General features: G+C 28.6%; 99 protein-coding genes, 3 tRNA genes and 1 pseudogene (1 of these 103 running past the window's edge). 44 read left to right on the top strand and 59 right to left on the bottom strand.

Translation table 11 applies throughout. From position 1 onward, the window contains the following. Positions 1-360: 360 nt before the first annotated feature. The 8 genes from BLT70_RS11025 to BLT70_RS10990 all read right to left on the bottom strand — a co-directional run bounded on the left by BLT70_RS11025 (position 361) and on the right by BLT70_RS10990 (position 7,279). Positions 361-1,110: a relaxase/mobilization nuclease domain-containing protein gene (locus BLT70_RS11025; RefSeq protein ID WP_091894379.1), complete on the bottom strand. Its 750-nt coding sequence runs from the start codon at positions 1,108-1,110 to the stop codon at positions 361-363. Next, positions 1,100-1,711, bottom strand: a complete 612-nt coding sequence (locus BLT70_RS11020; protein ID WP_157691893.1) for a hypothetical protein — start codon at positions 1,709-1,711, stop codon at positions 1,100-1,102. Before BLT70_RS11020 ends, BLT70_RS11025 begins: the two co-directional genes overlap by 11 nt. Before the next feature lie 9 nt (positions 1,712-1,720). Beyond that, positions 1,721-2,062: a plasmid mobilization relaxosome protein MobC gene (gene mobC, locus BLT70_RS11015; protein ID WP_157603702.1), complete on the bottom strand. Its 342-nt coding sequence runs from the start codon at positions 2,060-2,062 to the stop codon at positions 1,721-1,723. A gap of 126 nt (positions 2,063-2,188) precedes the next feature. Further along, complete coding sequence (locus tag BLT70_RS11010) at positions 2,189-3,040, bottom strand: toprim domain-containing protein (RefSeq protein ID WP_091894375.1); 852 nt, start codon at positions 3,038-3,040, stop codon at positions 2,189-2,191. A gap of 325 nt (positions 3,041-3,365) precedes the next feature. After that, complete coding sequence (locus BLT70_RS11005; RefSeq protein ID WP_157691892.1) at positions 3,366-4,319, bottom strand: AAA family ATPase; 954 nt, start codon at positions 4,317-4,319, stop codon at positions 3,366-3,368. A 151-nt stretch (positions 4,320-4,470) separates the two neighbouring features. Continuing rightward, positions 4,471-4,764, bottom strand: coding sequence for a DUF3853 family protein (locus tag BLT70_RS11000; protein WP_091894370.1), 294 nt, complete (start codon positions 4,762-4,764; stop codon positions 4,471-4,473). 245 nt (positions 4,765-5,009) lie between these two features. Then, complete coding sequence (locus tag BLT70_RS10995) at positions 5,010-5,999, bottom strand: hypothetical protein (protein ID WP_091894368.1); 990 nt, start codon at positions 5,997-5,999, stop codon at positions 5,010-5,012. Further along, complete coding sequence (locus tag BLT70_RS10990; protein ID WP_172824450.1) at positions 5,996-7,279, bottom strand: site-specific integrase; 1,284 nt, start codon at positions 7,277-7,279, stop codon at positions 5,996-5,998. Before BLT70_RS10990 ends, BLT70_RS10995 begins: the two co-directional genes overlap by 4 nt. A 476-nt stretch (positions 7,280-7,755) precedes the next feature. Here BLT70_RS10990 and BLT70_RS10985 point away from each other — a divergent pair, with 476 nt between their 5' ends. The 6 genes from BLT70_RS10985 (at position 7,756) to BLT70_RS10965 (ending at position 12,686) form a co-directional block, all read left to right on the top strand. After that, positions 7,756-8,028, top strand: a complete 273-nt coding sequence (locus tag BLT70_RS10985; RefSeq protein WP_091894364.1) for a hypothetical protein — start codon at positions 7,756-7,758, stop codon at positions 8,026-8,028. 408 nt (positions 8,029-8,436) lie between these two features. Then, positions 8,437-8,562, top strand: a complete 126-nt coding sequence (locus BLT70_RS17525) for a hypothetical protein (RefSeq protein WP_302847792.1) — start codon at positions 8,437-8,439, stop codon at positions 8,560-8,562. Between the two features lie 122 nt (positions 8,563-8,684). Further along, positions 8,685-9,119: an Hsp20/alpha crystallin family protein gene (locus BLT70_RS10980; RefSeq protein WP_091894362.1), complete on the top strand. Its 435-nt coding sequence runs from the start codon at positions 8,685-8,687 to the stop codon at positions 9,117-9,119. A 200-nt stretch (positions 9,120-9,319) separates the two neighbouring features. After that, positions 9,320-10,756 carry a cardiolipin synthase gene (cls, locus tag BLT70_RS10975; protein ID WP_091894360.1) on the top strand — a complete coding sequence of 479 codons (1,437 nt, stop codon included), beginning with the start codon at positions 9,320-9,322 and terminating at the stop codon, positions 10,754-10,756. A gap of 69 nt (positions 10,757-10,825) precedes the next feature. Then, positions 10,826-11,593, top strand: a complete 768-nt coding sequence (locus tag BLT70_RS10970; RefSeq protein ID WP_091894358.1) for a patatin-like phospholipase family protein — start codon at positions 10,826-10,828, stop codon at positions 11,591-11,593. Between the two features lie 34 nt (positions 11,594-11,627). Next, a complete protein-coding gene (locus tag BLT70_RS10965) occupies positions 11,628-12,686 on the top strand; it encodes a mechanosensitive ion channel family protein (protein WP_091894356.1) in 1,059 nt (352 codons plus the stop codon). A gap of 1 nt (position 12,687) precedes the next feature. On the opposite strand, the gene BLT70_RS10960 is transcribed toward BLT70_RS10965, so the two are convergent. Together BLT70_RS10960 and BLT70_RS10955 are read right to left on the bottom strand one after the other, a co-directional pair. Next, positions 12,688-13,053: an arsenate reductase family protein gene (locus BLT70_RS10960; protein WP_091894354.1), complete on the bottom strand. Its 366-nt coding sequence runs from the start codon at positions 13,051-13,053 to the stop codon at positions 12,688-12,690. Between the two features lie 10 nt (positions 13,054-13,063). After that, a complete protein-coding gene (locus BLT70_RS10955) occupies positions 13,064-13,288 on the bottom strand; it encodes a hypothetical protein (RefSeq protein ID WP_091894353.1) in 225 nt (74 codons plus the stop codon). 243 nt (positions 13,289-13,531) lie between these two features. On the opposite strand from BLT70_RS10955, the gene BLT70_RS10950 reads away from it, so the two are divergent. After that, positions 13,532-14,140, top strand: a complete 609-nt coding sequence (locus tag BLT70_RS10950; RefSeq protein WP_091894351.1) for an alpha-ketoglutarate-dependent dioxygenase AlkB — start codon at positions 13,532-13,534, stop codon at positions 14,138-14,140. Here the strand turns inward: BLT70_RS10950 and BLT70_RS10945 are convergent. The 3 genes from BLT70_RS10945 to BLT70_RS10935 form a co-directional block, all read right to left on the bottom strand. Further along, complete coding sequence (locus tag BLT70_RS10945) at positions 14,137-14,847, bottom strand: LytTR family DNA-binding domain-containing protein (protein WP_091894349.1); 711 nt, start codon at positions 14,845-14,847, stop codon at positions 14,137-14,139. The two genes, BLT70_RS10950 and BLT70_RS10945, sit on opposite strands and share 4 nt — an antisense overlap. 3 nt (positions 14,848-14,850) lie before the next feature. After that, a complete protein-coding gene (locus tag BLT70_RS10940; RefSeq protein WP_091894347.1) occupies positions 14,851-15,894 on the bottom strand; it encodes a sensor histidine kinase in 1,044 nt (347 codons plus the stop codon). Between the two features lie 190 nt (positions 15,895-16,084). Next, positions 16,085-17,089 (bottom strand): galactose oxidase, encoded by a 1,005-nt coding sequence (locus BLT70_RS10935; protein WP_157691891.1) that lies wholly within the window; start codon positions 17,087-17,089, stop codon positions 16,085-16,087. Positions 17,090-17,337: 248 nt separating this feature from the next. Between BLT70_RS10935 and BLT70_RS10930 the strand changes: the two genes are divergently transcribed. The 7 genes from BLT70_RS10930 to BLT70_RS10900 all read left to right on the top strand — a co-directional run bounded on the left by BLT70_RS10930 (position 17,338) and on the right by BLT70_RS10900 (position 25,398). Further along, positions 17,338-18,660, top strand: coding sequence for a DUF4270 family protein (locus tag BLT70_RS10930; RefSeq protein ID WP_091894345.1), 1,323 nt, complete (start codon positions 17,338-17,340; stop codon positions 18,658-18,660). 1 nt (position 18,661) lies between these two features. Then, on the top strand, positions 18,662-19,906 hold the full coding sequence (locus BLT70_RS10925; RefSeq protein WP_091894343.1) for a hypothetical protein: 1,245 nt from the start codon (positions 18,662-18,664) through the stop codon (positions 19,904-19,906). A gap of 113 nt (positions 19,907-20,019) precedes the next feature. Then, positions 20,020-20,910 carry a 23S rRNA pseudouridine(2604) synthase RluF gene (gene rluF, locus BLT70_RS10920; RefSeq protein WP_091894341.1) on the top strand — a complete coding sequence of 297 codons (891 nt, stop codon included), beginning with the start codon at positions 20,020-20,022 and terminating at the stop codon, positions 20,908-20,910. A gap of 276 nt (positions 20,911-21,186) precedes the next feature. Further along, positions 21,187-22,317, top strand: coding sequence for a tRNA guanosine(34) transglycosylase Tgt (gene tgt / locus BLT70_RS10915; protein WP_091897631.1), 1,131 nt, complete (start codon positions 21,187-21,189; stop codon positions 22,315-22,317). Between the two features lie 60 nt (positions 22,318-22,377). Further along, the gene (locus tag BLT70_RS10910; RefSeq protein ID WP_172824411.1) at positions 22,378-23,469 is read left to right on the top strand and encodes an LptF/LptG family permease; all 1,092 of its coding nucleotides are present in this window, start codon (positions 22,378-22,380) and stop codon (positions 23,467-23,469) included. Beyond that, positions 23,456-24,370 (top strand): DMT family transporter, encoded by a 915-nt coding sequence (locus BLT70_RS10905; RefSeq protein WP_091894340.1) that lies wholly within the window; start codon positions 23,456-23,458, stop codon positions 24,368-24,370. The genes BLT70_RS10910 and BLT70_RS10905 overlap by 14 nt, the downstream gene beginning before the upstream one ends. 74 nt (positions 24,371-24,444) lie before the next feature. Further along, on the top strand, positions 24,445-25,398 hold the full coding sequence (locus BLT70_RS10900) for an acetyl-CoA carboxylase carboxyltransferase subunit alpha (RefSeq protein WP_091894338.1): 954 nt from the start codon (positions 24,445-24,447) through the stop codon (positions 25,396-25,398). An 86-nt stretch (positions 25,399-25,484) separates the two neighbouring features. Here the strand turns inward: BLT70_RS10900 and BLT70_RS10895 are convergent, their stop codons facing one another. Continuing rightward, positions 25,485-26,510: a TlpA disulfide reductase family protein gene (locus BLT70_RS10895; protein WP_091894336.1), complete on the bottom strand. Its 1,026-nt coding sequence runs from the start codon at positions 26,508-26,510 to the stop codon at positions 25,485-25,487. Positions 26,511-26,624: 114 nt separating this feature from the next. Here BLT70_RS10895 and hutH point away from each other — a divergent pair, with 114 nt between their 5' ends. Then, positions 26,625-28,133: a histidine ammonia-lyase gene (hutH, locus tag BLT70_RS10890; RefSeq protein ID WP_091894334.1), complete on the top strand. Its 1,509-nt coding sequence runs from the start codon at positions 26,625-26,627 to the stop codon at positions 28,131-28,133. 586 nt (positions 28,134-28,719) lie between these two features. Here the strand turns inward: hutH and BLT70_RS10885 are convergent. Next, positions 28,720-31,296, bottom strand: coding sequence for an ATP-dependent Clp protease ATP-binding subunit (locus BLT70_RS10885; protein ID WP_091894332.1), 2,577 nt, complete (start codon positions 31,294-31,296; stop codon positions 28,720-28,722). 263 nt (positions 31,297-31,559) lie between these two features. On the opposite strand from BLT70_RS10885, the gene gyrA reads away from it, so the two are divergent. Both gyrA and BLT70_RS10875 read left to right on the top strand, forming a co-directional pair. Further along, entirely contained in the window at positions 31,560-34,079 is a 2,520-nt protein-coding gene (gene gyrA, locus BLT70_RS10880) for a DNA gyrase subunit A (RefSeq protein ID WP_091894330.1), read from the top strand. 28 nt (positions 34,080-34,107) lie between these two features. Continuing rightward, positions 34,108-35,355 (top strand): tetratricopeptide repeat protein, encoded by a 1,248-nt coding sequence (locus tag BLT70_RS10875; protein WP_091894328.1) that lies wholly within the window; start codon positions 34,108-34,110, stop codon positions 35,353-35,355. 50 nt (positions 35,356-35,405) lie between these two features. On the opposite strand, the pseudogene BLT70_RS10870 reads toward BLT70_RS10875, so the two are convergent. Together BLT70_RS10870 and BLT70_RS10865 are read right to left on the bottom strand one after the other, a co-directional pair. Continuing rightward, positions 35,406-36,172, bottom strand: a pseudogene (locus tag BLT70_RS10870) (NlpC/P60 family protein). Positions 36,173-36,187: 15 nt separating this feature from the next. After that, entirely contained in the window at positions 36,188-37,363 is a 1,176-nt protein-coding gene (locus BLT70_RS10865) for an acetyl-CoA C-acyltransferase (RefSeq protein WP_091897626.1), read from the bottom strand. Positions 37,364-37,500: 137 nt separating this feature from the next. Between BLT70_RS10865 and BLT70_RS10860 the strand changes: the two genes are divergently transcribed. The 5 genes from BLT70_RS10860 to BLT70_RS10840 all read left to right on the top strand — a co-directional run bounded on the left by BLT70_RS10860 (position 37,501) and on the right by BLT70_RS10840 (position 41,303). After that, on the top strand, positions 37,501-39,564 hold the full coding sequence (locus BLT70_RS10860; RefSeq protein WP_091894326.1) for an HD family phosphohydrolase: 2,064 nt from the start codon (positions 37,501-37,503) through the stop codon (positions 39,562-39,564). Positions 39,565-39,666: 102 nt separating this feature from the next. After that, positions 39,667-39,750 (top strand) — tRNA-Ser (locus BLT70_RS10855). Positions 39,751-39,766: 16 nt separating this feature from the next. After that, positions 39,767-39,844, top strand: a tRNA-Pro gene (locus BLT70_RS10850). Positions 39,845-39,870: 26 nt separating this feature from the next. Further along, a tRNA-Arg gene (locus BLT70_RS10845) sits at positions 39,871-39,944 on the top strand. 177 nt (positions 39,945-40,121) lie between these two features. Further along, the gene (locus BLT70_RS10840; protein ID WP_091894324.1) at positions 40,122-41,303 is read left to right on the top strand and encodes a site-specific integrase; all 1,182 of its coding nucleotides are present in this window, start codon (positions 40,122-40,124) and stop codon (positions 41,301-41,303) included. 80 nt (positions 41,304-41,383) lie between these two features. Here the strand turns inward: BLT70_RS10840 and BLT70_RS10835 are convergent, their stop codons facing one another. Further along, on the bottom strand, positions 41,384-41,584 hold the full coding sequence (locus BLT70_RS10835) for a helix-turn-helix domain-containing protein (RefSeq protein ID WP_091894322.1): 201 nt from the start codon (positions 41,582-41,584) through the stop codon (positions 41,384-41,386). A 103-nt stretch (positions 41,585-41,687) separates the two neighbouring features. On the opposite strand from BLT70_RS10835, the gene BLT70_RS10830 reads away from it, so the two are divergent. From BLT70_RS10830 to BLT70_RS10770, 13 genes are all read left to right on the top strand, one after another. Then, the gene (locus BLT70_RS10830; RefSeq protein ID WP_091894320.1) at positions 41,688-42,104 is read left to right on the top strand and encodes a hypothetical protein; all 417 of its coding nucleotides are present in this window, start codon (positions 41,688-41,690) and stop codon (positions 42,102-42,104) included. A gap of 245 nt (positions 42,105-42,349) precedes the next feature. Next, positions 42,350-43,711 (top strand): leucine-rich repeat domain-containing protein, encoded by a 1,362-nt coding sequence (locus BLT70_RS10825; protein ID WP_157691890.1) that lies wholly within the window; start codon positions 42,350-42,352, stop codon positions 43,709-43,711. Positions 43,712-43,837: 126 nt separating this feature from the next. Further along, positions 43,838-44,383, top strand: coding sequence for a hypothetical protein (locus BLT70_RS10820; RefSeq protein WP_091894316.1), 546 nt, complete (start codon positions 43,838-43,840; stop codon positions 44,381-44,383). Between the two features lie 194 nt (positions 44,384-44,577). Then, complete coding sequence (locus BLT70_RS10815; protein WP_091894314.1) at positions 44,578-45,207, top strand: hypothetical protein; 630 nt, start codon at positions 44,578-44,580, stop codon at positions 45,205-45,207. Between the two features lie 303 nt (positions 45,208-45,510). Next, positions 45,511-45,855, top strand: coding sequence for a hypothetical protein (locus tag BLT70_RS10810; RefSeq protein WP_091894312.1), 345 nt, complete (start codon positions 45,511-45,513; stop codon positions 45,853-45,855). A 118-nt stretch (positions 45,856-45,973) separates the two neighbouring features. Continuing rightward, complete coding sequence (locus BLT70_RS10805; RefSeq protein WP_091894310.1) at positions 45,974-46,864, top strand: AAA family ATPase; 891 nt, start codon at positions 45,974-45,976, stop codon at positions 46,862-46,864. Beyond that, positions 46,848-47,837, top strand: a complete 990-nt coding sequence (locus BLT70_RS10800; RefSeq protein WP_091894308.1) for a DUF3871 family protein — start codon at positions 46,848-46,850, stop codon at positions 47,835-47,837. The genes BLT70_RS10805 and BLT70_RS10800 overlap by 17 nt, the downstream gene beginning before the upstream one ends. 37 nt (positions 47,838-47,874) lie before the next feature. Continuing rightward, a complete protein-coding gene (locus BLT70_RS10795) occupies positions 47,875-48,135 on the top strand; it encodes a hypothetical protein (RefSeq protein WP_091894306.1) in 261 nt (86 codons plus the stop codon). Positions 48,136-48,655: 520 nt separating this feature from the next. Next, on the top strand, positions 48,656-49,759 hold the full coding sequence (locus BLT70_RS10790; protein ID WP_091894304.1) for an AAA family ATPase: 1,104 nt from the start codon (positions 48,656-48,658) through the stop codon (positions 49,757-49,759). Further along, positions 49,725-50,405, top strand: a complete 681-nt coding sequence (locus BLT70_RS10785; RefSeq protein WP_091894302.1) for an NUMOD1 domain-containing DNA-binding protein — start codon at positions 49,725-49,727, stop codon at positions 50,403-50,405. Before BLT70_RS10790 ends, BLT70_RS10785 begins: the two co-directional genes overlap by 35 nt. 302 nt (positions 50,406-50,707) lie before the next feature. Continuing rightward, on the top strand, positions 50,708-52,072 hold the full coding sequence (dndC, locus tag BLT70_RS10780) for a DNA phosphorothioation system sulfurtransferase DndC (RefSeq protein WP_172824410.1): 1,365 nt from the start codon (positions 50,708-50,710) through the stop codon (positions 52,070-52,072). Beyond that, positions 52,069-54,156, top strand: coding sequence for an AAA family ATPase (locus BLT70_RS10775; protein WP_091894300.1), 2,088 nt, complete (start codon positions 52,069-52,071; stop codon positions 54,154-54,156). The genes dndC and BLT70_RS10775 overlap by 4 nt, the downstream gene beginning before the upstream one ends. After that, entirely contained in the window at positions 54,140-54,538 is a 399-nt protein-coding gene (locus BLT70_RS10770) for a DndE family protein (RefSeq protein ID WP_091894298.1), read from the top strand. Before BLT70_RS10775 ends, BLT70_RS10770 begins: the two co-directional genes overlap by 17 nt. A 36-nt stretch (positions 54,539-54,574) precedes the next feature. Here the strand turns inward: BLT70_RS10770 and BLT70_RS10765 are convergent, their stop codons facing one another. Genes BLT70_RS10765 through BLT70_RS10740 form a run of 6 tightly spaced genes read right to left on the bottom strand, consistent with a single transcriptional unit; the run spans position 54,575 to position 62,713 of the window. Continuing rightward, positions 54,575-55,366, bottom strand: coding sequence for a DUF2971 domain-containing protein (locus tag BLT70_RS10765; protein ID WP_091894296.1), 792 nt, complete (start codon positions 55,364-55,366; stop codon positions 54,575-54,577). Beyond that, positions 55,353-57,590 carry a DNA sulfur modification protein DndB gene (locus BLT70_RS10760; protein WP_091894294.1) on the bottom strand — a complete coding sequence of 746 codons (2,238 nt, stop codon included), beginning with the start codon at positions 57,588-57,590 and terminating at the stop codon, positions 55,353-55,355. The genes BLT70_RS10765 and BLT70_RS10760 overlap by 14 nt, the downstream gene beginning before the upstream one ends. A 6-nt stretch (positions 57,591-57,596) precedes the next feature. Continuing rightward, positions 57,597-58,082: a hypothetical protein gene (locus tag BLT70_RS10755; RefSeq protein ID WP_091894293.1), complete on the bottom strand. Its 486-nt coding sequence runs from the start codon at positions 58,080-58,082 to the stop codon at positions 57,597-57,599. Continuing rightward, positions 58,082-60,274: an AAA family ATPase gene (locus tag BLT70_RS10750; RefSeq protein WP_091894291.1), complete on the bottom strand. Its 2,193-nt coding sequence runs from the start codon at positions 60,272-60,274 to the stop codon at positions 58,082-58,084. The genes BLT70_RS10755 and BLT70_RS10750 overlap by 1 nt, the downstream gene beginning before the upstream one ends. Positions 60,275-60,280: 6 nt before the next feature. Continuing rightward, on the bottom strand, positions 60,281-60,499 hold the full coding sequence (locus BLT70_RS10745; protein WP_091894289.1) for a hypothetical protein: 219 nt from the start codon (positions 60,497-60,499) through the stop codon (positions 60,281-60,283). A gap of 6 nt (positions 60,500-60,505) precedes the next feature. Beyond that, a complete protein-coding gene (locus tag BLT70_RS10740; protein ID WP_091894287.1) occupies positions 60,506-62,713 on the bottom strand; it encodes a DEAD/DEAH box helicase family protein in 2,208 nt (735 codons plus the stop codon). Between the two features lie 54 nt (positions 62,714-62,767). On the opposite strand from BLT70_RS10740, the gene BLT70_RS10735 reads away from it, so the two are divergent. Continuing rightward, positions 62,768-63,040, top strand: a complete 273-nt coding sequence (locus tag BLT70_RS10735; protein WP_091894285.1) for a hypothetical protein — start codon at positions 62,768-62,770, stop codon at positions 63,038-63,040. A 468-nt stretch (positions 63,041-63,508) separates the two neighbouring features. Continuing rightward, entirely contained in the window at positions 63,509-64,714 is a 1,206-nt protein-coding gene (manA, locus tag BLT70_RS10730; RefSeq protein WP_091894283.1) for a mannose-6-phosphate isomerase, class I, read from the top strand. 211 nt (positions 64,715-64,925) lie between these two features. Here manA and BLT70_RS10725 read toward each other — a convergent pair whose 3' ends face one another. From BLT70_RS10725 to BLT70_RS10710, 4 genes are read right to left on the bottom strand one after another with little or no spacing between them, the layout of a single operon-like run. Next, entirely contained in the window at positions 64,926-68,492 is a 3,567-nt protein-coding gene (locus tag BLT70_RS10725) for an HsdR family type I site-specific deoxyribonuclease (RefSeq protein ID WP_091894280.1), read from the bottom strand. Between the two features lie 26 nt (positions 68,493-68,518). Then, positions 68,519-69,298 carry a transposase gene (locus BLT70_RS17410; protein WP_091894278.1) on the bottom strand — a complete coding sequence of 260 codons (780 nt, stop codon included), beginning with the start codon at positions 69,296-69,298 and terminating at the stop codon, positions 68,519-68,521. A gap of 11 nt (positions 69,299-69,309) precedes the next feature. Continuing rightward, positions 69,310-70,557, bottom strand: a complete 1,248-nt coding sequence (locus tag BLT70_RS17165; protein ID WP_157691889.1) for a restriction endonuclease subunit S — start codon at positions 70,555-70,557, stop codon at positions 69,310-69,312. Next, complete coding sequence (locus tag BLT70_RS10710; RefSeq protein ID WP_091894276.1) at positions 70,554-72,140, bottom strand: class I SAM-dependent DNA methyltransferase; 1,587 nt, start codon at positions 72,138-72,140, stop codon at positions 70,554-70,556. The genes BLT70_RS17165 and BLT70_RS10710 overlap by 4 nt, the downstream gene beginning before the upstream one ends. Positions 72,141-72,671: 531 nt before the next feature. On the opposite strand from BLT70_RS10710, the gene BLT70_RS10705 reads away from it, so the two are divergent. Beyond that, entirely contained in the window at positions 72,672-73,166 is a 495-nt protein-coding gene (locus BLT70_RS10705) for a hypothetical protein (protein ID WP_091894274.1), read from the top strand. 993 nt (positions 73,167-74,159) lie between these two features. After that, positions 74,160-74,552 (top strand): HU family DNA-binding protein, encoded by a 393-nt coding sequence (locus BLT70_RS10700; protein WP_091894272.1) that lies wholly within the window; start codon positions 74,160-74,162, stop codon positions 74,550-74,552. Between the two features lie 1,164 nt (positions 74,553-75,716). Here the strand turns inward: BLT70_RS10700 and BLT70_RS17160 are convergent. The 13 genes from BLT70_RS17160 to BLT70_RS10635 form a co-directional block, all read right to left on the bottom strand. Further along, on the bottom strand, positions 75,717-75,935 hold the full coding sequence (locus tag BLT70_RS17160) for a hypothetical protein (RefSeq protein ID WP_157691888.1): 219 nt from the start codon (positions 75,933-75,935) through the stop codon (positions 75,717-75,719). A 161-nt stretch (positions 75,936-76,096) separates the two neighbouring features. Beyond that, complete coding sequence (locus tag BLT70_RS10690) at positions 76,097-76,975, bottom strand: sugar phosphate nucleotidyltransferase (RefSeq protein ID WP_091894268.1); 879 nt, start codon at positions 76,973-76,975, stop codon at positions 76,097-76,099. 21 nt (positions 76,976-76,996) lie between these two features. Further along, complete coding sequence (locus BLT70_RS10685) at positions 76,997-78,073, bottom strand: mevalonate kinase (RefSeq protein ID WP_091894266.1); 1,077 nt, start codon at positions 78,071-78,073, stop codon at positions 76,997-76,999. 3 nt (positions 78,074-78,076) lie between these two features. Next, on the bottom strand, positions 78,077-79,711 hold the full coding sequence (locus BLT70_RS10680) for a beta-N-acetylhexosaminidase (RefSeq protein WP_091894264.1): 1,635 nt from the start codon (positions 79,709-79,711) through the stop codon (positions 78,077-78,079). A 40-nt stretch (positions 79,712-79,751) separates the two neighbouring features. Beyond that, complete coding sequence (locus tag BLT70_RS10675) at positions 79,752-81,290, bottom strand: hypothetical protein (protein WP_091894262.1); 1,539 nt, start codon at positions 81,288-81,290, stop codon at positions 79,752-79,754. A gap of 3 nt (positions 81,291-81,293) precedes the next feature. After that, a complete protein-coding gene (locus tag BLT70_RS10670) occupies positions 81,294-83,591 on the bottom strand; it encodes an FdhF/YdeP family oxidoreductase (protein ID WP_091894260.1) in 2,298 nt (765 codons plus the stop codon). Beyond that, a complete protein-coding gene (gene fdhD / locus BLT70_RS10665) occupies positions 83,584-84,387 on the bottom strand; it encodes a formate dehydrogenase accessory sulfurtransferase FdhD (protein WP_091894258.1) in 804 nt (267 codons plus the stop codon). Before fdhD ends, BLT70_RS10670 begins: the two co-directional genes overlap by 8 nt. A 77-nt stretch (positions 84,388-84,464) precedes the next feature. Continuing rightward, a complete protein-coding gene (locus tag BLT70_RS10660) occupies positions 84,465-85,640 on the bottom strand; it encodes a class I SAM-dependent methyltransferase (protein WP_091894256.1) in 1,176 nt (391 codons plus the stop codon). A 6-nt stretch (positions 85,641-85,646) separates the two neighbouring features. After that, entirely contained in the window at positions 85,647-86,732 is a 1,086-nt protein-coding gene (locus BLT70_RS10655) for an AI-2E family transporter (RefSeq protein ID WP_091894254.1), read from the bottom strand. After that, positions 86,732-88,009 (bottom strand): hypothetical protein, encoded by a 1,278-nt coding sequence (locus BLT70_RS10650; RefSeq protein WP_091894252.1) that lies wholly within the window; start codon positions 88,007-88,009, stop codon positions 86,732-86,734. Before BLT70_RS10650 ends, BLT70_RS10655 begins: the two co-directional genes overlap by 1 nt. 52 nt (positions 88,010-88,061) lie before the next feature. Further along, positions 88,062-88,721: a pyridoxamine 5'-phosphate oxidase family protein gene (locus tag BLT70_RS10645; RefSeq protein WP_091894250.1), complete on the bottom strand. Its 660-nt coding sequence runs from the start codon at positions 88,719-88,721 to the stop codon at positions 88,062-88,064. Between the two features lie 2 nt (positions 88,722-88,723). Further along, complete coding sequence (locus BLT70_RS10640) at positions 88,724-89,239, bottom strand: GNAT family N-acetyltransferase (protein ID WP_091894248.1); 516 nt, start codon at positions 89,237-89,239, stop codon at positions 88,724-88,726. Continuing rightward, complete coding sequence (locus tag BLT70_RS10635; protein WP_091894247.1) at positions 89,239-89,757, bottom strand: DinB family protein; 519 nt, start codon at positions 89,755-89,757, stop codon at positions 89,239-89,241. The genes BLT70_RS10640 and BLT70_RS10635 overlap by 1 nt, the downstream gene beginning before the upstream one ends. Positions 89,758-89,840: 83 nt before the next feature. Here BLT70_RS10635 and BLT70_RS10630 point away from each other — a divergent pair, with 83 nt between their 5' ends. Continuing rightward, entirely contained in the window at positions 89,841-91,322 is a 1,482-nt protein-coding gene (locus tag BLT70_RS10630; RefSeq protein ID WP_091894245.1) for a PLP-dependent aminotransferase family protein, read from the top strand. Positions 91,323-91,455: 133 nt separating this feature from the next. Here BLT70_RS10630 and BLT70_RS10625 read toward each other — a convergent pair whose 3' ends face one another. From BLT70_RS10625 to dnaN, 10 genes are all read right to left on the bottom strand, one after another. Continuing rightward, positions 91,456-92,319, bottom strand: coding sequence for an RluA family pseudouridine synthase (locus BLT70_RS10625; RefSeq protein ID WP_091894243.1), 864 nt, complete (start codon positions 92,317-92,319; stop codon positions 91,456-91,458). After that, on the bottom strand, positions 92,319-92,735 hold the full coding sequence (locus tag BLT70_RS10620; protein WP_091894241.1) for a VOC family protein: 417 nt from the start codon (positions 92,733-92,735) through the stop codon (positions 92,319-92,321). The genes BLT70_RS10625 and BLT70_RS10620 overlap by 1 nt, the downstream gene beginning before the upstream one ends. 218 nt (positions 92,736-92,953) lie before the next feature. After that, positions 92,954-94,645: a gamma-glutamyltransferase gene (gene ggt / locus BLT70_RS10615; RefSeq protein ID WP_091894239.1), complete on the bottom strand. Its 1,692-nt coding sequence runs from the start codon at positions 94,643-94,645 to the stop codon at positions 92,954-92,956. Positions 94,646-94,746: 101 nt separating this feature from the next. Beyond that, complete coding sequence (locus BLT70_RS10610) at positions 94,747-95,295, bottom strand: ACP phosphodiesterase (protein WP_091894237.1); 549 nt, start codon at positions 95,293-95,295, stop codon at positions 94,747-94,749. A 153-nt stretch (positions 95,296-95,448) separates the two neighbouring features. Then, entirely contained in the window at positions 95,449-95,571 is a 123-nt protein-coding gene (locus tag BLT70_RS17520) for a hypothetical protein (RefSeq protein ID WP_302847791.1), read from the bottom strand. A 114-nt stretch (positions 95,572-95,685) separates the two neighbouring features. After that, positions 95,686-97,419, bottom strand: coding sequence for a hypothetical protein (locus BLT70_RS10605; protein WP_091894235.1), 1,734 nt, complete (start codon positions 97,417-97,419; stop codon positions 95,686-95,688). A 15-nt stretch (positions 97,420-97,434) separates the two neighbouring features. Next, positions 97,435-98,652, bottom strand: a complete 1,218-nt coding sequence (locus BLT70_RS10600) for a DUF4249 domain-containing protein (RefSeq protein ID WP_091894233.1) — start codon at positions 98,650-98,652, stop codon at positions 97,435-97,437. 6 nt (positions 98,653-98,658) lie between these two features. Then, the gene (locus tag BLT70_RS10595) at positions 98,659-101,406 is read right to left on the bottom strand and encodes a TonB-dependent siderophore receptor (protein ID WP_091897620.1); all 2,748 of its coding nucleotides are present in this window, start codon (positions 101,404-101,406) and stop codon (positions 98,659-98,661) included. A gap of 6 nt (positions 101,407-101,412) precedes the next feature. Further along, positions 101,413-102,096, bottom strand: a complete 684-nt coding sequence (locus BLT70_RS10590) for a hypothetical protein (protein WP_091894231.1) — start codon at positions 102,094-102,096, stop codon at positions 101,413-101,415. 198 nt (positions 102,097-102,294) lie between these two features. After that, entirely contained in the window at positions 102,295-103,413 is a 1,119-nt protein-coding gene (dnaN, locus tag BLT70_RS10585) for a DNA polymerase III subunit beta (protein WP_091894229.1), read from the bottom strand. A gap of 177 nt (positions 103,414-103,590) precedes the next feature. Between dnaN and BLT70_RS10580 the strand changes: the two genes are divergently transcribed. The 3 genes from BLT70_RS10580 to BLT70_RS10570 all read left to right on the top strand — a co-directional run bounded on the left by BLT70_RS10580 (position 103,591) and on the right by BLT70_RS10570 (position 109,040). After that, positions 103,591-106,110 (top strand): PIG-L family deacetylase, encoded by a 2,520-nt coding sequence (locus tag BLT70_RS10580; RefSeq protein ID WP_091894227.1) that lies wholly within the window; start codon positions 103,591-103,593, stop codon positions 106,108-106,110. A 224-nt stretch (positions 106,111-106,334) separates the two neighbouring features. Then, positions 106,335-108,062, top strand: a complete 1,728-nt coding sequence (locus BLT70_RS10575) for a sodium:solute symporter (protein WP_091894225.1) — start codon at positions 106,335-106,337, stop codon at positions 108,060-108,062. Between the two features lie 3 nt (positions 108,063-108,065). After that, complete coding sequence (locus BLT70_RS10570) at positions 108,066-109,040, top strand: Gfo/Idh/MocA family protein (RefSeq protein ID WP_091894223.1); 975 nt, start codon at positions 108,066-108,068, stop codon at positions 109,038-109,040. Positions 109,041-109,389: 349 nt separating this feature from the next. On the opposite strand, the gene BLT70_RS10565 is transcribed toward BLT70_RS10570, so the two are convergent. The 3 genes from BLT70_RS10565 to BLT70_RS10555 form a co-directional block, all read right to left on the bottom strand. Then, positions 109,390-109,617, bottom strand: a complete 228-nt coding sequence (locus tag BLT70_RS10565) for a hypothetical protein (RefSeq protein WP_091894221.1) — start codon at positions 109,615-109,617, stop codon at positions 109,390-109,392. Between the two features lie 21 nt (positions 109,618-109,638). Beyond that, positions 109,639-110,001 carry an RDD family protein gene (locus tag BLT70_RS10560; RefSeq protein WP_091894219.1) on the bottom strand — a complete coding sequence of 121 codons (363 nt, stop codon included), beginning with the start codon at positions 109,999-110,001 and terminating at the stop codon, positions 109,639-109,641. 156 nt (positions 110,002-110,157) lie between these two features. After that, positions 110,158-110,685, bottom strand: a complete 528-nt coding sequence (locus BLT70_RS10555; RefSeq protein ID WP_091894217.1) for a DUF2911 domain-containing protein — start codon at positions 110,683-110,685, stop codon at positions 110,158-110,160. 110 nt (positions 110,686-110,795) lie between these two features. Between BLT70_RS10555 and BLT70_RS10550 the strand changes: the two genes are divergently transcribed. Further along, positions 110,796-111,557, top strand: a complete 762-nt coding sequence (locus tag BLT70_RS10550) for an NAD(P)H-binding protein (protein ID WP_091894215.1) — start codon at positions 110,796-110,798, stop codon at positions 111,555-111,557. Positions 111,558-111,829: 272 nt separating this feature from the next. On the opposite strand, the gene gldG is transcribed toward BLT70_RS10550, so the two are convergent. The 5 genes in view from gldG to BLT70_RS10525 are tightly spaced (at most 28 nt apart) and all read right to left on the bottom strand, a layout consistent with a single transcriptional unit that may run on beyond the window. Continuing rightward, complete coding sequence (gldG, locus tag BLT70_RS10545; protein ID WP_091894213.1) at positions 111,830-113,470, bottom strand: gliding motility-associated ABC transporter substrate-binding protein GldG; 1,641 nt, start codon at positions 113,468-113,470, stop codon at positions 111,830-111,832. Then, positions 113,463-114,182, bottom strand: coding sequence for a gliding motility-associated ABC transporter permease subunit GldF (gene gldF / locus BLT70_RS10540; RefSeq protein ID WP_091894211.1), 720 nt, complete (start codon positions 114,180-114,182; stop codon positions 113,463-113,465). Before gldF ends, gldG begins: the two co-directional genes overlap by 8 nt. A 17-nt stretch (positions 114,183-114,199) precedes the next feature. After that, positions 114,200-114,730 carry a GNAT family N-acetyltransferase gene (locus BLT70_RS10535; protein ID WP_091894209.1) on the bottom strand — a complete coding sequence of 177 codons (531 nt, stop codon included), beginning with the start codon at positions 114,728-114,730 and terminating at the stop codon, positions 114,200-114,202. A 14-nt stretch (positions 114,731-114,744) separates the two neighbouring features. Then, on the bottom strand, positions 114,745-115,272 hold the full coding sequence (locus BLT70_RS10530; protein WP_091894208.1) for a GNAT family N-acetyltransferase: 528 nt from the start codon (positions 115,270-115,272) through the stop codon (positions 114,745-114,747). 28 nt (positions 115,273-115,300) lie between these two features. Beyond that, positions 115,301-115,343, bottom strand: the 3' end of a protein-coding gene (locus tag BLT70_RS10525) for a putative quinol monooxygenase (RefSeq protein ID WP_091894206.1). The gene runs 254 nt beyond the window's last position; only the last 43 of its 297 coding nucleotides appear in the window; its start codon lies off the right edge, out of view — the gene reads right to left on this strand; it ends in the stop codon at positions 115,301-115,303.

The following is a 115,343-nucleotide window of genomic DNA, read 5'->3' as shown; positions in this document are numbered from 1 at the left end:
AAGATACTAATATTTATAATTAAAAAACAAATATTTTTCTTTGTAATTGTTTTCTAATTTAATACAAATATCTTAAGTGCTTGTTTTTGTGACGGTTATAAATTTGGCTATTTTGAATAATTTTATAAAAAAAAGTATTTATATTTAAATACAACTATAAATTCAGTTCTTCCGTTTTAAAAATCAGTTGATTTTTTCTTCACAAGCAAGTATTAAAAATCAACTGATTTTTAAAATGCGCCTCAGCGGCAGGCGTCACGTACAGTTTGTCTTTTTATATAAATGTGCATTTATACAAAAAGATAAAGCTATAAATATCTATTTATAGCTTTATATATTGTTCCATGTTTATTCAAAAGTTTACATTTTAAAACCCTTGTTTTTTTTATTCATTCGTTTTTCTTGTTGTTCGTAAGATAATAGCTTTTCAATTCCTTTTAAAGAGTATTTTCTATTAATGGCAGAACCTTTTATATAAACCCCTTTTTCATCTATAAATCCAATCCCTCTTCCTTTTTTTGTTTTAACTCCCATGTTTTTTAAGTGAAACTCAAAATCTTCAAAAGAATCAGATTGATTAATAGCAGATTTAATTTTTTCTTCCAATGGTGCAATTCTATTATCATTTTTAATGAAAATTTCTTGCTTTTTTACAGTTTCTAAAACACGTTTTACTTGTCTTAATTTATACTTTTTTTCAATCTCTCGGCAAAAGTCCATATTCTTATAATGGGTAAAACTATCTTCAACTGCTAGATTATTAGATTGAATACGTGATGCTACAATATGAATATGTTCCTTATTCGTACCTTCTTCATGCATATACACAGCATAAAGATTCTCTTTAAAACCAATCATTTTAGCATAATCGTTTGAAATATCAATCCAATCTTGGGTATTTAATTTTCCTTTGTCCTCTGGAGCAATTCTTATTTTGATATGAAAAGTATTTTTTACACATCTATCATTAAGAGCGTTGTTTCTTTCTATCTGAGAGTTTATTTCAGTACTATTTCCGATACATTTATTGGACGCTATTAATTCTCCTCCACGTTCACAATAATCAAGCGCATTTTGTAAGTATGCTATGGATTCTAATTTAGCGATCATTATTGTCAAGTGCGTTAAGTTGTTCTTTTAATTCTTGCTTTTTTATTTCTCGTTGATAAGTGCTTAAAAGTGTTTGGTATTCTTCCATAAAGATGGGGTCTTTTTGTATTATTTTTTTTAGAATTTCATTTGCAGCTGCGTTTTTATTTTTTTCGAACTCTTTGAAATAAAAATAGTTATAGAAAATCTGATAGTCTTCTTTTGCTTTACTTATAGAATTCTTTTCCATAAAATATGAAGGAAGATATTTTATAGAACTCCATATTATAAGTAAACTAAAAAGCATAATAATTAATGTCTTAGGTTTAAAGTGTGATTTACTCCCTAATAAACTGAATTCAGTATAATTATTTACATTAGGAGTTACTGCATTTTCTTTTATAGAATCATCTATTTCTTTTTTAGATAGAATTTTTTGATCAAGTACATGTTGATTACTAATAGTTGTTTCTATTAAGTTTTTTAACTTCTCATTCTCTTCTGAGAAAACATGGCTTAATTCTGTTTGGTCTATATTACTTACGTCTTTAGAAATAGCGTCTAATTTATCTACTACTTTTTGCATTAAAGTAAAGATGGCATTGTTTGTATTTTCTTCCATAATAATGGTTTATAATTTTGAATTGATTTCTATAATGTGGTTATTGATATGTTTAATTTCGTTCAAAACGACTTGTTGGTCTTTGATTAAAAATTGCTCATTTGAATTTAATTTTTTTGCTATCTGATTTAAATTATTTCCAATTCTAATTAAAGAAGTCAAATATTTCTTGGTATCTAAATCATGTACTTTTTTTGTAAATATTGGTTTACCTAATTTTTCTAAAACTGCATTTCTGTAAAAAAAAGAAGGTTTTATTTGTAATGATTCACATTGAATTTTAATTACTTCTTTATCCTCTGCATTGAGGTAAAAAACGACCTTTACTTTATTGTTTGAATCTGATTTCATTTTTCTTTTGTTTTTTTTCTTATGAACATTTTCTGTGAATAAGCCAGCGGGTTTTGATTTCTTTTTAGGGCACGAAGTAGGCACTAAAAAGGAATTAAAGCCACGACTGGCTAAGAACTGACTGTATTAATTTTTATTCATCAAATAATCATTTAAATCATTGAAGTTTTTATAATGTATTCTATTGTCTATAATTTTACCATTCGCATTTTCTACTATAAAATCGGTAGCTTTATTTCCTGCTTCATCGTTGTCAAAAAATAATTTTATTACCATGTAATCTTCTAATAAACTAATCGTCTTTTTGACTAAAGAAGTAGAGTTAAGTATGATGAAATTTTCTTTAGGTATTTCTTTTTTCAAAGTGAGATAAGAAAGGAAATCAGACCAAGATTCAAATATTGAAACAACATCAGAATTATTATTTATGGTTGTAATTTCTTTTTTTCCTAAACAAATTTTCCTGAATTTTTTATTGAAAATATTTACGATTTCTAATCCGCCAACATCATTCATAAACCCAATTCCGTACAATTCTTTTCCATTAGAAAAAGAGTAATGAACTTGAAAACAAAATCGTGTAGCAAATTTTAAATTGATTTTCCTGTTGCTTAAATAATTTAATAATTGTGGATTTGTTAATTCAGTTACTTTTTTAATAGAGTAGGTGGGTTTTGTCTCGCTCTTAATTCGTTTTGTTTGCTGGTGAATAGAAAAAGTGTCTTCAGATAAAATGACTAAGGCTTCTTTAATTGAACAATTATTGTATTTCATTACAAAGTCAATGATTGTTCCGCCAATTCCAGAACTGTGGTCAAAAAACACATTTTTTGAGATATTAACTTTAAAGGATGGTGTTTTTTCATTCTTAAAAGGGGAAAAGAACCAAATATCTTTTTTCGTGGTTTTACTTACCCTAAAACCTTGTTTTTTTAGGTAAGGTACTAGGTCTATTTGTTTTGCTTTTTTACAATTCATATTTTTTTTTTTCAACAGCAATAAAATTATTATTGCTGACTGTTATTAATATTATTTCTAATAAATGTCCACTTTTTGCCGACTCAAAAACTATTGTTTAAAAGAGTTAAAAGTTTGTTTTACAGTTTATTATATTTTTTAATTATGTGGCTTATTTCCTATAAGTGACACGGCGTAAAATGTCCCACAAAAACAGTTGGCACTTCTTGCCTATTAATTTCTAAGCACTAAGGATGTCGTGTCCTTTTTCTTAAATTATTTGTTGTATTGTTTTGAAAAAGAATTGATTACGTCTGTTTTTGGGGTCGGCACTTAAATGTCCTGTTTAGGTTAATTTTAGCCAACGACCAATAGTTCTTGGGCTAACCCCAAAAGTTTTAGCTATTTCAGTATTAGTTTTTCCTGCATCTTTTAGGCTCTGTGCCTCTAAAATTCTTTTATCTTCATTTGTTTTTGAAGCTTGTAAATGTTCTTTTTCACCTCCAAACCCCATCATATTAAATTTGAGAAAACTATTTTCTTTTTCTATTTCACAATTAATAACGTTTTCTTGTCCGTATTCAATTGGATAGTTTCTGTTTTTTAATTGCTTTATGTATCTAATATTGTCTCCTTTTACAGATTCTCCAATACAGAAACAGATATCAACAAAGTTTGATAATGCTTTTGATCCTGCTAAGTCTTCAAGTTGAATAGGACTGTAAATGTCTCGTTTTGGGGTGTGTGCTATTAGTAGTATTGAGATACTATATTCTCTAGATAATTTTAAAATTATCTTCATTAGCTCTAATGCTTCGTGGCTCTTTTCGTTAGAAGCTGCTAAGTAAGTAATGTTATCTATTATAAGAACTTCTGCATTGTTTTTGAGTGCTTGAATTGTTATAGAGTTGATAATTAATTGCTCAAATGATAACTTTTCATCTTCTGAATTTTCACCTCTATCAATTTCTATTCTTACGAAATTAGGACTGAAAGAATAAAGTTCTGTATTACTTTTGGAGTAACGCTTTTGAAAGGCTTTAGTAGATAGTTCAAAATCAAAATATAATACAATGTATTTATCCGTATTTTCTCCAAGTATTGGATTTCCTTTAGAAATAGCATCTGCTAATTGTACTGCAAGTATTGATTTTCCTTTTCCTGTATTTGAAAAAAGAATGCCAACTTCTCCTTGATGCCAAATATTCCCAAATAAAGGCTTGGGGTCAATAATTCTAGAACCTATTTCTAACCATTCATTTGCTGTTTTGTCAGTTAAAATATTCCTTTTATTAGGCATATCATTGCCCTGTGAATTCTTTGAATTCGCTTTTTTATTTTCCATTGATTTGTGAATTGATAGTCAACAGATTTTGTATATTTGTATTCGACACAGAATCATTGACATTTGTTAGTGATTAAAAAATATCATGCGCTAACATGATATTTTTTTATTTAGATTGATTCATAAGTTGAAGTGCAAGCTCAGCATCAACAATAATTTTACGACCATTTTGTATAATGGCTTTATCAATTATTCCAGACTTTTTTAATCTGTTAGCTTTGGAGGTACTACCATCTATAAGTTTTGCAATTCCTCTAATACCATAAACATACTTTTTGCCTTTTTCAGGTTCTAAAGTTTTTGAGGGCAATTCATTGTTTAGGTTGTTCTGTAGAAATATAAACTCTTCTCCTGTCATTTGGAAGAGTGGTTTTTCTTTAATTGATTCTAAATTCATAATATCTAATTTGTTGTATTAAACTTAACCGTGTACATCGGTTGTTGTATTCGAATACTGTAAAATTAGAATGAAATTTTGGTGGAAAATGGTGGGGATTATTTAATGTGTAATTTAGAAGGCTTATAGTCAGCGCATTATGTTCTTGTGAAAATATTTTTGGTGGAGATTTATTTATAATGTCAAATAGAGGTTCATAAGCTTTAATTCGTAATTAAAACTTATTTCAAAATGTCTTTAACTATCTTTTAAATCATTTGAATTGCTTTCGATAATCTATTTACAAAATGATTTTCTTTTACTTCATTGGTAATAATTTTTTCATAGAACTCTTTTTCATAAGTCTTCTTTTTGTCGTAAATGTGTCTTTTTTTTTCGAAGTAGTCTAATGAAGTATTGATCCATTTTTCTTTTTGAAGTTTATCTTTAATAGTATTTGCTAATGAATCAATTAAAAAATATAGTTTAGTATCTGACATTTTTTTCTTTTCTACTTTTAGTCCAGATAATTCAAAATTGTTAAAAAAATCTTTAGCAGAAACAGCAGTAAGGCTACGTGTAAAATATTCGTTTATTATTTCTAATAAGTCATTATTGAAATTTAAATTAAGTATTTCGATGTTTTCTATATAATCTTCTTCAATAATTTCTTTAATAGTTTCTAGTTTTTGTAATACATAATAGAATTTGAAGCTTAATAAATTATTGTATTTTTTTTCAAGTATTTTACGTTCTAAAACCCACTCATTATAAAGGTTTAGTAATTTTTCTTTTTCTTTTTCTAAGAGGTTTATTTTTTTTAGAATAGTAATCATTTCAGGATGTTCGTCAGAAAATCTAAGAGACATCTGTTCATAATTTCCTTTTAATACAGTTATAGATTTATTGGTTGGAATTTGTTTCCTGTAGGCAAGGGTTTCTTTTAATTCTATTGGTTTTATTAAATTTCTTAATAAACATGAAGGATCCATTGAATTTAAGCTAATTTGATTCTCGTTATAAAATTTTGAATAATCTTTAATTGTTGATAAAATTAATCTTAATTCTTGCTTTAAGTTCTCTCTTCCGTTAATGTCTCTATATTCTCTAATGGAGCTTCTAAATTCATCAATAGAAAATGTATCACAAAATTTTTGGTAACTTTCTAAATCTGTTATTCTAATAGTATTAATTTGCAGAACTTTTAAATTATCTTTTATAGCAAGAATACAATCAGTAATTGTTGTAAAATAGATCATAATTCATTAAATTTTTCCATTGCATTTTTCTTTGTTTTGTCGGCTACGTCAATATAGGGCTTCATTGCTTTGTAATCTGAATGCCCTGTCCATTTCATTACCACTTGTACAGGTATTCCAATTGATAAAGCGGAGCAAATAAAAGTTCTTCGTCCAATATGTGTTGTCATAAGTTCATATTTAGGAAATACTTCATCAATTCTTTTGTTTCCTATATAATGTGTTAATCTTACTGGTGAATCTATCTCTGCCAATTCCCCTAATTCTTTTAAATATTCATTCATCTTTTGATTTGAAATAACAGGTAAAGCCTTATCTTTTTTATATGGTATATGAGAATACTTTTCCAAAATAGCTCTACTATGTTTGTTAAATTCAATAATTAGTGCGTCGTCTGTTTTTACGGTAATAATTTGAAAAAAATCAGATTTAATATCACTATTTTTTAAATTATAAACATCTGAATATCGGAGCCCTGAATATGAACAGAAGATCAGGACATCCAAAACTCTTTCTAAATATTTTTTAGTGCTAGGAATTTCATATTTAAGTAGCTTTGTTTTTTCTTCTTCTGTAAGGAATATTACTGTTTTCTGAGCATCTTTGATTTTCGGTCTAAAACCTTGGTAAGCATTATTATTGTGATGTCTTTTTTCAAAACTCCATCTAAGAAACCATTTAATAAAACCAAGTTGTTTTTTAATGGTACTATTTCGCATTTTCTTTTCTTTCCTCAGGTGTGTAAGATAATCTGTAAGTCCGCTTTCATCAAAATCTTCAAATTTTGAAATAGGGTTAAAGCTCGTAATATGTTTTTTTACAGTTGCAAATTTGGTAAGTGTTGCATCACTCCAATTATTTAAATGACTATTTTCTTTTACAAATAAATCAAACACATCAAAAAATGAACTCTCTGTTGTTTTTTCAACTTCAACCTTTCCTTTTTTCTTTAAACTTTTTGCTATTATTCTAATTTGATCTTTGGTAGGGATTTTATCTTGGCTTTCACATTCTTGAAAAAAATCTTGAATAGCAACTTTCAATTCTAAAATTCGTGAATTAATAGAAGCTGAGCTTTGCTCTAGTTTATTATAAGAACCGTTTTTAACCTGTTCTTTATCTTGATTCCATTTAGCAATATCAATACGAAACCCTGTTTGAATGTCTAAACGAGAACCTTCATAATTTATTCGTAAACGTATTGGTACGTTTTCTGTAATTAACTGACCTGCTTTTTTTCTCTTTTCAAGTGAGAAAATTAAATTTCGTTTTATTTGAATCATACCTATTAAAAAGTTACACCCAAATTTACACCCAATTTTTGTGAAATCAAGTGATATTCTATGATTTTTTAAAAAACTCAAAAAATTAAAACCCTATATTTAAAGGGCTTTAGGCGTTTTATGAGATTTTATGATATAGTAGGTGAGAGAGCCTCTTTCTCCGCCAAAAGCCTTGCATTTTATGTGAGGCTTTTTTTATTACATCACTTTTTTGCAGTAAAAAAAACATCTAATCTACTATAAATACTGACTTTAAGTTCTATTCAATGGATATAAAGAGTTGTTTGGCATTTCATAAAAATATGTCAAAAACCACTTTTAATTTTATTTTACAGTTACCTTATGTGTTACCCTGTTGTTTTTGGTAATCAATAGGGTAACGAAAAGTTCACAATGTCCATAATCAACTCGTGGTTTGCGAACTATTTAGTATTGATCCTTGATTTGCTTTAATTATTATAAATTTAAGTAAAATGAGTAAATTAAAAGGGAGTTTTTACCTGAAAAATGATAAACAAAAAAATGAATTAGCAATCTTCTATGCTAAAATTAAATTAGGTAGTTCAACTTCTACATTGGCAACTAGAAAATATATTTGTCCAATTAGATGGAAAAAGACAAATATGTTGCTCCAAGCAGAAATAATTAATACTGAAGTTTCATTAAAAAATTATATTTATGATATTCCTATGAAGATTGCAGGTATTTATCATAATTTAAATAGTAATAAACCAAAAAGATTATAGACAACTGATTTAAAGGAGGCTTATATAAGCAAAACGAATAGTGATGGGAAAATGCTGCTGCTAAAGCTTTTTAATTACCATAATTTACATTTTTAAAAAAGAAGTTTCCAATGAAAAGCTAGAAAACATGAAAGATTTTATTCTTCTTTAGGTTATAAGTCGCCTTTAGAAATGGAAATAGAATTAATAATGAAAAACAATAAAAATGTAGCTTAAAAATTTGGTACCAAATTTATTAGGTAGTCTACTTCACTTTAAATTTATGTAGTGAATAATAATAAAAAAGCCGTTTCAAATTATGGAACGACTTCTATAGTAAATTTAGGTGTTTTTATTTGTCATTCGGAACAATAGCTCCGTACCAATCACAAATACTGATAGAATTTTTTAACTTCAAATTTAATCAAATTGAGATCATTACAATTAGCCGTTAAACTACAATCAACAGCTTTTGTAAATCCGCCACTTGCCTTTATAGGGTTTCGATTTAATTTCATAGCAACTTTTTCTTTTGTATATGCATATGCAACATAATTACCAGATTTTTTTATTATTAATTTAATATATTTTAGTGCGCTGATCTAGATCATTTTATAAATATTGTCTTGTTTTTAATTTTGTTGTGTAATATTTGTTTAATTTAAAATCATAAAATTATGTCACTAGTAAAATTTAAAAGTAGACCATTAGAAAATCTAATTTCAACAGATTTTTTTGATAACGATGAATTCTTTGGATCTAAACTTTGGAACAAAAAATTAGACGAACCTGCATTAAATATTAAGGAAACTGATGATGCTTTTGAAGTTGAATTGGCTGCACCTGGTTTTGAGAAAAAAGATTTTGATGTAACGATTAATGAAGGATGTTTAAATATTTCTGCAGAAAGCTCTAAATCTAAAGAAGAAAAAGAAGACAATTATACTCGTAAAGAGTTTAGTTATAATTCTTTTGAAAAAAGATTAAAACTTCCAGATTCTGTAAAAGAAGAAGATGTTATGGCAAAATATAAAGATGGAGTTCTTAGTTTTAATTTACTTAAAAAAGAAGATTCTAAGAAACTTAAGCCTAAAAAAGTAGAAATTGTTTAATTACAAAATCTGAGAAAAAAAGGAGGAAATGAAATTATTTATTTCCTCTTTTTCTGTTTAAATTAGATTCTAATTAAGAGATATTCTAAAGGAAATGCTCTGTTTTTTAACAGTTTAATTTACTATCTTTAAATATCAAAATAACTTTAATTAGTGGTTGAAGTTAAATAATAATACAATACAAAATTTGTAGTTTAATTATGGTTTTAGCGCTTATTATATATTCACTTATCGCTTTTTTTTTAGTTGGTAAACTGCTGCTTAATGGTGTTAGACCTACAAAAACTTTAGCTTGGTTGTTGGCTATCTTTACAATACCTGTAGGTGGAATGTTATTTTATTTTATTCTTGGTAGAAATAGAAAAAAGAATAAATTTTATAAGCTTAAACAAACCAAGGAAATCTCTGAATATTATGAGCAAGTTGATCATTATTACAATCATCTAAATGAAAATGAAGATACAAATATTCCTACAGCAATTAAAAAACATGTAAAATTAGCTAAACTAATTATAAAAGGGTCGAAATTTATACCGAGTATTGAAAACGAATTAACTCCTTTAATAAACGGCCCAGCAACATTTGAAGCTATTTTTTCTGCTATGGAAACCGCTAAAAAATTTATTCATATTCAATATTATATTTTTGAAGAAGGAGATTTAGCAGACAAATTTAAATCCATTTTAATGCGCAAACAAAAGGAAGGAGTAGAAATACGTTTTCTTTATGATGCCTTAGGTAGTAGAACTTTAAGTAATAAATACTTACACAAATTAAAAGAAACAGGAATAGAAGTTTATAGTTTTTTACCAATGAAATTTGGTAAATTTCTTTCTTCTATAAATTATAGAAACCATAGAAAAATTATTATTGTTGATGGTGTTTTTGGTTTTACTGGCGGCATAAATGTATCCGATAAATATATAAAAGGAGATCCAGATTTAGGAAATTGGTATGATATGCATTTACAATTAAAAGGCGATGTAGTAAATAGTTTAGAAGCTGTTTTTGCTATGGATTGGTATTTTGCAAGTGGAAAAGATGATTTGTTAAATGTTAAATATTTTTTTAAAAATCTTGTATCAGGAAATTCAATTGCGCAAGTAGTTGCAAGTGGTCCAGACTCCGATTTTTCTTCTATTCATCAACTATATTATGCTATTATAAATAGCGCAAAAAAATATGTTTATATCACAAATCCGTATATAATTCCAGGAGAAGCAATAAAAGAAGCGTTGCAAGTTGCAGCAATGAGTGGCGTAGATGTTAGGCTTTTACTTTCTGCAAATTCTGATAGCTTTATTGTAAAATGGAATGTAAGATCTTATTTTGAAACTTTGCTAGAATCAGGAGTTAAAATTTATTTAAATCCAGATGGTTTTTTACATAGTAAAGTTATTATTTCTGATGATGAACTTACATCAATAGGAACAGCAAATCTTGATATTAGAAGTTTTGAACAAAATTATGAAGTAAATATTCTAATTTACGAAAGAGAAATAACTACAAAATTAAAACTAGATTTTTTGAATGGCTGCGAAAAAAGTAATCAAATAGATTATCAGCAATATATAAAAAGACCAAAAATAGAGCGTTTAAAAGAAGGTTTAGCCAAAGTGTTTAGTCCCATTTTATAATCAACTGATAATAATCATTTAGAAGCTCTTATTTAGTTGATAAATTTGTAATACAATTATATAATTATAATGAAAACAGGTTTAGTACTTTCTGGAGGTGGAGCTAGAGGAGCAGCTCATATTGGGGCAATTAAAGCTTTAGAAGAAAACGGTATTTATCCAACACACATAGCAGGTACAAGTGCTGGAGCTATTGTTGGGGCTTTGTATGCACAAGGAGTTGGTTGGGCAGAAATATTAAATTTCTTTAAAACAATACCTATTTTTAACACAAATAGATTTGCTTATAATAAACCTGGTTTTATAGATTCTGTAAAATTTTATGATGATCTTAAAACATTTTTTCCTGTAGATGATTTTAATACTTTAAAAAAACCATTATTTATTACAGCAACGAATGTAATAGACGGAACTTTAAAAATATTTAGTAAAGGTCAGCTTATAAAACCAATAATTGCTTCAGCGTCATTTCCTGGTGTTTTTACACCCACAAAAATTAATGATTCATTTTATATTGACGGAGGCACACTTAATAATTTTCCTGTAGAACCGTTAAAAAAAGATTGCGACCAAATTATTGGAGTTTATGTAAATCCATTAAAAAAAATTAGCATTAAAGATTTAAAACATTCTTATTCTGTGGTAGAAAGAGCGTTTAAAATTAAATCAAGCTCAGAATCAATATTAAAGTTTTCTGATTGTAATTTAGTTATTTATCCAGAAGATTTAATTAATTATGGCACTTTTGATATGAATAGTATCGATGCTATTTTTAATTTGGGTTATAATGCTACAATAGAAATTTTAAGAAATTATAAAAACCTAACTGTCCGTTAGTTGTTTTTTTGGTGCAATGTAAAAATATTGATTTATGGTTCTCAATTTTTTAAAAATATCATTTTCTAAAGAAACTTGGATTACTTTTTGTGTGATTTTGTTTGGTGCAATTTTACTTGGTTTTGCATTGAGTTGGGTTTTATTTTGGATTCTAAAACTCTCTAATCGAAGAAAATCTACAGTTTTAAAATCACTATTATTAAAACATTTAAAGCAACCAACATTATTTTTTCTGTCGTTATTGTTTCTTTATAGTTCTTTTTCTTTTATCGAATTAAATACAATTTGGTATAAAATTATTCAAAGTCTTATTATCATTAATTTCTCTTGGATATTAATTGCATCTTTAAATATTGTAGAAGAATTAGTAAAACAAAAATTTATTAAGGAAGATAATCATAAATCTAAAGACAGAAAAGTACTTACACAATTGCGTTTCTTAAAGAGTATTTCTTTGGTAATTATTATTACAATTGCTGTTGCAGCCATTTTATGGAATATTCCTGATGTAAAAAAAATAGGAACAACAATACTTACTTCTGCTGGTGTTATTGGTATTATAGCTGGTGTTGCTGCACAAAAATCAATAGCAAATTTAATTACTGGTTTTCAAATTGCGTTTACACAGCCTATAAAAATTGATGATGAAGTAGAAATAAAAGGAGAATTTGGTACAGTAGAAGATATTACACTTACTTATGTAGTAATTAAAACATGGGATTGGAGACGTTTAGTTTTGCCTTTAAATTTCTTTAGTGATAACTCTTTTGTAAACTGGACTTTTAGTACAACAGATTTAATTGGTAGCGTTTATATTTATGTAGATTATACATTTCCTGTACAAGAATTAAGAAAAAAATTAAATTCACTTTTAAAAGAAAATCCACTTTGGGATAAAAAAGTAGGAGAGCTTTTAGTTACAAAAAGCGATCAATATGTTATAGAGTTACGTGCCACATTTAGTGCAAGAAATGCTTCGGATACTTGGACTTTACGTTGTACAATTAGAGAAGAATTAATTAAATTTATACAAGAAAATTATCCTAATTCTTTACCTAAATTAAGAAGAATGGAAGTAATTGAAGATAAATAAATTATATTTTTAAAATATCTGTAGGCGTTTTAATTAAAATAGTAATATCACCACGAATAGCAATTGGTTGTTTCATAATTTCAGGTTTATGTTGTATCATTTTTATCCAATCATCTGTAGAAAATTCATCAGAGTTTAAATCGGTTTTATACGCTGCGTGATTTTTATCAATAAGATCTCCAACTTCAAGATGTAATCGATGAGCAAGTTCTACAATTTGTGTTCCTGTAAGTTTAGTTTTTAAAATATCTATTTCTAGAACAGGTAAACCTTCTGTCATAGCATACGCTAATGTTTGTTTTCCTGTTGCAGATTTAGAGTTGTAAAACAAAGATATTTGTCTGTTTGATGTAGCAATTTCTCCCATAATTTAGATATTAAAGTGTGTTTTTTCTTATTTTTTCTTCTTGTAAATAATGTTCTAATAATTGCTTTAAACTATCGAGATATTCTTCCATTATTTTTTTATCCATTTGTGGATGATTATTAGACGGAATTGTCATTGGGTTTTCATCTAGATCTCTATAAAGTTCAGGATATTTAGTTTCAATCGTATTTGTAAGTTGTGTAATTTCTGTTAATATTTTATTTAAATTTTTCATCAGTAATAATTTAGTAAAACATTTATTTATATAGATATTTCAACCTTATTTTAAGCGCTAAAATTGTAACAATATTCTCTTTTTTTAAGAGTGTAAAATAATAGTTATAATGCTAAATTTTAAATAGTTAAAGGCGATTTTTATTTGATATAAATATAATAATTTATATTTTAAATTAAAATGACCTAAATCAGTATAATTCATATTAAAGAAAAACCAAAATATTTTTAATATCTTTATTTTATGGATTTATTTTCTTCGGATAAAATAAGGAATATTTTACCTTTTGATGGAATTACAAATTATCATGGAATTGTTTTAACTAAAAAACAGTGCGATTTTTATTATCAGCAATTATTAGAAAACATCAACTGGAAAAATGATGAAGCAATAATTTTTGGTAAAAAGATAATAACAAAAAGAAAAGTGGCTTGGTATGGCGATTCTGAGTATTCATACACGTATTCTAAAGTTACAAAAACGGCAAATCTTTGGATAAAAGAATTATTAGAACTCAAAGAAATTGTAGAAAAAGAAAGTAACGAAACCTATAATTCTTGTTTGTTGAATTTGTATCATTCAGGAGAAGAAGGCATGGCTTATCATGCTGATGGAGAAAAAATGTTACGAAAAAACGGCGCAATAGCATCACTTTCTTTAGGCGCAGAACGTAAATTTTCTTTTAAGCATAAAGAAAATAAACAAAGAATTGACATTATTTTACAAAGAGGTAGTTTATTAGTGATGAAAAAAGGAACGCAAACTAATTGGTTACACAGATTGCCACCAACTAAAAAAGTGAATTCACCACGAATTAATTTAACCTTTAGAACAATTGAATTAGAAGACTAATTTTCAATTTTTTTGATAAAATCATCTCTATAATTTTGACCAATTGGTATCCAATTATCATCAATAATAATTCTATTTCTTTGCACAGAATAAATGTGTTTTAAAGAAACAATGTAAGATTTATGAACGCGTATAAAATTTAATTTCCCTAATTTTTCTTCAAAACTTTTAAGACTACTAAGTGTTAAAATAGGTTTCTCTTTATTGGTGTGAATTTTAATGTAATCTTTTAAAGATTCTATGTATTTTATATCGGCTAAATTTATTTTTAAATTCTCGTATTCAGATTTTACAAAAATAAATTTCGGAGCAGTTTCTTGATTTGACGGAACAGTAATTTCTTCTTCAACTTTTAATTTTAATAAATTTTGGGCTCTTGTTGCCGCCTTTAAAAATCGATGAAACGGAATTGGTTTTACCAAATAATCAATAGCATTTAAATTAAAACCTTCTACAGCATAATGTGAGTACGCTGTTGTAAAAATAAACATCGGTTTTGTGTCTAAAGATTTTATAAAATCGATTCCAGAAAAATCTGGCATTTCTATATCAGTAAAAATTAAATCAATTTTTTGTTCTTGTAAAACATTAGCAGCTTCAAAGGCATTAGAGCAACTTGCTATCAATTCTAAAAACGGAACTTTAGATATAAAATCTTCTAATAATTCTAGTGCTAGAGGTTCATCATCAATAATAATACATTTCATTTGTTATTTTTTTAGTTTGATTTTTAAATTGACTTCAAATGATTTTTTATGATTTGTAATCTCTAAAGTGTGCGCATTTGGGTACAATAATTGTAATCTGTTTTTGATGTTTTCTAAACCAATTCCAGAATTTTTATTGATCGTATTTTGTAAAGAAGAAATATTAACAACTTCTAAACACAATTCATTATTTTGAATAGTTATTTTTATTTTAATATCCGTTTTTCCTTTATAATCTGTGCCATATTTAAAAGCATTTTCTATAAATGAAATAAGTAATAAGGGTTCTATTTTGTAATTTAAATCGCCATGAACATTTATATGTACGCCACTAGAATCTTTTAAACGTAATAATTGTAAAGAGATATAGTTTTTGATGTAATCTATTTCTTTTTCTAAAGATATAAATTCTTCATTTGCTTCATAAATCATATATCTCATTAGTTCAGATAGTGTAACTATGGCAACAGTTGTATCGTCAGATTTTTTATTTGCCAACGAATAAATACTATTTAAAGTATTAAATAAAAAATGTGGATTTAATTGTGCTTTTAAAAAAGATAATTCTGAATTTACCTTTTGTGTTGCAGCTATAGTTCTTTCTTTTTCAGACTTGTACCATTCTGATACTAACTTAACACAGGTACTTAGTGCAAAGAAAAGCAATAATAAAATAGGAGGTTTTAAGTTTATTCTACCTTCTCTTGGTCCTTGAAATCTATTTTTTAATTCTTCATTAATAAAAGGTGGTTTTATTTGATTTTTTATCAAGGGTTCAAAAATTAAAAAAAGTAAGAAAATTAATGATATAGAAATAATTATATAAGTAATAATTTTCTTATTTAATAAAAAATTAGGAATAAGAACTGTATAATTTAAATAGAATACAGAAATAAAGATGAAGTTTAAAAAGTAAAACTCATTAGGAATTGTACTAAATCTAGAATAAGATTGTATAGCAGTTATGGCAATAAAGAATAGCCATATAATAATATGAACAATTATTGTGGTGTTCGATTTTTTTAAAATACTATTCAACTTACTCATTAATTTAATATTTGCGAATTTATAGTTTTATTTTCTTAAAAAACTCCCAATAAACTGTTGTATTTATCATAAAAAGAGGTTGAAGATAAAATTACTTAAGAGGTAACTTTTTCTTCAACCTAATGTTTAAATATATTAAGGTTAATATATTTTATTTATATAATTGGGGAAATAAATAATATACTAAATGTTAATCATCTTCATTTTCTAACTCATCTGGTCTAAATTCCCAAACATCATCAAAATAATAACTACCACTTCTACCCATTAAAACGTAAGCTTTATTAGGAAAAGTAAAAGCTGATGCATTTTGTCTTGCAGAACCTTCAAATACTGGTAACTCATCCCAAGTGTCTGTTGTAGGGTCGTAAGACCAGCTTTCTGTAGTAATTGCTCCAGAAATTCCTGTTGTAATATATCCCAATCCGTTTAAAGAAAAGCCAACACCACTACTTAAAAGAATTTCATAATCATCATCATCGTCATCATCATCATCTAAATCGGTTAATCTTGTCCAAGTAGATCCATTAAAAGAATAAAAATCTTCTTCGTAAGATCCGTTGTGAATTCCTAAACCAATATAAGCAATATCATCAATAATAAAAACAGATGCATTTTGACGTTTTTGCCCACCAAAACCTACAGATTGTTCCCACGTATCAGAAGCAACATTATATTTCCAGAAATCTTTTTGTTCGCTACCATCATAACCTGTTCCTATATATCCATCGTTTCCAATTGCAAAACCAATTGCTCCATATCTTTCAGTTCCAGCAAAATCTGCTTTTTGAGTCCAAGAATCTGTTGTTGGGTCATATTCCCAAAAATCATTTAATTTATTAGTACCATCATAACCTGTACCTAAATATCCTTTTCCGTTTATAGAAAAACCAACTGCGCCACTTCTTGCAGTTCCAGGAAACGGAGCTTTTTCTTTCCAAAAATCTCCTTCAGAATCATATTCCCAAGTATCAGATAAATAATCATCGCCATCATAACCAGTTACTAAGTATCCTTTTGTACCAATTGTAAAACTAACAGAATTTGCTCTAGAATTTCCGTCAAAAGTAGAGCTTTCTACCCAGTTTCCATATTCATCATCGTCATCATCGCTGCTACAACCTATAAAAAATAGAGACAGTACTGTAGCTATAAATAGAACGCTACTTTTTTGTATAAAATTTGTTTTTCTCATTATGTTAAATTTATTCATTTGCTTTATTGTTGGGCAAAACTAAAAGCTATTAATTAGAAAATAGTACAAAATAGACAAACAGGGGTATTTTATAGATAACTATGTAAACCAAATGTTAATTTTCTTAAAAGTTGTTAATTATAGGTTTTAGAGGTGTTTTTTAATGTTAAGTCTATAAAAAAGTGTTGTTTGTATATTTTATGATTTCGTATGATAATTAGCCTAATATTTTTGCCACAAAAAGTAAAATGAGGTATTTAATTATTGGTTTTATAAGTTTTGTTTTTCTAGCATCTTGTGATACCGACGAAACAACAACTTACGAGGTTGGAAGTGATTTTATAGAAAACGATGTTCGAGTAAGAGTAATTGATACTTTTGCTATAAAAGCAGGAACTTTTAAATTAGATTCTTTGCTAACTTCTAGTACTAATAGAATTTTATTAGGTAGCGTAAAGGATGATAATTTAGGTAATTTAACTGCAAAATCTTATATGCAATTAATAACATCTACTTACAGTGTAAGTACAGATGCTGTTTACGATTCTATAGGCATGATTTTAAATTATGATAGTTATTACTATGGAGATACCACAAAAGTACAAACCTATAAATTACATAGAATAACAGAAACTTTTGAACCTATTGAAGGTGATTACTTTTATAACACTTCTTTTTTAGATTATGATGATGAGACTTTAGGAGAAATTTCATTTACACCAAAACCAAATAGAGAAACAGATTCTCTTTTTATTAAAATGGATAATGTATTAGGTAAAGAAATTTTTGATAAAATTGTTGATAACGATATTAATAATTCTGATGATTTTTTACAATATTTTAAAGGTTTAGCAATTATTCCAGAAACTACACAAAATACGCATGTTTTAGGTTTTAATGTTTCTGCAACATCATCATTATCTGGTAATTCGTGTATGCGTTTGTATTATTCAATAAACGATGATGATAGTGAGGATAATAGTTATTATATAGATTTTGTAATTTCTGGCGCTGCAAATCAATTTAATCAAATAGAAACAGATTTATCTAGTTCTGTTTTAGGAAATTTAGAAGATGAAGAAGAAATAAAGTTAAGCGAAGATACTAACGATTTAATTTTTGCACAATCTGGGTCTGGAATTGCTGCAAGAATAGAAATGCCTTCTATAAAAAAACTTTTAGAACTCTCAGAAAACGCTACCACATTAAGTGCAACTCTTAGCTTTAATCCTTTATTAGGTAGTTATGATGAAAACAATCCTTTACCAGAATCATTATTAGTATATATAGTAGATCACAAAAACAGAATTATAAAAACACTTTCTGATCTTGATGGTAATGTAACTTCTGCAATTTTATACAAAGATGATAGTGAGTTTAATGACAATATCTATTATTCAATTGATTTAAGCGGATTTGTTGAAGAAATTTTATTTTCAGACATCGATTTAAATTATGCTTTAATGATACAATATCAAGATTATTCTAACAATGTAAATAACTTGGTTATAGAAAATAATTTAAGTACAAATAATAACGTAAAATTATCAGTAAAATATTTAAACTATTAAGATGAAAAAGAAAATAATATTAATAGTATTAGTAGCTTCAGTAAACGTTTTATGTGGTCAAAATAACTCTAATACCCCGTATTCTTTATTTGGCTTAGGTGTAGAAAATAAAACTGCAACAGGTGGTTTAACGGGTTTAGGAAATACAGGAGTTGCACAATCTAATCCGTATGAAATAAATATTTTTAACCCAGCAAGTTTAGGTAATATTCTACAAAAATCTTTTCTATATGAGTTTGGTTTAAATGCTACTTATTCAACTTTACAAACAAATAGTATAACTCAAACGAGTAATAATGGCAATATTTCTCATGTTGCTATTGCTTTTCCTGTAAAAAAAGATTGGGGAGTAGGAATTGGTCTTTTGCCATACACAAAAACTGGTTATAATGTTGATCTTGAAAGGCCCATAGAAGGTTCTGCAGATTCTTATATTACAAGAATTACTGGCGAAGGAGGTTTAAATAAATTTTATTTATCAACAGGTTTTAAAGCACTTAAAAATTTATCTTTTGGTGTAGATTTATCTTTTCTTTTTGGTTCTATAGAGCAAGAAAGCCTTTTGTATACAGATTCTTTTGTTTCTATTAATGATCAAAATCATTATGGAGGTGTAAAATTAAAAACAGGTTTTCAATATAAATTGCCAAATGTTAAAAAAATAGAAACAACTTTTGGTGGTACTTTAGAGTTGCCAACATCTTTAGGAGGTACACAAACAAGAACATCTTACAAAACAACTTTAGGTGGTACGGCTTTATCTATAGAAGATGAGGTAGAAAATGATTTAGAAGACTTCGAGCTTCCGCTTTCTTACGGATTTGGATTAACATCTGTTATAAATAAAGAGTTTACAACTAGCTTAGATTACAGAAAAATACTTTGGAATGATACAAATCAGCAGCAAAATAACGAGCGATATTTAGATCAATCTATTTATGCATTTGGTTTAGAATATATGTCGTCTAAAGACAAGTTTAATTATTCATCAAACATAAAATATAGATTTGGACTTAATTATAACACTGGGTTTTTAAAGATATCTAATCAACAAATAGATAGCTATTTTATTTCTTTTGGGGTAGGTTTACCAATGAGAAAATATAGTAATAGTAATTTTAATGTTTCTTATTCTTATGGTAAAGAAGGTACATTAGAAAATAATTTAATTCAAGAAGATTTTCATAAACTAACTTTAAATCTAAATTTTGTGGGTAAATGGTTTGAAAAAAGAAAAGTAGATTAAATAATAAGTTAAAAACTATTATTTTAGAAAGTTTTTACTCTAAAAATTAATTTTTCAAGAAGTCGTTTTAAGCCCCTAAAATAGTTTGTACTTTTGCAGAAAATTATTTTCTTTTGGATACCAATAATCAAAAATCAATAAACTTAAATAAGTACATAAGTTCTTCGGGAATTTGCTCTAGAAGAGAAGCAGAAAAATTTATAAACGAAGGTAGAGTTACCATAAATGGCAAACCAACACAATTAGGCAATAGAGTTGCCAAAAAAGATGTTGTAAAATTAGATGGTAGATTGGTAGAGCCTAAAAATGTAACTTTATATATTGCTTTAAATAAACCAGTTGGCATTGTTTCTACTACAGATGAAAGAGAGCCTAACAATATTGTAGAATATGTAAATTATCCAGAACGTTTATTTCCAATTGGTCGTTTAGACAAACCATCCGAAGGATTAATTTTTTTAACAAATGATGGCGATATTGTAAACAAAATTTTACGTGCAGGAAACAACCACGAGAAAGAATATTTCGTTTCGGTAAACAAATCGATTACAGCAGATTTTATAGAAAAAATGGCAAACGGAATTCCTATTTTAGGAACCGTAACAAAAAGATGTTTTGTAGAAAAAGTAAGTGATAAAATTTTTAAAATTATTTTAACGCAAGGCTTAAATCGCCAAATTCGTAGAATGTGCGAATACTTAGATTATGAAGTTACCAAGTTAAAACGAACCAGAATAATGAATGTAGAGCTTGGTTATTTACAAACAGGCGATTGGCGAGAATTAACAGAAGACGAAATGAAAGAAATTAATAAAATGATTTCTACATCGTCTAAAACCCAAGAAGCTTCTGTAGTAAAAGAAAAACCAAAAAAGCAGGTTTCAAAGAAAAAAGCAGCACCAACAAAAAACGATTTCAACAAAAAAAGTGCTTCTTTTAGAAAATCATCATCAAAAAATAAAAAGAAAAATTCTGGTTTTTCGGCAAAAAAGAAACGCTGGTAGTTTTTGGGCGTTACCTTACAGGTCAGGCTTTACATTGCAATCTTTTTTATTTAAAAAAATAAAAAAGGATTTCCATTTCAATCCTTAACGCGCCTATTTACCAAGAAAAAGAATAGGTAAACTTTTTTCATTTTTTATAACACTTCAATTCATTTCTCTATTCTTAAATAATACTATCTTTGCCAACAATGAAATAAATGAGAGAACGAAGTAGAAATGCGTATTCTTTTATTTTGTAATTAATTTTAATTGCAAAAATCATCAAAATTTAAACGATTGAAATTCGACTTAAAAATTACCGACCCAAAATCTAAGGCAAGAGCAGGATCAATTACTACAGATCATGGAGTAATAGAAACACCAATATTTATGCCTGTGGGAACTGTTGGAACTGTGAAAGGAGTTCATCAAACAGAATTAAAAAACGAGATAAATCCTGATATTATTTTAGGAAACACATATCATTTATATTTACGACCAGGTTTAGATATTTTAGAAAAAGCTGGTGGTTTGCATAAGTTTATGAATTGGGATAGAAATATCTTAACAGATTCTGGCGGTTATCAAGTATATTCTTTATCCGGAAGAAGAAAAATAAACGAAGAAGGTGTAAAGTTTAAAAGTCATATTGATGGTTCTATGCATCATTTTACGCCAGAAAATGTAATGGAAACCCAACGAACAATTGGCGCAGACATTATTATGGCTTTTGATGAGTGTACACCTTATCCTTGCGATTATAATTACGCAAAACGTTCTATGCATATGACGCATAGATGGTTAAAAAGATGTATTAATCATTTAGATAAAGTGCCGTACAAATACGGTTTTGAGCAAACTTTTATGCCAATTGTGCAAGGAAGTACGTATAAAGATTTGCGTCAACAATCTGCAGAATATATTGCAAATTCTGGTCAGCAAGCAAATGCTATTGGTGGTCTTTCTGTGGGTGAACCTGCAGAAGAAATGTATGCAATGACAGAAGTTGTTACAGCAATTTTACCAGAAGACAAACCACGTTATCTAATGGGAGTTGGTACACCAATAAATATTTTAGAAAATATTGAGTTAGGTATAGACATGTTCGATTGTGTTATGCCAACAAGAAATGCTAGAAACGGAATGTTATTTACAGCTCATGGAACCATTAACATCAAAAATAAAAAATGGGAAGATGATTTTTCTCCAATTGATGAACTAGGTACAACTTGGGTAGATACTTTTTACACAAAAGCATATTTACGTCATCTTTTTGCCGCAAAAGAAATGTTAGGAAAACAAATTGCATCTATTCATAATTTAGGGTTTTATGTTTGGTTAACTCGAGAAGCAAGAAAGCATATTATTGCTGGCGATTTTAGAGAATGGAAAGATAGAATGGTAATACAAATGGATAAAAGATTATAGATTGTCTAAACGCTTTAATCTTTAGGTAATTAAATAATTACACGTTTAAACGAATTAAATTTGAAAATAATAGATTGGTACATATTAAAACGGTTTTTGGTAACATTTTTGTTTACCTTATTAATCTTGATTCCTATTGCTGTTGCTATTGATATATCAGAAAAAATTGATAACTTTTTAGAACATGCAGATTTAGGATTCTATCAAATTGTAAATGAGTATTACGTAAATTTTATTATTTATTACACCAACACATTTATGCCTTTGGCATTATTTATTGCTGTAATTTTATTTACCTCAAAACTATCAAATAACACAGAAATTATTGCAATTACAAATGCAAAAGTTTCTTTTACTAGATTTATGTACCCTTATTTTATAGGTGCAACTTTAGTAACAATATTATCGCTTTTAATGAATCATTTTGTGGTTCCTAATAGTAGTAAAGTTAGAAAAAAGTTTGAGAAACAATATATAAATAGTAGAAAGCAAAAAAATGAATTAAAATATGTAAATGATTTTAGCCTGCAATTAACAGATAGTACCTATATATTTATAAGAAGGTTTGATACTGATAGAAATTCTGGTTACGATTTTTCTTCTGAGCTTTATGATGGTTTAAAATTAAAATCAAAATTAGCAGCAGATAATATTAAATTTAATCCTAAAGATTCTGTATTTACAATTCATAATTGGAGAAAACGTCAAATATATAAAGACAGAGATAGTATTTTTTCTGGTAATAAAATAGACACAGTTTTTAATTTTACACCAAAAGATTTAATTTATAAATCGGCCCTTTCGCAAGAAATGCCATCAGACGAATTGATAAAATTTATTAGGGTTTCAGAAAAAAGAGGAGTTAAAAATTTAAATGCATATTTTGTAGAGTTCCATAAAAGAACCAGTTTGCCAATTGCAACTTACATTCTTACAGTTATTGCTGTTGCCCTAGCTTTTAGAAAGAAAAGAGGAGGTACAGGAATCAATTTAGCAATAGGAGTTGGTATTATGTTTATGTATGTTTTTTTAATGAAAATTTCTGAAGTTTTAGGTGCTGTTGCTGGTGTAAATTCGTTATTATATGTTTGGATGCCAAATTTATTTTTTGGGTTAATTGCTGCTTACCTGTATTATAATGCTAGAAAATAAGCTTAAAAATTATCTCTTATTACATCTTATTGTATTTATTTGGGGATTTACTGCAATACTTGGCGCATTAATTTCTATTGATGCAATTCCGTTAGTTTTCTTTAGAATGGGATTAGCCGTTTTGTTTATTGCTATTTATTTTCTTGTTAAAAAGAAAAGTTTTTATTTAAATAAAACAGGAGTTATTAAATTTTTATTTACCGGAATTGTCATTGCAACACATTGGATTTTCTTTTTTAAAGCCATAAAAGTATCAAATGTTTCTGTAGCTTTAGTAACCATGAGCACAGGTGCTTTTTTTACATCACTTATAGAACCATTATTTTTTAAAAGAAGAATTAAATTACTAGAAATTATTTTCGGTTTTATTGTTATTTTAGGTCTATACATCATTTTTAATTTTGAAAGTCAGTATAAATTAGGAATTATCTACGCATTAATCTCTTCGTTTTTAGGTTCATTATTTGCTGTATTAAACGGTCTTTTTATCAAAAGGTATGATGCAAATAGAATTTCTTTTTATCAACTTTTATTTGGGGTACTTTTTGTAACAGTTTACCTATTTTTTAATAATAGTTTTTCAGCTTCTTTTTTTGATTTATCAAAATCAGATTGGATGTATTTAGTTGTTTTAAGTAGTATTTGTACAGCTTATGCTTTTATTGCATCTGTAAAAGTGATGGAGTTTTTATCGCCATATACCGTAATGTTAACCGTAAATTTAGAACCAATTTATGCTATTATTTTAGCGTTATTTATTTTTGGAGATAAAGAAAAAATGAATCCTGAGTTTTATTTAGGCGCAGGTATTGTACTAGGTGTTGTTTTGCTAAATGGTGTTATTAGTAATAAATCGAAAATTAAGGAGAAGTTTTTACAAAAGACAAAACTAAAAAAATAAACTCAATTTGCTTTAAAAAGCAATATTTATAGTATGTTTGTTAATCCAAATAACTATATCAAAATAACTGTAAGATGGAATATTTAGATTTTGAAATGCCAATAAAAGAGCTAGAAGATCAGCTTCAAAAATGTGAAATTATTGGTACAGAAAGTGATGTAGACGTTACTGCAACTTGCAAAAAAATTGAAAAAAAATTAGCAGAAGCTAGAAAAGATATTTATAAAAATTTAACGCCTTGGCAAAGAGTTCAGCTTTCTAGACACCCAAACAGACCTTATACTTTAGATTATATAAGAGCCATTTGTGGAGACACTTTTATGGAACTTCATGGAGACAGAAATGTGAAAGATGATAAAGCAATGATTGGCGGTTTAGGTAAAATTGGCGATCAATCTTTTATGTTTATTGGTCAACAAAAAGGCTTTAATACTAAAACTCGTCAATTCAGAAACTTCGGAATGGCAAATCCTGAAGGATATAGAAAAGCGTTGCGTTTAATGAAAATGGCAGAAAAATTTGGAATTCCTGTTGTTACTTTATTAGATACTCCTGGTGCGTATCCTGGTTTAGAAGCAGAAGAACGTGGACAAGGTGAAGCAATTGCTAGAAATATTCTTGAAATGACTCGTTTAAAAACACCAATTATAACTGTTGTTATTGGTGAAGGAGCATCTGGTGGAGCTGTTGGTATTGGAGTAGGAGATAGAGTGTATATGATGGAAAATACTTGGTATACAGTAATTTCTCCAGAATCTTGTTCTTCTATTTTATGGAGAAGTTGGGAGTTTAAAGAACAAGCTGCTGCTGCATTAAAATTAACAGGAACTGATATGAAAAAGTTAAAGTTAATTGATGGTATTATAAAAGAGCCAGTGGGTGGAGCTCATACAAATAGAGAAGGAGCTTTTAAAGCTGTAGAAAAACAAATAGTATTAGCTTTCGAAGAATTAAAAGGTTTATCTGATGCAGATTTAGTAGCACAAAGAATGGATAAGTACTGTAATATGGGAGTTTATAAAGAGTAGTTTTTATAATTGATAACATAAAAAAAAGCGAAATTCTAAATTTAGAATTTCGCTTTTTTTTATCTCTAATTAATTTCTATCAGAAACTAAATTCCTAAAGATGTAAATAAAGTTTTTAATGCAGGATCAGAAGGTCTTGGCGCATTTGCGTTTACAATGTTTCCTTCCGGATTTATTAAAATAAATCTAGGAATAGCATTAATTTGATATGCTTGTTGAAAAGAAAAATCTTGACCAGACCATAATTGAACTCCAGACATATTTCTGTCCTTTACAAAATCTCTCCATTTTTTTTCTGCAGCTTCCCAAGAACCACCACTTCTTTGAGATTCATCAGTAGAAATACTTACAAATTCAATATTTTTACCGTGATATTCTTTTTCTAAAGTTTGTAAATAAGGTATTTGTTGAATACAAGGTCCACACCAAGTTGCCCAAACATCAATATAAACATACTTGCCTTTAAATGATGATAATGATTTTACACCACCTTTTATATCTGCATAATTTTCAAAAGTAGGAGATGGCATTCCTTTGCCCATATTTTTACTTGAGTTATATGCATTATTAAAATAAGTAACGATTTGTTTATTTTGAGCAAGCATTGTGGTGTATAAAGTACTATCTAAGTTGCTGTAAGAATTTAAAATACTATCATACTCAAATTTAATTTGATCCACTTTTTTCTTAAAAGCATCTTCTTCTAAATCTAAAATTAATTGAGGATTTCCAAGAGTTTGACTTTTTTCAATCTGCGCAAGAATAAAATTACTGTTAGAAGAACCTTCGCCAGAAAACTTTAAACTTTTCATAAAATCTTCAATATCACCATTTACTGTAATATCATATCCATTTTTTAAATAAATAGGAGCTCTATTGTTGTTTGTTTGAATTGTATAAATAGCACCAGTTTCAATTTTTAAAGTATCTTTAAAAGCACCATCAGTATTTATTTTTATTTTTTTTACAATTCCTAGTTGATTTGCAATTGATACAATAGAATCTTTATTGTTTTCTAATTTACCAGAAAGTGATAAGTAATCCTTTGGATGTTTATTGCCGCAAGCACTTAATAACACCAAACCTAAAAGTATAAGACTAATTTTTTTCATTATAAAATATTAAAATTTTGAACAAATATAAAATATTAATTCTGAGAAAAATAGTTAAAATCGTTTGTATATGCAGCTTTGAATTTGCACTTTTGATAAAATTTTATCCAACACATGAACATATTTCATTATATAGATACAAAACCTCTAGATTTAACTAAAATTCAAGAAATTATTTCTTCGGATAAAAAATTAGCTTTATCAGAAATTGCAGTTCATAAAATTGAAAAATGCAGGGCTTATTTGGATGAAAAAACGAAATCGATTTCGAAACCAATCTACGGAATTAACACAGGTTTTGGCGCTTTGTATAATGTAAAGATTGATGATAATAATTTACAAAAATTACAAGAAAACTTAGTAATGAGCCATGCTTGTGGTACAGGAGATGAAGTACCAAAAGAAATTGTGAAATTGATGATTTTATTTAAAATTCAGGCATTAAGTTTTGGTCATTCTGGTGTACAATTGGCAACTGTAAATAGGTTGATTGATTTTTACAACAACGATATTATTCCTGTAATTTTTACACAAGGTTCTTTAGGCGCTTCTGGAGATTTATCGCCTTTAGCACATTTATCTTTGCCTTTAATCGGTTTGGGAAAAGTGTATTATAAAAATGAGCTAATTTCATCAGAAGAAGTATTAAAGATTTTTTCTTGGGATAAAATAAAACTGCAATCAAAAGAAGGTTTAGCATTATTAAACGGAACACAATTTATGTCTGCATACGGAATTTATTGCCTCTTAAAAGCGCATAAATTATCATATTTAGCAGATGTAATTGGCGCAATTTCTTTAGAAGGTTTTGATGGAAGAATTGAGCCTTTTAACGAGTTAATTCATTTTGCAAGACCACATAACGGACAAATAAAAACGGCGAAAAGAATTAAAGATTTATTGGAAGATAGTGAGCTAATTGAGCAAGAAAAGCAACATGTACAAGATCCGTATTCTTTTAGATGTATGCCGCAAGTTCATGGCGCAACAAAAGATACTATAAAGTTTGTAACCAAAACTTTTTTAACGGAAATAAATTCTGTTACAGACAATCCTAATATTTTTGTAGATGAAGATGAGATTATTTCTGGTGGTAATTTTCATGGGCAACCTTTGGCGTTAGGATTAGATTTTTTAGCAATTGCATTATCAGAATTAGGAAACATATCAGAAAGAAGAACGTATCAATTAGTTTCTGGTCACAGACATTTGCCACCTTTTTTGATTTCAAATCCCGGATTAAATTCAGGTTTTATGATTCCACAATACACAGCAGCAAGTATTGTAAGTCAAAATAAACAATACGCAACGCCTGCAAGTGTAGATTCTATTGAGTCTAGTAACGGACAAGAAGATCATGTTTCTATGGGCGCAAATGCTGCCACAAAGTGTAAAAAAGTAGTTGATAATTTACAAACTATTTTAGCAATAGAATTGTTTACAGCTTCACAAGCTTTAAGTTTTGCAAACGGAAAAAGTTCTCCTTTTTTGGAAAGTATTGTAAGTATGTTTAGGCAAGAAGTTACAATTGTAGATGAAGATAGAGTGCTACATTGTGATATTGCAATTGCTTCTGATTTTATTACTTCTTTAGAAATTGATAGTTTAGAGTTGTTTGAGTAAGTTTTTGTATATATAGTTGTGTGTTTTCTTGTTAGGAAATGCCAAATATAAATGGAGAAAGTATGCTTCCAATAGAATTAATTTATCCGATGTAAATAATTTTTTATTTACATTGATGTGGTTATTTAAAAAATAAGATTGATAATGACTATTTTTATAATGTTGGATTTTTTTTATAAGAATTTTAAAGCTATATTTTTTTCTCCAGATTCTTCTGTTGTTTTATTATGCTTTTTTTATTTCTAAGTAATGAGCTAGTTGTCCAATTTTGATTTTAAAATTCATCATAAATTACTTGTTTTTCTTTTTTTTTTATTTATTAAATGTTTTACTGAAAAAAAGATTAGAACTAAGCTTGATAATGTTGAAAAAGTGCCAATAATCATTAAGGCTTTATAAGATAATGTAATTTCTAAAAAAATCATGTTTTAATTTTAATTTTGAAGTTTTAAGATTTTATACTCGAATCTACTACTTCTGTTTGCCAGAACGAAGTTATGGTATTAAAACAAAATTTTCTAAGGGGAAAAACCCCCTTTTTTTGATGTAAAAAAAATCCCAAACTTTCGTCTGGGATTTTCTTTTTTTAAGATTCTGTCTCTGTCTCTGTCTCTGTTTTTGTTTCAGGTTTCTTTTTGCCTTTTTTAATTTTAATGGTGAGTTCATTTTTCTCATCATCTAAATCCATAGAAATAGTGTCTCCTTCAGAAAGTTTTGAGTTTACAATTTCTTCTGCTAAAGCATCTTCAATATATTTTTGAATAGCTCTTTTAAGTGGCCTTGCTCCATATTTTTTGTCAAAACCTTTATCTGCTATGTAATCTTTTGCTTTTTCACTTAACTCTAACGTGTAACCTAAATCTGCTATTCTTTTTAATAGTTTATCTAGCTCAATATCTATAATAGAATGTATATTTTCTCTTTCTAAAGCATTAAATACAATAACATCATCTATTCTGTTTAAGAATTCAGGAGCAAAAGATTTCTTTAAAGCTCCTTCAATTACAGATTTTGCATGTGCATCGGCTTGTTCTTGTTTAGAAGAAGTACCAAAACCAACACCGCCACCAAAGTCTTTTAATTGACGAGCACCAATGTTAGAAGTCATAATAATTATGGTATTTCTAAAATCAATTTTTCTACCTAAACTATCAGTAATATGTCCATCATCTAAAATTTGTAATAACATATTAAACACATCTGGATGTGCTTTTTCAATTTCATCTAAAAGAATTACAGAATACGGTTTTCTTCTTACTTTTTCTGTTAATTGACCACCTTCTTCATAACCAACATAACCAGGAGGCGCACCAATTAAACGTGAAATGGCAAATTTTTCCATGTATTCGCTCATATCAATTCTTATTAGAGAATCATCAGAATCGAATAATTCACGAGCTAAAACTTTAGCTAATTGAGTTTTACCAACACCAGTCTGTCCTAAGAAAATAAAAGAACCAATAGGTTTATTAGGATCTTTTAATCCAACTCTATTACGTTGAATCGCTTTTACAACTTTCGTTACAGCTTCGTCTTGCCCAATAACTTTACCTTTAATTAATGAAGGCAGTTCGTGTAATCTATGCGTTTCTGCTTCTGCAACTCTGTTTACAGGAATTCCTGTCATCATAGAAACTACTTCTGCAACATTATCTTCAGTAACAATTTCTCTGTTTAATTTAGAATCGTCTTCCCATTGTTTTTGGGCAGAGTTTAGAGCTGCTTCAATGTTTTTCTCATCGTCACGTAATTTTGCAGCTTCCTCGTATTTTTGACCGTTAACAGCTTTTGTTTTGTTATCTCTTATCGTTTCTAGTTGTGTTTCTAATTCTAAAACTTGTTTAGGAACCACAATATTTGTAATATGAATTCTAGATCCAGCTTCATCTAAAGCATCAATTGCTTTGTCTGGCAAGTATCTGTCTGTCATATATCTATTCGTTAATTTTACACAAGCTTCAATAGCATCATCTGTATAATTTACATGATGATGTTCTTCATATTTGCTCTTAATATTTTGTAAAATTTGTATAGTTTCTTCTACGGATGTTGGGTCTACAATTACCTTTTGAAAACGACGTTCTAAAGCGCCATCTTTTTCGATATTAGTTCTAAATTCATCCAACGTAGTTGCACCAATACATTGTATTTCGCCTCTTGCTAAAGCTGGTTTTAACATGTTAGAAGCATCTAAAGATCCAGTTGCGCCACCTGCTCCAACTATGGTATGAATTTCATCAATAAAAAGAATAATATCATCATTCTTTTCTAATTCGTTCATTAAGGCTTTCATTCTTTCTTCGAATTGACCTCTGTATTTTGTGCCTGCAACTAAGCTTGCTAAATCTAGAGAAACAATACGTTTGTCAAACAGAATTCTAGAAACCTTTCTTTCAATAATTCGCAAAGCCAAACCTTCTGCAATGGCAGATTTACCAACGCCAGGTTCTCCAATTAACATTGGGTTATTTTTCTTTCTACGACTTAAAATTTGAGAAACTCGTTCAATTTCTTTTTGACGACCAACAACAGGATCTAGTTTGCCTCTTTCAGCCAAGTCAGTTAAATCTCTACCAAAATTGTCTAAAACCGGAGTTTTAGATTTTTTTACATTTTTACCTTTTTGGGGTTGATCAAAAGGATTTGATTTTTCTGATGCATAATCTCCATCATCCGACGGCGTTTCTGCAATTGGGTTAGAGGGTAAATCTGCCTCAGAGTTATCTACATGTAGTTGTTTATACAAAGCTTTTGCTTCATCATAGTTTACATGATATTTTTGAATCAACTTGGTAGTTGGGTCATTTTCGTTTCTTAGAATACACAGCAGTAAATGTGCCGTATCAATAGACTCGCTTTGGTATAATTTAGCTTCTAAAAAAGTTGTTTTTAAAGCTTTTTCTGCCTGCCTAGTTAAGCTTAAATTCGGCTTATCTGTGTTTATAAATGAAGGATTTGAAGGGTTTAGTAGCTCTAATTTTTTGCGTAGTAAACTTAAATCAACATCAAATGCTGCTAAAATTTCTATTGCTTTTCCTTCTCCTTTTCTAATTAATCCTAATAGTAGATGTTCAGTTCCAATAAATTCGTGCCCTAATCTTAAAGCCTCTTCTTTACTAAAAGTGATTACATCTCTAACTTTTGGTGAAAAATTATCGTCCATATTTCTTTCTATATTGATGTAAATTTAGTCCTTTTTTTTATAAATAATTACAAAAAATATGCCAATACTATAAAACTGACAGTTTGACTACGTTAGAACAATATAGAAAACTATTGGAAATCAAGCAAATAATAAGGTGTTAAATATTATAAAAAAATGTTGATAACTCTGCTTAATTACAGAGGTTAAACCGTTTGTAAATACTGTAGAAATTAGTATCTTGCCTTGTTTTAAAAATTTGAATAAATATTAATAAAATATATATGGCAGAGGGAGAAAAGTTGATTCCTATTAACATTGAAGATCAGATGAAAGCTGCGTACATTGATTACTCAATGTCAGTAATAGTTTCAAGGGCATTACCAGATGTAAGAGATGGTTTAAAACCAGTGCACAGAAGAGTGTTATTTGGTATGCATGAGTTAGGAATTAAAGCAACTGGATCATATAAGAAATCAGCAAGAGTTGTTGGTGAGGTTTTAGGTAAGTTTCACCCACATGGAGATACTTCTGTTTATGATTCTATGGTTAGAATGGCACAACCTTGGAGTGTGCGTTATTTGATGGTTGATGGTCAAGGGAACTTTGGTTCTATAGATGGCGATTCTCCAGCAGCAATGCGTTATACAGAGGTTAGAATGCAAAAAATATCAGAAGATATGTTAGCTGATATTGAAAAAGACACTGTAGACCACCGTTTAAATTTTGATGATACTTTACAAGAACCAACTGTTTTACCAACTCGTATTCCTAATTTATTAGTAAACGGTGCTTCTGGTATTGCTGTAGGTATGGCCACAAATATGGCACCTCATAACTTAACAGAAGTAATTAATGGTACTATTGCTTACATTGAAAATAGAGATATTGAGGTTGATGAATTAATGCAGCATGTTACTGCGCCAGATTTCCCTACAGGAGGTATAATTTATGGTTATGATGGTGTTAGAGAAGCTTTTCATACTGGTCGTGGGCGTATTGTAATGCGTGCCAAAGCGGTTATTGAAGAGGTTAAAGGTCGTGAGTGTATTATTGTTACAGAAATACCTTATCAAGTTAATAAAGCAGAAATGATTAAAAAAACTGCCGAACTTGTAAATGATAAAAAATTAGAAGGTATTGCTAATATTAGAGATGAATCTGATAGAAATGGTATGCGAATTGTATATGTATTAAAAAGAGATGCAATACCAAATATCGTTTTAAATAAATTATTTAAATATACACAATTACAATCTTCTTTTAGTGTAAATAATATTGCGCTAGTAAATGGTAGACCAGAACAATTAAACTTAAAGCAACTTATTCATTATTTTGTAGAACACAGACACGAAGTAATTGTTCGTAGAACAGAATTCGAATTAAAGAAAGCAGAAGCAAGAGCTCATATTTTAGAAGGATTAATAATTGCTTCTGATAATATCGATGAAGTAATAAAAATTATTAGAGCTTCTTCTAATGCAGATGAAGCAAGAGAAGCTTTAATTGAGCGTTTTGAATTAACAGAAATTCAAGCAAAAGCAATTGTAGAAATGCGTTTGCGTCAATTAACAGGTTTAGAGCAAGATAAGTTAAGAGCAGAATTTGAAGAAATCATGTTAACAATTGCAGACTTAAAAGATATTCTTGCTAATGAGCCTAGACGTTACCAAATTATAAAAGACGAATTACAACTTATTAAAGACAAGTATGGTGATGAGCGTAGATCTGTTATAGAATATGCTGGTGGTGATATGCGTATTGAAGATATGATTCCTGATACTAAAGTTGTGGTTACCATTTCTAATGCTGGTTACTTAAAGCGTACAAATCTTGAAGAGTATAAAGTTCAAAATAGAGGAGGTAGAGGTCAAAAAGGTGCAACAACTAGAAATGAAGATTTCTTAGAGCATTTATTTGTAGGTACAAACCACCAGTATATGATGTTCTTTACACAAAAAGGAAAAGTATTCTGGATGCGTGTTTATGAAATTCCTGAAGGAGGTAAAAACACCAAAGGTAGAGCAATGCAAAACCTTATCAATATAGAACAAGATGATAAAGTAAAAGCATTCTTAGTAACACAAGACTTAAAAGACGAAGATTATATTAATAGTCATTATGTAATAATGGCAACTAAAAAAGGTCAAGTTAAAAAGACTTCTTTAGAGCAATATTCTCGTCCAAGAACAAACGGAATTAATGCAATTACCATTAAAGAAGGAGATGAATTATTAGAAGCTAAACTAACAACTGGAGACAGTCAAGTAATGTTAGCATTAAAATCTGGTAAATCAATTCGTTTCGAAGAAGCAAAAACTCGTCCAATGGGTAGAACTGCTTCTGGAGTAAGAGGAATTACATTACAACATGAAAATGACGAGGTAATTGGTATGGTTGCTGTAAACGATATGGAAAGTAACATCTTAGTTGTTTCTGAAAAAGGATATGGAAAACGTTCTAAATTAGAAGACTACAGAGTTACAAATAGAGGAGGTAAAGGAGTTAAAACTTTAAATATTTCTGATAAAACGGGTGGTTTAGTAGCTATTAAAAATGTAGATGATTCTAACGATTTAATGATTATTAATAAATCTGGTCTTACTATTAGAATGGCAGTAGAAGATTTACGTGTTATGGGACGTGCTACACAAGGTGTTCGTTTAATTAAGATTAAAGCAGATGATAGCATTGCTGCTGTTGCAAAAGTGGTACATGAAGAAGAAGTTGAAGACGAGGATGTTGCTGCTGAAAACGAAAATGGCACGGAAATTGAAAATGATACAAATGAAAATCAAGAATAAAAATAAATTAAATTAAACACTCATTAAAATGAAAAAACAAATTATAGCACTTTCTCTTGGATTGATGACCATTGGAGCATTTGCACAGAAAAACGAACTAAAGGCTGCTGAAAAGGCACTTAAAAAAAGTGATTTTAAAACAGCTAAAGAAATTGTTCTTTCTTTAGAAGGTACAGAAGCTTCGATGGATGCTAAATATAAAGCTAAGTATTATTATCTTAAAGGGCAAGCTTTTGGAAAATCTAATGTAAAGAAAGCAGCAGAAGCGTATAACCAATTATTTGATTACGAAAAAGAAACAGGGAAGCAGAAATATACTAAACAAGCACAACCAAAATTAAATGATTTAATTCAATTTGTTTCTACCAAAGCAGTTAAGTTTTATAATGAAGATAAAGATTTTAAAAATGCTGCAAAAAATTTTTATTTAACGTATAAGTTAAGTCCTGCAGATACATCATTTTTATATAATGCAGCGATAAGTGCTTCATTAGCTAAAGAATATGATGCTGCTTTAGGTTATTATAAAGAATTACAAGAAGTTGGTTATACTGGTATTACAACACAATATTTAGCTACTAACAAAGCTACTTCAGAAGTAGAAAATTTAGGTTCTAAAGCTAATAGAGATGCCATGATAAAGTTTGGTAAATATAGTAACCCAACTGATAAAACTTCAGAATCTAAGCGAGGAGAAATTATTAAGAATATTAGCTATATTTATATAAATCAAGGTAAAACAGACGAGGCAATTGTTGCTATCAAAGAAGCTAGAAAATCAAATCCAAAAGATTTAGATCTTTTATTAAATGAAGCTCAATTATATATTAAATTAGAGCAAATGGATAAATTTGGTGCTTTAATGCAAGAAGCTATTGAGTTAGACCCAACAAACCCTACTTTGTTTTTTAACTTAGGTGTTGTAAACGCTAACGAGAAACATACAGAAGAAGCTATTGGATATTATAAAAAAGCAATTGAATTAAAACCAGATTATGCAGATGCTTATATGAATTTAGCTGTAGCAATTTTATCAGGAGAACAAGAAATTGTTGCTGAAATGAATAAGAACTTATCAAATATTAAAAAATATGATGAGTTAGAGCTTAAACAAAAAGCGTTATTTAGAAGAGCTTTACCATATTTAGAAAAAGCAGATGAACTTAATAGATCTGAAGAAACTGTAAGATCTATTTTAAATATTTATGATATTTTAAGAATGAATGATAAAGCAGATGCTTTAAGACCAATTTATAAGAAAATGAGAGGTCAATAATATTCTCAATTGATATAAAAAAAACCGAAACTTTAAAGTTTCGGTTTTTTTTATATCAATTTTTTAATAACTCTAAGCTTGTGTGTGTGTTTATGCAAATCGGCATTAAAAATTCCACTATGATCTAAAGTGTCAATTCTAACTTTGCCATGTGTGTGTATTATATGATAATCATTTAAAATGATGCCTACATGTATAATTTCACCTTCTTCATTATCAAAAAAGGCCAAATCACCTGGTTCACTTTCTTCAATAAAACTTAATACTTCACCTTGTTTAGCTTGTTGTTTAGCATCTCTAAATAGTTTGTAACCACAAAGTTTATAAACCATTTGCGTAAAACCAGAACAGTCAATACCAAAAGGAGTTTTTCCTCCGTATAAATATGGTGCATTTAAAAAAGTAAAAGCATTTTTAATAATTTCATTTTTAGAAAGTTTTCCGCTAAAAACAGCACCATCGTATGTATAGCTTTTAGAATTTATTATAAACTTATTATTAATTAAATTTGGTAATCTAGCACCTAAAGGAATTGTAATTAAATCGTTGGTAGAACTAGATATGAAATCGATAATTTCTCCTGAATAAAATTTTTTTGTTCTGATAACTTGTAGAAAAAATCTTCAGTTATTTCTTCATATTGTTTGTTATCTACATATCCTTCGTAATCATCAAAAAACATTTTAACTTTACTAAAATATTTACCTTTTTCTAGGATGGTAAATTGTTCGCCAAATAGCATTTGACTAGTCATTTCTGACTTATCTGAAGCTTCTGTTCTTAAGGGAACTATACTAAGATTACAAATACCGAAGATCAATTGTATGCTATTTTAAATTTTTTCAATAATCATTGCACTTGCACCACCACCACCATTACAAATTGCTGCGGCACCAATTTTAGCATTATTTTGTTTTAAAATAGATGTTAAAGCAATTACAATTCTTGCTCCAGAAACTCCTAAAGGATGTCCTAAAGAAACTGCACCACCATTTACGTTTACTTTATCATTAGTAATATTTAAAATTTTCATATTGGCTAAACCAACAATAGAAAAAGCTTCATTTAGTTCAAAATAATCAACATCAGCCAAAGACATATTTGCTTTTGCCAAAGCTTTAGGTAATGCTTGTGCAGGTGCAGTTGTAAACCAGTTAGGTTCGTGTGCAGCATCTGCATAACTTACTATTTTTGCAATCGGATTTATATTTAATTCTTTAGCTTTATCAGCAGACATTAATATTAAAGCAGCACCGCCGTCATTTATGGTTGATGCATTTGCAGCAGTTACGGTTCCGTTTTTTGTAAACGCCGCTCTTAAAGCCGGAATTTTATCTATTTTTACATTTTTATATTCTTCATCTTCAGAAAAAATAATTGGTTCTCCTCTTCTTTGAGGTATAGAAACGGGTACTATTTCATCAGAAAATTTACCTTCGCTCCAAGCTTTTGCAGATCTATTGTAAGATTCTATTGCAAATGCATCTTGCTCTTCTCTAGAAAAACCATATTCTGTTGCACATTCATCTGCACAAACTCCCATCGCAACATTATCATAAGCATCTACCAAACCATCTTTTTGCATACCATCTTCCATGGTTATTGGTCCAAATTTAGAACCTTTTCTTGCATGTTGATAATGTGGAATTGAACTCATGTTTTCCATCCCGCCAGCAACAACAACATCAGCATCGCCTAAAGCAATAGTTTGAGCGGCTAACATAATAGCTTTCATACCAGAAGCACAAACTTTATTTACAGTTGTACAAGGCACAGTATTAGGAATGCCTGCATTGATTGCGGCTTGTCTTGCAGGAGCTTGACCTAAACCAGCAGAAACTACATTACCCATAAAAACTTCATCAATTAAATTAGCTTGTAAGTTAATTTTAGATAAAGCGCCTTTTATTGCAGTTGCGCCTAAAATAGGAGCGGGAATTGAAGATAAACTTCCCATAAAACTACCAATTGGCGTTCTTGCTACTGATACTATTACAACTTCTTTCATACGTTCTGCTTTGTATTTTTCAATTCGAAAATATATGGCTAAAATAACCAAATAAAATCAAATTGAAATCTTAATAGAGATGTAATTTTTAAGCTTCATAATTTTACTGTAAGTTTGTTGTAATAAGAGAAATAACAATGAGTGAAATAATAAATAGAATCTACAGAAATAATACCTTTATATATAAGGTGTTTTTATTTTTAATTACTACTGTAGCTATTGTGTATTTGTTTCCTAAAGGTGGGCAATTTAAATACGATTTTAACAACGGTCAGTTATGGAAGTATGAAAATTTATACGCACCTTTTGATTTTGCAATTCAAAAAACGGCAGAAGAAATTAGTCAAGAAAAAAAAGACATTGAAACAAATGCAAAAAAATACTTTACATATGATACAAGTATTTTTTCTGATGTAAAAAAAACATTTAGTAGTAGAGTTAATCTTATAAAACCAACAGATTCTATTTCGAGAGTTGAAATTAACGAATTAAAAAAAATAGGAGAAAAAGTTATTCAAGATGTTTATAGTATTGGTTTTTTAGAAGTTGTAAGTGAAGTTAGAGTATTAAAAAAAGATGAAATTGTAGCAATTATAAAAGACAATGAAGTAAAAGATGTTTTGTTTAAAAACTTACTTACGTCTAAAAATGTTTTAGAAATTATTCATATTAGATTAGGCAAAGAACCTTATTCTTTTGGGCAAAAGCAAATGTTAAATATTTTAGCAAGCATCATAAAGCCCAATGTTTCTTATAATAATCAATACACCAGTAAAATAATAGAAAACGATATTAGTCATATTTCTTACACCAGAGGAAAAGTATCTGCAGATGAGCTTATTATTTTAAAAGGAGATATTGTAGAAGGACGAAAATTAGCCATCTTAAATTCTTTAAAAAGTGAATTTAATTCTAAAGTTTGGTCTGATTCTAATTATCATTGGATTGTTTTTGGATACACAATTTTGGTTTCTTTAGCACTGTTGATGTTGCTATTGTTTTTACATAAAAATAGAATAGAAATTTTTGAGAATAACACAAAAGTAACCTTCATATTTTTTAATGTATTTGCCATGATTTTTATACAAACCTTGGTTATAAAATACAATCCAGAGTACTTATATGTTGTTCCTTTAAGTGTATTGCCTATAATTTTAAAAGCTTTTTTCGATGCTCGTTTAGGGTTATTTGCGCACGTTTTAACAGTGTTGCTTTTAGGGTACATTGTACCAAACAGTTTCGAGTTTATTTATTTACACATTATTGCTGGTATTGTAACGATATTAACAGTTTCAGAATTGTATAAGAGAGCTAACTTGTTTATTTCGGTAGCACAAATTACTGTTATTTATATGATTACTTATTTTGCATTTTCTATTATTAAAGAAGGAAATGCATCGCAAATAAATTGGGATTATTTTATGCTTTTTGCAGCCAATGGATTACTGTCATTTTTATCATTAATATTAATTTATATTTTTGAGAAAGTTTTTGGGTTGGTTTCTGATGTTACACTATTAGAACTATCAAACACAAATACAAAGTTGTTAAGAGAGTTAAATGAAAAAGCTCCAGGTACGTTTCAACATTCTATGCAAGTTGCTAATTTAGCCGAAGCAGCAGCAAATGAAATAGGAGCAAACTCAATGTTAGTAAGAACAGGTGCTTTGTATCATGATATTGGTAAAATGTTAAATCCAATGTATTTTGTAGAAAATCAATCTACGGGAGTAAATCCTCATAATGATTTATCACCAAGAGATAGTTCTAAAATTATTACAGATCATGTTATAAAAGGGGTAGAATTAGCTAAAAAATATAATTTACCAGATAGGATTATAGATTTTATTAGAACACATCATGGTACGAGTTCTACATATTACTTTTATAAAAAAGAGCAAGAATTAAATCCAGATACCAAGGTAGATATCAAAGAATTTCAATATCAAGGGCCAATTCCGTTTTCTAAAGAAACTGCTATTTTAATGATGTGCGATTCGGCAGAAGCAGCATCAAAAAGTATAAAAGTTCCTACAGCGCAAACAATCAGTGATTTAATAGATAAAATTATTGATAAACAGATGGCAGATAATCAATTTTTAAATTCTGATATTACTTTTAGAGAGATTAAAGTCATTAAAAAAGTAATCAAGAAAAAGTTAATGAACATTTACCATTTAAGAGTTGAATACCCCGAATAAAAAAAATATAAAAAAAAGACAGAAAGTATTTGTTTAATTGTTTTTTGAGTAGTACATTTGCACTCGCAATTTTAAAGAAGTGCGAATAAGTTCTAAATTTTAGGAGAGGTGCCAGAGTGGTAATGGAGCAGATTGCTAATCTGTCGACGGGTGACTGTCGCCAGGGTTCGAGTCCCTGTCTCTCCGCAAATTTAATTTAGTTCGGGGTGTAGCGTAGCCCGGTCATCGCGCCTCGTTTGGGACGAGGAGGTCGCAGGTTCGAATCCTGCCACCCCGACCAAGTTGTCGTAGCAACTTAAAAACTACGGGCTCTTAGCTCAGCTGGATAGAGCACCTCCCTTCTAAGGAGGCGGTCGAAGGTTCGAATCCTTCAGGGCTCACTTAAACCTTCACAGAAATGTGAAGGTTTTTTGTTTTCTATAGGTTTTGTAAGGGTTTAGAGATACTTTGGATCATTTTCAATATTAACTTCAGAATAAACTAAACCTTTAATTAAAGGGTAACTTTTAGGTACCTACTTTTTAGAAAAGGTACCCACTTTTAAAAAAATTAAAACTATGAATAACTTCAAACTAAATATATTATTTGTTTTACAAAAAATTAAAATAAATAAGAAAGGGCAATGTCCTATAAAGTGTAGAATTACATTTTTAAAAAGTAGAAAAGAATTCTCTACAGGTATTTTTATAAATCCAGATTATTGGGATAGTGGTAAGCAGAAAGCTTTGCCTCAAAACAAAGAAAACATCATTTTAAACAACAAATTAAGCCTTATTCATCAACAGATAGATAAGGCTTTTTTAATGCTCCAAATCCTCCCAAATGACTTTGATGTAGATGATATTTATAGGAAATATAAAGGAGAAGATTCTAAAGAAGAAATTACCATTTTAGGAGCTTATGATTTACATAATGACAAGACTAAAAAACTAATAGGAATAGATTTTAATAAATTATCTTGGAGTAGATATGTGGAAAGTAGAAGGAAAGTAGCGTTATTTATTACTAAGTTCTATAAAAGAAAGGATGTTAAGCTAAAGGATTTAGATCTGAAGTTTATTCAAGATTTGGAATATTTCTTTAAAACAGAATTAAATTTAAAACAAGCTACTGTATATAGGAGTATCCAGCGAGTAAAGAAAATTATTCAGTTTGCAATTTCAGAGAACTATTTGAAGAAAGATCCATTTCATCTATATAAAAATAAGAAACATAAAACTGTTATTATTTATTTGACAGATGTAGAGTTAAAGAAGTTAGAGAAACACAATTTTAGTCAAGTGAGATTACAGCAAGTAAAAGATATGTTTATATTCTGTTGTTACACAGGTTTAGCTTATACAGAAATGTCAACTTTGACAACTAAAAATATAGAAATTGGTTTTGATGGTAAAGAATGGATTCAGATGATACGTAAAAAAACGAATAGGAAAATATCCATTCCAATTTTACCAAAAGCAAGAGAGATTTTAGATATGTATGATAACAAGTTGCCAACTTTAAGTAACCAAAAGTTTAATTCATATTTAAAAGAGATTTCAGAGTTAGTTGGTATTCATAAAAAATTAACTCATCATACTGCAAGAAAAACTTTTGCGACAACAGTATTATTATTTAACAATGTACCTATGGAAATTGTATCAGAATTATTGGGTCATTCTAATATGAATGTAACGCAATCTCATTATGGTAAAATTGTACAAAAGAAAGTCAGTGATGAAATTAATAGGCTTTATTAAAATAAAAACTCCACTTCTAAGAGAGGTGGAGTAAATTGCTATGAAAAAGAAAAAAGAAATTTCTTTCTATTCAAATATATTTATTTAAAATCAAACAAATCTTTGACTTCAATATTCAATGCTTTAGCTAATACAAACAAAGTTGAAATAGTTGTATTTATCTCTCCTCTTTCAATTCTACCTATTTGTGATATTGATATATCGCAATCATTTGCTAAATCTTCTTGTGAAAGATTACAATTATTGCGGAGTCTCTTTAGGTTTAAACCAAAAGCCCTCATAAATTCAATATTCTTAACTTTTATCACATAGTAAAAGTCAATAAACCTGCAATAATTAATAGACGCATATATGCGTTTTTGTATGTATATTTACTAAAAAAAAATGAAACTAGAAGAAAGATTTCCTAATTATAAAAATGCGTTTTTCTCTGTAATGGGAGAGTATAACCCAGCAAAAGGGTATAGCGATACAAACCAAATATCCTTTGTTCTAAGACAATCTAAAATAAATGGAAATAGAGCAGTTGATTTTTTTGAACTTAATCGTTTAAATGATGGTTCTGTGTATTATAAAATAGAGACGATGATTGGTCTTAAATTAATACTAACAAATGAATCACATAAAATTGAAGATGATTTAAGTTATCTCGAATGGATTGATCTAATCCAGAATGTAAATATTAAGCACTTTTTTAATCCAGAATATCAAGCTTTAAAAGAAGGTTTTGTAAAACAAAAAGGAGGTTGTACCACTGTATTTTTGTTTTTTACTGTGCTAGCTTTATTTTTCATTCTCTAAACCATTTATAAAAATAACCAACTAATAATAATTAAAAAAAAATGAAATTCACAATAATTTTTATAACCCTTATTATAATTTACTTTTGGGTAAAAGAGCAGATTAAAGAAAAAAAAATAACTAATTCTATTAATGAAAATGCCGTAAAGAAAAAAAAGATTCATAAAAAAGAAGTTGCCTCAAGAATAACTACTAAAGAAATGTATAGTTATTTCTATTCTTTTGTTTTTTCAAAATCCTTAAATATGGCAGTTGTTCAAGCATTTAAAGATGTCGATATATTAAAAACAATTTATTCTTATGATTCATTTCCTGTAGTGTCTTCTGGATTATTCTCTCCATATCTTTATAAAGAAAGAAGAATAGAATCTACTATGACCTCTAGAGGTGATGGTATGGTGGAAATACAATATAGTGGAGGGGTTATTGATCTAGAGGAAAAACTATATACAATCAATAGTGATTTAAAAATGATTGAGTTAAAAATTTATGATGGAAATAAAGATTTAAACTCAATTTATTCAATTTTATTTTTTGTAGAAGGTATTGGGGAGAAAATTCATCATTATGTAATTACAAATGAAATAGATGTTAATAAAAAGAAAGTATTAAGTATTGATTCAGAAGGATATTCTCTATTAATTAAATCTATTAATAATGATGAATTCAATATAAAGAAGGTTATTGATGAAATAGCTTCAACTTTTTCTGTTAAAAAAGATGTTAATATACCAATAGCGAGTAACGAGGGCGTACTAAATATTGATTGGTGGAATGATTTAGAGGATGATTTGAAAAAAAGGTTAAACTTTTTTATAAATATACCAAGTCACAATTTTGATGAATTTGAGATGAGAGGATTACATTTGGAAAAGAATATAATAAATTTTATAGATGTTAATGGAGTTGTTGAGGTTCCTTGTAGGGGTAAAATTGATGAATTGGTTAAAGTAGAAAGTTTAAATTTATCTAATTTAAATATAGAAAATCTAAAATTTCTTAATTGTTTTACCCATTTAGAGTGGTTAAATTTAGATAATAACAAAATAGTAGATATTAGCCCTCTTGTATCTCTTAAAAACCTTAAGACCTTATTGTTAAAGAATAATGAAAATATTAATTTTGAGCTTCTGAAAAAAATACAATGTTTAGGGCATTTATCCTTAAGTGAGAATAATATTCAGAATATTGATTTTTTAAGTGAATTAATTAATTTAGAATATTTATCATTAAGTGAAAACAATATTGAAGATATAACCCCATTAAAAAAATTAATCAACTTAGAATACCTATTATTAGACGATAATAAAATACAAGATATTTTTATTTTGAGAAATTTAACAAATTTAATAACTCTTCATATATCACGAAATCAATTAAAAAATATTGATGCATTTAGCGAGTTAACAAATTTAGAATCACTGTCATTTATGGATAATCAGGTAGAGAATGTGATGCCTTTAGAAAATTTAAAGCAATTAGAAAGTTTAGCTTTATATGGTAACCCTATAAGTTTAAATGATAAGAAAAAACTATCCAATTTGTTGCCAAAATGGGAATATGAAATAGATATAACAGATATTTTAACTCCTTTTATAAAAGATTAAATAAGGTTGTTTTTAATGTAATTTTGGATTCTTAATAGATTAGGTATTAAGTTATTTAACAAGGAAAAGATAAATCAAAATAAGATTGATTAAGTTAAGTAAAAGATTTTGTATAAGTCAAGAAAAATGAAAAAGCACCTATTATCAATAGTAATTTTAATAACAACAATAAGTAACGCACAACTAAAGCCTCTAAAAGATGCTGATTTATTAACAAAAGAAGTAACTAAAAATACCACTTTTAAAGTTGATAAGTTTGAATATAAAATAGAGTGGACAGATAAATTAAGTTATTCTCCTAATTTAGGATATTTAGGAGGTATTAAATCTTTAAAAATATATTTAAAAGGGATATTGATAAATGACTTTAAATCTATAGAAGATGAGGTTGGGCTACAAGAATTTATAATTGATTTTTACGATTTTAATTTAGATGGAACAATTGATTTTAGAATTCGTAGAGAGTGTGGAGGTAGTTGTTATTATAGTTACTATTTATCTAACATAAAACTAAATAAGTTTGAAAATCCAAAAGAATGGGATTATATACGTGTTAGAGCTTTAGATTTTAAAAATAAATTGTTGGCAGACCAATTGGCAGGAATAAATGAAGTAGCAGATATTTTTAAAGTTAAAGGAAACCGATTGATTAAACAGCTAGAAAAAAAATAATGCTTTCATAAATTTTTTATTCTTGACTTTTATTAGTTGTTAAAAAGAAGGTGAATTAAATTTTGTCGGATAGTAAAAGTAGTCAAGTATTTTTTTATTTAATAAAATAATGAGCAACAAGGAATTGGTTTTTTTGATGTAAAAATATCAGGAGAATCAATAGCTTATTAATCTAGGTGTAAAAATATAAAAAGATGATTAAGATTACAAGAATTGAAAAAGAGGGACAATTAGTATGGGAAAAGAACAATAGGTTTACAGCAGTTATTGTTACAACAGAATTTGTAATGAACTTAGAAACTCTTAATGAATACCAAGAGTCTAACACGTTATGGTTTAAAGCAGGAACTGAAGCTCGTTTAGAAAAAATGGTTGCTACACAAATCAAACTTATTGAAGCTGGAGCATTAGTGCCTTACAGAGTGTTCTCTGAAACACCTATGTATGAAGGACAAGAACAAGATAGAAAGATTAATGCTGATGGTTCTCTTGGAGAAGAAATAGGTAGATATTCTCAATCAAAACTTGGTTTACCTGAGAAAGCAATGGTTATGAATAGAACATTCATTACACCCGCATTTGCAAAAGTTAATGCTGATGCGATTAGGTCTACAGTTGCAACTTCTTCATTAAAAGATGATGCACCTATAATATTAGAGGAAACAGAAGTTTATAAAGAGACTATTCATAAAAACAATAATGTAGATCATTATAATCAATATTTTGAAGAAGAAAAAAAAGAGAGACAAAGAAAGGTAGAAGATGAAAAAAGTTATTCTTGGGTTAAGTCGATATTTTTTTATTTGGATTACTCTTTGTTTTAATGATATTTTTTGGAGCTTTAAATGGAGTTGGTGAAGTATTGTCAAGTATTCCTTGGTATTTAAATATAGTTCTAACAATAGGTGGGGTCTATGTTATTGCAAAAATTATAGGGTAAAAAAAATAATTTTTTCAAAATTTTTCAAAACTTTTTTTATCAAAAGAGCAAGCTAACCCAATACATCACCCCCTCTTCCGTTTCGTTTGGGGTTACCACCCCTGCACTTCACTTCAGGGGTCACACGCTTCTTTAGTTTTGGAGGTAGTCTCCAAGTTTAAATGTATATCTTAAAATTTAAGAAACTATGGTAAAAATTGTAGGATTTAAGACCTTTGAAAGAAAAGACGGGTCAGAGTTTTGTGCATTAATTGTGCAAGGAGGAATTGAAGCTGTGAAAAGTAAAGAAACAGGAAAAACTTATTTTACAGCACGTAAAGTTAATGTCAGTTGTACATTTGAAGAAGAAATGTGTGAAAGTTTATTAGGTTCAGATTTCCCAGGAAGTATTCAAAAAGTTGAGGTAGAAGCATATGAGTATGCAATACCAGAAACAGGAGAAATGGTTACGCTTACACATAGCTATGAATATGTAAGTGAGGAAGATAACGTTGTTAAAAGCAATGTTGTAGAAAAAGAATTAGTGTTATAGCTAATTTTTTAGTTTAGATATAATTAGAGAGTTTACAGAAATGTAAGCTCTTTTTTTATGTCTTTTTTTTAGTGAGATACACTTACAAAATAAATTATAAACAATAATATTTAAAATTATGCAATTACAAAAAGCACAAAGACATCAAGTAAAATTAAGATTAGGTTTGTCTGGAGCATCAGGATTTGGCAAGAGCTATTCAGCGTTATTACTTGCTTATGGAATTACAGAAGATTGGACTAAAATAGCTGTTGTCGATACAGAAAACAATAGTGCCTCACTTTACAGTCATTTAGGAGATTTTAATGTGGTTTCTTTAAATCAGCCTTATAGCCCAGAACGATATATTGAAGCTATTAAGCTTTGTGAAGAAAATCAAATGGATGTAATCATTATTGATAGCATTACGCACGAATGGAATGGTAAAGGAGGTTGTTTACAGATACACGAGCAATTAGGTGGACGTTTCCAAGACTGGGCGAAATTAACTCCAAGACATCAAGCTTTTATAGATGCCATTTTACAGTCTAATTGTCACGTTATAACTACTGTTAGAAAGAAAATGGACTACTCAATGGATAGAGATTCAAGTGGCAAGACAAGGGTTGTAAAGCACGGTTTAAAGGATATTACCAGAGAAGGATTTTCTTATGAATTGACCGTTGATTTTGAAATTATTAATGAAAACCATATGGCTAAGGCAACTAAAGATAGAACAGGTTTGTTTATGGATAAGCCAGAGATTTTAATTACAAAAGGAGTTGGTAGAATGTTAATTGATTGGTGTAATCAAGGTGTGTCTATTGCAGATGCTAAAAAGGAAATAGCAGAATGTACAACAGTTAAAGGCTTAAGGCATTTATATCAAAAATATTTACCACTCAAGAAAGAGTTGCACGATACTATCTTAAATCGTAAGCAAGAGATTGAATCAGTAAAATCTATGGTAGTAGAAAGAAAAGAAATTATTCATAATAACAAAATATCAGAAAATGGAACTCGTAGCTAATTATAACCCAATAGAAATGATACAAGAAGTATCTCAAGTTGTTCAAAAGTCAGAAAGTAATTTTATAGGAGCAAATACAATAGAAGTAAGTTTTGAACATATTCAGAATAAATGTATTGTCCCTGTTTTTGCAAAAGATAATGAAGTTACTATTTCCCATTATGGATTTATAAACTCAGTCAAAGAAGTAGTTGAGTCTGTCTATTCTGATATTAATGTAATAACGCCCTCAATAAGAGCATCACATCAAATAAAAGGTAGAATACCTAGTGCAATTGGTAAACCTGTTAAGGAGTTGTTAGCGCACGAAAAAACTATTTATTATGAACGAATGGCTTTTATGATGGAAATACCAAACAAGCAAGTAGTAGTTAATGATCAAATATTAAATCTTACAATTGGAGGGGTTAGAGCATACAATCAAGAAAATTTATTTTCTAAAAAATCAATTGAGAAATTTAAGGTTTTTATTGGTTTTAAAAATACAGTATGTACAAATTTGTGCATCGCTACTGATGGATTGCAATCAGAAATAAGAGTAAGTAGTATTACTGAATTAAAGGAGGGTGTACTTAATTTAATACAGGGTTATAACCAAGAAGCGCATTTAGGTGTTATGGAGAGAATGAGTAAGTTTCAGTTAAGTGAACAAGAGTTTGCTCATTTATTAGGTAAAATGAGGATGTATCATTTTTTAAGTAAAGAGGAAAGAAAAACTAAATTTCCTTTACAGCTTACAGATTCTCAAATAGGTATAATAACTAAAAATTATTTTACAGATAAGAATTTTAAAAGAGCAAGTAATAAGATGATAAACCTTTGGCAAGTATATAATTTGTTTACGGAGGCAAACAAGTCATCTTACATTGATACTAATTTAGAAAGAAATGTCAGTGTGTATGAGTTTATCCAAATGCTAGGTTTTTATAGAGATAATGGACAAAATAATTTCTTTAACCATATAATTATATAGCTTTTTTACTAATAAAGTGTAATTCTAAACTGATGAAATGAATGATAAAGAATTAGCAGAATTTTTAAAATATATTTCTCCTTTTGAAATTTATGTAGTTAATAGAGAAAATGAATTAGAGTGTTTAAAATGTCCTTTTGAGGTTGTTTTAAAAGAAGATATTTCTTTTTTAAGAAAGCATCAAGTAGTATTTGTAGAGTTGGTAAAAGTTACAAGGGATTTGAAAACTGTTTTTATTATAAGAGGAAAAGCTTTTTTTGCATTTCATTTTTACATTCCAGATATAAATAAAAGATAGAGGTTTTATATTGTATTTTCCATATTACTAATTGTTATATGTTTTGAGACTGATTTTAACTCTTTAAACTAAAATCTTCTGAAAAGGTTATGGATTCATTATAAGTTTGTTGAGGATAGTTATTGAATTATCCTCAGCAAAATTGTTAAAAAAATAAAACTCTTTATTTTTTTAACACATTAATGGAAAATAATTTAGTTTTTACTTGTTTGTTCGTAAAAAAAGTTGTACATTGCGACTGATGGTGAGATACCGTTGATTAAGACTTCAAAAAAATAAAAAAACTACACAAAAAATAAAAAAAACTCTAAGACAATAACTGAAAATCTGTCTTTTATCATATTATATCAAACCATACGCTAGTCAAATAGAGTATGGTTTTTTTGTATGTTGCATCCTCATCATTTATAAAAAATATAAATAGCACCTTGTTGCAGGGTGTAGGGTTAGTTTGAGTACCAAACTAGTCTGACTGTACTGACTTAAAAATATATATAGTTAGTATTAAAATTTTTGAAATATGAAGAAAGATTTAATGGAGAAAGAGAAAAGAAAAATTAAAATTGAGAAGGGGTTTGATCAAATTCAAGATTTAAAAAATGAACCAGAAGTAAAGGTTTTATGGGAAGGTATTTCTGAAGGTACATTTGGTTTAATGTGTGGAGTTGCAAAAACAGGTAAAACAACCTTTGCGGAAAATTTAGCAATATCAATTTCTGTTGGTAGAACTGAATATTTTGGAAAAAAAATGAATGGAGTACCTAGGAAAGTTTTGTTTGTAAATATGGAAGAGAGCTGGAAGATTAGAGGAAGAAGAAATACAAAGCAATTAAATGAATTATCAGTTGCAGAATTAGATTTGTATAAAGAAAACTATATGACTGTTCCTAAAGATTTTCCAGAGTTTTTAAATAATGAAAATGATTGGGAATATTTACATGATTATATAGCAGAAGCAAATCCTGATGTAATATTTATTGATAGTCTAACACATATGTTTTCGGGTGAGATTGAAAAAAGTGCTAATTGTGTAAATTTTATTAAAAATTTCAAGAAATATGTAACTTGTTTTGATAAGACAGTAATTGTAATACATCACAATGTAAAAGGAAATGATAAGCCAATTGACCAAAATAATGTTGCTGGTAGTAGGGTTATTTTACAATCATTTCAATTTGCCTTTGGTTTTGCAAATATTCCTATGGGAGGAAAGTATATGTGTCCTTTAAATAATAAAGAGTTTGCTATTGATACTACTCTAGCAACACTTTATGAGGTTAAAGAAAATGGTTGGATAGAAGAAACTGGGGTAAAATGTAATAAATTTAAGTTGTACAAAGACTTCTACAAAAATGATGGACGAAAGGATTCTACCAACACTAATTTGCTATATAATTATATAATAAAAGGTACAAGTCAGGGTAGTCAGGGTAGTTATAGTGTAACTGCAAACGAAATGATGAAGCAGTTTGTTGAAAATAGTACAAAGACTATGTCGAAAGATACTTTATATAAAAGTTTGGGCAAATTAGAAAAAGAAGGTAAGATTACGAAAGAAAGCAAAGGGGTTTACGCTCTTAATATTAAAAATGAAAATGAAAGAGACAATGGAGAATCAAAATAATAGTTTTATAATATACAAGGCAGAAAATACCCAAAACGGATATGTATATGTTGGTGCAACAAAAAAGTCTGTTGAATGTAGACAAAAAGACCATTTTAAAAAGTCTAAAAAAGGAAAAAGCTATACGTTTCAAAATGCAATAGCAACTTACGGAGCTGATGCCTTTAAATGGGAGGAGATTGATACAGCAATCACAACAAATGAATTAGCTAAAAAAGAGAAAGAATATATTTTAGAATATAATTCAAAAGAACAAGGGTATAATTCTGATAGTGGAGGTGGAATTCAAAAAACTGTCTATCAATATGATATATTAAGAGGAGTATTAGTTAATAAGTACTCTAATTTAACAGATGCAAGTGCTACAATTGGCTTAAATAAGCAAAACTTGTCAAAAGTGTGTTTAAGTGTAAATAAAGCCTCTAAAGGCTTCTATTGGACTTATGATTATGTCGAAAGATTTATTCCTTTAGAAGATAAAAGGAAAAAGAAAGTTCACCAATATAATATACAAGGTGAATTCATAAATGAATTTGAATCTGTATCTGAAGCATCTAAACAAACAAGAATTAATAAATCTTGTATAGCTAAAGTTTGCAGAGGTGAGCGGAAAAGTAGTGGAGGTTATTTGTGGAAATTTAATTAAATTATTAAACCCAGGTCTATTTAGATTTGGGTTTAATTTTTTTTATACTTTCTTTTGTGTAAAAATAAGCATTACCTCTTTTTTCGAATTCAAGTTTTCCTTGAACTCTATAGTGCATTAAATCACAGCTCTTAATTTTGGCTATTTTTTGAGCGTCCTTACTTGAAAGCCATTTTAAATTTTGAGACATTGAACTTAAATTTTAATGTAAAAATACATGTTAATAATTAAATTAATAATAAAAATCCTGCAGGTTGGCTAAGATAGTTAATATGATTAATTTTGAAAGATTATAAAATATTATGATAAAAATAAAAAGTAGAAAAGTAGAGACGATAATTTCAGAGATTATTGATCAATATACATACGCTGATAAATCAGATAGACCATGGATTATAGGGTTTAGTGGAGGTAAAGATTCAACTGTGTTGCTTACTTTAGTGTGGATTGCATTACAAAGAATAAAAGAAACTTTGCCGTTTCCATATCAATTAAAAAGACCAGTTTATGTTGTGTGTAATGATACGATGGTTGAGAATCCAATTATATCAAGTTACATTGATGACGTGTTAGTAAAAGTTGAAGAAGGAGCTAGAGACCAAGGAATTCCTATTATAGTAAAAAAAACAGTTCCTAAATTAGAAGAATCCTTTTGGATTAATGTAATTGGAAAAGGTTATCCTGTGCCTAATAATACTTTTAGATGGTGTACAGATAAGCTTAAAATTAAACCAACGTCTAATTTTCTTTTAGAGCAAATTGATGAAAAAGGAGAAGCTATTGTTCTACTTGGTACAAGGTATGAGGAAAGCGCTACTAGAGAAAGATCTATGCGTAAGCATGAAGTTGAAGGTAGAAGACTTTCTAAGCATAATACAAATGCAAATACTTATGTTTATGCCCCAATAAAAGAACTTCTTTTAGAAGAAATTTGGTATATAATTAATACCGTTAAATCACCTTGGGGATTTGATAATTCCATTTTATTTCAGATATATTCAGATGCAAGTGCAGATGATTATGAGTGCCCAACTGTGGTTACAAATAAAACGCATTCCTCATGTGGTCAAAGTAGATTTGGATGTTGGACTTGTACTGTTGTAAAACAAGATAAGTCAATGACAGCTTTAATTGAAAATGGTCAACATTGGATGCAACCTCTTTTAGAGTTTAGAAATAACCTTGTTGAAAATAGAAATATTAGTGAAAATAGAATGCCAATAAGAATAAATGGTCAAAAAGCAGTAACAGAGGATGGTCATAATCAAGGATATTATAAAGCAGAATATAGATCTAGATTATTGAGAGAATTATTGACGATTCAAAAAGAGCTACAAAAAGAAAGACCACATATTACATTAATTACTAATCAAGAGTTGATTGCTATTCAGGTAATGTGGAATAGAAAGTTAGAATTTGATTTCACTGTTGGTGAAATTTATAAGAAAATATATAATAAAGATATTAGTACTAATAATATCAAATCATTAGATGATACAGAACGAAGAATCTTAAAAGAGGTTTGTAAAGAAGATGCTTCATATTATCATTTAATAGATAATTTAATAACACTTCAAGAAACAAAGACTCTTATGATTTCTAAATATGGATTGCATAATGATGTTGAAAATAGAATTGAGTCTTTTGTTAATGAAAATCAATTATGAAAATAAGTAAAATAAAACTAAATAACTTTAGGATATATAAGGGACAAAATGAATTGAACCTTGCGGCTAAAGGAGATAAAAACATAAGTATTATTGCAGGTAAAAATGGTTTTGGTAAAACAACATTTTTAACCTCTTTAATTTGGTGTTTTTATGGAAAACTAATGACTCAAGTTGAGGATAAGTATAAAAAGGATATTAAAAATATAGGAGGTTATGATAATTACTTGTTGTCTTTAGTGAATAAGGACAGTAAAGATGAATCATCAGAAACTACTTTTTCTGTGGAGGTTGAATTACAAGATTTATTAATTCCTGCAATACCTTGTAGAACTGTAAATATTATAAGAACTTATAGTTTAAAAACGCAGCAAGAAACATTACAAATTCTTATAGATGGAGATGAAAATGAGTTGACTAAAGATGTAGGTTTTGAGGTTTTTATTAATGATTTTATCTTGCCTAGAGAGATTGCAAAGTTCTTCTTTTTTGATGCTGAAAAAATAGTGTCACTTGCGGAAGCAAAGTCTAAAGCTGAATTAAGAAGTTTAAGTAAAGCATATTCTGAAGTTTTAGGTATAAAAAAATATGAAGAACTTAAAAACAACTTAGAATCACTTTTAACAAAGCTTAGAAGAAGAGGTGTTTCAGACCTTGAAGAATATAAGCTTAAAGAGTTACTATCTGAAGAAGAAGAATTAGAAAAGCTAATCAATCATAATCAAGATAAACAAGATGAAATAGATAAGCATCTCGTTATTTTAAAATCTGAAAGTGATTCATTACAAGAAAAATTGATTCGTGAAGGTAATTCTATAACGTTAGAAGAATTAAAAGAATTAAAGTCTAAGCGTGATAATTTAAAGGAAGAATCTGTCAGTATAAAGCAAGAATTAAGAAAATTACTAGACCTTACACCTCTTGTAATAGCTGGTAAAAATCTCGGTAAGTTGTATAATCAACTTGTGTTAGAGAATGATGATTTATATGGTGCTTTAACAGAAAAGCTTTTAAAGAAGGAATTAGAGTCTTTTTCAACAAGCATTCTGGCTAATCAAGACTTATTAAGTTTAGATCCTTCCATTAAAGATAAAATAGAAAAAGCTATAAGCAATTCAATAAAATCTAAGTTCAAGAAAAAAGACTCAAAATCTAAAGTTGGCAAAGTTTATCTTGAGTTTAGTGAAGAATCGTTTAGAGAGTTTGAAGCTATTTATAATAATATTAAAACAACTTTTTTAAGTCAGTTTAATGCTATTGTTAAAGAAGAGAAAATTACTCGAGCTTTACTTAGTAGAACTAATAAAAAAATTAAGCAAGGAGAAGCCAGAAAAGACAATCATTTAGCTAGACAGTTTAGAGATGAAAAGACTAATGCTGATACTAAAATTGAAGATTTTTTAAATGAAAAGAATAATCTTTTAGAGGAAGTTGGGGGATTAAGATTGAAACTAACTTCACATAAAAAAGTGAGATCTGAATATGAGAAGAACTTTAATTTAGTTGAAACGGATAAAAAGAAGTATGATGTTACTCAGAAGCTTTTAGTTAAGATTAATGAGTTAATTAAAAGAATCAAGGAAGATAAAAAGTATTCCTTACAGAAATCTGTTTCTTTAGGTTTAAGGAAGTTGATGCATAAAAAAGATTTCATTTCTAATGTTAGAGTTAACATTATAGATGATGTTATGGATATTGACTTATTAGACAAAAAAGGACAGGTAATAGATAAGGATTCTTTGTCTAAGGGAGAGCAACAGCTTTATGCAACAGCCTTGTTGAAAGCACTTGTTGATGAATCTGGAATTAAGTTTCCTGTTTTTATTGATAGCCCTTTACAGAAGTTTGATAAGTACCACTCTAAAAACATAATCAAGGAGTTTTATCCTTCTATTTCAGAACAAGTAGTACTGTTTCCTTTATTGGAAAAAGAGCTATCTGAAGCAGAGTATGAGCTTTTAAAGCCTAATTTGAATAAGGTCTTCTTAATACATAATACTGAAAATGGGTCTGAGATCATCTCTACTCGTGTAAATAATTTATTTAAAGAATTTAAAAAAGAAAAAGATGTTTACACATATTAGAACCAGTAAAGAAAATAAAGAGGTTGTATCTAAACTAACACGTAGACTTAATCTTGGGACAGAAAATATAATTTCTAGAATTGCATTAGCACATTCTCTGTCTCAAGATAGAGTTTTAAAGTTAGAAGATATACAAAACTCAGGTGGAAAAGATTACTCTAAAGCGGTGCTTTTTGGTGATTATTTAGATTATTATTTAGGTATGGTTGCTTTACATTATGGCATTCATATTACAGATAAAGACCTCCCTAAATATATTAAAATGCATATTGATGATGGACTTCAATTACTAAATGAAGAACTAAATCAAAGATCTAATATTGATGGCTTTGATTTTTTGGTTGAGAAAATCCAAGAAGGATTATTAGTTTTAGATAATTAATACATCTCATTTGAATAGCTTGAATTTATAATCAGGCTATTCAATATTATAGTCCTCAATATTTAAAGTATAGGTGTTTACATCAATTTTAGCTTGTTTGAATTTGACATTTAACTCGTATTGTTTTACTAACTCAATTACTTCATCAATATCTGTTGAGTTAGTTTTACATCCAAATATTATTTCTGTTAAATTTAATTTATCAAATTTAACAGCTTCAATATTATCAATTACAATTCTAAATTCCTTTTCATAATTCCAATCAATAGATTTGTTAAAAATTATACCTTCTACTATTTCGTTATCTGTGTGTAACCATGACCAAACTTCATCATAATGAGTTTGATATTTAACTTTTTTATAATTACCGAAAACTTCTGTTTCTTTACTCCATTCAAATCCAAAGCAAATTCCATAATGATTATCTGCATAATGAGACCACATCAGAATATTGTCAGGAATAGCACTTAAAGCTAGCACACCCTTTGAATCATGAATTGACTGTACTCTTTTTTCAAGATTATCTTTAAATTCTGAATTCTCAATTACCTCAGAAGTAATTCGACTGCTAACTAATGTGAATGCATCATTCATAGTTATACCTTGATGCTTTTCTTTTTTTACAAGCTTATTGGTGTATTGTACTCTTGCTTGCGCAGCTATAATCTCATTAAGCTTACCATCAAATTTTAGTTTGACTTTACCATCAAAAGGATCATTGAAAGCTTTGATGCTGCTAAAAAATAACTCTTGCTCTGATATTATTCTTTTTGTCCAGTGCTTCTCCTCGCTATCTTTTTTAAAGCCTCTATATTTATAAAGTTTCATTTTCTAATATTTTACTAATGTGATTTATAATTTGTTCTAATGCAAGTCCGCCATAAAATTTTCCTAAAACAGCTATAGCTCTTGGAGATAATAATTCTTGAGAATCAAACTTTTCTTTAATAGTTTCTATTTCGTTTGGTGTTAGATATTTGTCAAACTCCTTAAAATCTTTAGTTTGGGTATACATTTTGAATAAAGTACCTTGGTCATCTTTAGCTATACTAGATAATATTTCAATACCGTAAGACTTTTGAATTTTGTCTAATTTTCTCAAATTACCACCTGAAGTATTTTTACGATTTGTCCATCTGTTTTGAATAAATAAAATAAGATCAGCACCTTTTTTGGCATTTATAAGGCCTGGTTTCATACTTTTATTTTTCATAATAATTTCTGACCATGGGTTAAAATTTTCTATTTTAAACTCTTCCATATTAAAAAATGTAACTTCAATACCACTATTTGAATTGAAGAAACCGTTTACTCCAAGTGAATTAATAAATTCTATAGAATCAGTTAAATTTATTGATGATAGTTTCGGGTTTAACTCAGTTAGATATATGAACAACATTTCTTGACCAACTATTTTTTTTAATAAAATTGAATCAAGATCATCCGATAATTTATTAGACCAATTTTGAATTACATCTTTTTTGTCATTTGGAACTTCATCGTATTCACTAAAGAAATTACTTATTAGTCTGTCAACCTTATCTTTTCTTTGTCTTATATTATTGTCAATTTTTAGTTTTTCATGAGTTGAAAGTATAAAATTGAAAATTAAAGTTCGATCCTCTTTTTCATGTTCTATTATAGAATTTTTGATTTGTTTTGTGAACCAAAGACCATTGTAAACTTCCACTATAAAATTGACATATATAGCACAAGTCTCATTTAGTAAATTAGATATTTCATTAGAGCTAATTTCAAAAGCTGTGTCTTTTGAGCAATCTTGATTGTATATATTTGATAAAACTCGCTTAAATTCTTCAAGATCTGTTGTTTCATCTTCATCTGCAACACTACCAGTCATAAAGTCTCGCTGAGCTTGTTGTAATTCTTCAAGGTGTCTTTTTCTTAATATTATAAGGTTGTTAAATATTTCTAATTCGCTAACTGACAAACCATTAGATCTTAGTCTGTTTAGTAATTTCTGAGTTTTACTTTCAGATAATTCTTCAACAGATTCAGTAGATTCTATCTCATCTAAAATTGAAGAACTTAATTGTTTCGCAATACTTCGAATATCTCTCGTTTTATCTGCTTCAACATGCTTTAGGAATATATTAGCTAATATATTCTTGTGAATAGTCATAATGTTTGATACTTCCCAAGGGAATAATGAATTGTGATTGGATAAAAACCCACGATGCTCCTCATCATCCTTACCAGACTCTTCTAGAAAATATCTGTTAATAAAATTTGTGTTATTTAGAAAAAAGTTTTCATCACCAAGCATTTTTTGATAAACATCTTCTTCCTGATTTCCAGGGTCATTTGCACCAAGAATTTTGGCAGTAATTCTCCTTTGAATATTTCGATCATCAATAAAAATTAATTTTTCCTCAGAAACAAGTCTTGGAGTATTATTTACATCAATAAAAAGGGCTCTTGTAGCCTGAATTAGATCTATTTTAGGATCATTTTTGAAAATCACAAAAGATACAGGAATGCTAACATTTTTGTATGTGTTTTCATTTTTCCCTTTATAATACTCTCTAATAGCACTTACTCGGTGTTGACCATCAATAACTAAAGCAGAAATTTTGTTTTTATCCCAGGATATTGAAACCGGCAGATTCATAATGTAATCTTCTCCTTCATACTGTTTATCAATATTTATGAAATCAATTTGATTGAAACCTTTATCATTCATTGAGAAGCTTTGTCTTGGTTCTCCTTCGGATTTAGGTAGTAAAACAACTGTAATTGCTGGAAAAAATTTTATTAACCTGTTGCTGGAGTTAAGATATTCGTTTTTTATTTCTTTTACTCTTTTTTTAGAGATATTTCTTTGGATAACCTTATTCATTCCCCATCTAGCATCTCCTCTTAAATCTTCAACTAAAATAATATCTCTATTGTTGAACAATTCAATTATAGGAACAGTAGCGGCAAATACATTAGTATCAAATTCAGAGTTCAATTTTTGAATTGAGTGCACACTGTAATACTCTTTGGATGTGTCAGATTGAGTAACTTTTATTTTTTTTATTTTGCTCATTCTTTTTTAAAAATTATTTTTATAAATATCAATAAACATATAATGAGAGTTTTCTAACTCTCCTTTTTCATAAAGGTTTTCTAGATACTCAAGACCACCATTAGCATATTCTTCAATAAGAGTAACAACATCAGAGATTACTTTATTTAATTGGTCTTCTTCCATGTCTTCTAACTCATTCCAGTTAATGTTTAAATCATCCGTTTGGGTAAAAATTACCATTAACAAAAAATCTACTAAAGATGAATCTCTTTTCCATTTACCAATTTCTAAAAAATCTGAAGTAAGATTTCTGGGTGGTAGAGGTAAGCGTCTTTTCTTTTTTATGCCTGTCATCATAGCATAAATATAAAGCTCATATATAGGTCCAAATTGGCTGTATTCTGATGATCTTGAACCTTTGTTGGCTAATGCTTCAAGTAAAGGTATTCTGCTGTTAGCATATCTAGGTCTTTTTGAGACTAAATTTGATTTGAATTCTTGACTATTCATTATTTTCTTCTTTCAATTTTAGTAGTTCTTTCTATTTGTGAAGATTCTTCATCTACTTCATTTAGGTAAAATGTTTTAATAACATCACTTTTTATTAGTTGCTGCCCTAAGTCTGTTAGTTTGTCTTCTGAGTCTTTGTCATAAAGGTCTTTAACCAAAATAATACTCTGTGGGAATACATCTGGTATTGCTTCAAAGAATCCTTTGTTAAAAGCTTTACCAAAAGCAGATAAAGGTGCATCAGCTAATAAAGGGTAATTGTATTGAGATGTGTTAGCTGATATGATAGACATAACCACTGCAAATTTCTTCATTCTTTGGAAACCTTCAGAAGCTCCAGATACATCGTTACCTAATTCATCTATATAATCTAAAGATATTCCACCAGAAGGAGATTTTTGAAATCTTAAAACACCTCCTTTAATGTCATTATATTTAATTAAGCTTTGAAAATGTTTGTTTGCATGGTCTTCTAATAGACTAACCATTTTATCAAATACACGCTCCTTAGCTTGTAATGTAGCTTCAACTAGATCTTTACTTATTTCATAGTTAACAGTGAAACCTTCAGGGATATCTTTAGGACGTAGATTTGTTATTTCCTTCTCAGTATTAATAATCTGTGTTTTTAAGCTTTTAATGGTATCTTGAAGTCTTTCTATTCTTGAAGAAGCTTGCTCCATTCTTCTTATAGACCCTTTATACTGGTTTATAATAGTTGTTGCATTGTCTACACCTTCACCTTCTGTACCTGCAATTAAAATGTCTTTTCGTTGAGATTTTAAAGCTTTTAATTCTGAACTTAACTTGTCCAGTCTTTGTTTTAACTCTAGTTCTTTTTCTCTGGTTCTTAAAACACTAGAGGGTATAGAGTCAAATTTGTTTAAAAAAGGCGCTGCATTTAACTGAAGATTTCCAAAAAAGTCTTCCAGATCATTTTTAACAAACTCTTTTTTAGTGTTATTTTCATTAGGTCTGTTTTTTAGCTTCAATAAGTAGTTGTACGCATCTGAGCCTACTTCAGCATCTCTATCACATACATAGCACTTTTTATCCTCAATCATCTGATCTAATGTAACAGCATCAGGAGAGTTAACAGGTAGCATTGTAAAGTAATCGTTAGGATTTTCAGCTGCATTTTGTAGAGCTCTTTTCTCGTATCTTTTTTGTCTGAATTCTTTAATGTTATTTTTAAAATCATTTATGGAGTCTTCAAACCCTAAGGTGATCCATGAAAAATTACCATCAAAGAACCTATTGTTTATTCCATCAAGAAAAGTATCATAGTCATCTTTTACACGTTTTAAAACTCTGTTTTTATCAGAGATTTTATCATCTAATTCTTTCCTTTTTTCTGCATTAGCAAAGTTTTGCTCTAACTCATTTTTTTCCTGTTCAGCAGCTTCGTATAAAGTATTAAATTCTGTTAACTTCTCTGATTCTTGAATTAGTTTTTCTTGTAATTCTTTTTTAACAACAATAGCTTTATTTAATCTGTCATTATGTTCACTAGTTGCGTTAGTTTGCTTATTTAAGTCTTTTTCAGCCTTTAAAGCAATGTCTTTAACAATGTTAGCAATGTCTTCATATTTACTAATATTAGTTAATGTTCTTACAGCATCTTCAATACTTGATTTTTTACTAAAATCAATCATCTTATCTACTTCTTCCCCTTGAAAGAAAGAGTATTGTCTTAAGGTAGGTAGTATAAGTTGACTTATTACTTTTTGTTTTTCCTCAGCATCATAAACAGGCTTGTATTTAGGTAAAACATGGTCTGTTTTGTCTACCTCAATATCATCTATTGTTATTTGCCAACTATCAAAATCTGTTAGTTTTTCACTTATTCTTGTAGCAGTAAAAGACTTTGTTATTTGGTATTTATATCTGCCAGTAGAATATTCTATTTTGATTCCTGTTTGTACTTGCTCTCCAATAGAGGTTTCATTTTTAGCTTTATCAGAGATGATTTTAACAGCAAAATCTTTTACATTCTTTTTCTTTTTATCATCTGAATCCAAAACTTGATCATAGAATAGCCATAAAAAAGCATTAAAAAATTTAGATTTTCCAGCTCCATTATCAGCTACTACTATATTTACACCGTCTTCAAACTCATATCTTGTTGTATCATAATCTCCATAGTAATTGAAAAAATTCTTGAAGGATATACTATTTATTATTGATGCCATATGTGTTTAAATATTGTGTACGTTTTTTAATTTTTTATAAATCATAGTAGTGTTTAGGTGATTATCATTTTCATTAATGATTACAGATAATACTTCAATTATTTTTTTACTATAAGGACCAGAAGGTGTAGTGGTTAATGTATCTAGTTCTTGTTTATTTATACTATACTTTTTCATCAATTCTGAATCAGAAAGTATTTCTTTTAAAATTTGGTCTCTTTCCATTTATTTTTATAATTCATTTATTATTGTATCTAAATCTAAGTCATACTTTTGACATACATCATTTAAAGCTTCTTTAGAATCATAGAAATTCATAGCTAAACTAGCAAAATATGCAACTCTATTTAATTCATTTTTAACAAGATTTTTTTCTATGTTAAAAAGCTCTCCTAAATTGCTTTCTAATCTTGGTATAACTACCATATCATAAATAGTTGCAAAAGCTTTGTCTTTATGTTTTCTGAGCAATCTACCCCTTCTTTGAATAAATTGACGAGGGTTTCCCGTACTACTAGCAAAAATTCCAACTTCAGCCCTTGGTACATCTACTCCTTCATCAAGCATTTTCATGGCAAATAAAACTTCTATCTTACCATCTTCAAATCCTCTTAGTACTTCTTCTAAATTTTGATCTTCTGAAGTATATGAATTCATTTTTAGTTTAGGGTAATTATTGTGTATCCTTTTAAGGTATTCATTTAGTATTTTAACAGTGTCACCATCATTGTTTGTGGTGTTTCCTTCTGGGATATATGCAAAAACAAATTTATTTTTTTTATTTTTTATAAGCTCTTTAATAATTGAACTAAAAAGATCTAGTTTGTTTGTTGCTTTATGTATAATACTTTTTCTTTTTAGTAGTAATATTTCTACAATAGGGTCATCTCTAAATTTACCTTTGTCAAAATCAAAAAACTTTAGCAGTTTTTTAGAGATTTCAGTATATTCTTCAAACTCACACTCACTCAATTCAACAATTAATGGGTAATATTTATATCCTGTTAAGAATCCAAACTCTAAAGCTTTTGCCATTCCAAAACTATAGGTGTAAGGAGGTGTGTCTTTAAAGAATGAATCAATAGCTAAAGTACCTTCAGGGTCATATATTCTTTTAGGAGTAGCAGAAAGCCCAATCTTTTTATTAACTTTTACATCTTTAAGTTTCTTCTGTATATTGTTTGCTCCCATATTGTGAGCTTCATCAGCAATTAATAAAAAGTCTTCTTGTATTTTTTGAAATAATTTTTGAAACCTATCTAGAACAAAACTTCCATAAGTTGATATGATTATTAAATCATTTTTCAAACCCCAAGAATAATTACTTGAGTAGTTTGCTAAGTCTTTTTCCCAATTGTTTCCGCCTCCAACTTTAAGTATTTTTTTAAAATTAAAAGATTTTACTTCTTCTTCCCATTGATTTAATAAAGCAATTGATGGAACTAGAATTATAGCTCTATAATTACCACTTTCTTTATATAAGTTTAATAAACAATTAAGAGATGTAATTGTTTTACCTGTACCAGTTGCCATAGCAAATACACCAGAGTAGTCTTTTTTTACCCATTCATTATAAGCATCTTTTTGATATTTTCTAGGACCTTGAGGGAAAGGGAATTTAGGGGTGTTATCTATTTTTTCTATTAAAGTATTAAATCTTTCTTTTTTTTTGGTTAAGATAAAATTGACTTTTTTACTGTATGAATCGCTTCCTAATTTAATGGAATCATCTAATAAGTCTCTTATGTTTTTATCATTTCCAATATTAGAAATAACTTTTTCTATTTCTTTTTTATCAATTTGTTTATAATTAGGATGTTGGTTACTGTAAATTTTTTCAAAGTTTACCTTTTCCTCTTCAATCCTTTCTTTACTTACATTACTTACCCAAGGAGCATCTAATTGAAAGCTTTCTGAATTTTTTATTAATGCTGATAAAGTGAAATTTATACTTCCATCAGTTGATATATAATCCTTGCCATCAAAAAGAATCATTTTTTTACAATGTGCTAAATCAAATCCATTAAATTTTACTGGAATTAATTCTAACCTTTTCTTTTTTAAAAGAAATTTTAGGCAATCAAAAAAGTGTTGTCCCTCTTTGCTTAAGTTCTTTTCTAAATCTTCAAGGTTTTTGAAAATATCAATAATTTTATCTTCATTATTAATCTCTGTGTTATCTAATAAGTTATCAAAATCATTTTCACTTAGGAAATGATTTGTAATTAATCTCATTTTACCCCCGTTATAAATAAATTCAGCAAAACTTTTTGATAAAACTTTAATAGCATTAGAGCTAAAATATCCTAATAATAAATCTATTGTTTTGGCAATAGGAAAAGTGTCTTCGTAAAATTCTAAAGGTATATGATTTGAATCCGAACTATATTTATAGGTAGGAGGAAAATTCAAATCTTTGAATAATAAGGTATTTTTCATTTAATTTTTTATAGCAGGCATAAAACTAAATAATCTAATCAATAAAACCTATATATGAATCAATTAATTTTTAAACAACAAATAAAAAATAATATAATAGAAATTAACATCTCAAATTATCAAGAACTTTCTTTAAGTTATAGTTTTGAAGAGTTAAATAAAAGAATATTAAGCTATATTTTGGAAAGTAAAGCAGACTATATTAAGTTAAGTTTTAAGAATATATCAAATACTGATTTATCTATTTCAAAGATTATAAAAATTAGAGAGTCACTTGCTTTTTTAGAATTAACAGTTATTAGCATTGAAATTTCATTTATGTTATAACTAATTAGGCACACATTTAGGCATACACAACAAAAGTAATAACAGGTAAGTACTATAAATACTAATAAACCTAGCGAAGGTTCGAATCCTTCAGGGCTCACTTAAACCTTCACAGAAATGTGAAGGTTTTTTGTTTTCTATAGGTTTTGTAAGGGGGTTCTATTCTTTTTCTATAATATCATATCAATCAATTTAAACGAATCAGTTCTAAATCACTCAACTTTGGTGTTGCATTTGATTGGTTAAAAGTTGGTTTTTTGATGTTTTTCTTGAAACTTCCAATATTCTTTTATAAGTTGCGGTTAAGTTGTTTATTGTAAATGATTTGTAGTTGCATTAATTTACAGGTTTTTAGTAAGATGAATATTTTTTTTCTGAAATCAGAATGTACAATGGGGTATTAAAATAATGAAATACTTTTAAAAAGTAAAACTAAATTTGAAAGCTTAAAAATAGAAAGTTAAAGACATGACAGATAAAATATGGAGATTAAAAGGAAAAATTCAAAATTATGCTTGGGGAGGAACTGCATATATTTCTGAATTATTAGGTGAACAAGTAAGTGAGGAACCAAGAGCCGAATATTGGCTTGGAGCACATGTAAATGCACCTTCAATGTTAGAGTCATCAGAAGGTAGTACACCTTTAGACGCTTATTTAAATGCAAATCTTACCAAGGTATTAGGAACTAAAATAGCTGATAAGTTTGGTCGATTACCTTTTTTATTCAAGGTGTTAGATGTTAACGACATGTTGTCTATTCAGGTGCATCCTTCTAAAAAAGAAGCAGAAAAAGGATTTAAATTCGAAAATGAACAAGGAATTCCTTTAACCGCAAAGAATAGAAATTATAAAGATGATAACCACAAGCCAGAAATAATGGTGGCTCTTAGTGAGTTTTGGTTGTTACATGGTTTTTTACCAAAAGAGAAGTTAATTCAGGTTTTAAAAACGATTCCAGAATTCAATCCTCTTGTAACTGTTTTTGAAGAAAAAGGATATTTTGGTCTTTACAAACAAGTAATGGAGCAAACTACAGAAGAAACTAATAACATATTACAACCTTTAGTAGATCGTTTATTACCACTGTACAAAGCTGGTAAATTAGATAGAACCAATCCAGGATATTGGGCAGCAAAAGCAGTAGATGCTGCAGAAGACACTACCATTTTAGATAAAGGAATTTATTCCATTTACTTTTTTAATATCGTAAAGGCTAATAAAGGAGAAGCGGTTTTTCAAGATGCTGGTATTCCTCACGCCTATTTAGAAGGTCAGAATATGGAATTAATGGCGAATTCTGATAACGTTTTACGAGGTGGTTTAACTCCCAAACATGTAGATGTACCAGAGTTGTTAAAACATGTTGTTTTTGAAGAAACGCATCCTAATATTATGTTAGGAGAATTGCAAGAAGATGGTATAGAGCGTATCTATAAAAGTCCTGCGCCAGATTTCGAATTGAGTCAAATCGTACTTAAACCAGAAGTTAAATATCAATCAATAGCACAAACAGCACAAGTTTTAATTGTTATTGAAGGAGAAGCAGAAGTTTCTGAAGGAGCTGTTTCTTTAGTTTTAAAGAAAGGGCAAGCTGCTTTTTTATCCGCAGAAAGTAATTACAGTATTTCTTCACCAAGTTTTGCTACGATGTATAAGGCTACGGCACCATAAATAGCTTATTATTTATAGCTTATTTTTCAAATACTAAAAAAGCTTTGTATTTTTAGTACAAAGCTTTTTTAATTTATTAAATACTTTATCAATTTCTAACCTACTATAAGGTCTTTTTTTATCTTTCATAATTACTTAAACCTTTTTTTTAGAATAGTTAATTGTAGAGAAGTTATATTTAAAATGTTAATAATTTTTCAATCCCATTTCTTTACTCTTTAGAAAACATCTCTGCCAAACTTTCTCCTTGTGCTAAAACTTTATCCGCTTCCATTTTTGCAACATCTGGCGGATACCCATAACGCATTAAAATCTTTTTAACCGTTAGTCTTAATTTAGCTCTTACATCATCTCGTTTACTCCAATCTACTGTGGCATTTTTTCTAATCACATCAACAATGGTATGAATCAGTTCTTTCATTTTATCATCTTTCAAAAAGCTAGTAGAACTATTTTCTTTTAGAACACTGTAAAAAGCATACTCTTCTGGTGTTAAGTTTAAATCTGTACTCTTTTGGTCTTCTAAACGCATATCTTTTGCAATTGCAGAGAGTTCTGCTAATACTTGCGCCGAATCTATTTGATTGTTATGGTAACGTTTTACAACAGATTCTAATATTTCAGAAAATCGTTTTCCTTGTGCTATGTTTTTTGTTTTTCGCACGCTAACCTCATCGGCTAACAACTTTTTAAGCAACTCAAAAGCTACATTTTTCTGTTGCATGTTTTTTACTTCTAACAAAAACTCGTCAGATAATATACCTACAGATGGTGCTTTGATTCCCGCTGCTTCAAAAACATCAATTACACCTTCGCTAGATAGTGCATCGTCTACAATTTGTTTAATGGCAGTTTCTACTTCGTAGTCAGATTTTGTGCTTGTTCCTGTAAATTTATTGATACGTGCTTTTACTGCCTGAAAAAAGGCAACTTCATCTTTTATATTATCTGCTTGCGGACTCGGAATAGACATGGCAAACAGTTTAGATAAAAGGGTAACTTCTTTTAAAAATCTATTTTTTAAATCTTCTGTTTGTAATATAAAATTCTGTGCACCTAGTAGTATTTGCAGTTTTATATTGGTTTCTGATGCGAAATAAGCCTTATAATCATAGCCATGAAACTGTTGCTCTACCACTTCAAACTTTTCTAACATGCCTGCAATCGCTTCTTTAATATCTACAATAGGTGTGCCTTCGCCTCCACTTTGCAAATACGTAGCCATGGCGTTACGCAAGTCTTGCCCAATACCAATATAATCTACAATTAAACCACCTGGCTTGTCTTTATACACACGATTTACACGTGCTATGGCTTGCATTAAATTAGCACCTTGCATCTTTTTATCAATATACATAGTATGCAAATTTGGTGCGTCAAAACCTGTAAGCCACATGTCTCTAACAATCACCATTTGTAACGGGTCGTTTGGGTCTTTTATACTTGCAGCTAATGCTTTACGTTGTGTTTTAGTGGTATGATGTGGTTGTAAGATAGCATCGTCATCACTAGTACTTGTCATGATTACTTTTATAGCGCCTTTATCTAAATCATCATGATGCCAATCTGGACGTAAAGCAATAATCTGATTGTAGAGTTTTGCACAAATGGTACGACTCATACCCACTATCATGGCTTTACCTTCAAAGACTTTTTGGCGTGCTTCAAAATGCGATACTAAGTCTGTAGCAATATCTTTTAATCGGTCTTCTTTACCAATAATTTTTTCTATAGCAGCACTTTTCTTTTTTGCTTTTTCTATTTGTGCTTCGGTGGTGTCTTCTATGTCATCTATTTTTGCATCTATAGATTTCGTAACTTCTTCGTTGAGTTTAATTTTTACCAAACGCGACTCGTAACTAATAGGTACTGTTGCACCATCATCTACTGCTTGTTTAGTATCGTACACATCAATGTACTCCCCAAAAACTGCTGGTGTAGATTTGTCTTCCTTTTCTATGGGGGTTCCTGTAAAACCTATGTAGGACGCATTGGGTAAGGCATCTCGCAAATATTTGGCATTACCATATCTAATTTCTGAGCCTTCGTCAGTTTCTACCAAACGTCCTGTAAATCCGTATTGACTGCGATGTGCTTCGTCTGCAACCACAACAATATTTGTTCTTTCAGAAATGGTTTCAAATACATTACCTTCTTCTGGTGAGAATTTTTGAATGGTGGTAAAAATAACGCCTCCGCCAGATACATGTAACAATTCTTTAATATGGTTTCTACTTTCTGCCTGTACTGGTGTTTGACGCAACAATTCTTTACAATTACCAAAGGTTGCAAATAATTGGTCGTCTAAATCGTTTCTATCTGTAAGTATCACAATAGTAGGATTTTCCATTTGCGGATGCGTTACTATTTGTCCGCTATAAAACACCATAGATAAAGACTTACCAGAACCTTGTGTATGCCACACTACACCAATCTTTCGATTGCCATAGCCCTCACTTCCGTCTCTCCCAGCGGGAGAGAAACCAGATTTAACATCTTTAATTTCCTTAATTTTTAATAATATTTCTTCAATATTATTATCAACGGTTTCGTTTTTAAACCTAATTACGGTATTACCTATTTTTGTTAAATAAGCTTCTCTTTTCTTATCTTTAAGTTGTTGTGTTTCTGTAAAATGATAATCACCATCCAATTCAATAATTAACTTTAATTCATTACAATAAAAATCTACAATGTAGTCACCTATTTGATGCTGTCTTCTAAATTTCAAATCTAGAACTTGCCTATTTCTTAATACTTCCCAAAGTGTTTTTTCTACGGGTGTTCCTTTTTTTCTGAATTCTCTTGCAGTTTTTAACAAACCCGAAAACATGTAATTACCTCTGTAATTAATATTTTTATTCTCCCTTTGGGAGAAATTAGAGGAGGGCATGTTTCCTGTAGCACGTATGGTTTGTGCTACTGCTTTTTGTACTGCGTAGTATTGATGATAAGCTGCTACCTTTTTAATTTTTATTTGAAAGATTAAACCAGTTTTATCATCCTTTTTTTCTTCTTGCTCAAAAACGGTACAGTAGCGTATCAATTCTACCACTGTTTTTTTGTTAAGCATGTACTCTGTTAGAATTTGTAATTCCGTTCTAGGGTCTTTTACTTTTGGTGTTGGCGATTTCCAAGATAAAAAACGCGACAAAGGTGCAGACACACTAGAGGTTTTAGCATCGATACCATCACTAATTACACAAATGCTATTGTAATAAAAAATACTTGGTACAGCGGTTTTATAATTTTGTATTTGGGTATATGCTTTTTTTATAGTGGCTTTTTCGTCGGTTGCATTTTTAAGCTCTACGAATACCAATGGCAATCCGTTGATATAAATAACAACATCAAAACGTTTTTCGTTGTTGTTTTCTTTAACTACTAATTGGTTTACTACCCAAAACTGGTTATTCTCTGGGTTTTCTACATCTAACAACCTTACATTAATCCCTTTTGTTCTGCCTTCTTTGTGATACTCAACCGTTACACCATTGGTTAATAAGGTATGGAAACGCTCGTTGTTTTCCATTAAATCTTGTGTACCTAAGTTGATGATTTTATGATACGCTTCTACGCGTGCCGATTCTGGAACGTTTGGATTTAAATGACGTAAGGCATTTTTTAACTGCTGCTCTAACAACACAGACTCAAAACCTTCGCGTTGCGGATTGTCGCTATAAGGTGCAATGTCTGGACCATAATGATAGGTATATCCTTGACCAATTAGTTGGTCTATAAAAGATTGTTCTATGCTATCTTCTGAAAGTTTATGCATGTTCTGATTGTTTTTTATTTAGCAATTTAATTTGAAATGTTATTAGGATTTAATTTATCTGCAATCCATTTTGTGGGATTGTTCATAATATATTCCGATATATTTTGATACGATTTTTCGTTTCTAATGATATGTTCCCAATAGTTACGTTGCCATAATTTACCATTAAAACGTTGCCAATTATTGGTTTTAACATTACGTATGTATTCGTTTGTTGTCATGGTTTTAAACCATTGCACCACCACATGTAGGGGCGAACCTATGTGTTCGCCCATAATAGGAACGTTAGCATTAGAAAACGGAACGTTTACATTTGAAACCGGAACGTTTTTGTTCGAAACCGGAACGTTTTTGTTCGAAACAGGAACGTTTACATTTGAAACAAAAGCATTATCATTTGTTTCCAAATCGTTTTTGGTTGGTATTGGTTTGTTTTTGTTTGCGGTATTGGGGCGGACATGTAGGTCGGTATTGGGGCGGACACGTAGGTCGGTATTAGTATTAGGGCGGACACATAGGTCAGCCCCTACGTTATGTACGATTTCTATAATACAATGAAAATGGTTGGGCATTACAATATGTGCATGGCATTTTATATTTGGAAATTTATTTTCCAATTCCCAATACCATTTATCAATCATTTTACCGGCATTGTTGGTTTCTAATGTTTCATTAATAATATTGCCTAATAAACAAACCCGTTTTTGTATACAAATGGTAATAAAATACAATCCGTTTTGTGCATAATCGTATCCTTTTAATCGAATGGATTTACGGTTGTGCTTTTTAAGATTGTAATGCTTCATATGCTATTTTTCTATTCCTTTTTAAGCCCATTTACACGCAACTCACCACGCATTAACTTTGGTAACAAGGTATCTCTGGTTTGGGTTAGAGTTTGGATTTGTTTAAGATTAGATAATATCTTTTCAAATAAAGGACTTTGAATTTTATTAAATTTCATCAAAAAATCTTTTGCAGGAATAACCAATTCTATATTTGAAAAAGTACTTGTATTGACATTTAATGTTGCTGTACCTCCTGAACCTAAATCGTTTAAATATTTTCTTAAACTAGTCAGTTTCAAATATAAATATTCTCTCATAAATTCATTAATTGGAATAACTGAATTTATTTGTTGATTAGTTTGACAATCTTGAGTACTTAATGAAACTAATCCAACAGTTGCTATACAACTCACAATTATAGAATTTTTAGGAATCATTTTCTTTCTTTGAGAATTTGCTCCCATTAAAGTCAAATTATCATTTGCCCCTAGAATAAAAACTTGATTATGCATATCTGGAATTTTAATAAATGGAATGTCATCTCCATAATAATCACTTTTAGATTTAGAAGGTGTTTTGCCACATACAATAGTCCCTATCTCCCCCAACTTCCCAACACGCCAACCCTCAGGCAATACATCATCAATTTGGTATAACCCAAACCATTCTTTAAAAATAGTTTGTGCGGTTTGCTCTAAAGTTTGGTTTTGAGCGCGTAGGTTTTCTATTTTATCATCAAAAGCGGTTAAGACGTTGGCTATGGCTTTTTGTTCTTTTTTGTCTTCTGGGTATTTAAACTGATATTCTTGAATTCTAGATGGCGAAGTATGTCTAACCGTACTACCTGTGGCACTATTTACGATACTTTTTTGATAATGCTTTGTTCGTAAAAGCCAGTAAACGTATTCTTTATCAAAATCTGAGTTTTTAAATTGAATTAAACCTATTCTTTGATTATGTAGATATTCTTTTTCGTCATTAGGCACTTTTGCCGAAAAACCTAATGTATCACCTTCTTTACTTAAATCAGTCATAGTGACTATAACATCATTTGGTTTTAAAACATAATTTTCAGGATAATCTCCAGTATAATATTTAAACTTATTACTTTTAAATCCTCCTCCTACTTTGAAGTTTCCTGGCGTAATTAATATTTTATTATTCGACTGAAGAGTAATGAATTCACCTTTGAATGCAAATCCATGTTTAATATCAATTACTTCACCTAAAGTATCTTTTACCCAACCCTCAGGCATTTTTTCATCTACACTACTCATAATTGAAACCCAATATTAGCCAGTTGTGTTTTAATTTCTTGGTTTAGGGCTTCCTCTTGTTGCATTTGTTGTTGCAAGGTGGTAGTTAGGTCTGCCATTTTGGTTTCAAAGGGGATGCCATCGTCTATTTCGTCTGGTATGCCAACGTAGCGTCCTGGTGTTAGTACGTGGTTGTGTTTTTGTATTTGTGCTAGGGTTGCGCTTTTGCAGTAGCCTTTGATGTCCTCATAAACAGATTGCTTCGTGCCTCGCAATGACGGTTCGTTTACAGTGACGGTTTTCCAGTTGTGGTAGGTTCTTGTTATTTTTTGAATATCTCCTAATCCATTGTCATGGAAGTCTCCTTTTTTATTTTCATCATCAGCATCTGAAAAATCACGATGTACTCGGTCTTTTAGATAACCCATTTCTGAGGCATCAATAAACAAGACTTCGTTGGTTTTTGTTCTTCCTCTGCGTAAAAACCAAATACAAGCAGGAATACCTGTATTAAAAAATAGTTGTTTTGGTAAGGCAACAATGCATTCTACCAAATTGTTTTCTACTAGGGTTTTACGTATATCGCCTTCGCCAGAGGTATTAGAACTTAATGAGCCATTGGCTAATACGGTTGCCATAACACCTGTTGGTGCTAAATGGTATAACATGTGTTGCATCCAACCAAAATTGGCATTACCATTGGGTGGTGTGCCATATTGCCAACGTGCATCGTCTTGTAGTATGTCTATGCCCCATTCTTTTTGGTTAAATGGCGGATTGGCTAATATGTAATCTGCTTTTAAATCTGGATGTGCATCTTTTAAAAAAGTACCTTCGGTATTCCATGCTACAAACTTGCTGTTTATGTTACGTATGGCAAGATTCATTCGAGACAGTTTCCAAGTGGTTTGGTTGCTTTCTTGTCCGTAAACGGTTATATCTTTGATGTTACCAGCATGTTCGGTTACAAATTTTTCACTCATGACAAACATACCACCAGAACCACAAGCAGGATCGTATACACGCCCTTTGTAAGGTTCTATCATTTCTACCATTAGTTTTACAATGGCTTTTGGTGTGTAAAATTGTCCGCCTTTTTTACCTTCTGCATTGGCAAATTCGCCTAAAAAGTATTCGTATACTCTACCAAAAAGGTCTTTAGAGTTTTCGTTTTCGGCTTGTAACTCGGTATTACTAATTAAATCGATGAGTTCACCCAAAGACGTTTTATCTAAATTGGCTTTACCATACACTTGTGGTAGTACGTTTTTTAGTTCTTTGTTTTCTTTTTCTACCGCTTCCATAGCTTCGTCAATAGTCTGACCAATGCTTGGCAATTTTGCTTGTGCGTGAATGTGAGACCAACGCGCTAGTTTTGGCACAAAGAAGGTGTTTTCTGCAATGTATTCGTCTCGGTCTTCGGCATCGCTCCATTCGTCAGCCTCTAATTTATTGTGTAATTCTATAAAAGATTCAGAAATATATTTTAAAAAAATAAGTCCGAGTACCACGTGTTTGTATTCTGCAGCATCTATGTTTTTACGCAATTTATCTGCTGCTTTAAACAAGTCTTGCTCAAAGGTGTTTTTGGTTTTTTTAGCCATTAAAATGAAATAAGGTTAGATATAAATATAGCAATTTATAAGGCTCTAATTTAAGAAAAGGAAATGATATATAATTACGTATTTCCATATTTCTATAAATCTATATGTATAGAAATATATAAGAGTTTGATTTATAACCTCGGATGACCAGCAATACTCATTTTTTTAGACTGAATTATATTCATACTACAAAACCCATAACGATCTGTAATTTAATTAACGTATACGTATTATTTATATGTTTAAAGGGTTAGGAGCGGAGTTAGATGCTTTAAAGAAATTATTAGTTTAATATAATTATACAAATATTATAGTATACTTTTGTTTATGTTTTTAGGGTAAAATACACCCATGTAGTTTTTCCGTTTTAGAATCAGATGATTCTTTTAATACATTTAAATACTGAAACTTAACGAATAAAAATGGTCCTTTCATCTAAAGATTAGTTTCATTAACCGAAGTTTAAATTTTAAAGGTTAGAAATCTTTTATCTTTGATATGTACTTAATAAAAAAAAATAAAACCCTCATTATGAAAATTCTAAAGACAATATCAGCAGTTGCGCTACTATTAATTGGCGTTTTTTCATTCTCAAAAGCTGAAAAGACAACACCAAAAAGTAGTTTAAATTTAGAAGAAGTTAATATAACTCAAATTCTTTCAAGCGAAGAAAAAGGGTGTAGGCCATCATCAGAAGTTTTTTTTTATGTAGATACGAAGTTGGTTAAAAAGTCTCGTGGATGTACTACAATAAATGCTAGTATTTATGTTTTAGACAGAGTTTCTGGTCAATCTAATTTATTAGCAAATGAAAACATAGTAGTTCCTTCTTATAAAGATGCAGTTTTACATTACGATACCATACCAAGCACTTGTAATAAGATTGAACTAACAAATGGAGATAAAATAGTTGGTAGCGAAATACAAACCCCTTATTGTTTTAACGAATTGATACAATACAAAACAATATATAAAAGTTATAATAACGCAACTAATAAATTATTACATATAGATAGAACTTTATAATAGTAAAATTAAAAAATAGATAAAAAGCTTCACAGAAATGTGAGGCTTTTTTTATGGCGATACATTTTGGGTATATGTAGCTACTTTGTTTTTTAAGTGGTTACAAACAATAGATTACTAAAAGCTACAAGGTGCATTATTAGCATCTATAAAGAATAAACGTTCTATGGATATCAATTTCGAGAAAACAGCTAGGTATTTTATCCTAATACTTACAAATAGGAAAACAGTAGTGCTGCATTTTTTTTAGTATACATTGTATGCACAACTACTTACAGGTGTTGTTACGGTAGTTTTAGAAATGAATAATTTTTAGCAAGGGCATCAAAAGAAGCCTTGTACATCAGTTTTTTTAAAACAACAACTTTTCTTTGTCATTAAAGGCACAATAGCCGGTTTATTTTTAATGTAAAAATGTTTAGCGATGTGCAATATCATTTTTTTTAAAGAGGTTCACTTTAATAAGTTGTGAGTTCTTAATTGACTTTATTTTTTTACTGAGTTTTTGACAGTATTTTTAAGGTTTAAATTTAAAACACTAAAAATAAGTGGTTTGTGTGTTTTTTTTGGTGATTTATTTGTTAATAAATCGTTTTTTTGTTAATAATTTGCAATTTTAGAACTAAATCTTTGCTGTATATTTACAACAACAATAAAGCCTTAAAGATGTTGCTTTAAGACTTGTTTTGTAAACGGTAACACTTTGAGAAGTGCGTAGTTTCATTTTCAGACCATAAAATTACAATACTTCTCTTAGCTTACCAAAAATATTTAGTTAATATTTTTAAAACAGTCCAACAAACTGTATTTGGTAAACTCATGACTTAATTTATTTCTTGTAAACTCCTAAAAGCAACGATCTTGTTTTTGGTTAAACTACACGAAAACCGTGTGTAGTTGGGCAAACTATTGCAGAGTTTTTAAAACGGAACCCAAGAGGTTTTTTGTTGCTACCTCTATAAAAGCAACACAACTTTTAAATTTTTTATATTTATGGTAAAAATTATACCAATAAGTAAGTCGAATCCTCAAGATAGAGGAGCGGAGAATAAATATTATGCCCAAGCGGTTGCAACAGGTAAAACAGATTTAGAGCGTTTAGCCTATTTAGTAGCCAATCAAAGCACCGTAAGAGAAGGTGATTGTTATGCTGTTATTTTGTCTTTAATTCACAATATTGTAGATGAGTTAAACCAAGGTAGAATCGTAAAACTAGATAAGTTAGGTACTTTTAATATTAGTGTAAGTTCTAATGCTAGTGATACCCCAGAAGCGGTATCTGCAAATTTAATAAAAGACGTACGCATACGGTTTAGACCTGATCAAAGAATTAAAAATTCTTTAAATATAAACACGATGAACTTTACAACTTCTCAAAGTATGTAATTTTAATTTTTTTATTATTTTATAAACCTCAATAACTAGTGTTATTGGGGTTTTTATTTGTCCAAAATTAACTGTAAAACCAATAACTGCTTATAAGCAAGTGGGTAAAACCTTATAAGGTTTTAGCACATTCCTTATAAGCACATGCTTAAAACCTTGTAAGCTTTTGCATCAAACCTTGTAAGCTTTTAAAAATTGCTTATTAGCAGTTTCTATAAAGGTTATTTTAGATAAAAAATATCATTTTTTTAGACTTCTCTAACCCCAATGTAAAAATAGAGCGCAGTATTTTGTCCTAGTTTTAGTGTATTAAACCAGCATATAAACAACTTTTTTTTGTAAAAAAGAGACTCAGAAGTCACTCAAAATAGCTTTGTAGCGCACTCGTTTTTAACTAAAATAAGAAGTAAAAAGTTTTCGTAAATAGTTAAAATAGTTGCTAAAAGCTAAATGCATTTATTAGTTTATGAAATAAGCGTAAAAGAAAATTTATAAAAAATACGAATGAAACAAAGAATAGCATAATAATACCAAAGTCTAAAAATGAATTAATACCATTTAGTGTAATTAATGCTTTACCTGTTTTAAAAAAGACTACAGATGAGATAATAAAAAAAATAATTTGTTGAAGTGTGTCTTTGTACATAACTTAAAATTTAAAATGTTTATAAAAAAGAAGTGTTTTTGTTATATTTCTTATGTAAAGATCAGATAAAAAACACCTATTATTTTAAACTTTAGATGAAAAACAATTTCATTTAGATGAAAAAACATTTCATAAAGATTAAGGAAAATGTATTATAATGAATTTCTGTGTAATGTATTGTTTATAAGTGGTGTAGGTTTTTTTTTTAGTGTGATAAATATTTTTAAACACAAATAATTTAAAGAGGTTTTGTAATCTAATGTATGTGTAAAAAACGATAGTTTTAGTGCTTTTTACTTTTATAAATTTAATTGAAAGCGACTTAAATTTATAAGTAAAAAAATCAATAATAAATACAGCTTTAAATTTGTGTAAATATTACTTCTTAATTTTATAAATAGTCTTTAAAATTAAAGAATAATGGTAAGATTCGTTGCAGAGTAGTAAATAAAAAAAAGTTCGAGTATGTTTGAGTTTAATCAGAATACTCGAACTTGTGTAATAGTTATATTTTTTTTCTAAAAAAGCTTAATACGAGAAAAACTCTTTAAAATTTTAAAGAATAAAACAGCAGAAAGACTTAGAAAAGGAAATAACGATAAAAAGAAAAGCATCACCATGAGGCCGTCATATAAGGTGTTCACTTCACTAATAATCATTAAATGCTTACCAGAAAAAAATAAAATAATTGATGTAATTAAAATAATTGATACTATTTTTATGGTTTTAGTGTCCATAACTTGGGGGGTTTGGGGGTTAGTAATAAGTAAATTTAGTAAAATAAAAGGTACTAGAACAAAAAAAAACTATTTATTTTTATAATTAACTATAAATTAAGCATATTGCTTATAAAGCAATTTATTACATTTTATGCTTTAAATTAGTTGTTGTAATACAATTAATTAGCCCAGTTTAATAGTGTTGGATAGTGTTTTTTTAAATATTCTTTAATAATAATAATGTCGTCTTTTGCCGTTAAATCGGGCACATGTTCAGAAAGCGGAATGCCTAACACTGCATTAGAATGTTCTTTAACCATATTTAAAATGGCACTTGGTAATTCTTTTTCGTCTCTTACAGGATGCACAGGACAGTTTTTTAAATAAGGATACATCATTTTTCCATCCAATTTAAAAATATTCATGCTTACTCTAATTTTGCCTAAAGTATCTTTATAACTATTGGCAGTTTCTAAAGATGGTTTTTCAATAATATTTTGCAAATAATTTTTGCGATCTAATTGAACAACAGCAAATTTTAAAATTTTTTCTAAAGAGAATTCTAAACCATCTCTATTATAACTAATAAAAGCATTAGAACTAGAAGTTTCTCTAAGCATTCTTAATGCTTTTTCTGAATATAAATTATCACTATTACAGACTGTAAATTGTTTAGATTGTAGGTCTTTGAATTGTTCAATTGCTTGAAAAACAGCATCTGCAGTTCCAAAAGGTTTTACTCTATCTGTAGGAATGTATTGTGTTGCAAAAGAAATATTTAATCCGTTAAAATTGTTATTGGCTGTTTTTTTACCGTAAAACTCTTTAAATAAACCACCTTTTTCATTGATTACAATATAAATGTTTTTGTAGCCTGCTTTTTTAGCATTATATAAAAGGTAGTCCATTAATGGCCTACCTTGATTGCCAACACTTATTAAACTTTTACTTCTAACATTTGCTTGGTTTTCAACTTCTTTGTTTATTAAATTTGATGTTGATGGGCTTTTCATTCTAGAAGACATTCCACCAGCTAAAATAAGTAAGTTATCGTTCATGTTTTTTGTTTAAATAGTTGTTTATAAAATACGTGCACCTTTATCAACGGAGACAGCATACGCATCTTTAGCGCCTGCTTTTAAAATAGCATCTATAATTTTTTGTTCTTTATTTTTGGGTGCTAAAGCAGCAATACTTCCACCACCACCAGAACCTACAATTTTAGCTCCATAAGCACCCGCTTCTAAAGCAGCGTCAATCATGGCATCAATTTTTGGCACCGTAATTTTTAAAAGGTTTTTTAAATAATGATGATGTTGATTCATTAAATTGCCAATTTCAACCAAATTTAATTCCTCTTTTTTAAATTCTAAAAGGGCTTTTTTTGTTACATCAAAATTACCAATAGCAGCTTCAAAATAGGGTTTTAAATCGTCTGATAAAAAAGAAAGATACATTTCTAAATCTTTAAGTTTAGCTTTTTCAAGTTCAAAGTTTTTTACATTTTTAGCTACTACATCAATAGCTTTCCATGAGTTTTCTTTTAGTCTTTTTAACAATCCTAAGGTTTCTTTTGGTACGCCAGATTCTGCCATAATTAAACCAGACAAAGGTTTTTGTAAAACTTGATACGAAAAATGATTTCCAGTTTCTAAATAAATAATATTTCCTAAACCAATACTGTAATGATCCATTTTTCCTCCAGGCGCATTAAACTCTAAAACTTCTGCTTCATGTGCTAGTTTAGAAATAATTTCTGGAGTTAATAGTTCTTTAGGGCCATAAGCTTTTAATAAAAACTGTATCCAAGAAATTGTTAAAGCAGAAGAGCTAGAAGTGCCTGCGTTTATTGGTATTGTACCTGTAATTACAATATCGTAACCACAAGTTGGTACACAATTATTTCTTTTTAAAACCCGTAAAGCAGCAATAATAAAATCCTCCTTTTCAAGAATTAAATGTTCATCAAAAACAGCAATTGTTCGCTTTTGGTTGATGTCTGGCAAATCAATAGTAAATGTATCTGAATTATTTTTGATGGCTTTTAAGGTAATATGCCTGTTAATAGCACAAGCAATAATTGGCAAGCCTAAATAATCTTGATGATCGCCAAATAAGCAAGTTCTACCGGGCGCAATTGATATGATTTCTGTCATCTATTATTTCTTTTTTTCTACAAATTCATCCGTAGCAAAATAAATGCCTTTTGCTGTCCATCTTTTTTGTAAATGTTTTAAAGCCGATGTAAAAGCAGCGAAGTCTTTGTTTTCTTTTCTTGTCCAGCCAATTTCTGCATAGGCTGCAATTCTAGGAAAAACTTTAAAATGCATTTCACCATTTGTAGGAATCCATTCTCCCCACATTTGTGCGCCTAAACCAATAATTTTATCATGATATTTTACATCTAATTTTTCTGGAACCGGATCAAAAGAATATGCTTTAGATAGTGGTAAAACGTTATATGTATAATCTAAATACGTGTAGGAGTGGAGCGAATTTACAATTTCGTAACCATTACTTGCCGCAGTTGTTAATAATTCATTATCACCTTTCCAGAAATGTACAATGGTTTCTTTTGCTAATTTTTGCGTAGTTTCTGTGTCTTTTTTATCTTGATAAAAATGCAGATTATGCCCCATAATTTCGTTCCAACCCATCATTCGTTTGCCTTTACCTTGTAAATAGTTAGATATATTATTTGTAAAATACACTTGTAAATCTGCAGGAGTTTTTAAGTTTTTTTCTTTCATATATGTTTTTACAGCAGCAGAATTTTTCCAATGATTATACTTTACTTCATCGCCGCCAATATGAATTACTTCGGATGGAAAAAGCGCCATTACCTCATCTAAAACATCTGTTAAAAACTGAATTACTTTAGGATTTGATACATCATACACATCTTTGCCAACGCCAAATTTAATAGGTACTTCTATTTCTTCTTTAGAGGTTCCCAACCAAGAATAAGAAGCAATTGCTGCAGTAGAATGACCAGGCATTTCTATTTCTGGTACAATGGTTATATGTCTATCAGACGCATATTTTATAATTTCTTTTATTTGATCTTGTGTATAAAAACCTTCATGTGGTTCTGCAGATTGAATAGGACTTTCCCATTGTAAAGGGCCAATTTGCGTGCTTTTTCTTTTAGAACCGATTTGTGTAAGTTTTGGGTATTTTTTAATTTCAATTCTCCAACCTTGATCGTCTACTAAATGCCAATGAAAAACATTCATTTTTAATAAAGCCATTTCATCTAACAGCATTTTTACTTGCTGCATTCCTTTAAAATGTCTGGCTTCATCTAACATAAAAGCTCTCCATTTAAATCTTGGCGCATCTTTTATTGTAACCTCTTTTAGTTTTATTGATTTTTCATATTTAGAAAAATAAGAATTGGAAGAACAATACTGAATTAAACTTTGCACCGCATAAAACCACCCTTTATCATTTAAAGCACAAATGGTAATTTCTCCATCAGAAATTGATAATTCATAGCCTTCATTTACAATGCTTTCATCCATTTTAAAATGGATGGAATTCTTTTTTAAGCTTTGAAACTCTGTTGATTTTATGTCTAATTCATAGACATCTTTAAAATAGTTTTGTAATGTTTTTGCTGATGCATTACTTTCTGATGTATGAATTATAATGGTGTTTTCATTAATAACAACATTGCCTTTATCAAAAGAAAATTCTTGAGGTTTAGGAATAATATTAATGTCTTGCGAATTGATCGTTAAAATATGAATAAAAAGTAAAGAAATAAATAAAAGGAAGCTCTTATTCTTCATGTTAATTGGGGTTTTATTCTTTAAAAATAAGCTTTTTTTATCAATTCATTTTTAAAAATGATAGATTATATTTTATTCCTAAATTTATAAAAGGGCTACTTAAGTCACCGCCTTTTGCTTTAACATAACCAGCAGCTGTTCTTAGGCTTAATGTATTATTTAATTGATAATTAAAACCAGCACTAGGTTTTACAATAAAACCTTCTCCTGTGCTAATATCTCCACCACCAGCAGCACCACCTAAAACTTGTGCAAAAAAGCTAGTTTTATCATTTATAAAAGGATTTGTTTGCATGCCAAGACCAACAATTCCTTCTGCATAAGCACCCGCATTACCAAAGTTAGCAAAAGAAGTTTGACCAGCAATGTAAAGGTTTTTATTTAAGTCAAAATTAATTTGTACAGATATTTGATGCATATCTTCTGTAGGTTCTCCATCTCTTTTAGCATTAAAATAAAGGTCTTGTTTCGTAATTACTTCGATGCCTTTAAAAATACCTTCTGAAAACGAATTTTCATCAGAAATAATACCATTTCTTTCTACATAATATTTTAAACCAAGACCATAAGAAGAAGTATAAAAATGAGAATTAGGCGACATTACATAGCCTTTATTCACGGATATAAAAAATGCATCAAAAATTTTCTGTTCAATTGAAATATCTGGATAAATTAAAAACCCGCCTTGCGAATCTACGCCACCACCGCCACCAGCGCCAACTCCAAATTTAGCAAGAATATTGGTTCGGTTTTTATTAAAAGGTAAGTGATATCCTCCCCCTAAAAACACATCCATATAACCCGCTTTTATACCATCGTAAGCGCCATCGAATTTTACAAAAGTAAACCAGTTTTTAGAAAGATAAGAAGCAATTTCAAAACCTGCCAATCTTATCGTTGCTCTACCAAAATTTTGAACATTTTTATTTGTATCATCTCCTTTAATTTCTAAATTATTTAGATGAAGCATGAGCGATGATTTTTTAGAATTTACATTCCAATTTGATTTTTGTAAACCATCAAAACTATAGTCATTTTCAGCAACGTCATAATCAGCATACGAAAAGTCTAAAGGAATTTCTAAGCCTACATTTAATTGATGTCCTTTGATTTCGCCTCCGTCAAAAAAGTTAACATAACTCCAACCCGAATTAATAGAGAGATCTTTAAAGTTATAACCTAGATTAAAGTGTGGTAAAATAAATGCACCACCACCATCAGGAGCACTTTTACCACCGCCACCGCCAAAGTGAAAACCAGTATCTAGATAAAAATTATTGGTAAAATATTTTTTAATTCCGGCATTGATACCCAAGGTAAAGAAACCACCTCTTTCGCCAGTAACTGCACCATAAATTCCTAAACCAGCATAAGACCAATCATTCATCATTAAGTTATAATGAATACCAGTAAAACCCATATTAGATTCATTCGGAATTGTAGTTTCTGGCATTTTAATAGAAAGAAAATCTATTTTTCCGAAACCTTTTTGAGTTTTCTTTTCTGGGATATTATCATTTTGAGAATATATAAATTGAGTTATACATACTATGGCGAATAAAAAAATATGTTTTTTCATAAATTAAATTTCTCTCTTTTTAATAGTAATAATTACTGTTTTTGAAGCAGGTGTATTGCTAATATCTGCTTTGCTTTTTAACGGAACTAACACATTTGCCTCAGGGAAATAAGTAGCCGTACATTGTTTTGGAATACTATACGGAATTGCCAAAAAACCTTTAGCCTCTCTTTTTTCGTTATTAAAATGACTCGTTAAATCTACCAAATCTAATTTTTGTAAACCTAAAGTTTTCATGTCATCCGGATTCATGAAAACAACTCTTCTTTCATTTAAAACACCTCTATATCTATCATTTAAACCATAAATTGTGGTATTAAATTGATCGTGAGTTCTAATTGTCATCATTATAAATTGATTGTTTTCTAACTCAATTTCTGATGGTTTATTAATACTAAAATTAGCTTTATTGGTTTTAGTTGTTTCAAAATTATTATCTCTTGCATTGTTTGGTAAATAAAATCCGCCTTTAATTCGAACTCGTTTATTATAGTTTTCGAAACCAGGAATTGTAGCTTCAATTTTTCTTCTAATTAAATCATAATTAGACATTAACTCAATCCAATCTGTGTTCGATCTTTTTAAAGTAAAGTTAGCCAAATTGGCAACAATAGCAGTTTCGCTCAATAATTTATCAAAACAAGGTTCTAAATGTCCTCTTGATTGCTGTACAACTCCCATAGAATTTTCTACAGAAACAAACTGTTCTCCTGTAACTTGATAATCTTTTTCAGAACGCCCTAAACAAGGTAGTATTAATGCTTTTTTACCTGTAATTAAATGACTTCTATTTAATTTTGTAGATACTTGAACCGTTAATTTACAATTGCGCAAAGCATCTGCAGTAAATTCTGTATCTGGCGTTGCAGAAACAAAATTACCACCCATTCCAAAAAATACTTTTGCTTTTTTCTGATGCATGGCTTCGATAGCTTCAACAACATCAAAACCAAATCTTCTAGGCGCTTTAAACTTAAATTCTTTTTCTAAATTGTCTAAAAATGAAGATGGTGGTCTTTCCCAAATCCCCATAGTTCTGTCTCCTTGCACATTAGAATGACCACGAACAGGACAAGTTCCTGCTCCTTTTTTACCAATACTTCCTTTTAGTAATAAAATATTTACAACTTCACGAATATTATCAACCCCATTTTTATGTTGTGTTAAACCCATTGCCCAACAAATAATAATTTTTTCATTGTTGATAATCAATTCTGTGGCATTTTTTATTTCATTTAATGATAAACCAGTTTGAGGTACTAATTCATCAATAGAATACGTATCTAAATCTTTTAATAAGTCTTCAATTCCCGCTGTTTTTTCGTTGATAAATTGATGATTAAAAACAGAATTTGGTTTTAAATCCTCTTGTTCTTTCATCAATTTTAAGATGATTTTTAACAAAGCAACATCTCCGTTTATTTTTACTTGCAAAAACAAATCTGTTAAATCTTGCCCTTTTCCTAACCATTTTAAAGGATTTTGAGGCTCTTTATAATTCATTAATCCAACTTCTGGCAACGGATTAATTGTTATAATTTTACCGCCTTTCTTTTTTGTTTCGCTTAAAGCAGATAACATTCTTGGATGATTTGTACCGGGATTTTGCCCAATTACAATCACCAAATCAGCATGATTAAAATCGTCTAAAGTTACAGAGCCTTTACCAATTCCTAAAGTTTGAGAAAGTGCTACGCCACTAGATTCGTGGCACATATTAGAACAATCTGGTAAATTATTTGTCCCAAATTCACGCACAAACAATTGATACAAAAAAGCAGCTTCATTACTGGTTCTTCCAGATGTGTAAAAAATAGCTTCATCAGGAGAATCAAGTCCATTTAATTCATCAGCAATCAGTTTAAAAGCTTTTCCCCAAGAAATTTCTTCGTAGTGTGTTTTTCCTTCAGGTAAATACATAGGATGTGTAATTCGCCCACTTTTACCAATTTCATAATCAGATAATTTTGCTAATTCTTCAACGGAATGTGTTGTAAAAAATAAGGGAGAAACTTTATTTTTAGTTGCTTCTTCAGCAATAGCTTTTGCACCGTTTTCACAATATTCAGCTAAAAAAGCACGTTTTTCATCAGGATCTGGCCAAGCACAACCTGGGCAATCAAAACCATTTTTCTGATTTAATTTTGATAATAAACTAAGCCCTTTTATAATGCCAACTTCATCTTTTACATGTGTTAACGCAGATTTTATTGCTTTTACACCAACAGAAGATTTTGGAACATCAGTAAGCTCAATTCCTGTTAATTTTTCTGGTGGTTGTGCAGCTGTTTTTTTAGACATTTTCTAATTTTTTTAGATAATTTGGGTTCGCATAAATAGTCATTTTGTTATCTCTTGAAAAGCCGATTAAACAAATTCCGAATTCTTTAGCAAAATCTACAGCTAAAGAAGAACAAGCAGAAACTGCCACAATAATGGGTATTTTTGCAATAAAAGCTTTGCTTACAATTTCGTAAGAAACTCTGCCACTAACTAATAAATAATTCGCTTTTTTTAAAATTTCTTTTTGTAATAAATCTCCCACAGTTTTATCAACAGCATTGTGTCTGCCAATATCTTCTTTTATGCTTAATAAATCTTGATTTTTATCAAAAATTGCAGCAGCATGACTGCCTCCAGTTTTTTTAAAAGTCTCTTGAAAAGCACTCATTTTAGCAAACATTTTATATACTTTTTCTGATGAAAAAAATGTGCTTTCTAGTTTTTCTCCATCCACTTTTAAATCCTTTAATTCTTTTTTACCACAAATTCCGCAAGAAGAAACAGACAGTAAAGTTCTTTTATTTAAATAGCCTTTTCCTAAATCTTCTTTAGAAATAGTTACATTTATAATCGTAGGGGTTTTAGCGTCTTCTTTAATTATTTTATACGATAAAGGGATTATTTTTTTATAAATATCTTCTGCAAAAAGTAAACCTCTAATTAGTTCAAAATCATCGTTTGGCGTTCTCATAACAACTGTATAAGCCTCGTTATTAATGTTTATTTGAAGCGGTGCTTCTACCACCAAAAAGTCTTCAGTTTTTAACTGATTAGAGAACGATAATTTTAAACCTTGATATGATGTTGTTTGCATAAATATGAAAGTAATGCTTTCTACACAAACTTACTAAAAATGTAATAGCTTTTAAAATCTAGTTACTTTAATTGATTTTAACTTTTAGAACAAAGAATACAAATTAATTTATTTTGAATGTTTGTTGTAAAAAATAAATAGCTATTTCCACCATCTTTTAAATTGGTTTCTTTTCTTATTTGGGCAACAGTTTTTGGAAAGTTTCTAGTAGTAATATTGGCTTTATTAGTAGGTATTAATCTTTTAATTTTTTTCTTATCGTAGTTTAAAATCGCTATTATTTTAAAACATCTTCCAGGAAAATCAATTAATTTTTCTGATGTATATAAATGTGAATGTTGATGAATTTTAAAGATATTTAATTGTGTTGCTATTTGATGAAATGCACCAGATTTTAAAATAGCAGCATTTGGTTCATACAAATAGGTAAGAGGTTCTGCATAATTTGAAGTTATAACTTCATTAAGATTAAATTCAAATTGCTGTGCATTGTTATTTATACTATTGATGGTTTTTATTTTGATGCTTTTATCGTAGTTTTTTTCTAATAAAAAAAGCACTTCTTTTACTTCATTTTTTATAGCAATTACATGAATTTCTTTTACAAATTTTAATTCTGATATTGCACTTGAAATATCTAAAATAGGTGAGTTTTTAATAAGAATTTGATTGCTTTTAGAAAAAAGAAAATCGATAATTTCTGGCACATTTGGCAAGCAATCTTTTAGTAAAAAAACTTTTCCTTTTATATCATTTCTTCTTGATGGATCTATATAAATACAATCGAAAGTTTGAGCTGATTTTTTAAGAAAATCAATTCCATCACCAGAAAAAGTATCAATATTTTCTACTTTTAATTGTTGATAATTATGCTTTACAATTGTTGATAACTCCTTATTTATCTCACAATGAAAAACACTTTTAAATTGCTTGGAAAAATAAAAACAATCTACACCAAAACCACCTGTAATATCTATTATTGAATCTCCTTTTACGAGATTAGATTTGTAATTTGCAGTAATTTCTGATGAGGTTTGTTCAATGCTAATTTTTGGCGGATAATAAATATTTTCTGTAGCAAACCAAGTAGCTAATTTATGTTCAGATTTTTGTTTTGCAACAATTTGATTCGCCAATTCTTGTGTAGAAATTTTATCAAAAGGACTTCCTTTTAAAATCAGTTTTGTAATATCTGACTTTAAATTATCAACAATAAATTGCTGAACTTCTGGTTGTAAAATAGCTAATTTCAAATTCTGTTAAATATCTTTCGTTAAGGATTTTACAATTTTATTTTCTGATAAAAATTCTTTTAAAATCACTTTTAAAGCAGTATATAATGGTACAGCAGTTATCATACCTACAACACCAAATAAAATTCCACAAATAACAATTATTAAAAAAATTTCTAAAGGATGAGATTTTGTTGTTCTAGAAAAAATTACTGGCTGACTTACAAAATTATCTAATAATTGTGCCAATCCGTAGCAAAATAAAATCCATAAAGAAGTTGGTAAAATTTCTGATTGAAAATCTAAACCAATGTTACTTGTCATTGATAAGAAAAACATTAAAATACCACCAATTAATGGACCAACATAAGGAATTAAGTTTAACAAAGCGCATAAAAAAGCGATGACAACAGCGTTTGAAATTCCGAAAATTAATAAAATAATTGTATAAATAACAAACAGAATTGTAATTTGAAAAATTAAGCCAATAAAATACCTTGACAGTAAATTGTTTATAGTTTCTAAAGATTTAGAGAATCTGCCCTCAGAATTATTACTTGGCATTAGTGTTAGCAATCCTTTTTTAAGTAATTGACTGTCTTTCATCAGAAAAAATGAAATAAACAAAACAGATAATAATCCTACACTTAAAGAACCTAAGGCGCCAATTATTGAGTTTAAAATATTAGGAATTGTTTTAAATTGAGAAACAAAATCAAAGTTTTCAAATTTTTGCAAAACATCTATTCCTTTTGATGAAAAATAAGCTGTAATTTGATTAAAAATATCTTGAATTTTTGCTTGTAAAACATCTACTTCTAGTAGCGATAAACTTTTTCCTTGTTCTAAAACTAAAGGAATAAACAAAACCACTAAACCAGTTAATAAACTAAGCATTAATATCATTGTAGAAATTACCGCAATTGTGTTTGGAAATTTTAATTTATTTCTTAAAAATAAAATTATAGGTCTACCGATTAATGATAAAACAGCAGCAATAATAATATAGATAATTACAGATTGAATTTTTACTAAAAAATACAATAAAAGTAAAATTCCTACGACAATTGCAAGCGCTCTTAAAATTCCGTTTGAAATATGTTTTGAGGTCATTAGTTGTATGCTTTTACGTCTCCCATGCTTAATTTTTTTCCGCTATCAAATGTGTGATTTGTTGGTAATAATGTGCCACTTTCTGTTGTAATCCAATCTTGCCAAGTAGCATTTACGCCATTCATTTTCATACTTGGAACATTCATTTTATAACTTTTAGGAATGTTATTTTCGTCTAAAATCCAAATATATGAATCTCCAGGAGTTGAGCCACCAGTTGTGTAAGTAACTTTTAGGGCGTTTTTATTATTAATAGAAACAATATTTCTAATAGTTCCGTAATCAAATAATTTATGCGGAGCAACTAACCAAAAAGAATCGTTATTAAAAATATCCCAAGCTCTTTTTACAATTTTAGTATCAGCAATTTCTTGCTTTTTTTCATTGTAAAAAACCGTACTTTTTTCTTTTTCCTGCGGATGTAAATTTACACGAATTGTATCCCAAGAAACATCTACAATATGTTTTTCTTTATCCCATTTAAAAGAACGTTTACCAGCAAAACTCCATTCTATAAAACGAGTATTTTCATAATTTTTATGCTTAATGGCTTTTAAAACAATATTAGCCAAAACATCTGCTTTTTCGTTATAGGCTTTTACATTGCCCATTGGTATTTCTAATCCAAATAAAGAAAGTGTATGTTTTGTAGGTAATTTTATACCAGATTTTGTGTTTTTTAAATCAGACCAAGTTGCAGAAACGCCACCAATAGGAATTATTGAAGTCCACATTTTAAAAGAAGTTGGCAAATAGTTTTCATCTAAAATCCATAAATAAGAATCACCTGGAGTAGAGCCACCAGAAGTGTAAGTTATTAAAAGTGCATCTTGGTCTTCGTGTTTTACAATGCTTCTTTCTGTACCACCATCAAAAATTTTATAAGGTGCAATTAACCAAAAAGAATCGTTGTTAAAAAAATCTTGTGCTTTTTTAACGATTTCTTTGTTGTCAGTAAGTTTACCATCAATATAAACTTCAGATTTTTCTATTTCTTTAGTGTGTAGCGTTACTTTGTATTGCGCCCAAGAAATATGTACAATATTTTCTTTTTTATACCAAGTATAGTGGTGTTCGTTTCTAAAACTCCATTTTAAAACTTCGGTATTTTCATAAGCTTCATGGTTTAATGCATCAAACATTTTAGTTGCCAAAGCCTCAGCTTCTTTTCCTTTTTTACCTTTTGGTAAAGCTTCATTATTTACAAAATAATAAATAGTAATAGCAGCAATTATAAGTAATAATATAATTCCGATAAATTTAAAAAGCTTCTTCATTTTTATAAATTAAAAAATCAGAAGCTAAAATATCATTTTTTAAAAGAAGAAACTATTTGTTGGCTTCATAATAATCTAAAATGTGTTTTGGTATTTCCATTTGCTGTGGTTTTCCTTTATCTGCAATCGGGTATTCTGCGACTTGTTTTACAGGTACAATTCCTGCCCAAACATCTTCATTATAATCTTCTGGCTCATCAGCAACACCTGTTTCTCTTACTTTTGCAGAAGCAGTTTCAATCGTAAATTCTACTACCAAAGTTCTGTCTAATTCCTTTTGATTCATCGGTCTCAAAGAATCCCATTGATTGGGCACCATTTGATTGACAATCCATTTTAAAATTTCGGTTTTATCAGCTTCTTCTTCCACTTTTTGTAAACTTCCAAACAGCGTAACAGATCTATAATTTACAGAATGATGAAAACCAGAACGAGCCAAAACCAATCCGTCTAAATGCATGACAGTTATTGATGTTTCTCCGCTTTCTAAAATAGAAAGTAACATTCGGTTTGCAGTAGAACCGTGAATGTAAATTTTATCATCTTGTCTAGCATATGCCATCGGAATTGTAATTGGTTTTCCTTCGTAGATATAACCTACATAACATAAAAAACCAGCATCTAAAATAGTGTTGATTTTATCAACATCATAAGTAGCTCTATTTGCACCTCTTTTAACACGATTTAATTTTGATTTTTGATATTCTTCCATAATTATAGTTCTTTGGCAAAAATTAAGTTTTCATAATTTGTTTCTCCTACAAAAAAATCGATGCTTCCAACTTCTTTAAAACCGTATTTTTGATAAAATTTAATTCCTTTTATATTTTTATAATAAGCAGTTAACCAAATTGTTTTAAATTGTAAATCGATTGCTTTTTGTAGAATAAGATCTTGTAATTGAGAACCAATTTTTAAGTTGATAAAATCATTTAAAATATACAATCTTTGTAATTTACAGAAATTTGTGTCTTTAGAATCAGCATAATTTACATTTAAAGAAAGCTTTGCAAAACCGATTGGTAATTCATCAATAAAAACAATCCAAAATAAATTATTTTCATCATTTATTTCTGACTTAATTTGAGCTACAGCATAATACTTTTTATAAAAATCTAATAAATTTTGTTTGTCTTCTATAAAATTTCCATGAGATTCTGTGTAGGTAATTCTACCTAACAAAGCAATATGTGTTGCATCGTTACTATTTGCTCTTCTAATTTCTAACATTATAAATATCTTTCTTTTATGATTTCTATATGCCAAACACTGTGTCCTAAAAGAATAAAAGCACAAGCTCTTGCAGAAATTGTAGAGTCGCTTGCAGTTCCTAAATTTTTTAAGTTTTCTTTAGAAATACTTTTAATTAAATTTAACGAAGACAAACGAGTGATAGAAAATTCTTCAATTAAGTCTTCCATCGATTTTTTATTAGCTTCAGATGGTGCTATGTAATCATCTTGCTCATATCCAGGAAAAGCAGTTTTGTCGTTTCTGGCAATACAAAATAAACGATAGATAAAAACACGTTCAGTATCTATAATATGCTGCAAAACTTCTTTAATTGTCCATTTTTCAGGTTGATATCTAAATTCTTGTTTTTCTTTAGGAATGGTATTAAAAAAGTCGACTACCATTTTTTTATCAACTTCAAAACCAATATTTAATTCGATGTTTTCATCTACTTTATCAATATATCTAGCGTAATATTCGTGGTATTCTTTAGGTTGCAAATCTTTTTTATTCATAATTAGTTGTTTTGTTTATCAAAAATACTATATTTATGGACTCTTGTAATCGTCCAGAATTAAAATAAATAATAGTCCAGTTTATGTTTCCATATAAAACCAGCTTTCAGTTAAATAGAAAAAGTAAACAAGCTCTTTATTTACAGTTATCTAATCAATTTATAGCATTGATTAAAGAACGAAAATTAATACCAGAAACAAAGTTGCCAGGAAGTAGAACATTGTCAGAAATGCTGCAAGTACACAGAAAAACGGTTGTGGCTTGTTATGAGGAATTATTGTTGCAAGGTTGGGTAGAAAGTATTTCTAAAAAAGGAACGTTTATCAATGCAAAACTACCAGAATTACATCAACAAGAATTTATATCAAAAAAAGAGATTTTACCTATAAGTAATATTGGATTTCAATTTTATAAAGACAAATCCTTAGAAAGAATATCGCCAGAAATTAAAGAGGGTTTTATGTATTTAAATGATGGTGTTTCTGATGCAAGATTAACGCCAACAGAAGATTTGGCAAGAACTTATAGGCGGATTTGTAGTAGAAAAGATATTTATAAAGAAATGTCTTATGGATCACTTTTTGGGAATGAAAAATTACGGATTACGTTGGCAGATTACTTAAATAAAACACGTGGATTAAACATTCATAAAGACAATGTTTTGATTACCAGAGGAAGTCAAATGGGCATTTTTTTATCTGCAAAATTATTGTTACAAGAGAATGATAACATTATTGTAGGACAGACAAATTATACTTCTGCAGATACTAATTTTTTACAAAGAAAAACAAATTTGGTAAGAGTTTCGGTGGATGAAAATGGTTTGGTAACCGATGAAATTGAACAAATTTGTAAGCAAAAATCAATAAATGCAGTGTATGTAACTTCTCATCATCATCACCCTACAACAGTTACTTTATCTGCAGAAAGAAGAATTCATTTATTAAATTTAGCGAAGAAATTCAATTTTGCAATTATAGAAGATGATTACGATTATGATTTTAATTATAATCATTCGCCAATTTTACCTTTGGCAAGTCATGATATAAACGGAAACGTAATTTATATTGGCTCTGTTTGTAAAACGGTTGCGCCAGTTTTTAGAGTTGGATATGTAATTGCACCAAAAGAATTTGTAAATGAAGCAGCAAATCAACGTAGATTTATTGATAGACAAGGAGATGCTTTGTTAGAATTGACTTTTGAAGATTTTATAAAATCGGGAGATTTAGACAGACACATTAAGAAAGTGATGAAAGTTTATAAAACTAGAAGAGATTTGTTTTGTAAACTTTTAAAAGAAGAGTTTTCAACTATTTTTAATTTTGAGAAACCAAAAGGAGGAATGGCAGTTTGGATTACTTTAGATAAAAAATATTCTTGGAAAACAATATCAGAAATTGCTAAAAAACACAAACTAGAAATAGGCGAGTGGCAACGTTATGATAATGCGAATTCTGGGCATAATTCTATAAGAATGGGTTTTGCAGCGTATAATGAACAAGAAATGATTGAGTTGATAAACAGACTTTCTAAAACGATGAAGGAAGTTATTCAAATTTAAAATGTTCTCGATACAAAATTTCTGAAAAAGAAATTTCACTCGAACTGACATTACTCACAATCAGTTTAATTTACATAATATCACATCGAGTGATTTTTTATTTTCGAAAAATTGTATCGAGATGTTTTTTACTTTAATATTTAGGAAAAATCTTGGTAAATTTCTTTGGCAACTCTTTTGAAATAGATATTTTTTCTTTCGTAAACGGATGTATAAACTCTAAAGTAGCAGCGTGTAAATACAATCCTTTTCCGTTTAAAATTTTGTCATCCAAAAAGTATTCTTTGTCACCCAAAATAGGATTTCCTATTGAGAATAAATGTTTTCTTAATTGATGTTTTCTACCTGTTTTAGGCAGTAGTTTTATCAAATTTAAAAACTCAAAACGTTTAGATATTACAGATTGTAAAACGGTATAATTTGTATAAGCTTCCTTTTTATCAACAAAAGAATTGATAAAACCCTCAGAATTCATTTTACCAATAGAAATTGCAAAATAGGTTTTCTGTATTTCTTTATTCTTAAATAATTTACCTAATTCAATAATAGAAGCACTTGTTTTTCCTATTAATAAAAGTCCACTTGTTGGATAATCTAATCTGTGGATAGGTTGAGGTTTTACAGCATCAGATAAATTACTTTTTTTTAAGTTTTGTGTTAATCCATTTGCAATGGTTACAAATTTATTTCCGCTAACCAAAATTCCTGCAGGTTTATAAATAATAGCTAAATAATCATCTTCAAATAAAACCTCCAAATCTAGTTGTAATCTTTCAAAAGGTGATGAATTTTCAGATTCAAAAAGTTCAATTTTTTCGCCGCCAGAAATATATTTAGAGGTTGTTGCTAAAATTCCATCAATAAAAATAAGTTCTTTTTTAATGGCTTTTTTAATACCGGATTTTGTAGGAATTGTATTAAAAATCCCTACACCGTATTCTTGAAAACGAATTGGGATTTCTAATTTTTCTACAATATGAGTTTCTACTAATTGCATTATTTGGCAAACAATTGGCTCATGTCTTGAAAAGCTTTAAATTCTAAAGCATTATTTTCTGGGTCTTTAAAAAACATAGTAGCTTGTTCTCCCACTTTTCCTTTAAAACGGATGCAAGGCTCAATTTCAAATTTTGTGTTTGCAGCTTTTAATCTTTCTGATAATACATGCCAATCTTCCCAAGTTAAAACGACTCCAAAATGCGGAACAGGAACATCATGTCCATCAACAGGATTTGAAATTCTTTCCGGTTTAAAATCATCTTTTTGATGAATAACCAATTGATGTCCGAAGAAATTAAAATCGACCCAATTTTCTGTACTTCTTCCTTCTTCACAGTTTAAGATATCTCTGTAAAAAGTTCTACATTTTTCTAAATTTTGCACCGGAATTGCTAAGTGAAATGGTTGTATCATTTTTAGGTATTAGGTATTTGTTGTTAGGTATTCGTTGTTGGTTTCAATTTTTTAGCTTTGTTTAAAAGTTTAAAAGTTTAAAAGTTTAAAAGTTTAAAAGTTTAAAAGTTTTTTAGTTTGAGTTATTTTTTTTAGGAATTTTGTTTCGAGAACATTAAATGTCATAGATTTTTTAGTTTTACCTAAACCCTAAACCCTAAACCCTAAACCCTAAACCCTTAAAATCCAACTGCAGTATCATCGCCACGTTTATCTGCGCCGCCTTCTAAATTATCGTTAGGCAATACTAAAATTGCAGAAACTTTACCAATAATTCTAGAGGTAGTTTCATCAATATTATAACCTAATTTTTCTAGTTCGGTGATTGTTTTTTTATCAAAACTATTTGGTTCCATTTTAACTACATCTGGCAACCATTGATGATGAAATCTTGCTGCATTTACGGCTTCTTGCATGCCCATTTTATATTCGTGCACATTTAAAATAGTTTGTAAAACGGATGTTATAATTGTTGATCCTCCTGGAGTTCCAACAACCATAAAAAGTTTATTGTTTTTTTCTACAATTGTTGGTGTCATAGAACTTAACATTCTTTTTTCTGGTTGAATTTCATTGGCTTTTGCACCAATTAAACCAAACATATTTGGTACACCAGGTTTGCTAGAAAAATCATCCATTTCGTTGTTTAAAAAGAAACCTAATTCAGAACAATATAGTTTAGAACCATATGCTCCGTTTAGAGTTGTTGTAACAGAAACAGCATTGCCAAATTGGTCTACAATAGAATAATGTGTTGTTTCATCACTTTCTATAATTTCGATATTTCCATGTGAAACATCAGAAGATTTAGTTGCTTTTTCAAAACTAAAACCTGCCATTCTTTTATTAGAATATGCTTTTGAAATTAATTCTTGTTGCGGAATTGTTACAAAATCAGGATCGCCTAAAAAGTAACTTCTATCTGCATAAGCTCTTCTTTCTGCTTCGGTAATTAGTTGAATAGATTTTGTACTATTATGACCAAATTTATCTAAATCAAAAGGTTCTAAAGCGTTCATAATTTGCGCTAAACAAATACCACCGCTAGAAGGTGGAGACATTGAAATTATTTTTAGATCATCATAAGTAAAAGTTACAGGAGTTCTCCATTTTGCTTCGTATTTAGCTAAATCCTCTAAAGTGATAATTCCGCCATTTGCTTGAATAAATTTTACCAAACGTTTTGCTGTTTCTCCTTTATAAAATTCATCTTTTCCGTTTTTTTGAATTAAAGTTAAAGTTTCTGCTAAAGCAGGATATTTTATTGAGTCATTTTCTTGCCAATTTTTAGTAAAAAGTATAGCATCTTTATTTACTTTTAAAAACAAATCTTTATAATTTTTAATTCTCTTGGCTTGTTTATCTGTAACAATTACACCTCGTTTTGCAAGTTGAATTACAGGTTCTAAAATTTCTTTAATAGTTAATGTTCCAAATTTTTCATGAACAGCAAAAACACCAGCAACTGTTCCTGGAATTCCTATAGCAGTTGCTCCTTCTGTACTTTTGCCATCAATGATGTTGCCTTCATTATCTAAATACATGTTTTTTGTAGCTGCTAAAGGTGCTTTTTCTCTATAATCTAAACCGCCAATTTCACCATCATTTTTTCTGTAAACCATAAAACCTCCACCACCTAGATTTCCTGCAAAAGGATAAGCAACTGCTAAGGCCATTTCTGTTGCAACCATTGCGTCAAAAGCATTACCACCTTTTTTTAAAATAACTACACCAATTTTAGAAGCTTCTTCTCTAGCGGTAACTACCATTGCTTTTTGAGTAATTAAACCAGTGGTTTTTTCTTTTTTTATTTCTGATTTACAATTGACAAGTAATAATGATAGCGTAAAAAGTAGAATGTTTTTTTTCATAATTTATTAATTTTAAGCAACCAGAATAGATTTTAGGTTCTTATTATTATAAAGTTTAATTTTATTATAAGAAGGTTAAAATAAAATCAGCATAAAGATAATTACTTAATTTTAGTTAACTCTGTTAATTTCTGATTAGTGAAATATTGTAAATCTTTAAAGAATACAGTAAAATCGTCTTCGAATTCTTTGTGCAAAATTTGTAAATCTTCGATAGCTAAATTCATTTGAGATTTTCCTTTCGTTCTGTTGTTCATTCCGTTTAAAACTTTTTCAATTCCATCTTGAAATTGATAATTAAAAAGAATGTTATATTCAATCATGTATTTGATGAATTGTTGTGATTTTAAAGGTAATTCTGATGAAATTTCATCAAAAAAAAGATTGATTGCATTTGTATACACATCCAAAGGAATTGCAGAATAATCTGCCCAGTTTTTAGCTAAAAAATAATCAAAAAAAATATCGATAATTACGCCATCATAATGTCTATATCTTTCATGTAAACGTCTTTTGCTTTTTCTAACAATTTTATGAGCATCTGTAAACGTATCTATTTCTCTATGTAAAAGTATTCCTTGCTGAATTTCTTTAGAATATTCTTCATAATTATTACCTCTAATATGATCTGCAATAAAATTGCCAATCATAATATTGGGGTTATTTTGAGATAAGTAGAGGTGTGCTAAGAAATTCAAAATCCTTTTATTTTTTAAAAATTAAAAGTAAACAAAAAACACAGTTATTATGCGTGGTTTTGTAGATCATTAGTATTTAGGATGTTTTAATTTGTAATTATTAAATTAATCTACCCAAAAAGTTGGTTTAATATTACTTCCAAGAACTGTACAATCTCCACATTTTTTTGGTACTAATTGGTATTTTCCAGGACGTAATTCTGTAGGCGAATTGTCTAAATAATACATGTAATTTCGTTTAAGAGCTTCTATTAAAGGAGAGGAAGTAGAATATTTAATAGAGTTGTAAGAAATATTAATTGTACTCGAAAAATATATTTTTTCGAGTACAATTAATTGGGTTTATTTTACATAAATCATTTTTTTAACAGATAAAGGAGTTCCTTTGGATGTAAACCCTTCTATAGATACTTCAAAATCTCCAGATACATCAGACGTGAAAAAAGAAATTTCTTGCTGATTTAAATCTAAATTTGGTTGCCATAAAAGTTGTGTTCTATAATCTGGAATTCTTTTAAAAGTATCTGAATTATTTTCATAAACTTGTGTATAATATTCTTTTGATGCTATTGGTTTTGTAATATTGGTTTCTATAACTCCTTTTGTTACAATTGGTGTATAATCTCCTTTATAGGTTTCAAATCGAATAACACCTTCGTATATTTTAGAATTAAATTTAAATATTTCTTGTGAGATAGAAATTTTGCTTACTTTTTTTGAGCTAAATTTTATTAACTCATTTGGATTTGTAATTATATAGCCATCAATTAATAAAAGCGGTGCAGAATTGTAGTTAATAGTTTTGTTGTAATCTCTTACATGAAAAGCATAATTATCTCCATTTTTGGTAACCCAAGAATTAGGAATAATTTCAACCATTGTTTCTCTTATTGTTTTAAATCTTGTATAATCGTCTAAATTTATGGTTGTAAATTTATTTTCATATACATTTTCAATAGATTTATGTGCTACAATTGGATCTTGTTTTAACTCATGAAAAGCATTTTCTATTTGAATATGCGCAGTTCTCTCTAAAATAAGATCATTAGTTTTAGTATCTATTTCAATAGGATTAAAAACAAGGTTATTTAAATTTAGACCTTTATTTTCTGTAATTTTAATAGAATACGCTTCTTTATTATCTTCTAAAACTTGGAAATATGCTTTTTCAGAATCGTATTTTTCAGAAATATTAAAATAAAATAATCCATTTTTATCGGTATTAGTAATTTTAAAAATTCCATTTTTTTGAATTAATGATAAACCAATTCTAATATTTTCAATTGAAGCATTTGTAGCTTCTATTTTTCCGCTAATTAGTTCTCCTCTAAATTCTGGTAAGTAAATAGTGTTAGTTGAATTAGAAGCTGTAGGTTTTAATTTTGATAAACTTTCTGTAAAAAGAGTAGTGTTTTGTTTTTTATTTTTCTTTATAGTATTTACTTGTCTAACAGAAACAGAGAAATCTCCAGATATTTTTTCTTTATTTTTTAAAGATAATTTAAGAACTACTTTTTGTCGTTTGCCATAAGTATCACTTTTTAAGTTTAAATCTAAAAGAGCATTGTTTTCTGTAGTTTTACCTTCTTTATTATTTGAAACTTTTTCTTCTTCAGTTTTATTTTTGATGGATATTATTTTGCCAGAAAAAGGATTTATAATTGTTACACTTTCTTGAAAAAATAAGTTATTATTTTTCATCCATTCTGTGTAACCAATTAATTTGTAATTACCAGTTTCAATTTCACTAGTAATAAAAATATCACCTTTTCCAATACCATTTGTTAATCGTATTTTTTGTTTTAGAACACTTTCTTTACGTTCATTAATTAACTCAACGTAAGCAATTTTACTTAAAGAGCTATTTGTTTTAGTAAGAGAATTAACGGTATATACTTTGTATAATAACTTTTCTCCTGTTAAAATAAAGTTGGTATTAGAGTGTATATAAATACTTTCTTGTGGTAAAGACTTAAAAGTTTCATATTCATATTCATTGTCATTTATTTTTGTTTGGCCAAAAAAATTAAATGATGCTGTAACCAGTAAAATAAATAATATTATTTTATTTTTCATGTTTGTTTTTATTTTTTAATCTATCCAAAAAGTTGGTTTAACATTACTACCTAATACTGTACAATCTCCACATTCTCTTGGTACTAAAAGGTAATTTCCAATAAGTTGTTCTGTAGGTTCTGAGTTTAGTAAATAGAAAATAGAATTTTGTTTAAGTGCATTTACTAAAGGTGATGTTTGTGGAGGTTTTTGTCCTGGAAAAGCTGCTACAGCTAATAAAGGTGGCGCTGTAATAACGCAATCAGAAATATAATCAACCTCGCCATCTGGGTAATATTCTTCATAATTAAAAAATATTCTTTTTTCTGAAACAGAAACAACTTCAAAAAAACCAATTACGTTTTCATCTATATCAGAAACAGAAGAAATATTACCAACAACTAAACCTGGTTGGTTTTGGGTAAAAATTCCTTGAGATTCAGAAAGCTTTTTTAATGTATTAAAATATGTGTAAGCTTCTAGGTTTTCTACATATTGTTTTACTAATACACTATATCTATGAGAAACTTTAAAATCATTCTTTCCTAAAAAATGTACGTTAAAATTTACATCATTTCCAGATAATAAAGTAGTTTCGGTTTGTATAATATCTGATGAATTAATTGTATTGTAACAAATTTTATTATCTACAGGATCTGTTACTAAAGCTACTTCAGAAAAAGGAAATTCATCGATAATTATTTCTAATTTTTGATTAGACCATAAAGGAGCAATAATTTTATAGGTTTCTTCATATTCATACCTATAATATTGTGCATTTTCATCTGTAGTGTTACTATTAACTACAATATTTATACCTTCTTCTCCATTAGTTTTAGTGCCTAATTTAGCTTCTAAACTATCCATTTCATTAACTCCAGCAATTTTTTGTTGTTTTGATGTATAACGTTTGCCGTCTTTTGTAGTTATTTCTAAAGTGTAATTTTTATTTAGTTCTGCTTCAAATTCATTATTTGAAACATAAATGCCATCATCTGTTTCTGTAAAGTTAAAAGAGTTATTAGAATCGTCTTTAATAACTACAATAGCGTTCGTTTCTTTTATAGAGTTTAAAGAGTCTAATTCTATAGTTCTAGATAGTTTTACAGTTTGAAATTTATATTCATTTGTTATAGTAGATTCAATAACCAAGAAGCTTTTAGATTCACTATTAGTTAGTGGAATTTCTTCTAAACAACTCGTTAATATAAAAGATGCACAAAAGAGTATTAAAAATATTTTTAATGATTTCATGAGTTCTTAAAATTTAAAATTATAGGTAATAGTTGGTATAGGTTTAGAAAAAATAGAACTTTGATATGCTTTTACTTTTCCTTCGTCTGTAACGAAAAAGACAGAATTAGGATTGTTTCTACCTAGTAAATTGTAAATAGAAATATTCCAGAAACTGTGTGTAAATTTCTTGATTTTATGATTTCCTTCAATATTAATTCCAATATCTAATCTAAAATAATCTGGAATTCTAAATTCGTTTCTATCACTATATAAAGGATATTCGTTTCCTTGATACACATATTTTCCTATCGGATATGTTACTGGTCTACCTGTTTGATATAAGAAATTAGCAGAAAAACTGTAACGTTTTGTAAACTTATAATTAGCAATAATGCTTAAGTCATGAGGTTTATCAAAATTAGCAGAAAAATAGTTTCCATTATTTATAGTTTCTTCGGCAAATTCACTGTCAAATTTTAAATAAGATCTAGAATAACTATAACTAATCCATCCATTAAGATTTCCTTCGTTTTTTCTTAATAAAAGTTCTGCTCCATAAGATTTTCCTTTACCTTGTAAAACTTCTGTTTCTATATGTTCATTTAGTAAAAATGTAGAACCAACTTTATAATCTAAAATGTTGTTGTATGTTTTATAATAGCCTTCTAAACTTAACTCATATTTATTTCCATCTAAATTTTTATAAACTCCAAGAGATGCTTGTTTAGCTTCTTGTGGTTTAATATTTAAGTCAGATAATTTCCAGGTATCTGTTGGCGATGCTGTTGTGTTATTTGAAAGCCTGTGTATATATTGATAAGTATTACTGTAACTAGCTTTTACAGAAAGGTCATCATTAAAGAAATATCTAGAAGATAATCGTAAGCTTAAGCCATTATAACTTTTATAAATTTCATTATTTTTATATTCTTTAACTTCTGTAACTGTTGCTTCATTTTTAGGTGAGTTTTCATCGTAAACTCTTTGTGTAGATTCGCCTAAAGCAGAAAAAAGAGAGTAGCGAAGACCAACATCTAAAGATAATTTTTTTGTAATTGAAAAATCATCAGAAAAGTAAAGTGCATTTTCTAAAGCTTTGTCTTCTTGAACACTAAAAGGTTCTGTTATAGAATTACCTTTTGGACTAATACTTCCAGGAGAAACATTATATAATTTAGAAGAAAAACCATAATTAAAATTATGTTTCTTAGAATGTAAATAATTCATTTTTAACTTTAAAGTAGTTTCATTTATATTATACTTTAAATTAAAATTATTATTAGAATTACTATCATAATCAATATCAAAAGAATAATCGCTATTAGATAATGAAAGGTTACCAAAGTTTTTATCATTAAATTTATGATCCCAATCTATCGTTAAAATTTTATTACCATAAGTATTTGTGGTATCAGAAGAAATACTGTATTTATCTTTACTGTAATACACCATACCATTCACACTATTTTTTTCGTTTATTTGATGGCTGTATTTTGCAAAAGCATCAACAAAAGAGGCGCTACTATTATTTAATGATTCGTTATCTATAGCATTAAGAATCCAATCAGAATATGTGCCTCTAGCGCCAACTATTAATCCAGATTTATCTTTAACAATTGGTATATCTAAGGCAATATTACTAGTTACAGGTCCAATAGAAGCTTCTCCACTAAATTTTTTTGTAGTACTGTTTTTGGTTGTAATTTCAAATACAGAAGATATTCTACCTCCATATTCTGCAGGAATACTTCCTTTATAAACATTAAGGTTTTTAGTAACAAACGGGTTTACCGCAGAAAATAAACCTAAAAAGTGTGTTGGATTGTAAAGAACACTATTGTCTAACAAAAATAAATTTTGATCTGTTTTTCCACCTCTAACATTAACTCCGTCAGAACCTTCTCCAGAACTTTTTATACCAGGTAGTGTTGTCGCTACTTTTAAAATATCTCTTTCACCTAGTACTTGAGGCACTGTTTTTATGTTTTCTATTTTTATTTGAACCAAACCAGAGCTAACACTTTTAATATTGTTTTTAACATCTGCTTGAATAATAATTTCTCCTAATTGTTCTAAAGTTTCATTTAATTTAAAATTATAAGTTCCATTATCATACATTATAATTTTATATTTAGAATTTTCAATTCCAGATAAAACAGTTTCGATATAATTTATACCAAAAGGAAGTTTTATACTAAAATAACCTTTGTTATTTGTTGTGGTATAAATATTTTTATCTCTTTCTAGTAATATTAAACCATCTATAGCTTCATTCGTATTTATTTTTTTAACATAACCAGAAAGAGTATAAAATTTTTGGTTTTTGTCTACTTTTTCACGTCCAATAACAATCGTTTTAGTATTGTCGTTTTGTGTGTTATTTTCATCTAAAAGAATTGGTCCATTTCTTTCTACAATATTTTCATTTAGCGTTTCATTTACTTTATTGTCTTTATATATGCTAGAATGAATTCTGCTATTTTTAGTTAAGATTATTTTATTTTTTTCAAATACAAAATAATTTAAATCAGAGTTTTTAAATATTACATCTAATATGTCTTGAATATTAACATTAGTAAATTTTTTTGTAATAGTTTTTTTATCTACAAACCAGTTGTCAATGAAATAAAATTGATAATTGGTGTTTTGTTCTAAAAGTTCTATGGCTTTTAATTGTGATAAATTATTGAATTCTATTGATATTTTTTCTTCTTGAGAATAAACAAAATGAACAGTAAAAAATAGTGTTATCAGTAATAGTGATTTCTTCATAACCATCTATGTAAGGGAGTTTGATGTTAATACCGTTAATAATTCTTTCATAAAAATATCTGGGGAGGTTTTTAATTTTTTTCTATTTTTTTTAAAAAATTTATTGATTTCTGATTTTTTAGAAGGAAACACCTTTTTCCAATCACTTTTTTCATTTGCTGGCACAAATTTATCATCAACTAGTAAAGAGTAGCTATTGTTTAAAATAAATTCATCATAATAAAAGTCGCTTTTAATACTCTTAATAACTCTTTTAGAATTCTTTTTGTAAATAACAAAGTTATTTTCTGAAAACAGTTTTTCATTAAAACCGTTATCAGCAATATTTATAAATAATTTTCCATCTGTTATAAAGCTTTTTATTTTGGTTTTATCTAAAATAGTAGAATAATTTTCGTGATAAGACTTAATTTTAAAAATAAGATCATCTTTATAAATGTCATATTTTAGTGGAATATTATAGTATGTTTGACCGTTATAGTTAATTGTAGAGGCGTAAAATTTGTCGTCAATTAAAAATTGTGAATTGTCTTTTAGAGTTCTAAATTTTTCAATATATCTAATTCCTATATTGATGTCTAAGTTTTTTTTGCCAATAATAGAGTCAAACCAAACTAAAGCATCTTTTTCGCTTGTTTGACAAAAGGAATTAATAGGATATAAGAGTAGGAGTAGAATTACTTTTTTCATTTAAAAAGAGTGCTTTTGTTAGTGTTTATTTGGTTGATTTGAATGATTCAAAGTTGACTAAAAAAAACAAATGCTAAATAAAAAAATGTGTTAAGATAAAGTTAAAAAATATTAAAAACCGCAATATTCTTAATGATAGCTTAAGAACATTGCGGTTTTTTAGGTGTTATTGTAATTTTGATGAATAAACTGTAAAGTTTAACTATTCAGCATTACAGGCATTACAAGCATTGTAACTTGCTCACCTTCATCTGTTCCGTCGATAGGAGTTAAAATTCCGGCTCTGTTTGGTAAAGACATTTCAATTAAAACTTCGTTAGAATTTAGGTTGTTTAACATTTCGCTTAAAAAACGAGAATTAAATCCAATTTGCATATCATCACCTTGATAATCGCAGCTTAAACGTTCGTCTGCTTTGTTAGAAAAATCTATATCTTCAGCAGAAATATTTAATTCTGTTCCTGCCATTTTTAAACGAATTTGATGCGTTGTTTTACTAGAAAAAATAGAAACACGTCTCACAGAGTTTAAGAAAGAAGCTCTATCAACTGTTAATTTATTTGGGTTTTCTTTAGGAATTACCGCTTCGTAATTAGGATATTTTCCGTCAATTAAACGACAAACTAAAACGATATTATCAAATGTAAATTTAGCATTAGCATCATTATATTCGATGGTAACTTCGCTTTCAGAACCACCTAAAATTCCTTTTAATAAGTTTAAAGGTTTTTTTGGCATAATAAATTCTGCCGTTTGTTCTGCGGTAACATCAGTTCTAGAATATTTTACTAATTTATGAGCATCTGTAGCAACAAAAGTTAAACTTTGTGAACTAAATTGAAAGAAAACTCCACTCATTACTGGGCGTAAATCATCATTTCCTGCAGCAAAAATTGTTTTTGAAATTGCAGTTCCTAAAATATGACCAGGAATTATCGTTTTACTTGGCGATGGTAAAGTTACGGCTTTTGGAAACTCGTCTCCACCAAAATAAGCCATGTCATATTTACCTTGATCAGAACTAATTTCAATAGTATTATCGCCTTCTGTTTTAAAAGTTAAAGGTTGATCTGGAAATGTTTTTAAAGTATCTAATAATAAACGAGCAGAAACAGCAATAGAACCAGTGCTGTCAGATTCTACATCAATTACAGAACTCATTGTTGTTTCTAAATCTGATGCAGATACTTTTAACTGATTTGTAGAAATTTCAAATAAAAAGTTATCTAAAATTGGTAAAGTGTTGTTGCTATTTATAACGCCTCCTAAAACTTGTAATTGCTTTAATAATTGCGAACTTGATACAATAAATTTCATTTAATTTCTTTTCTTGATTCGAATTACAAATATATTCTAAAAAAGTGACTTTAAAAATTAATTTATCAACAGCTTATTTCTACTTTGTTAATGAATATGAAAACGTTATAATTATGTTAATAGATGAAGTTTTAGGACATAAAAAAGTTATTTTTGTTCGATTATCAAATCAAACAAATGAAAAAAATATTCTTTTTTAGCCTTGCCTTTTTACTGATTTCAATTACCGTTTTTGCTCAAAAACCTAAGAAATTAACTTCTAACGAAATTTATCAGAAGGTACAAAAACTTAACTTTTTAGGAACAGCTTTGTATATAGCAGCACATCCAGATGACGAAAATACACGTTTAATAGCATATTTAGCAAATACTATTAAAGCTAGAACTGGTTATTTATCAATTACTAGAGGAGACGGTGGTCAGAATTTAATTGGTTCAGAAATTAGAGAATTGTTAGGAGTTATTAGAACTCAAGAATTATTGGCAGCTAGAAATATTGACGGTGGCGAACAGTTTTTTACAAGAGCAAATGATTTTGGATATTCTAAACATCCAGATGAAACTTTAGAAATTTGGGACAAAGACAAAGTTTTAAGTGATGTTGTTTGGGCAATTAGAACGTTTAAACCAGATGTAATTATTAATAGATTTAATGACAAAACACCAGGTACAACGCATGGTCATCATACAACTTCTGCAATATTAAGTGTAGAAGCTTTTGATTTGGCAAAAGATACAACTCAGTTTGTAAGTCAATTAAAATACACGAATGTTTGGGCACCAAAAAGATTGTTTTTTAACACTTCTTCGTGGTTTTATAAAACTCAAGAAGAGTTTGATGCGGCTACAAAAGGAAAGTTAACTTCTTTTGATGTTGGTGCATATTATCCTTTAAAAGGTGTTTCTAATAATGAGTTAGCGTCAATAGCGAGTAGCCAACATTTAAGTCAGGGTTTTGGACGATTAACTTCTAGAGGCGAACAAAAAGAATATGTAGCATTTTTAAAAGGAGAACCTTTAAAAGATAAAAACGATATTTTTTCTGGAATTAATACAACTTGGAATCGTATAGATAATGGAGGAGAAATTGGCGATATTTTATATGATGTTGAGAAAGATTTTGATTTTGTAAATCCGTCTAAACATTTACCAAAATTGATGGAGGCTTATAAATTAATTCAGAAATTAGAAGATGCTCATTGGCGCGCAATTAAAGAAAAACAAATTAAAGAAATTATTGAAGCTTGCGCAGGTTTGTATTTAGAAGCTTCTGCAATTAGTTCGTCTGGAACGCCAAATTCTTCAATTGAAGTTGATTTTGAAATCTTAAATAGAAGTAATATTCCTATGCAATTAACGTCAATTACATCAACGATTGATAAAAATATTATTTATAAAGGTTTTGAATTATCAGAAAATAAAAAGTTTAATTTTAAAGAACATATTCTATTAAAAACAAATGAATTTTCTGATCCTTATTGGTTAAAAAACGAACCTTCTTTAGGTATGTATACTGTAGAAAATCAGCAATTAATAGGTAAACCAGAAACACCAAGAATTGTTAAAGTTGATTTTAATCTTATTATAAATTATATGACAATTACAATTACCAAAGATGTAATTGTAAGATATGCAGAAAGAGATAAAGGAGAAATTTATGAGCCTTTTGAAATTTTACCAAAAATTACAACAAGAATAAAAAACAAAGTACTTATTTTTTCTGATAGTATTCCTAAAAAAATTAGTGTAGAAGTTAGAGCAGGTGCTAGCTATATAAACGGAAAGGTGAGTTTAGAGGTTCCTGAAAATTGGAGTGTTTCACCAAAAGAAATTAATTTTGGCATTGCACAAAAAAATGATATAAAAACGGTTTCTTTTGTAGTAAGTCCTCCAAACAATAAATCTGAAGGTAAGTTGAAGGTGATTGCAACATCCGAAGGTAAAACCTATGATAAAGAATTGGTCGAAATTAATTACACTCACATTCCTAAACAAACTGTTTTATTAAATTCTGAAGCAAAAATTGTTCGTTTAAATATAGAAAAGGCAGGTAATTATATTGGATATATAAATGGTGCTGGAGATGCAGTTCCAGAAAGTTTAAGACAAATTGGTTATACTGTTGACGAGATAAATCCATTAGAAATAAATGAAAATAATTTATTAAAATTTGATGCAATTGTTTTAGGAATTAGAGCTTATAATGTGGTTGATGAATTAAAATTTAAACAAAAATTCTTGTTAGATTATGTTAAAAAAGGAGGAAACATGATTGTGCAATATAACACTAATAGAGGTGTAGATATAAAAGCACCTTATCCTTTAAAATTGTCTAGAGATAGAGTTACAGATGAATTAGCAGAAGTTGGAACGTTTGATGATACACAAGAAGTTTTAAACTATCCAAATAAAATTACTAGCGAAGATTTTAAAGGTTGGGTTCAAGAAAGAGGTTTGTATTTTCCTAATTCTTGGAGTCAAGAATACACGCCAATTTTTTATATGAACGACAAAGGAGAAACGCCTAAATATGGAAGTTTGTTAATTGCAAAATATGGTAAAGGAAACTATATTTATACTGGTTTAAGTTTCTTTAGAGAATTGCCTGCTGGTGTTTCTGGTGCTTATAAACTTTTTGCAAATATGTTGTCTGTTAAAAAAAGAGAGATTGAAATAAAAGCAGAAGTTAAAAAATAATGACAACCTAAAGTAGATATATTTAGCCCTGATTGAAACGACATCCTTTTTGCTTTTTTTGCAAAAAGATATAGTGGAAAGCAGGAAATAGCTTCAAAAAAAAATCACATAAAATGAAAGAACAAAAATATATTTGGAAAAAAGAGTACAGTTTTGTGTTGATTGCAAATATTGTATATATAATTATTTTCTTTTTTATCACTAATTATTTTACGGTTTAATTGATGGAAATTGCAAGTAAATTACATTATGTAGACTGGGTGATTCTTTCGGTAACTTTATTATTTATAGTTGTTTACGGTACGTATGTTACCAGAAAAAATAGCAACGTAACCGATTATATAAAAGGTGGAAGTGATAGTAAATGGTGGACAATTGGTTTGTCTGTGATGGCAACACAAGCTAGCGCAATTACGTTTTTATCAACTCCAGGACAAGCATTTCATAGCGGAATGGGTTTTGTGCAATTTTACTTTGGATTGCCAATTGCTATGATTATTATCTGTGTGGTTTTTATACCGATTTATCATAAATTAAAAGTTTATACAGCTTACGAGTTTTTAGAAGGAAGATTCGATTTAAAAACCAGAAGTTTAGCGGCAATTTTATTTTTAATTCAACGAGGTTTAGCTGCAGGAATAACAATTTTTGCGCCAGCAATTATTTTATCGGCAGTTTTAGGTTGGGATTTATTAACCTTGAATATTATCATTGGTTTTTTAGTAATTATTTACACCGTTTCTGGAGGAACAAAAGCAGTAAATGTTACTCAAAAACAACAAATGATCATTATTTTTTTAGGAATGTTGATTGCCTTTTTTATGATTATGAGTCAGCTTCCAGAAAATATTACGTTTACAAAAGCTTTAGAAATTGCAGGCGCAAGTAATAAAATGAAAGTGTTAGATTTCTCTTTTGATTTGAGTAATAGATACACCGTTTGGACGGGAATTTTAGGTGGAACATTTTTAATGCTTTCTTATTTTGGAACAGATCAAAGCCAAGTTCAGCGTTATTTATCGGGTAAATCTGTTAGAGAAAGTCAGTTAGGTTTAATTTTTAACGGATTATTAAAAGTGCCAATGCAGTTTTTTATTTTGTTAATTGGTGTAATGGTTTTTGTGTTTTATCAATTTAATCCATCTCCATTAAATTTTAATCCTGGCGCAAATGAGGAAGTCTTAAATTCTAAATATGCAAAAGAATATCAACAATTAGAGTTAAAACATATTAATATTGAAAACACTAAAAAAGCAATTTTTGCTGATGGTTTTCAGATAGCCGAAAAACAACAAATTCAAGAATTAAATACTGAAGATTTAAAAATTAAAGAAGCTGCAAAAAAAATTATCAATAAGATTGATGAAGAAAACGACCTTAAAAAAATAGAGTCTAATGATAAAGATTATGTGTTTATTCATTTTATATTAAATAATTTACCAAGAGGATTAATCGGACTTTTATTGGCGGTAATTTTATCTGCAGCAATGTCCTCTACCGCATCAGAATTAAATGCATTGGCAAGCACAACTGCTATCGATTTATACAAGCGAAATGTAAAGGAAGAAAAAAGCGAAGAACATTATGTAAAAGCATCAAAATGGTTTACACTAGGTTGGGGAATTATTGCAATTTCTGTAGCGTGTATTGCTAATTTATTTGATAATTTAATTCAGTTAGTAAATATTATTGGTTCTATTTTTTATGGAAATGTGTTGGGTATTTTCTTGCTTGCATTTTTTGTTAAATTTGTAAAAGGAAATGCCGTCTTTGTTGCTGCTTTAATTACTCAAATTTTAATTATTTTAGTTTGGTATTTAGATTGGTTGCCATATTTATGGTTAAATTTATTAGGATGTGCTTTGGTAATGGGAATTGCAATTGTATTGCAGTTTTTTATTCCTTCAAATAACAATACGAGTGATAATTTAGAAACTATAGAAATTGAGTAAATTATGGAAAAAAGAAAAATACGTTGGGGAATTATCGGACTTGGAAAAATAGCAAATAAATTTGCTACAGATTTAGCAACTTTAGAAAATACTGAATTAGTAGCTGTTGCTTCTAGAAATTTGCAAAATGCTAATGAATTTGCAGAGAAACACAACGCGAAAAAAGCCTATAATTCTTATGAAGCTTTGGCAAAAGATGCTGATGTAGATGCAGTTTATATTGCTACACCACATAGTTTTCATAAAGAACATTCTATACTTTGTTTACAGCATAAAAAAGCGGTTTTGTGCGAAAAACCTTTTGCAATGAATTTGCAAGAAGTAATAGAAATGATTGCGGTTGCCAAAGAACATAATATATTGTTAATGGAAGCTTTATGGACATTCTTTTTGCCACATTTTAAATATGTTTTAGAGATTGTAAAAAGTGAAAAATTCGGAAAAATTAAAAGCTTAGAAGCAGATTTTGGTTTTCATCCTATTTATGATGAAAATAGTAGAGTTTTTAAAAAAGAAGTTGGTGGTGGAAGTTTGTTAGATATTGGAATTTATCCAATTTTTGCAGCATTATCAACTTTAGGAAAACCTAATTCTATTGATGCCGAAGCAACTTTTTTTGAATCTGGAGCTGATGCTGATTGTACTATGATTTTTAATTATAAAGAAGCAAAAGCAACTTTAAAAAGTACATTGCTAGAAAATACGCCAACACATGCAATTTTTACTTTTGATAAAGCAATTGTAAAAATAAATACGCAGTTTCATGCGCCTTCAACAGTAACTATTTTAGAAAACGGAAAAGAAGAAACTATCGATTTTGGCTACAAAACCATTGGTTATAATTTTGAAACAGCACATTTTAATCAGCTTTTAAGAGACGGTAAAAAAGAAAGTGATATTATGACTTTTGAGTTCTCTAAAAACTTGATAAAAACGTTAGATAAAGTAAGAGGTATTATTGGTTTGGAGTATTCTTAATTGTGTAAATAAAGTTAAAATAACATTAATACGGTTTATAAATAATTATTTTGTGTAAATGAATTTCAAGTTCATAAAAAGTTCTCGATACAATTTTTATTACGCTACTGCTTCATAAAAATCAAAAGAACTGACACTTGAAGTTTTAATAATAAATCGTATAATTTAGTTATTAAGAATTATTTCAGAATTAGGAGTTTTATACTATATAAATTTAAGTGAAGTTGTGTGGTTTAAATATTTAACTATTTATAATAATGAAAGTTGCGTGTTTTTTTTTGAAGGTTCTTCTGTAGAGAAAATCAAACGAAATAAACACGCAACTAACTTTTAAAAGTATAAGCCTTAATTATTTTTTAGGCTTGTAAATTGCTCCAGTAGCAAAATCTACGATTAATCCAGGCCAGAAAAGTATAACATCTGCAATTAATGCTCCAACTCTTACTTCTCTTTGTTGTTCACCAGGAAGAGGTTTTCTTTTTTGATATTCTGTAACTTTTCCGCCAAAAACAGTTGCACAACTAGACATCATTAATGCAACCATTACAAGTGCAATTCCTTTTTTAATACTTTTCATTTTTTAAATTTAAGTTAATATTTATAGTTTTACTGGTTTTAATTCTGTTTTAGATAATATATCATGAATTCCGTTTGATGTGAATAAGTACGATATAAAATCAATAGGTATTAATCTTGACAAGGTTCTAATTAAGGTTTCAGAAAAATTAGGTTTTCCTCCATTTTTTTTACTAACAACTTTAGATTTCGTAATTATTTTTCCAATAGTTTGGCCGGTAGTAAATTCAAAAATGAAATAATATAGATAATATAATAGAATCATAAAGTATTTTAAGTTTTCTCTTTCAATATAATTTTTCAATAAAATAGAAAGTAAGATCACAATAATAAAAAATGTTGTAGAGTCTATTAGAAAATTAAATAATCTAGTTCGTTTCTTCATAGTTTTGTTAATCTTCAAATATTTTAAACCTTTTTAAAGTGTAAATTAGAAGTTAGCGAATTTAGTATTTTTTTAACAAAAACCAACAAGATCTTCTTTTTTAAACAAAAAAACCTCAAGTTTTCACTTGAGATTTTAAAATATTTTTTTAAAAATTTAGTTAGTTACATTAATTTGCACACCAACATACGTGCTTTCCCAAAGAAAACCTAAAACTGTACTTGTGTCTTTTAGATTATCAAATAGAATTGTAAAGTTTTCAATCGTGTCAGGAACTGGTTGTACTTCTGCAGAAACTTTTGCTGCAACTTTTGTTTCGTCCCATTTTTTTGGATTTCCCCAATTTGTAGCATCAGTATAAAAAATAACATCCCAAGATTCTTCATTAGGAATAGTGTATAAAGCATAAGTTCCTGCTTTTAAAGTTGTATCACCAACAGTAATATCTGAGCTGAAAGTTATTTTTGTGTTTTGGTTTGCACCTGTTCTCCAAACTTTTCCAAAAGGAACTAAATCACCAAAAATTGTTCTGTCTTTTACGCCTGGTCTAGAATATTCTACAGATATTGTTGATAAACCTACAGTTTGTTCAATTTTTTGAGATGGACTTGCAGGTATTTTTTTTTGTGCAGTTGTAGTGTAAGAAAGGGCAACTACAAGTAAGCTTAGTAATAATTTTTTCATGGTTTATGGTTTTTATATTTTGATAAATATATGATTTCAAAAAATGAGAATTGTTAACAAAACCTTAAATTAATGGATTGTATCTTTGCTGAAATTAAGACGATTTTTAGATGAAAAATGTGAGTGTTTTAGGTTGTGGCTGGTTAGGAAAATCATTAGCAATTTCTTTGTTAGATGAAGGATATTCGGTAAAAGGTTCAACTACATCAGAAGAAAAATTAGAACTTTTAGAACTAAATAATATTGAAGCTTATCTAGTTAATATTTCTGATTTTGAAGAGTTTGATGATTTTTTAAATTCAGATATTTTAATTATTGCAATTACATCTAAAGATATTGACGGATTTGAAAATTTGATTTCTCAAATCGAAAATTCTAGTATTCAAAAAGTAATTTTTATTAGTTCAACTTCTGTATATGGAAGATTAAATAAGGTGATGACAGAAGAAGATGAGGTTTTAAAAACTCTGTTATCAGAAATTGAAAATTTGTTTAGAGAAAACACTTTTTTCGAAACAACAATTATTCGTTTTGCTGGTTTATTTGGCGATACAAGACAACCTTCTAATTGGTTTAAAAACGGCCGAAAAATTCCGCAACCAAAAGGTTTTGTAAACATGATTCATAAAGAAGATTGTATAGAAATTATTCATGAAATTATTGCTCAAAATTGCTGGAACGAAACTTTTAATGCCTGTTCTAATCATCATCCAACGAGAAGAGAATTTTATACAATTGCTAAATTAAGCAATGATTTTGAAGTTCCAGAATTTGAAAATAATGAAGTGTATGAATGGAAAATTATCAGTTCTAAAAAAGTACAAGAAGTTTTAGATTATACTTTTATTCATGATGATTTACTTTCTATTTAAGTTGTAAATTAGCAGCGTTTAAAGTTGAAGAGTTTTATCATTCTGACGAAGTGTGAGGAAGAATCTATTTATCGATTATGTTTATAAGATAAGATTTCTCAATTGCTTAAAAAAGCTCATTTCGAAATGACAGTACGTTTGTTAGACTATAAAATTAAGAATTTGTAAGTTCGAGTGATTTTCGATTTTTTGAGAAAATTGTATCGAGAACTTTTTATTTTTGCTAAAAGCTAAAAGCTAAAAGCTAAAAGCTAAAAGCTAAAAGCTAAAAGCTAACTATACCTGCGTTTTCTAAAATAATTAAAGGCGAATCCGAAAACAAATAATAAAACTAATGGTAAAGCAACGTTTATAAATTGCCAAAAAGTTCGTTCTTTAAAAGCTTTTTGCTTATCTAGAATATTAATTTTTAAAGTCTTGTTTCTTAGTTTGATTAAACCAGTATCATCTAACAAATAATCTACCGAATTTAAAAGAAAATCTTTATTTCCAAATTCTTCATTAGTCCATTTATCTCTTGATAAATCTGTAGGTTTTCCTTTTAAAATCTGATTTTTCCCAATATCACCATCAGCAATTACAATCATTTTATTATTGATTGCATTTGCTTTAAAAAGTGAAGTTTCAAAAGGTTTTACACGGTTTTTGTAAGCCGAATTAAAATTGCCTTCTAACAAAACAGCAAACAATTGATGACCAGAAACATATTCTTTTTCTAAAGGTTCATCAGCAATAGATTGTAACTCGATAATTGTTGGCGTTCCTACTTTTTGAGTTAATGGAGAACTCAATAATAAAGGTGTTTTTTGTATATTATTTTTAAGTGTGTCAATCTGATTTGTAAATTGTAATCTTACAGGAGCAATGTTTTTTGTGATGGCATTATTTGGGTTGCCAGTAACTAAAGGATGGTAAAACCAGTTTAAATTTTGAAACTGAGTTTGGTTGCCAATTGTACCAGTTGCCAATGCAATTTTAGCAGCATATAAATCTTTAATAAGTGTTGTGTTAATTCTAATTCCGTAAGAAAACAACAAATTAGTTAGCTCTAATTCTCTTGGATATGCTAACATTTTTCCGGTTGAAAGTAAACTATCTTGATCTGCTTGTATATTGTCTATCATCCACAGAGTTTTACCGCCATTTGTAATAAATTGATCTAAAGTAAACTTCTCTTTTTCTGTAAATTTTTGAGTTGGTTTTGTAATAATTGCTAAATCAAAAGAGTTTAAATCTTGTAAAGTTTTCTGCGGATTTTTAGCAACAGAATCTAACGTAAACTTTGCTAATTTGTATTTTTTAGCAACTTCACTTAAAAAACTATATTGATAAAGGTCTTCTAATTCTCCATTTCCTTTTAAAAGTATTACTCTTTTTTGTTCTTTTTGAGTGATGGAATTTATAGCGTTACTAAAACTATATTCTAGGTTTTCAATCGCTTTTTGTAGTTGTTCTTCTTGACTTGCTACGATTGCTGTTGGCAATAAAGAAACAATTTTTGTTTGCGAATTAAAATTGATTTCTGCCCAAGGAAAAATAATTGCTTCAGATAATTTACCATTTTCTTCAACTGTTAATTGGCTTGGCATCATTCCTTTTTTAATCAAATCTTCTCGTTGATTGTCAGGATTTGCAAAATGAATAATGATGTTGCTGTTTTTTGCGGCTAATTCTTCTAAGTATTGACGCGTTTCAATTTGTAATCTTTTAAATTCTGATGGGAAATCGCCTTCTAAATATACAGTTATAAAAAGGCTTTTATCAACCTTAGAAATTATAGTTTTTGTAGTTTCAGAAAGCGTGTAACGTTGATCTTGTGTTAAATCTAAACGTTTATATACTGATTGACTGATGAAGTTTAAAGCGATTAAACCCACAATTAAAAAAGCAATGTTTCTTAGTTTCTTATTCATTTTCTAATCTTGTTTTAGTGATGAATAAAAAGAAAAAAGTGACACTTAAAAAATAAATAATGTCTCTTGTGTCGATAACTCCTCTAGAAATACTTTTAAAATGCTCGTTAATTCCAAGGTTTTTAATCGTTAAACTATCGTTGGCAAACGAAGTCGCAATAGCATCAAATCCGAAGAAAAGAAAAAATGTAATTAAAACTCCTATTATAAAAGCTACAATTTGATTTTTTGATAAAGTAGATGTAAACAAACCAATTGCGGTATAAGTTCCTGCTAAAAATAACAAACCAATATACGAGCCAATTGTGCTTCCAAAATCGATATTACCAACAGGGTTTCCTAATTTATAAACGGTAAAAACATAAATAAAAGTAGGGATAATTGCAATGATAACTAATAAAAAAGAAGCGCTGAATTTACCTAAAACAATTTGCCAATCAGATATCGGTTTTGTTTTTAAAAGTTCGATGGTTCCTGTGTTAAATTCATCAGCAAAACTTTTCATGGTAATTGCCGGAATTAGAAAAAGAAAAACCCACGGAGCTAAATAGAAAAAAGGAGTTACATCTGCAAAACCTGCATTTAAAATATTAAAATCGTCGTTAAAAATAAATAAATACAAGCCATTTATAAGCAAGAAAACACCAATTACTAAATAGGCTATTGGTGATGCAAAAAATGAGTTAAATTCTTTTTTTAAAATGGCTTTCAAAAGTGTAATTTTTTTAATTATCTAATGTTTTCAATTTTGTAAATACGATTATTTTCGAAATTTGTGTCTTTTCTTTCTGGTTGAAAATTGAAATGCTGTTTTTTTAACAACGCAATTGAAGCTGAATTATTTTTGTGTGTAAATGCTTCTACCGTTTTTAAATTCATTTTATTAAAACTAAATTCTAAAACGATATTTAAAGCTTCACTCATAATTCCCTTTTGATGAAATTCTGGTTTTAATTTATAACCAATTTCAGCATAACTTTCGTTTAAAGAAATTTGATGTAAAATAATACTTCCTATTATTTTTTGTTGATATTCTATGAGCCAAAAAATTCTATTTTTTTGTTTAAATAGAGTATCACAAAGGGCAATAAAACTTTTAGTTTCCTCAATGTTTTTAATTCTTTCTGTAAACACAAATTTATTTATTTCGTTATTAGAACGTAAAAATAAAACGTCTTGTGTATCTTTTAAAGTAGCTTTTCTTAAAAATAATCGCTCACTTTTTAAGTTTGGAAAAGATTTAAAAGAAAACAATGTCATTGCAAATTAAGGTGCTATTTTGTTAATCGATAACTAATATTGTTTTCAAAACCTTCATCTTTAATTTCTGGATGAAATACAAATTTTTGTTTTTCTAATAACATAATAGAATCCATATTATTTTTGTGTGTAAAAGCTTCTATCGTTTTTAATTCCATTTGATTAAAACCAAATTTTAAAACTTCTTCAAAAGCTTCGCTCATAAAACCTTTTTGTTGATAAATAGGATCTAATTCGTAACCAATTTCTGCATAATCGTCTTCATCTTCAAAATTACGTAAACCAATACTGCCCATTAATTGATGGTTACTTTTAGATTCTATAACCCAAAAAATGCCTTCATTATTTAAAGTTAGTGTAGAAATACGATCTATAAAAGCTCTTGCTTCAGAAAGGTTATTTGGTCTTTTTCTATCAATAAATTCATTAACTTCTTTGTTGGTTCTTAATCCGAAAATTGCTTTAGCATCGGTTAAGTTTAATTCTCTTAAAGTTAATCTTTCTGTTTCTAAAACAGGAAAAGGGGTAAAGTTAAAATTCATTTTTTTAATTTTTCTAATGGCTTATTATTTATTGCAAACTTACTTTTTTATCTACACTCCAAGCTTGTGGC

This window comes from Polaribacter sp. KT25b (assembly GCF_900105145.1).
GTDB lineage: Bacteria > Bacteroidota > Bacteroidia > Flavobacteriales > Flavobacteriaceae > Polaribacter.
The sequence above is the reverse complement of the archived record's forward strand: the minus strand, read 5'-3'. Positions and strand labels throughout refer to the sequence as shown.

Coding starts and splice junctions, on each gene's coding strand:
- BLT70_RS11025 (WP_091894379.1), bottom strand. CDS start 1,110: ATGATCGCTAAATTAGAATCCATAGCATACTTACAAAATGCGCTTGAT.
- BLT70_RS11020 (WP_157691893.1), bottom strand. CDS start 1,711: ATGGAAGAAAATACAAACAATGCCATCTTTACTTTAATGCAAAAAGTA.
- mobC (WP_157603702.1), bottom strand. CDS start 2,062: ATGAAATCAGATTCAAACAATAAAGTAAAGGTCGTTTTTTACCTCAAT.
- BLT70_RS11010 (WP_091894375.1), bottom strand. CDS start 3,040: ATGAATTGTAAAAAAGCAAAACAAATAGACCTAGTACCTTACCTAAAA.
- BLT70_RS11005 (WP_157691892.1), bottom strand. CDS start 4,319: ATGCCTAATAAAAGGAATATTTTAACTGACAAAACAGCAAATGAATGG.
- BLT70_RS10995 (WP_091894368.1), bottom strand. CDS start 5,999: ATGATCTATTTTACAACAATTACTGATTGTATTCTTGCTATAAAAGAT.
- BLT70_RS10985 (WP_091894364.1), top strand. CDS start 7,756: ATGAGTAAATTAAAAGGGAGTTTTTACCTGAAAAATGATAAACAAAAA.
- BLT70_RS10980 (WP_091894362.1), top strand. CDS start 8,685: ATGTCACTAGTAAAATTTAAAAGTAGACCATTAGAAAATCTAATTTCA.
- cls (WP_091894360.1), top strand. CDS start 9,320: ATGGTTTTAGCGCTTATTATATATTCACTTATCGCTTTTTTTTTAGTT.
- BLT70_RS10970 (WP_091894358.1), top strand. CDS start 10,826: ATGAAAACAGGTTTAGTACTTTCTGGAGGTGGAGCTAGAGGAGCAGCT.
- BLT70_RS10965 (WP_091894356.1), top strand. CDS start 11,628: ATGGTTCTCAATTTTTTAAAAATATCATTTTCTAAAGAAACTTGGATT.
- BLT70_RS10960 (WP_091894354.1), bottom strand. CDS start 13,053: ATGGGAGAAATTGCTACATCAAACAGACAAATATCTTTGTTTTACAAC.
- BLT70_RS10955 (WP_091894353.1), bottom strand. CDS start 13,288: ATGAAAAATTTAAATAAAATATTAACAGAAATTACACAACTTACAAAT.
- BLT70_RS10950 (WP_091894351.1), top strand. CDS start 13,532: ATGGATTTATTTTCTTCGGATAAAATAAGGAATATTTTACCTTTTGAT.
- BLT70_RS10945 (WP_091894349.1), bottom strand. CDS start 14,847: ATGAAATGTATTATTATTGATGATGAACCTCTAGCACTAGAATTATTA.
- BLT70_RS10940 (WP_091894347.1), bottom strand. CDS start 15,894: ATGAGTAAGTTGAATAGTATTTTAAAAAAATCGAACACCACAATAATT.
- BLT70_RS10935 (WP_157691891.1), bottom strand. CDS start 17,089: ATGAGAAAAACAAATTTTATACAAAAAAGTAGCGTTCTATTTATAGCT.
- BLT70_RS10930 (WP_091894345.1), top strand. CDS start 17,338: ATGAGGTATTTAATTATTGGTTTTATAAGTTTTGTTTTTCTAGCATCT.
- BLT70_RS10925 (WP_091894343.1), top strand. CDS start 18,662: ATGAAAAAGAAAATAATATTAATAGTATTAGTAGCTTCAGTAAACGTT.
- BLT70_RS10905 (WP_091894340.1), top strand. CDS start 23,456: ATGCTAGAAAATAAGCTTAAAAATTATCTCTTATTACATCTTATTGTA.
- BLT70_RS10900 (WP_091894338.1), top strand. CDS start 24,445: ATGGAATATTTAGATTTTGAAATGCCAATAAAAGAGCTAGAAGATCAG.
- BLT70_RS10895 (WP_091894336.1), bottom strand. CDS start 26,510: ATGAAAAAAATTAGTCTTATACTTTTAGGTTTGGTGTTATTAAGTGCT.
- hutH (WP_091894334.1), top strand. CDS start 26,625: ATGAACATATTTCATTATATAGATACAAAACCTCTAGATTTAACTAAA.
- BLT70_RS10885 (WP_091894332.1), bottom strand. CDS start 31,296: ATGGACGATAATTTTTCACCAAAAGTTAGAGATGTAATCACTTTTAGT.
- gyrA (WP_091894330.1), top strand. CDS start 31,560: ATGGCAGAGGGAGAAAAGTTGATTCCTATTAACATTGAAGATCAGATG.
- BLT70_RS10875 (WP_091894328.1), top strand. CDS start 34,108: ATGAAAAAACAAATTATAGCACTTTCTCTTGGATTGATGACCATTGGA.
- BLT70_RS10865 (WP_091897626.1), bottom strand. CDS start 37,363: ATGAAAGAAGTTGTAATAGTATCAGTAGCAAGAACGCCAATTGGTAGT.
- BLT70_RS10860 (WP_091894326.1), top strand. CDS start 37,501: ATGAGTGAAATAATAAATAGAATCTACAGAAATAATACCTTTATATAT.
- BLT70_RS10840 (WP_091894324.1), top strand. CDS start 40,122: ATGAATAACTTCAAACTAAATATATTATTTGTTTTACAAAAAATTAAA.
- BLT70_RS10835 (WP_091894322.1), bottom strand. CDS start 41,584: ATGAGGGCTTTTGGTTTAAACCTAAAGAGACTCCGCAATAATTGTAAT.
- BLT70_RS10830 (WP_091894320.1), top strand. CDS start 41,688: ATGAAACTAGAAGAAAGATTTCCTAATTATAAAAATGCGTTTTTCTCT.
- BLT70_RS10825 (WP_157691890.1), top strand. CDS start 42,350: ATGGCAGTTGTTCAAGCATTTAAAGATGTCGATATATTAAAAACAATT.
- BLT70_RS10820 (WP_091894316.1), top strand. CDS start 43,838: ATGAAAAAGCACCTATTATCAATAGTAATTTTAATAACAACAATAAGT.
- BLT70_RS10815 (WP_091894314.1), top strand. CDS start 44,578: ATGATTAAGATTACAAGAATTGAAAAAGAGGGACAATTAGTATGGGAA.
- BLT70_RS10810 (WP_091894312.1), top strand. CDS start 45,511: ATGGTAAAAATTGTAGGATTTAAGACCTTTGAAAGAAAAGACGGGTCA.
- BLT70_RS10805 (WP_091894310.1), top strand. CDS start 45,974: ATGCAATTACAAAAAGCACAAAGACATCAAGTAAAATTAAGATTAGGT.
- BLT70_RS10800 (WP_091894308.1), top strand. CDS start 46,848: ATGGAACTCGTAGCTAATTATAACCCAATAGAAATGATACAAGAAGTA.
- BLT70_RS10795 (WP_091894306.1), top strand. CDS start 47,875: ATGAATGATAAAGAATTAGCAGAATTTTTAAAATATATTTCTCCTTTT.
- BLT70_RS10790 (WP_091894304.1), top strand. CDS start 48,656: ATGAAGAAAGATTTAATGGAGAAAGAGAAAAGAAAAATTAAAATTGAG.
- BLT70_RS10785 (WP_091894302.1), top strand. CDS start 49,725: ATGAAAATGAAAGAGACAATGGAGAATCAAAATAATAGTTTTATAATA.
- dndC (WP_172824410.1), top strand. CDS start 50,708: ATGATAAAAATAAAAAGTAGAAAAGTAGAGACGATAATTTCAGAGATT.
- BLT70_RS10775 (WP_091894300.1), top strand. CDS start 52,069: ATGAAAATAAGTAAAATAAAACTAAATAACTTTAGGATATATAAGGGA.
- BLT70_RS10770 (WP_091894298.1), top strand. CDS start 54,140: ATGTTTACACATATTAGAACCAGTAAAGAAAATAAAGAGGTTGTATCT.
- BLT70_RS10765 (WP_091894296.1), bottom strand. CDS start 55,366: ATGAAACTTTATAAATATAGAGGCTTTAAAAAAGATAGCGAGGAGAAG.
- BLT70_RS10760 (WP_091894294.1), bottom strand. CDS start 57,590: ATGAGCAAAATAAAAAAAATAAAAGTTACTCAATCTGACACATCCAAA.
- BLT70_RS10755 (WP_091894293.1), bottom strand. CDS start 58,082: ATGAATAGTCAAGAATTCAAATCAAATTTAGTCTCAAAAAGACCTAGA.
- BLT70_RS10750 (WP_091894291.1), bottom strand. CDS start 60,274: ATGGCATCAATAATAAATAGTATATCCTTCAAGAATTTTTTCAATTAC.
- BLT70_RS10745 (WP_091894289.1), bottom strand. CDS start 60,499: ATGGAAAGAGACCAAATTTTAAAAGAAATACTTTCTGATTCAGAATTG.
- BLT70_RS10740 (WP_091894287.1), bottom strand. CDS start 62,713: ATGAAAAATACCTTATTATTCAAAGATTTGAATTTTCCTCCTACCTAT.
- BLT70_RS10735 (WP_091894285.1), top strand. CDS start 62,768: ATGAATCAATTAATTTTTAAACAACAAATAAAAAATAATATAATAGAA.
- manA (WP_091894283.1), top strand. CDS start 63,509: ATGACAGATAAAATATGGAGATTAAAAGGAAAAATTCAAAATTATGCT.
- BLT70_RS10725 (WP_091894280.1), bottom strand. CDS start 68,492: ATGCATAAACTTTCAGAAGATAGCATAGAACAATCTTTTATAGACCAA.
- BLT70_RS17410 (WP_091894278.1), bottom strand. CDS start 69,298: ATGAAGCATTACAATCTTAAAAAGCACAACCGTAAATCCATTCGATTA.
- BLT70_RS17165 (WP_157691889.1), bottom strand. CDS start 70,557: ATGAGTAGTGTAGATGAAAAAATGCCTGAGGGTTGGGTAAAAGATACT.
- BLT70_RS10710 (WP_091894276.1), bottom strand. CDS start 72,140: ATGGCTAAAAAAACCAAAAACACCTTTGAGCAAGACTTGTTTAAAGCA.
- BLT70_RS10705 (WP_091894274.1), top strand. CDS start 72,672: ATGAAAATTCTAAAGACAATATCAGCAGTTGCGCTACTATTAATTGGC.
- BLT70_RS10700 (WP_091894272.1), top strand. CDS start 74,160: ATGGTAAAAATTATACCAATAAGTAAGTCGAATCCTCAAGATAGAGGA.
- BLT70_RS17160 (WP_157691888.1), bottom strand. CDS start 75,935: ATGGACACTAAAACCATAAAAATAGTATCAATTATTTTAATTACATCA.
- BLT70_RS10690 (WP_091894268.1), bottom strand. CDS start 76,975: ATGAACGATAACTTACTTATTTTAGCTGGTGGAATGTCTTCTAGAATG.
- BLT70_RS10685 (WP_091894266.1), bottom strand. CDS start 78,073: ATGACAGAAATCATATCAATTGCGCCCGGTAGAACTTGCTTATTTGGC.
- BLT70_RS10680 (WP_091894264.1), bottom strand. CDS start 79,711: ATGAAGAATAAGAGCTTCCTTTTATTTATTTCTTTACTTTTTATTCAT.
- BLT70_RS10675 (WP_091894262.1), bottom strand. CDS start 81,290: ATGAAAAAACATATTTTTTTATTCGCCATAGTATGTATAACTCAATTT.
- BLT70_RS10670 (WP_091894260.1), bottom strand. CDS start 83,591: ATGTCTAAAAAAACAGCTGCACAACCACCAGAAAAATTAACAGGAATT.
- fdhD (WP_091894258.1), bottom strand. CDS start 84,387: ATGCAAACAACATCATATCAAGGTTTAAAATTATCGTTCTCTAATCAG.
- BLT70_RS10655 (WP_091894254.1), bottom strand. CDS start 86,732: ATGACCTCAAAACATATTTCAAACGGAATTTTAAGAGCGCTTGCAATT.
- BLT70_RS10650 (WP_091894252.1), bottom strand. CDS start 88,009: ATGAAGAAGCTTTTTAAATTTATCGGAATTATATTATTACTTATAATT.
- BLT70_RS10645 (WP_091894250.1), bottom strand. CDS start 88,721: ATGGAAGAATATCAAAAATCAAAATTAAATCGTGTTAAAAGAGGTGCA.
- BLT70_RS10640 (WP_091894248.1), bottom strand. CDS start 89,239: ATGTTAGAAATTAGAAGAGCAAATAGTAACGATGCAACACATATTGCT.
- BLT70_RS10635 (WP_091894247.1), bottom strand. CDS start 89,757: ATGAATAAAAAAGATTTGCAACCTAAAGAATACCACGAATATTACGCT.
- BLT70_RS10630 (WP_091894245.1), top strand. CDS start 89,841: ATGTTTCCATATAAAACCAGCTTTCAGTTAAATAGAAAAAGTAAACAA.
- BLT70_RS10625 (WP_091894243.1), bottom strand. CDS start 92,319: ATGCAATTAGTAGAAACTCATATTGTAGAAAAATTAGAAATCCCAATT.
- BLT70_RS10620 (WP_091894241.1), bottom strand. CDS start 92,735: ATGATACAACCATTTCACTTAGCAATTCCGGTGCAAAATTTAGAAAAA.
- ggt (WP_091894239.1), bottom strand. CDS start 94,645: ATGAAAAAAAACATTCTACTTTTTACGCTATCATTATTACTTGTCAAT.
- BLT70_RS10610 (WP_091894237.1), bottom strand. CDS start 95,295: ATGATTGGCAATTTTATTGCAGATCATATTAGAGGTAATAATTATGAA.
- BLT70_RS17520 (WP_302847791.1), bottom strand. CDS start 95,571: ATGTATTATTTAGACAATTCGCCTACAGAATTACGTCCTGGAAAATAC.
- BLT70_RS10605 (WP_091894235.1), bottom strand. CDS start 97,419: ATGAAAAATAAAATAATATTATTTATTTTACTGGTTACAGCATCATTT.
- BLT70_RS10600 (WP_091894233.1), bottom strand. CDS start 98,652: ATGAAATCATTAAAAATATTTTTAATACTCTTTTGTGCATCTTTTATA.
- BLT70_RS10595 (WP_091897620.1), bottom strand. CDS start 101,406: ATGAAGAAATCACTATTACTGATAACACTATTTTTTACTGTTCATTTT.
- BLT70_RS10590 (WP_091894231.1), bottom strand. CDS start 102,096: ATGAAAAAAGTAATTCTACTCCTACTCTTATATCCTATTAATTCCTTT.
- dnaN (WP_091894229.1), bottom strand. CDS start 103,413: ATGAAATTTATTGTATCAAGTTCGCAATTATTAAAGCAATTACAAGTT.
- BLT70_RS10580 (WP_091894227.1), top strand. CDS start 103,591: ATGAAAAAAATATTCTTTTTTAGCCTTGCCTTTTTACTGATTTCAATT.
- BLT70_RS10575 (WP_091894225.1), top strand. CDS start 106,335: ATGGAAATTGCAAGTAAATTACATTATGTAGACTGGGTGATTCTTTCG.
- BLT70_RS10570 (WP_091894223.1), top strand. CDS start 108,066: ATGGAAAAAAGAAAAATACGTTGGGGAATTATCGGACTTGGAAAAATA.
- BLT70_RS10565 (WP_091894221.1), bottom strand. CDS start 109,617: ATGAAAAGTATTAAAAAAGGAATTGCACTTGTAATGGTTGCATTAATG.
- BLT70_RS10560 (WP_091894219.1), bottom strand. CDS start 110,001: ATGAAGAAACGAACTAGATTATTTAATTTTCTAATAGACTCTACAACA.
- BLT70_RS10555 (WP_091894217.1), bottom strand. CDS start 110,685: ATGAAAAAATTATTACTAAGCTTACTTGTAGTTGCCCTTTCTTACACT.
- BLT70_RS10550 (WP_091894215.1), top strand. CDS start 110,796: ATGAAAAATGTGAGTGTTTTAGGTTGTGGCTGGTTAGGAAAATCATTA.
- gldG (WP_091894213.1), bottom strand. CDS start 113,470: ATGAATAAGAAACTAAGAAACATTGCTTTTTTAATTGTGGGTTTAATC.
- BLT70_RS10535 (WP_091894209.1), bottom strand. CDS start 114,730: ATGACATTGTTTTCTTTTAAATCTTTTCCAAACTTAAAAAGTGAGCGA.
- BLT70_RS10530 (WP_091894208.1), bottom strand. CDS start 115,272: ATGAATTTTAACTTTACCCCTTTTCCTGTTTTAGAAACAGAAAGATTA.